General features: G+C 63.7%; 107 protein-coding genes (2 of these 107 cut by a window edge). 57 read left to right on the top strand and 50 right to left on the bottom strand.

What is annotated here, in order from left to right; translation table 11 throughout:
• From JCM7686_RS21105 to JCM7686_RS21075, 7 genes are all read left to right on the top strand, one after another.
• Window positions 1-1,156: the 3' portion of an ABC transporter substrate-binding protein gene (locus JCM7686_RS21105; protein ID WP_020953046.1), read on the top strand. It extends 443 nt beyond the left edge of the window; only the last 1,156 of its 1,599 coding nucleotides appear in the window; the start codon falls outside the window, past its left edge; its stop codon occupies window positions 1,154-1,156.
• Entirely contained in the window at window positions 1,153-2,166 is a 1,014-nt protein-coding gene (locus tag JCM7686_RS21100; protein ID WP_020953045.1) for an ABC transporter permease, read from the top strand. Before JCM7686_RS21105 ends, JCM7686_RS21100 begins: the two co-directional genes overlap by 4 nt.
• Before the next feature lie 11 nt (window positions 2,167-2,177).
• Window positions 2,178-3,077, top strand: coding sequence for a nickel transporter permease (gene nikC, locus JCM7686_RS21095; protein WP_020953044.1), 900 nt, complete (start codon window positions 2,178-2,180; stop codon window positions 3,075-3,077).
• Between the two features lie 9 nt (window positions 3,078-3,086).
• Entirely contained in the window at window positions 3,087-3,926 is an 840-nt protein-coding gene (locus JCM7686_RS21090; protein ID WP_020953043.1) for an ABC transporter ATP-binding protein, read from the top strand.
• Between the two features lie 8 nt (window positions 3,927-3,934).
• Window positions 3,935-4,678 carry an ABC transporter ATP-binding protein gene (locus JCM7686_RS21085; RefSeq protein ID WP_020953042.1) on the top strand — a complete coding sequence of 248 codons (744 nt, stop codon included), beginning with the start codon at window positions 3,935-3,937 and terminating at the stop codon, window positions 4,676-4,678.
• Window positions 4,679-4,691: 13 nt separating this feature from the next.
• Window positions 4,692-6,200 carry a serine hydrolase domain-containing protein gene (locus JCM7686_RS21080; RefSeq protein ID WP_020953041.1) on the top strand — a complete coding sequence of 503 codons (1,509 nt, stop codon included), beginning with the start codon at window positions 4,692-4,694 and terminating at the stop codon, window positions 6,198-6,200.
• A 71-nt stretch (window positions 6,201-6,271) separates the two neighbouring features.
• Window positions 6,272-6,634, top strand: coding sequence for a diacylglycerol kinase (locus JCM7686_RS21075; RefSeq protein WP_020953040.1), 363 nt, complete (start codon window positions 6,272-6,274; stop codon window positions 6,632-6,634).
• Here the strand turns inward: JCM7686_RS21075 and JCM7686_RS21070 are convergent.
• Window positions 6,631-7,266, bottom strand: a complete 636-nt coding sequence (locus JCM7686_RS21070) for a DsbA family protein (protein WP_148292710.1) — start codon at window positions 7,264-7,266, stop codon at window positions 6,631-6,633. The genes JCM7686_RS21075 and JCM7686_RS21070 overlap by 4 nt on opposite strands.
• 471 nt (window positions 7,267-7,737) lie before the next feature.
• Between JCM7686_RS21070 and JCM7686_RS21065 the strand changes: the two genes are divergently transcribed.
• Window positions 7,738-8,271, top strand: coding sequence for a GNAT family N-acetyltransferase (locus JCM7686_RS21065; protein WP_020953038.1), 534 nt, complete (start codon window positions 7,738-7,740; stop codon window positions 8,269-8,271).
• Window positions 8,272-8,285: 14 nt separating this feature from the next.
• On the opposite strand, the gene JCM7686_RS21060 is transcribed toward JCM7686_RS21065, so the two are convergent.
• Complete coding sequence (locus JCM7686_RS21060; RefSeq protein WP_020953037.1) at window positions 8,286-9,308, bottom strand: asparaginase; 1,023 nt, start codon at window positions 9,306-9,308, stop codon at window positions 8,286-8,288.
• A gap of 275 nt (window positions 9,309-9,583) precedes the next feature.
• Here JCM7686_RS21060 and aqpZ point away from each other — a divergent pair, with 275 nt between their 5' ends.
• From aqpZ to JCM7686_RS21040, 4 genes are all read left to right on the top strand, one after another.
• Window positions 9,584-10,270, top strand: a complete 687-nt coding sequence (aqpZ, locus tag JCM7686_RS21055) for an aquaporin Z (RefSeq protein WP_020953036.1) — start codon at window positions 9,584-9,586, stop codon at window positions 10,268-10,270.
• Window positions 10,271-10,493: 223 nt separating this feature from the next.
• Window positions 10,494-12,452 carry an oxidoreductase gene (locus tag JCM7686_RS21050; RefSeq protein ID WP_020953035.1) on the top strand — a complete coding sequence of 653 codons (1,959 nt, stop codon included), beginning with the start codon at window positions 10,494-10,496 and terminating at the stop codon, window positions 12,450-12,452.
• Window positions 12,421-13,071 carry a helix-turn-helix domain-containing protein gene (locus JCM7686_RS21045; RefSeq protein WP_020953034.1) on the top strand — a complete coding sequence of 217 codons (651 nt, stop codon included), beginning with the start codon at window positions 12,421-12,423 and terminating at the stop codon, window positions 13,069-13,071. The genes JCM7686_RS21050 and JCM7686_RS21045 overlap by 32 nt, the downstream gene beginning before the upstream one ends.
• Window positions 13,072-13,181: 110 nt before the next feature.
• Window positions 13,182-13,643 (top strand): hypothetical protein, encoded by a 462-nt coding sequence (locus tag JCM7686_RS21040; RefSeq protein ID WP_041528297.1) that lies wholly within the window; start codon window positions 13,182-13,184, stop codon window positions 13,641-13,643.
• 170 nt (window positions 13,644-13,813) lie between these two features.
• On the opposite strand, the gene JCM7686_RS21035 is transcribed toward JCM7686_RS21040, so the two are convergent.
• From JCM7686_RS21035 to JCM7686_RS20980, 12 genes are all read right to left on the bottom strand, one after another.
• On the bottom strand, window positions 13,814-14,842 hold the full coding sequence (locus JCM7686_RS21035) for a trans-3-hydroxy-L-proline dehydratase (RefSeq protein WP_020953032.1): 1,029 nt from the start codon (window positions 14,840-14,842) through the stop codon (window positions 13,814-13,816).
• A 1-nt stretch (window position 14,843) separates the two neighbouring features.
• Window positions 14,844-16,514: a cis-3-hydroxy-L-proline dehydratase gene (gene lhpI, locus JCM7686_RS21030; protein WP_020953031.1), complete on the bottom strand. Its 1,671-nt coding sequence runs from the start codon at window positions 16,512-16,514 to the stop codon at window positions 14,844-14,846.
• Window positions 16,514-17,518, bottom strand: a complete 1,005-nt coding sequence (locus JCM7686_RS21025; RefSeq protein ID WP_020953030.1) for a 4-hydroxyproline epimerase — start codon at window positions 17,516-17,518, stop codon at window positions 16,514-16,516. Before JCM7686_RS21025 ends, lhpI begins: the two co-directional genes overlap by 1 nt.
• 7 nt (window positions 17,519-17,525) lie before the next feature.
• Window positions 17,526-18,749 (bottom strand): NAD(P)/FAD-dependent oxidoreductase, encoded by a 1,224-nt coding sequence (locus JCM7686_RS21020; protein ID WP_020953029.1) that lies wholly within the window; start codon window positions 18,747-18,749, stop codon window positions 17,526-17,528.
• On the bottom strand, window positions 18,746-19,471 hold the full coding sequence (locus JCM7686_RS21015; RefSeq protein ID WP_020953028.1) for an amino acid ABC transporter ATP-binding protein: 726 nt from the start codon (window positions 19,469-19,471) through the stop codon (window positions 18,746-18,748). The genes JCM7686_RS21020 and JCM7686_RS21015 overlap by 4 nt, the downstream gene beginning before the upstream one ends.
• Window positions 19,464-20,117, bottom strand: a complete 654-nt coding sequence (locus JCM7686_RS21010) for an amino acid ABC transporter permease (protein WP_020953027.1) — start codon at window positions 20,115-20,117, stop codon at window positions 19,464-19,466. Before JCM7686_RS21010 ends, JCM7686_RS21015 begins: the two co-directional genes overlap by 8 nt.
• A gap of 12 nt (window positions 20,118-20,129) precedes the next feature.
• On the bottom strand, window positions 20,130-20,795 hold the full coding sequence (locus JCM7686_RS21005; protein ID WP_020953026.1) for an amino acid ABC transporter permease: 666 nt from the start codon (window positions 20,793-20,795) through the stop codon (window positions 20,130-20,132).
• Between the two features lie 67 nt (window positions 20,796-20,862).
• Window positions 20,863-21,672, bottom strand: coding sequence for an ABC transporter substrate-binding protein (locus tag JCM7686_RS21000; RefSeq protein WP_020953025.1), 810 nt, complete (start codon window positions 21,670-21,672; stop codon window positions 20,863-20,865).
• 393 nt (window positions 21,673-22,065) lie between these two features.
• Complete coding sequence (locus tag JCM7686_RS20995; RefSeq protein WP_020953024.1) at window positions 22,066-22,509, bottom strand: DMT family transporter; 444 nt, start codon at window positions 22,507-22,509, stop codon at window positions 22,066-22,068.
• Between the two features lie 99 nt (window positions 22,510-22,608).
• Window positions 22,609-23,736: a PLP-dependent cysteine synthase family protein gene (locus JCM7686_RS20990; RefSeq protein ID WP_020953023.1), complete on the bottom strand. Its 1,128-nt coding sequence runs from the start codon at window positions 23,734-23,736 to the stop codon at window positions 22,609-22,611.
• A gap of 10 nt (window positions 23,737-23,746) precedes the next feature.
• Window positions 23,747-24,130 (bottom strand): RidA family protein, encoded by a 384-nt coding sequence (locus JCM7686_RS20985; RefSeq protein ID WP_020953022.1) that lies wholly within the window; start codon window positions 24,128-24,130, stop codon window positions 23,747-23,749.
• Window positions 24,131-24,373: 243 nt separating this feature from the next.
• Window positions 24,374-24,940: an FMN-dependent NADH-azoreductase gene (locus JCM7686_RS20980; protein WP_020953021.1), complete on the bottom strand. Its 567-nt coding sequence runs from the start codon at window positions 24,938-24,940 to the stop codon at window positions 24,374-24,376.
• A 91-nt stretch (window positions 24,941-25,031) separates the two neighbouring features.
• Between JCM7686_RS20980 and JCM7686_RS20975 the strand changes: the two genes are divergently transcribed.
• Entirely contained in the window at window positions 25,032-25,937 is a 906-nt protein-coding gene (locus tag JCM7686_RS20975; protein WP_020953020.1) for a LysR family transcriptional regulator, read from the top strand.
• Window positions 25,938-25,946: 9 nt separating this feature from the next.
• On the opposite strand, the gene JCM7686_RS20970 is transcribed toward JCM7686_RS20975, so the two are convergent.
• From JCM7686_RS20970 to JCM7686_RS20950, 5 genes are read right to left on the bottom strand one after another with little or no spacing between them, the layout of a single operon-like run.
• Window positions 25,947-27,149, bottom strand: coding sequence for an MFS transporter (locus tag JCM7686_RS20970; RefSeq protein ID WP_020953019.1), 1,203 nt, complete (start codon window positions 27,147-27,149; stop codon window positions 25,947-25,949).
• A complete protein-coding gene (gene arsH, locus JCM7686_RS20965) occupies window positions 27,149-27,862 on the bottom strand; it encodes an arsenical resistance protein ArsH (protein WP_020953018.1) in 714 nt (237 codons plus the stop codon). The genes JCM7686_RS20970 and arsH overlap by 1 nt, the downstream gene beginning before the upstream one ends.
• On the bottom strand, window positions 27,859-28,935 hold the full coding sequence (gene arsB, locus JCM7686_RS20960; RefSeq protein ID WP_041528296.1) for an ACR3 family arsenite efflux transporter: 1,077 nt from the start codon (window positions 28,933-28,935) through the stop codon (window positions 27,859-27,861). The genes arsH and arsB overlap by 4 nt, the downstream gene beginning before the upstream one ends.
• A gap of 16 nt (window positions 28,936-28,951) precedes the next feature.
• Window positions 28,952-29,389, bottom strand: coding sequence for an arsenate reductase (glutaredoxin) (arsC, locus tag JCM7686_RS20955; protein ID WP_020953016.1), 438 nt, complete (start codon window positions 29,387-29,389; stop codon window positions 28,952-28,954).
• A gap of 2 nt (window positions 29,390-29,391) precedes the next feature.
• Window positions 29,392-29,751, bottom strand: a complete 360-nt coding sequence (locus JCM7686_RS20950) for an ArsR/SmtB family transcription factor (RefSeq protein ID WP_020953015.1) — start codon at window positions 29,749-29,751, stop codon at window positions 29,392-29,394.
• Window positions 29,752-30,502: 751 nt separating this feature from the next.
• On the opposite strand from JCM7686_RS20950, the gene JCM7686_RS20945 reads away from it, so the two are divergent.
• Window positions 30,503-31,972 carry a sulfotransferase family protein gene (locus JCM7686_RS20945; protein ID WP_158442391.1) on the top strand — a complete coding sequence of 490 codons (1,470 nt, stop codon included), beginning with the start codon at window positions 30,503-30,505 and terminating at the stop codon, window positions 31,970-31,972.
• 62 nt (window positions 31,973-32,034) lie between these two features.
• Here JCM7686_RS20945 and JCM7686_RS20940 read toward each other — a convergent pair whose 3' ends face one another.
• The 3 genes from JCM7686_RS20940 to JCM7686_RS20930 all read right to left on the bottom strand — a co-directional run bounded on the left by JCM7686_RS20940 (window position 32,035) and on the right by JCM7686_RS20930 (window position 38,250).
• The gene (locus tag JCM7686_RS20940; protein WP_020953013.1) at window positions 32,035-35,742 is read right to left on the bottom strand and encodes a glycosyltransferase family protein; all 3,708 of its coding nucleotides are present in this window, start codon (window positions 35,740-35,742) and stop codon (window positions 32,035-32,037) included.
• 213 nt (window positions 35,743-35,955) lie between these two features.
• Window positions 35,956-37,350 (bottom strand): DHA2 family efflux MFS transporter permease subunit, encoded by a 1,395-nt coding sequence (locus JCM7686_RS20935; RefSeq protein WP_020953012.1) that lies wholly within the window; start codon window positions 37,348-37,350, stop codon window positions 35,956-35,958.
• A 114-nt stretch (window positions 37,351-37,464) separates the two neighbouring features.
• Window positions 37,465-38,250, bottom strand: coding sequence for a hypothetical protein (locus JCM7686_RS20930; protein ID WP_020953011.1), 786 nt, complete (start codon window positions 38,248-38,250; stop codon window positions 37,465-37,467).
• A 181-nt stretch (window positions 38,251-38,431) separates the two neighbouring features.
• Here JCM7686_RS20930 and JCM7686_RS20925 point away from each other — a divergent pair, with 181 nt between their 5' ends.
• Window positions 38,432-39,463, top strand: coding sequence for an Ldh family oxidoreductase (locus tag JCM7686_RS20925; RefSeq protein ID WP_020953010.1), 1,032 nt, complete (start codon window positions 38,432-38,434; stop codon window positions 39,461-39,463).
• 12 nt (window positions 39,464-39,475) lie between these two features.
• Here JCM7686_RS20925 and JCM7686_RS20920 read toward each other — a convergent pair whose 3' ends face one another.
• The 5 genes from JCM7686_RS20920 to JCM7686_RS20900 form a co-directional block, all read right to left on the bottom strand.
• Window positions 39,476-40,603 carry an acyl-CoA dehydrogenase family protein gene (locus JCM7686_RS20920; protein ID WP_020953009.1) on the bottom strand — a complete coding sequence of 376 codons (1,128 nt, stop codon included), beginning with the start codon at window positions 40,601-40,603 and terminating at the stop codon, window positions 39,476-39,478.
• Entirely contained in the window at window positions 40,603-41,793 is a 1,191-nt protein-coding gene (locus JCM7686_RS20915) for an acetyl-CoA C-acyltransferase (RefSeq protein ID WP_020953008.1), read from the bottom strand. The genes JCM7686_RS20920 and JCM7686_RS20915 overlap by 1 nt, the downstream gene beginning before the upstream one ends.
• A 9-nt stretch (window positions 41,794-41,802) precedes the next feature.
• Entirely contained in the window at window positions 41,803-42,570 is a 768-nt protein-coding gene (locus tag JCM7686_RS20910; protein WP_020953007.1) for a 3-hydroxyacyl-CoA dehydrogenase, read from the bottom strand.
• Window positions 42,571-42,718: 148 nt separating this feature from the next.
• The gene (locus JCM7686_RS20905) at window positions 42,719-43,015 is read right to left on the bottom strand and encodes an AzlD family protein (protein WP_020953006.1); all 297 of its coding nucleotides are present in this window, start codon (window positions 43,013-43,015) and stop codon (window positions 42,719-42,721) included.
• Window positions 43,012-43,722, bottom strand: coding sequence for an AzlC family ABC transporter permease (locus JCM7686_RS20900; protein ID WP_020953005.1), 711 nt, complete (start codon window positions 43,720-43,722; stop codon window positions 43,012-43,014). The genes JCM7686_RS20905 and JCM7686_RS20900 overlap by 4 nt, the downstream gene beginning before the upstream one ends.
• 127 nt (window positions 43,723-43,849) lie before the next feature.
• Here JCM7686_RS20900 and JCM7686_RS20895 point away from each other — a divergent pair, with 127 nt between their 5' ends.
• Window positions 43,850-44,308, top strand: coding sequence for an Lrp/AsnC family transcriptional regulator (locus tag JCM7686_RS20895; protein ID WP_041528339.1), 459 nt, complete (start codon window positions 43,850-43,852; stop codon window positions 44,306-44,308).
• On the opposite strand, the gene JCM7686_RS20890 is transcribed toward JCM7686_RS20895, so the two are convergent.
• Window positions 44,305-45,543, bottom strand: a complete 1,239-nt coding sequence (locus JCM7686_RS20890) for an Hsp70 family protein (protein WP_020953003.1) — start codon at window positions 45,541-45,543, stop codon at window positions 44,305-44,307. The two genes, JCM7686_RS20895 and JCM7686_RS20890, sit on opposite strands and share 4 nt — an antisense overlap.
• A 119-nt stretch (window positions 45,544-45,662) precedes the next feature.
• Entirely contained in the window at window positions 45,663-46,616 is a 954-nt protein-coding gene (locus JCM7686_RS20885; protein ID WP_020953002.1) for a dihydrodipicolinate synthase family protein, read from the bottom strand.
• Window positions 46,617-46,855: 239 nt separating this feature from the next.
• Here JCM7686_RS20885 and JCM7686_RS20880 point away from each other — a divergent pair, with 239 nt between their 5' ends.
• The 5 genes from JCM7686_RS20880 (at window position 46,856) to phnE (JCM7686_RS20860) (ending at window position 51,723) form a co-directional block, all read left to right on the top strand.
• On the top strand, window positions 46,856-47,560 hold the full coding sequence (locus JCM7686_RS20880) for a GntR family transcriptional regulator (protein WP_020953001.1): 705 nt from the start codon (window positions 46,856-46,858) through the stop codon (window positions 47,558-47,560).
• A gap of 122 nt (window positions 47,561-47,682) precedes the next feature.
• Entirely contained in the window at window positions 47,683-48,522 is an 840-nt protein-coding gene (phnC, locus tag JCM7686_RS20875; RefSeq protein WP_041528295.1) for a phosphonate ABC transporter ATP-binding protein, read from the top strand.
• Between the two features lie 86 nt (window positions 48,523-48,608).
• Window positions 48,609-49,517: a phosphonate ABC transporter substrate-binding protein gene (gene phnD, locus JCM7686_RS20870; RefSeq protein WP_020952999.1), complete on the top strand. Its 909-nt coding sequence runs from the start codon at window positions 48,609-48,611 to the stop codon at window positions 49,515-49,517.
• 68 nt (window positions 49,518-49,585) lie between these two features.
• Entirely contained in the window at window positions 49,586-50,434 is an 849-nt protein-coding gene (gene phnE, locus JCM7686_RS20865) for a phosphonate ABC transporter, permease protein PhnE (RefSeq protein WP_020952998.1), read from the top strand.
• Window positions 50,431-51,723, top strand: a complete 1,293-nt coding sequence (gene phnE / locus JCM7686_RS20860; protein WP_020952997.1) for a phosphonate ABC transporter, permease protein PhnE — start codon at window positions 50,431-50,433, stop codon at window positions 51,721-51,723. Before phnE (JCM7686_RS20865) ends, phnE (JCM7686_RS20860) begins: the two co-directional genes overlap by 4 nt.
• 16 nt (window positions 51,724-51,739) lie before the next feature.
• Here phnE (JCM7686_RS20860) and JCM7686_RS20855 read toward each other — a convergent pair whose 3' ends face one another.
• Window positions 51,740-52,105: a hypothetical protein gene (locus JCM7686_RS20855; protein ID WP_041528294.1), complete on the bottom strand. Its 366-nt coding sequence runs from the start codon at window positions 52,103-52,105 to the stop codon at window positions 51,740-51,742.
• A 340-nt stretch (window positions 52,106-52,445) separates the two neighbouring features.
• Here JCM7686_RS20855 and JCM7686_RS20850 point away from each other — a divergent pair, with 340 nt between their 5' ends.
• Window positions 52,446-54,764, top strand: coding sequence for a Tex family protein (locus JCM7686_RS20850; protein WP_020952996.1), 2,319 nt, complete (start codon window positions 52,446-52,448; stop codon window positions 54,762-54,764).
• Between the two features lie 184 nt (window positions 54,765-54,948).
• Window positions 54,949-55,266, top strand: coding sequence for a DMT family transporter (locus tag JCM7686_RS20845; RefSeq protein WP_020952995.1), 318 nt, complete (start codon window positions 54,949-54,951; stop codon window positions 55,264-55,266).
• 51 nt (window positions 55,267-55,317) lie between these two features.
• Here the strand turns inward: JCM7686_RS20845 and JCM7686_RS20840 are convergent, their stop codons facing one another.
• From JCM7686_RS20840 to JCM7686_RS23710, 3 genes are all read right to left on the bottom strand, one after another.
• On the bottom strand, window positions 55,318-56,682 hold the full coding sequence (locus tag JCM7686_RS20840) for a PepSY-associated TM helix domain-containing protein (protein WP_020952994.1): 1,365 nt from the start codon (window positions 56,680-56,682) through the stop codon (window positions 55,318-55,320).
• A 92-nt stretch (window positions 56,683-56,774) separates the two neighbouring features.
• Complete coding sequence (locus JCM7686_RS20835) at window positions 56,775-57,137, bottom strand: hypothetical protein (RefSeq protein ID WP_020952993.1); 363 nt, start codon at window positions 57,135-57,137, stop codon at window positions 56,775-56,777.
• 212 nt (window positions 57,138-57,349) lie between these two features.
• Entirely contained in the window at window positions 57,350-58,519 is a 1,170-nt protein-coding gene (locus JCM7686_RS23710; protein WP_020952992.1) for a tetratricopeptide repeat protein, read from the bottom strand.
• Window positions 58,520-58,867: 348 nt separating this feature from the next.
• Here JCM7686_RS23710 and JCM7686_RS24835 point away from each other — a divergent pair, with 348 nt between their 5' ends.
• Complete coding sequence (locus tag JCM7686_RS24835) at window positions 58,868-59,044, top strand: hypothetical protein (protein WP_020952991.1); 177 nt, start codon at window positions 58,868-58,870, stop codon at window positions 59,042-59,044.
• Window positions 59,045-59,071: 27 nt separating this feature from the next.
• On the opposite strand, the gene JCM7686_RS20825 is transcribed toward JCM7686_RS24835, so the two are convergent.
• Together JCM7686_RS20825 and JCM7686_RS20820 are read right to left on the bottom strand one after the other, a co-directional pair.
• Window positions 59,072-59,848, bottom strand: coding sequence for a pyrroline-5-carboxylate reductase family protein (locus JCM7686_RS20825; RefSeq protein WP_020952990.1), 777 nt, complete (start codon window positions 59,846-59,848; stop codon window positions 59,072-59,074).
• Window positions 59,849-59,858: 10 nt separating this feature from the next.
• Window positions 59,859-60,503 (bottom strand): TetR/AcrR family transcriptional regulator, encoded by a 645-nt coding sequence (locus JCM7686_RS20820; RefSeq protein WP_020952989.1) that lies wholly within the window; start codon window positions 60,501-60,503, stop codon window positions 59,859-59,861.
• A gap of 145 nt (window positions 60,504-60,648) precedes the next feature.
• Between JCM7686_RS20820 and hpbA the strand changes: the two genes are divergently transcribed.
• The 11 genes from hpbA to JCM7686_RS20765 all read left to right on the top strand — a co-directional run bounded on the left by hpbA (window position 60,649) and on the right by JCM7686_RS20765 (window position 72,888).
• Window positions 60,649-62,685: an N-methyl-L-proline N-demethylase HpbA gene (gene hpbA / locus JCM7686_RS20815; protein ID WP_020952988.1), complete on the top strand. Its 2,037-nt coding sequence runs from the start codon at window positions 60,649-60,651 to the stop codon at window positions 62,683-62,685.
• A 246-nt stretch (window positions 62,686-62,931) separates the two neighbouring features.
• The gene (locus JCM7686_RS20810) at window positions 62,932-63,927 is read left to right on the top strand and encodes a TerC family protein (RefSeq protein WP_020952987.1); all 996 of its coding nucleotides are present in this window, start codon (window positions 62,932-62,934) and stop codon (window positions 63,925-63,927) included.
• Window positions 63,928-64,098: 171 nt separating this feature from the next.
• Window positions 64,099-65,118, top strand: a complete 1,020-nt coding sequence (locus JCM7686_RS20805; RefSeq protein ID WP_020952986.1) for an ABC transporter ATP-binding protein — start codon at window positions 64,099-64,101, stop codon at window positions 65,116-65,118.
• Window positions 65,115-65,867, top strand: coding sequence for an ABC transporter permease (locus JCM7686_RS20800; RefSeq protein WP_020952985.1), 753 nt, complete (start codon window positions 65,115-65,117; stop codon window positions 65,865-65,867). The genes JCM7686_RS20805 and JCM7686_RS20800 overlap by 4 nt, the downstream gene beginning before the upstream one ends.
• 21 nt (window positions 65,868-65,888) lie before the next feature.
• A complete protein-coding gene (locus tag JCM7686_RS20795) occupies window positions 65,889-66,902 on the top strand; it encodes an ABC transporter substrate-binding protein (protein WP_020952984.1) in 1,014 nt (337 codons plus the stop codon).
• Window positions 66,903-66,905: 3 nt separating this feature from the next.
• Window positions 66,906-67,709: an ABC transporter ATP-binding protein gene (locus JCM7686_RS20790; RefSeq protein ID WP_020952983.1), complete on the top strand. Its 804-nt coding sequence runs from the start codon at window positions 66,906-66,908 to the stop codon at window positions 67,707-67,709.
• 28 nt (window positions 67,710-67,737) lie between these two features.
• Entirely contained in the window at window positions 67,738-68,547 is an 810-nt protein-coding gene (locus tag JCM7686_RS20785; RefSeq protein ID WP_020952982.1) for an ABC transporter permease, read from the top strand.
• The gene (locus JCM7686_RS20780) at window positions 68,544-69,284 is read left to right on the top strand and encodes a hypothetical protein (protein WP_020952981.1); all 741 of its coding nucleotides are present in this window, start codon (window positions 68,544-68,546) and stop codon (window positions 69,282-69,284) included. The genes JCM7686_RS20785 and JCM7686_RS20780 overlap by 4 nt, the downstream gene beginning before the upstream one ends.
• Window positions 69,285-69,665: 381 nt before the next feature.
• The gene (locus tag JCM7686_RS20775; RefSeq protein ID WP_051201735.1) at window positions 69,666-70,130 is read left to right on the top strand and encodes a c-type cytochrome; all 465 of its coding nucleotides are present in this window, start codon (window positions 69,666-69,668) and stop codon (window positions 70,128-70,130) included.
• A gap of 57 nt (window positions 70,131-70,187) precedes the next feature.
• The gene (locus JCM7686_RS20770; RefSeq protein WP_020952979.1) at window positions 70,188-71,951 is read left to right on the top strand and encodes a pyrroloquinoline quinone-dependent dehydrogenase; all 1,764 of its coding nucleotides are present in this window, start codon (window positions 70,188-70,190) and stop codon (window positions 71,949-71,951) included.
• Between the two features lie 103 nt (window positions 71,952-72,054).
• Window positions 72,055-72,888, top strand: a complete 834-nt coding sequence (locus JCM7686_RS20765) for a substrate-binding periplasmic protein (protein WP_020952978.1) — start codon at window positions 72,055-72,057, stop codon at window positions 72,886-72,888.
• Between the two features lie 34 nt (window positions 72,889-72,922).
• Here JCM7686_RS20765 and JCM7686_RS20760 read toward each other — a convergent pair whose 3' ends face one another.
• From JCM7686_RS20760 to JCM7686_RS20730, 7 genes are all read right to left on the bottom strand, one after another.
• The gene (locus JCM7686_RS20760; protein ID WP_020952977.1) at window positions 72,923-73,525 is read right to left on the bottom strand and encodes a hypothetical protein; all 603 of its coding nucleotides are present in this window, start codon (window positions 73,523-73,525) and stop codon (window positions 72,923-72,925) included.
• A 104-nt stretch (window positions 73,526-73,629) separates the two neighbouring features.
• Window positions 73,630-74,478: a pantoate--beta-alanine ligase gene (gene panC, locus JCM7686_RS20755; protein ID WP_020952976.1), complete on the bottom strand. Its 849-nt coding sequence runs from the start codon at window positions 74,476-74,478 to the stop codon at window positions 73,630-73,632.
• A complete protein-coding gene (gene panB, locus JCM7686_RS20750; protein ID WP_020952975.1) occupies window positions 74,475-75,302 on the bottom strand; it encodes a 3-methyl-2-oxobutanoate hydroxymethyltransferase in 828 nt (275 codons plus the stop codon). The genes panC and panB overlap by 4 nt, the downstream gene beginning before the upstream one ends.
• A 13-nt stretch (window positions 75,303-75,315) precedes the next feature.
• Window positions 75,316-76,167 carry a carboxylating nicotinate-nucleotide diphosphorylase gene (gene nadC / locus JCM7686_RS20745; protein WP_020952974.1) on the bottom strand — a complete coding sequence of 284 codons (852 nt, stop codon included), beginning with the start codon at window positions 76,165-76,167 and terminating at the stop codon, window positions 75,316-75,318.
• Window positions 76,164-77,735 (bottom strand): L-aspartate oxidase, encoded by a 1,572-nt coding sequence (locus tag JCM7686_RS20740; RefSeq protein WP_020952973.1) that lies wholly within the window; start codon window positions 77,733-77,735, stop codon window positions 76,164-76,166. Before JCM7686_RS20740 ends, nadC begins: the two co-directional genes overlap by 4 nt.
• 3 nt (window positions 77,736-77,738) lie before the next feature.
• Window positions 77,739-78,791 carry a quinolinate synthase NadA gene (nadA, locus tag JCM7686_RS20735; protein WP_020952972.1) on the bottom strand — a complete coding sequence of 351 codons (1,053 nt, stop codon included), beginning with the start codon at window positions 78,789-78,791 and terminating at the stop codon, window positions 77,739-77,741.
• A 189-nt stretch (window positions 78,792-78,980) separates the two neighbouring features.
• Window positions 78,981-79,592 carry a TetR/AcrR family transcriptional regulator gene (locus tag JCM7686_RS20730; protein ID WP_020952971.1) on the bottom strand — a complete coding sequence of 204 codons (612 nt, stop codon included), beginning with the start codon at window positions 79,590-79,592 and terminating at the stop codon, window positions 78,981-78,983.
• Between the two features lie 93 nt (window positions 79,593-79,685).
• On the opposite strand from JCM7686_RS20730, the gene JCM7686_RS20725 reads away from it, so the two are divergent.
• Window positions 79,686-80,615: an alpha/beta hydrolase family protein gene (locus JCM7686_RS20725; RefSeq protein ID WP_020952970.1), complete on the top strand. Its 930-nt coding sequence runs from the start codon at window positions 79,686-79,688 to the stop codon at window positions 80,613-80,615.
• Here the strand turns inward: JCM7686_RS20725 and JCM7686_RS20720 are convergent.
• Together JCM7686_RS20720 and JCM7686_RS20715 are read right to left on the bottom strand one after the other, a co-directional pair.
• Window positions 80,588-81,487 (bottom strand): DMT family transporter, encoded by a 900-nt coding sequence (locus JCM7686_RS20720; RefSeq protein ID WP_020952969.1) that lies wholly within the window; start codon window positions 81,485-81,487, stop codon window positions 80,588-80,590. The two genes, JCM7686_RS20725 and JCM7686_RS20720, sit on opposite strands and share 28 nt — an antisense overlap.
• A 78-nt stretch (window positions 81,488-81,565) precedes the next feature.
• On the bottom strand, window positions 81,566-82,270 hold the full coding sequence (locus JCM7686_RS20715) for an SDR family oxidoreductase (RefSeq protein WP_041528334.1): 705 nt from the start codon (window positions 82,268-82,270) through the stop codon (window positions 81,566-81,568).
• 91 nt (window positions 82,271-82,361) lie between these two features.
• On the opposite strand from JCM7686_RS20715, the gene JCM7686_RS20710 reads away from it, so the two are divergent.
• The 8 genes from JCM7686_RS20710 to JCM7686_RS20675 all read left to right on the top strand — a co-directional run bounded on the left by JCM7686_RS20710 (window position 82,362) and on the right by JCM7686_RS20675 (window position 89,485).
• Window positions 82,362-83,234 (top strand): LysR substrate-binding domain-containing protein, encoded by an 873-nt coding sequence (locus tag JCM7686_RS20710; RefSeq protein WP_148292709.1) that lies wholly within the window; start codon window positions 82,362-82,364, stop codon window positions 83,232-83,234.
• Window positions 83,235-83,473: 239 nt separating this feature from the next.
• Complete coding sequence (locus JCM7686_RS20705; RefSeq protein WP_020952966.1) at window positions 83,474-84,520, top strand: ABC transporter substrate-binding protein; 1,047 nt, start codon at window positions 83,474-83,476, stop codon at window positions 84,518-84,520.
• A gap of 10 nt (window positions 84,521-84,530) precedes the next feature.
• Window positions 84,531-85,358, top strand: coding sequence for an ABC transporter permease (locus tag JCM7686_RS20700; protein ID WP_020952965.1), 828 nt, complete (start codon window positions 84,531-84,533; stop codon window positions 85,356-85,358).
• Window positions 85,351-86,097 (top strand): ABC transporter permease, encoded by a 747-nt coding sequence (locus JCM7686_RS20695; protein ID WP_020952964.1) that lies wholly within the window; start codon window positions 85,351-85,353, stop codon window positions 86,095-86,097. Before JCM7686_RS20700 ends, JCM7686_RS20695 begins: the two co-directional genes overlap by 8 nt.
• Window positions 86,098-86,100: 3 nt before the next feature.
• The gene (locus JCM7686_RS20690; protein WP_020952963.1) at window positions 86,101-86,904 is read left to right on the top strand and encodes an ABC transporter ATP-binding protein; all 804 of its coding nucleotides are present in this window, start codon (window positions 86,101-86,103) and stop codon (window positions 86,902-86,904) included.
• Window positions 86,901-87,323: a 4Fe-4S dicluster domain-containing protein gene (locus JCM7686_RS20685; RefSeq protein ID WP_020952962.1), complete on the top strand. Its 423-nt coding sequence runs from the start codon at window positions 86,901-86,903 to the stop codon at window positions 87,321-87,323. The genes JCM7686_RS20690 and JCM7686_RS20685 overlap by 4 nt, the downstream gene beginning before the upstream one ends.
• Complete coding sequence (locus JCM7686_RS20680) at window positions 87,320-88,921, top strand: FAD-dependent oxidoreductase (protein WP_020952961.1); 1,602 nt, start codon at window positions 87,320-87,322, stop codon at window positions 88,919-88,921. The genes JCM7686_RS20685 and JCM7686_RS20680 overlap by 4 nt, the downstream gene beginning before the upstream one ends.
• 159 nt (window positions 88,922-89,080) lie before the next feature.
• Window positions 89,081-89,485 (top strand): tautomerase family protein, encoded by a 405-nt coding sequence (locus JCM7686_RS20675; RefSeq protein ID WP_020952960.1) that lies wholly within the window; start codon window positions 89,081-89,083, stop codon window positions 89,483-89,485.
• 129 nt (window positions 89,486-89,614) lie between these two features.
• Here the strand turns inward: JCM7686_RS20675 and JCM7686_RS20670 are convergent, their stop codons facing one another.
• The 4 genes from JCM7686_RS20670 to JCM7686_RS20655 all read right to left on the bottom strand — a co-directional run bounded on the left by JCM7686_RS20670 (window position 89,615) and on the right by JCM7686_RS20655 (window position 93,692).
• On the bottom strand, window positions 89,615-90,352 hold the full coding sequence (locus JCM7686_RS20670; protein ID WP_020952959.1) for a L,D-transpeptidase: 738 nt from the start codon (window positions 90,350-90,352) through the stop codon (window positions 89,615-89,617).
• A complete protein-coding gene (locus JCM7686_RS20665; RefSeq protein WP_020952958.1) occupies window positions 90,349-91,155 on the bottom strand; it encodes a TlpA disulfide reductase family protein in 807 nt (268 codons plus the stop codon). Before JCM7686_RS20665 ends, JCM7686_RS20670 begins: the two co-directional genes overlap by 4 nt.
• Entirely contained in the window at window positions 91,155-92,966 is a 1,812-nt protein-coding gene (gene dsbD / locus JCM7686_RS20660; protein WP_236635914.1) for a protein-disulfide reductase DsbD, read from the bottom strand. Before dsbD ends, JCM7686_RS20665 begins: the two co-directional genes overlap by 1 nt.
• 93 nt (window positions 92,967-93,059) lie before the next feature.
• Window positions 93,060-93,692 carry a DsbA family protein gene (locus JCM7686_RS20655; protein WP_020952956.1) on the bottom strand — a complete coding sequence of 211 codons (633 nt, stop codon included), beginning with the start codon at window positions 93,690-93,692 and terminating at the stop codon, window positions 93,060-93,062.
• A 156-nt stretch (window positions 93,693-93,848) separates the two neighbouring features.
• Between JCM7686_RS20655 and JCM7686_RS20650 the strand changes: the two genes are divergently transcribed.
• Both JCM7686_RS20650 and JCM7686_RS20645 read left to right on the top strand, forming a co-directional pair.
• Entirely contained in the window at window positions 93,849-94,541 is a 693-nt protein-coding gene (locus tag JCM7686_RS20650; RefSeq protein ID WP_020952955.1) for a response regulator, read from the top strand.
• A complete protein-coding gene (locus JCM7686_RS20645; RefSeq protein ID WP_020952954.1) occupies window positions 94,538-95,899 on the top strand; it encodes an ATP-binding protein in 1,362 nt (453 codons plus the stop codon). The genes JCM7686_RS20650 and JCM7686_RS20645 overlap by 4 nt, the downstream gene beginning before the upstream one ends.
• Window positions 95,900-95,923: 24 nt before the next feature.
• On the opposite strand, the gene dgt is transcribed toward JCM7686_RS20645, so the two are convergent.
• Window positions 95,924-97,279: a dGTP triphosphohydrolase gene (gene dgt / locus JCM7686_RS20640; protein WP_020952953.1), complete on the bottom strand. Its 1,356-nt coding sequence runs from the start codon at window positions 97,277-97,279 to the stop codon at window positions 95,924-95,926.
• 480 nt (window positions 97,280-97,759) lie between these two features.
• Between dgt and JCM7686_RS20635 the strand changes: the two genes are divergently transcribed.
• Genes JCM7686_RS20635 through JCM7686_RS20620 form a run of 4 tightly spaced genes read left to right on the top strand, consistent with a single transcriptional unit; the run spans window position 97,760 to window position 101,651 of the window.
• Window positions 97,760-98,776 carry a glycosyltransferase gene (locus tag JCM7686_RS20635; RefSeq protein WP_158442390.1) on the top strand — a complete coding sequence of 339 codons (1,017 nt, stop codon included), beginning with the start codon at window positions 97,760-97,762 and terminating at the stop codon, window positions 98,774-98,776.
• Window positions 98,773-99,675, top strand: coding sequence for an NAD-dependent epimerase/dehydratase family protein (locus JCM7686_RS20630; protein ID WP_020952951.1), 903 nt, complete (start codon window positions 98,773-98,775; stop codon window positions 99,673-99,675). Before JCM7686_RS20635 ends, JCM7686_RS20630 begins: the two co-directional genes overlap by 4 nt.
• A gap of 9 nt (window positions 99,676-99,684) precedes the next feature.
• Window positions 99,685-101,271, top strand: a complete 1,587-nt coding sequence (locus JCM7686_RS20625; RefSeq protein WP_020952950.1) for a hypothetical protein — start codon at window positions 99,685-99,687, stop codon at window positions 101,269-101,271.
• Window positions 101,268-101,651 (top strand): GtrA family protein, encoded by a 384-nt coding sequence (locus JCM7686_RS20620; protein WP_020952949.1) that lies wholly within the window; start codon window positions 101,268-101,270, stop codon window positions 101,649-101,651. Before JCM7686_RS20625 ends, JCM7686_RS20620 begins: the two co-directional genes overlap by 4 nt.
• A gap of 77 nt (window positions 101,652-101,728) precedes the next feature.
• Here the strand turns inward: JCM7686_RS20620 and JCM7686_RS23705 are convergent, their stop codons facing one another.
• Window positions 101,729-102,874: an META domain-containing protein gene (locus JCM7686_RS23705; RefSeq protein WP_020952948.1), complete on the bottom strand. Its 1,146-nt coding sequence runs from the start codon at window positions 102,872-102,874 to the stop codon at window positions 101,729-101,731.
• 387 nt (window positions 102,875-103,261) lie between these two features.
• Between JCM7686_RS23705 and JCM7686_RS23700 the strand changes: the two genes are divergently transcribed.
• The 7 genes from JCM7686_RS23700 to JCM7686_RS20580 form a co-directional block, all read left to right on the top strand.
• Entirely contained in the window at window positions 103,262-105,022 is a 1,761-nt protein-coding gene (locus JCM7686_RS23700; RefSeq protein ID WP_020952947.1) for a Hint domain-containing protein, read from the top strand.
• A 220-nt stretch (window positions 105,023-105,242) separates the two neighbouring features.
• Window positions 105,243-106,142 carry a LysR family transcriptional regulator gene (locus tag JCM7686_RS20605; protein ID WP_020952946.1) on the top strand — a complete coding sequence of 300 codons (900 nt, stop codon included), beginning with the start codon at window positions 105,243-105,245 and terminating at the stop codon, window positions 106,140-106,142.
• Between the two features lie 159 nt (window positions 106,143-106,301).
• Window positions 106,302-107,855 carry an ABC transporter substrate-binding protein gene (locus JCM7686_RS20600; RefSeq protein WP_020952945.1) on the top strand — a complete coding sequence of 518 codons (1,554 nt, stop codon included), beginning with the start codon at window positions 106,302-106,304 and terminating at the stop codon, window positions 107,853-107,855.
• Complete coding sequence (locus tag JCM7686_RS20595) at window positions 107,855-108,814, top strand: ABC transporter permease (protein WP_020952944.1); 960 nt, start codon at window positions 107,855-107,857, stop codon at window positions 108,812-108,814. Before JCM7686_RS20600 ends, JCM7686_RS20595 begins: the two co-directional genes overlap by 1 nt.
• 1 nt (window position 108,815) lies before the next feature.
• Entirely contained in the window at window positions 108,816-109,643 is an 828-nt protein-coding gene (locus tag JCM7686_RS20590; RefSeq protein ID WP_020952943.1) for an ABC transporter permease, read from the top strand.
• Window positions 109,640-111,247 (top strand): ABC transporter ATP-binding protein, encoded by a 1,608-nt coding sequence (locus tag JCM7686_RS20585; protein WP_020952942.1) that lies wholly within the window; start codon window positions 109,640-109,642, stop codon window positions 111,245-111,247. Before JCM7686_RS20590 ends, JCM7686_RS20585 begins: the two co-directional genes overlap by 4 nt.
• 73 nt (window positions 111,248-111,320) lie before the next feature.
• Window positions 111,321-112,816: the 5' portion of a CocE/NonD family hydrolase gene (locus tag JCM7686_RS20580; RefSeq protein ID WP_020952941.1), read on the top strand. Its footprint extends 508 nt past the window's final position; only the first 1,496 of its 2,004 coding nucleotides appear in the window; its start codon is at window positions 111,321-111,323; the stop codon falls past the right edge of the window.

The raw sequence follows: 112,816 nt of genomic DNA, 5'->3' as shown, positions 1-112,816 counted from the left end.
CAAGGCTACTGATGCCGAGACGCTGGTTCTGACCACCGCCGCGCCGACCTCGATCGCCTTCCTGCTTTACTGCCTCTCGGCCAACGTCGGCTCGATCGTCGAGAAAGCCGTGGTCGAGGCGAAAGCGGTCGATGGCGACTGGGGCAATGCCTTCCTGCAAAAGAACTCGGCCGGTTCGGGCGAATTCATGCTGCAAGTCTGGCGTCCGAGCGACACCGTCTCGCTGCAAGTGAACCCGAACGGCACCTATAAGGGCGATCTTCAGCGCATCATCCTGCGCCATATCGTCGATCCTTCGGCCCAGCTTCTGATGCTGCAAAAGGGCGATGTCGATATTGCCCGCAACCTGACGAGCGAGCAGCTCAAGACGCTGAAGGACGATGCCTCGATCGTGCTGGTGCGCAAGGCGATTGCCTCGCTCAACCTGATCTCGCTGAACGTCTCGAATGAGAAGCTCAAGCATCCGAAGGTCTGGGAAGCGGTGAAATGGGCGCTCGATTACGAGGGCATCCAGAAGAACATCCTGCCGATGACCCATGAGGTCCACCAGTCGATCGTCCCGAACGGTCTGCCGGGCGCCGACAATGCGACCCCGTTCCAGAAGGACGCCGCCAAGGCGAAAGCCCTGCTGGCCGAGGCCGGTTTCCCGAATGGCTTCGAGATCAAGATGGACCATTATTCGGCCCAGCCTCATCCCGCAATCGCTCAGGCGGTTCAGGCCAACCTCGCCGAGATCGGCATCAAGGTTACGCTGCTGGCCGCCGAGAACCGTCAGGTTCTGACCAAGATGCGCGCGCGTGAGCATGAGATGGCGCTGTCGGCCTGGGGCACGGATTATTTCGATCCGAACTCGAACGCCGAAGTCTTCTGCATCAACACCGACAACTCGGATGATGCCGCGACCAAGCCTTTCGCCTGGCGCTCGCATTTCCAGGACGAGAAAGCGGCAGAGATGGCGGTTTCCGCACGCGACGAGGCCGATCCGGCCAAACGCGTCGAGAAATATCTCGAGCTTCAGCAGTATTTCATGAACAACAGCCCCTTCGCGATCATGATGCAAGGCTCGAACACGGCGGCCTGCCGTCCGAATGTCACCGGCGTTCTGCTTGGCACGCTGTCTGACAGCAACTCCTATGCAGGAACGACCAAGGCGTGAACAAACGGCTGAAAACGACTCTCAGCCTGCTCGGCAGTGTCATTGCGACACTGTTCGGGCTGGCTGTGATCACCTTTCTGATCGGCCGGGTCATGCCGGTCGATCCCGTGATCGCGGCGGTGGGCGACAATGCCCCCGAAGCGGTTATCCAGCGCGTGCGCGCCGAGATGGGGCTCGACCAGCCCCTGATTGTGCAGTTCGGCCATTATCTCTGGCAGATCCTGCATGGCGATTTCGGTAAATCGATCCTGACCCAGAACCCGGTCACGACCGATATCGCGCATTACTTCCCGGCCACGATGGAGCTTGCGACCTATGCGCTGCTGATCGCGGTGCTGATTGGCGTGCCGCTTGGCATTCTCTCGGCGGTGAAACAGGGCTCGGTGATCGACCAGATCATTCGGGTGCTTTGCCTTGCCGGACATTCGGTGCCGGTCTTCGTTCTGGCGCTGCTGGCGCTTTTGATCTTCTACGCAGGGCTTGGCATTGCGCCGGGACCGGGGCGTCAGGATATCATTTTCCAGGACATGCTGCCGACCGTGACCGGCTTTCTGACCATTGACGCGCTGCTCGCAGGCGATCTTGACGCCTTCCGCGATGCCTTGGCCCATCTGGTGCTGCCCGTCGCAGTTTTGAGCTATTTTTCAATGGCTTACATTACGCGGATGACGCGCGCCTTCATGCTCGATGCGCTCAAGGGCGAGTTCATCGTGGCCGCGCGTGCGAAGGGCCTGTCGATGAGCCGGGTGATTTTTGGCCATGCTTTCCCGACGGTTGCCGTCCAGCTGATCACCGTGATCGCGCTGACCTATGCCGGCCTTCTTGAAGGCGCGGTCGTCACCGAGACGGTCTTCGCCTGGCCCGGTCTTGGCCAGTATCTGACCATCTCGTTGATGAATGCCGATATGAACCCGGTCGTCGGCGCCACTTTGCTGATCGGCACGATCTATGTTGGCCTGAACCTTCTGGCTGATGTTCTCTACCGCGTGTTCGACCCGCGCGTGAAATAAGGGCCACGAACATGTTGAGCAATTTCCGCAGCTGGGCACTGGACGACATGCCCACCTCGCGCGCACAGGCGGGTTGGGGGCGGCGCTACCGCATCTGGCTGGCGCTGCGCCGCAATCCGCTGGCGATGATCGGTCTGACCATCATCGTTCTGGCCGTGGCGCTGGCGATTTTCGCGCCGCTGCTGTCGCCTTATGATCCGGCGATCCAGGATCTGAACAATCGCCTTGCAAAACCCTCGGCCGCGCATCTTTTCGGCACGGACGAGCTGGGCCGCGATATCTTGTCGCGCATCCTTTACGGCGGCCGTGTTACCCTTGGCATGGTGATCACCGTCGTCGTGCTGGTTGCGCCGCTGGGGCTCGCCGTCGGCTGTATCGCGGGCTATTTCGGCGGCAAGGTCGATGCGCTTTTGATGCGCATCACCGATGTCTTTCTGGCTTTCCCGCGCCTGATCCTTGCACTGGCCTTCGTCGCGGCACTGCGCCCCGGCGTCGAGAGCGCCATTCTGGCGATCGCGCTGACCGCCTGGCCGCCCTATGCCCGCATCGCCCGGGCCGAGACCATGACCATCCGCAACAGCGACTTCATCGCGGCTTGCCGCCTGACCGGCGCGTCGCGCTGGCGCATTGTCGCGCGTCATATCGCGCCGATGTGCGTGCCCTCGCTGGTGGTGCGGGTGACGCTGGATATGTCCTCGATCATCATCACCGCCGCGAGCCTTGGCTTTCTCGGCATGGGCGCACAGCCGCCGTCGCCCGAATGGGGCGCGATGATTGCGACCGCACGCCAGTTCATGCTTCAGCAATGGTGGGTCGCGGTCGCCCCTGCCGTGGCGATCCTGCTGACCTCGCTGGCCTTCAACTTCCTCGGCGACGGTCTGCGCGACGTCCTCGACCCCAAACAGAACTGAGGAGGCGAAATGCAGGTCGATATTCAAAATCTCCGCATCGCCTTTGAAAGCAACGGCAAACGCTTCGAGGCGGTGCGCGGCATTTCCATGTCGCTTGGCCGCGAGAAGCTGGGCATCGTGGGCGAATCCGGTTCGGGTAAATCGCTGACGGCGCGCGCGCTGATGAAGCTTCTGCCCAATACCGCGCATGTCACGGCGGACCGGATGCAGCTCGGCGATATCAACATCTTGACCGCGCGCGAAAAAGACATGCGCAAGGTCCGGGGCAAGCGCGTCGGCTTCATCCTGCAAGACCCGAAATATTCGCTCAATCCGGTGAAAACCATCGGGGCGCAGATCGGGGAAGGCTGGCGCGAGCATAAGGGCGGCTCCCGCAAGGAAGTGCGCGAGGCGGTTCTGGATCTGCTCGAACAGGTCAAGATCCGCGACCCGAAGAAGGTCTTTGACAGCTATCCGCACGAGATCTCGGGCGGCATGGGCCAGCGCGCGATGATCGCGATGATGCTTGCGCCCGATCCCGAGCTCTTGATCGCCGATGAGCCGACCTCGGCTCTGGATGCGACGGTGCAGGCCGAGATCCTCAAGCTGATCGACGATCTGGTCGAAAGCCGCGGCATGGGGCTCATCCTCATCAGCCATGACTTGCCGCTGGTTTCGCATTTCTGCGACCGGGTTTCGGTCATGTATATGGGGCAGGTCATGGAAGAGATGCGCGCCTCGGAGCTGCTCAAGGCCAAGCATCCCTATACGCGCGGGCTTTTGAACGGCATGCCCTCGCTTCTCCATCCCAAGCGCCGCCTGCCGATCCTCGAGCGCGACGACGACTGGCTGAAGGAGAAGGCGAAATGAGCGCACCGATGATCGATATTCAGGATCTGCGGATCGCCTTTTCGGGCCATGAAGTGGTCAAGGGTGTCAATCTTGCCGTCGCGCGCGGCGAGAGCTTTGGCATCGTCGGCGAAAGCGGCTCGGGCAAATCGACCGTGCTGCGCGCCTTGGCCGGGCTGAACGAGGACTGGTCGGGCAAGATGCTGCTGGCGGGTGAGGCCTTGCCGCTGCGCCGTCCGCCGGGCTTCTTCCGCAAGGTGCAGATGGTCTTTCAAGACCCCTTCGGCTCGCTCCATCCGCGCCAGACCATCGACCGCATCCTGTCGGAAATCCTGCTTGTCCACCGCATGGACGACATCGACGGGCGCATCAACCGCGCGCTTTCCGCCGTCGCTTTGCCTCAGACCGCGCGCTTCCGCTATCCGCATCAGCTTTCGGGCGGGCAGCGTCAGCGCGTGGCCATCGCGCGCGCTTTGATCGCCGAGCCGCAGGTGCTGCTCTTGGATGAGCCGACCTCCGCTTTGGATGTCTCGGTTCAGGCGGAGGTGTTGAACCTCTTGGCCGATCTGCGCGAAGAGCGCGGCCTGACCTATGTCATGGTCAGCCACAACCTCGCCGTCATCGCGCATCTGTGCGACCGGCTTGGGGTGATGCAAAGCGGTGAAATGGTCGAGCAATGCACAGCCGAGGATCTGCGCCTTGGCAACATCACCCACCCCCATACGCAAGAGCTGCGCCGTCTGAGCGTCGCTTTGGAAGAAGTCGAAGGCTGAGAAGGACGAAGACATGACCGCGCTCAACTGGGCCGCTGCCGAAGCGGCGCTGACCGCATCCGTTTCTTGGTGCGGGGATGAACCCGGGGGCGCGGTTTTGCTGTTCGACCGCGACGGCCTTCGGGCGGTCGCGGCGGGCGGCGTTGAAAGCCTTGCGACGCTCGCGCCCTTCAGCATCGACACGGTGGTGCGCTATGCCTCGGTGACGAAACATGTCTTCGCGAGTTTCGTGCTGGCCCATCCCGAGCTGATTTCGCTAAGCGATCCCTTGGGCAAGCACCTTCCGGGACTGGCACCCGCTACGGCAGAAGTCACGGTCGGGCAGGCGCTCGATATGTCAGGTGGCCTCCCGGACAGCCGCGAATGCCTGACCCTGATTGGCCTCTCGATCTTTACCGAAACCCGCGCGCCCGAGCTCTTGGCCTTCCACGAGGCGATGACGCGGCTGAACTATCCGGCTGGCACCGAGGTCCATTATTCGAATGGCGGCTATCGGCTGGTCGAAGAGGCGATGCGCGCCCATGGCCTCAAGTTCGACGATTTCCTGCGCAGGGAACTGCGCGAGGGGCGCGGCATTGCCATGCAGGCGGCCGAGATGTGGACCGATCCGGTCAAGGGGCTGGCGACCGGCTATTGGCATGACGGCGCAAGCTGGCAGATGGGCCTCCAGGGGATGCATCTTTCGGCGGCGGGCAGCCTGATCGGCAGCGGTCGCGCCTTGGCCGATTGGGGCCGGGCGCTGCTGCGCGCCGAGGGCAGCTTCGCCGGGCGCCTCGCGGCCCTATCGGCGCCGCGCCATCTCGCGGACGGTCGTACGACCGGCTATGGCCTCGGGCTGCGCCGCCAACAGGTCGGCACGCGCGAGCTGATCGGGCACGGCGGCTCGCAGCCGGGGTTCAAAAGCTATCTCCTGCTCGATCCTGAAACCGGCATCGGCTGCGCGGTCGTGTCGAACCGCGACGAGACGAACGGCTCGGCCATTGCGGCGCAAGTTCTGGCGGCGCTCTTTGGCGAACACCTGCCCGAGCCCGGCTCGGATCTGGTTCCCGGCCTTTACGTCGCGCCCGAAGGGGCCGATTGGATCGAGGTCCGCGCGGCCTCTGTCGTGCGGCTCGACGATGAGGTCGCGGTCTATCCGGTCGCGGGCGGTGGTGTTGACAGCTTGTCGCCGACCTCGCGGCTTGAGCTGCGGATGGACGGCGCGGCCGTCGTCGGTGAGACCGGTCACGCCCCGGCGCGCTTCCTGCCTGTCCGGCCCGAGCCGATCCCTGCGGATCTCGACGGGCTCTGGCATGTCGCGGATCTGGGCGGCGCGCTCGAGATCAGGGACGGCGCGGTCATCATGGGTGCGGGCCCGACGCGGCGGGTGATGCCTCTGCAATCCTTGGGCGGCGGGCGGTTTCTCTTTACCTTGCGCGACGGGCCATGGCTGCGCCGGATCTGCCTTGCGCGCGACGGAGACGATGCCTTCGATCTGGTGCTCTCGCGGGCGCGGATGATCCGCTACACCCGACAAAGCTGATCCGCAATTATCGCATTTGCCCTTGCTTTTGCCGGGCTTGCCGGGACATCTGAGACAAAAGAGGGCATGTGATGTTGGCGAAACTGAAGCAGGAAATCGCCCGGGTCGGACGCACGGCAAGCTGGTCCTGGACTGGCTTTCGCGCGACTTGGGTCAATGAGAAATCTTTGCGCCAATGGGGCGTGATCAATCTGATCTCGGCCTTTTTCGTCTTCTATCTTCCGCTGAGCGGTGGTGAGCGGGCTGTGCTGCTGGCGCTCGGGCTGCTCATCCTTGTCGTCGAGCTGATCAACACCGCGATCGAGGAAACCGTCGATTTCATCTCGCTCGAACGCGATCCGCGTGCGGGGCGCGCCAAGGATGCCGCCAGCGCTGCGGTCGCCGTGACGGCGATCGCGGGCGGCCTCGCCTGGCTGGTGATCCTGTTCTCTTAACGGCGCGCGGGCTTGGCCAAAGCCTTGCGGCCGCGCGCGATCATCTCCTTGAGCTCGGTCAGGCTCTGCTTGCCGAAAAGGCCTTCGTTTCCGGCGATGAAGGTCGGTGTTCCGACCAGACCCATGTGATCGGCAAGCTCGGTCGAGCGGTCCATATGCGCGTAGACCTGATCCGAATCCATATCCTTCTTAAGCCGCGTCAGATCGAGGCCCACCTTTTCGGCGGTGCGCATTGCGGAACGCTCATCGGCCTTGCCCTTGATCGCCATCATCGCCGAATGGAACTGCCAGTATTTGCCCTGTTTAAGCGAGGCGAGCGACACGCGCGTCGTGAAAATCGAGCCCTCGCCAAAGACCGGCCATTCGCGAAAGACCACGCGCAGATTCTTGTCATCCGTGATGAGCTGATGGACGTCCTTCACCATCACGCGGCAATAGGGACAATTGTAATCGAAAAATTCCGTCAGCGTGATGTCGCCGTTCGGATTGCCCAGAACCGGCGCATTGGGGTCACGCTCCAGCGCCTTGCGCAGCTCGGGGGGCATCGGGTTTTCTTCGGCGGCAAGCGCGGGCAAAGCAAAGGCTGCGCCTGTCGCAAGACCGGAAAGCAGGGCGTGGCGGCGGGTCAGCATGAGGCGTCCTTTCAAGATCCAGCCCGGATCGGCGAGCATTGGCGGGGTTGGCGCGCGCGGCTGACCTCGCCCAATCATCTGACGAAAACCCGCCAGCAGGACCATCGCCTAGCATCCGTGACCGGGCGAGAACAGACCGCGAGGGTGCTTTCGCGGATCACGGTCGCGTGGGCTGGGATCGGCTTCCGGCACGGCTGCGTCATTCTGACGCCGTAAGCGGGCGGGGCGCTGCATTGTGGCATTGTGACCACAGATATCGTTTAGTAACAATAAGATGCTACAGACATTCTTCGCATGAACATGCGCCAGATCACGCGCGCCAGACGCGACAGGATGGCCGTGCCGTCGGGTCACAAGCTCTGACGTGATTTGACTTCCGAGCTCGGCATCCCTATTTTCTGCACTGCAGCATGGGCTGCGGAAGTTTCTGTTTTGACGCGTGGTGGGAGGCAACGCGGACGGAGAGAGAAGATGACGGATTCACACCCGGGTCAAACCCCCTCTGTTCCGATGGCCAGCGCGGATTCGCGCTTTACGCTGCGCCGCCTGACGCGCTGGGACCGCAGTGCCCATCTGGCGCATCTGCTGCGCCTGTCGCTGAGCGACCGCCATGCCCGATTCCAAGGTGGGATGAGCGATGCCGCGCTAGAGCGCTATTCCAACCAGATCGACTGGACCAGCACCGTGATCTTCGGCCTTTTCGAAGGGACCGAACTGCGCGGGATGAGCGAACTTTTTCCCTTCGATATTGCCCAAGAGGGCGAGCTTTCGGTCTCGGTCGAAAGCGGTTGCCAGCATCTCGGCTTCGGACGCAGACTGGTCGGGGCGGTGCTAGATACAGCACGCTCTCAGGGGCTGCGAGCCGTGCATATGTTCTTTTTCCGCGACAATCAGGGCATGCATTCCTTGGCGCGCGCCTTCGGGGCGAAGTCGCGACTGTCGGGCGGCGTGCTCGAAGGCATCGTGACCTTCGCCGAGACCGAGCGACGCAAACGCGCGGCCTGAGGCTCACGTAAGGTTCAATGCGTCGCGAAAAGCTCTTGCAGCTTTGACAGCGGTTGTTGGCTGGCCAGCGCGCAGAGCATCAGAATCCGCGCCTTTTGCGGGGTCAGCCCCAGCGCCGAAATCAGCCCGGTTTCCGCTTCCTCCGGGCGGGCCGAGACCACGCCCGCCATGGTGCGGCTGGCGCGGATCACCGGGACTCCGACGGCACGAGCCCGCGCGATCCCGTGCAGCGCGCCGGGCGAGAGGCTGCCATTGCCATAGGCCGCGATGACCAGTGCCTGCGCGCCGCCATCAAGGGCCGCCGCATAGAACAATTCACGCGCCTCTTGATGATCGAACAGGATATCGACGGTCGGCAGGGCCGCGATCTCGGCAAGGTCGAAGGCGCTCGTCAGCGTGTGGCGCGGGACCGGGCGGTGGTGGAAAAAGACCGCGCTGCCGCTGAGCTCGCCAAGCGGGCCGCGCCGGGCCGCTCCCAGCGCATCAAGTGCCACCGGATGGGTCTTGAGGATGTCGCGGGCCGAATAGACCGCGCCATTCGACAGCACCAGAACCCCCAGACCGGCCGCCGCGGGCTCGGCCGCGACTCGCAGCCCATCGACGAGATTGGCGGGCCCGTCCGCACCCAGTGCCGAGGCCGGACGCATGGCGCCGACCATCACCACGGGCTTGCCGGTCTTGAGCACGAGGTGAAGGAAATAGGCGGTTTCCTCAAGCGAATCCGTGCCATGGGTCAGAACCAGCGCATCGACCTCGGGCCGCGCGAGGATCGCAGCCGCGCCGCGCGCGATCTCGAGCAAAAGCGCATTCCCGATCTCACTGCTGTCGACATTGACGATCTGCTCGGCTTGAACCGAGATCCCCGGAACATGGGCCGCAAGCCCCTCGATCAGCGACCCGACGGTGGTCGTGACCTGATAATCGACGCTGTTCGCCGGATCTGCCCCGGTCGAGGCAATGGTGCCGCCGGTTCCGGCGACGATAATGCGAAAGGGACGATCAGAGGTGGCAGGATTGGGGGTGGCGGGATCGGTCATGGCGGCTCCTTGGACGAGCGCGGATCTTAGACCTTGCTCGATCGGGATGCCACCAGTGACGGCGAAACACGCCGACAGCGCGGTTTGCTCTCGCCCGGACGGGTTTCGATTTCGAGGCGGTCCGAACGGAATTTCAGCTTTCGATTGCAACGGCGCGAGCTTGCAGATTCTTGAGGCAGGACGCTCTTAAAGGTGGTAGATTATCGTTGCAGATCAACGCCTGCACGCCCGATTTGCCGATTTGGCAGGGGGCGGAATTTTGATGGAGTTCTCCCATGCAAAAAAGTCTGGCAGCAGAAGCCCTCGGGACATTCTGGCTTGTCTTCGGGGGCTGCGGCAGTGCGATTCTGGCTGCGGCATTCCCGGCGCTCGGCATCGGCTTTACCGGTGTCGCTTTGGCTTTCGGTCTGACGGTGGTGACGATGGCCTATGCCGTCGGCGGCATCTCGGGCGGCCATTTCAACCCTGCGGTTTCGGTCGGCCTGACCGTTGCCGGACGCTTCCCGGCGTCGCGTCTGATCCCCTATATCATCGCCCAGCTGATCGGCGCGATCCTTGCGGCCGCCGCGCTCTATGTCATCGCCACCGGCAAGGCTGGCTTTGAGGTCGGCGGATTTGCTGCGAACGGCTATGGCGAGCACTCGCCCGGCGGCTATTCGATGCTCTCGGCGCTGGTGATCGAGATCATTCTGACCGCCTTCTTCCTCATCGTCATTCTGGGCACGACCCATGGCCGTGCGCCCGCAGGCTTCGCGCCGCTGGCCATTGGTCTGGCGCTGACGCTGATCCACCTGATCTCGATCCCGGTCACCAACACCTCGGTTAACCCGGCCCGTTCGACCAGCCAGGCTCTGTTTGCGGGCGGCTGGGCGATTGGTCAGCTCTGGCTCTTCTGGGTGGCGCCGATCGTCGGGGCCGTCATTGGCGCGGTGATCTGGAAAGTCGTGGGTGAGGACGATTGATCGCGTCTCCTCTTTGATTGCGCGAAGGCCCGGAGCGATCCGGGCCTTTTCCTTTTCGCCCAACCTCGGCCAAGAATTGTGTTCAGATTGAAATAATCATGTTGATTTTTTAGTCAGGCTGATTTCTTCTCAGGCGGACGTTCATGGTCCGACGGCCCGCGCGGGCTTTGGGTTTCGGGCCGGGACGGCGCGATCAGCAATCCCGAAGGCAGCCAGTCGACGCATGACCCATCCCGTTTTCCCCCATCTGTTCCAGCCGCTGACAATTCGTGGCGTCACGATCCCGAACCGGATTCTCTCGACCGGACATGACACCTGCCTGCCGCATCATGGGCTCGTGAACGATGAATATATCGCCTATCAAGAGGCGCGCGCGAAAGGCGGGGTCGGGCTGATCGTGACCCAGGTCGCGGGGGTGCATGAGACCGCGCGCTATACCTCGCATCTCATCATGGCCAACAGCGACGCCTGTATCCCAGGTTATCGCAAACTCGCCGAGGCCTGTCATGCCCATGGCGCGGTGGTGATTTCGCAGCTCTTCCATCCGGGGCGCGAGATCATGGAAAGCGCCAATGGACTGCTCGCCGTGACCTATTCGGCCTCGGCGGTCCCGAATGAGCGCTTCCGGATGATGCCGCGCGCCATGCCGAAAGCGCTGATTGACGAGATCGTGCAGGGCTACGGTGACGCCGCGCGGCGGATGCGGCAGGCCGGGCTCGACGGGGTCGAATTCGTCGGCTCGCATGGCTATCTCCCGGCGCAATTTCTCAATCCGCGCATCAACCGGCGTCAGGATGAATATGGCGGCGGGCTGGAAAACCGCCTGCGCTTTCTGCGGGAATGTCTCGCGGCGATGCGGGCGGCAACCGATGAGGATTTCGTCATCGGCCTGCGCCTGTCGGCCACCGAGAAGGATGAAGAGGGGCTGACCCATGCCGAGACACTTGAGGCGATGCGCGCGCTCGAGGATCAGCTCGATTACCTGAATATCACTGTCGGGACCTCGGCTTCGCTTGGCGGCGCGGTCCATATCGCGCCGCCGATGGCCTTTCCGGCGGGCTATGCCTCGGCGGAGGCCAAGGATTACAAGGAGGCGCTGAAGATCCCGGTTTTCGTGGTTGGCCGGATCAACCAGCCACAGGAGGCCGAGCAGATCCTCGCACGCGGCGAGGCCGATATGGCCGGGATGACGCGCGCGCTGATCTGTGATCCGGCGATGCCGGGCAAGGCCGATGCCGGGCGGCTCGACGATATCCGGGCCTGCATCGGCTGCAATCAGGCCTGTATTCACCATTTCCACCGCGGCATGGGCATTTCCTGCATCCAGAACCCGGAATCGGGGCGCGAGCTCGTCTTCGGCACCCATCCGGTGGCGGCCAAGGCGCGGCGGGTCATGGTGATCGGCGGTGGGCCAGCCGGGCTTAAGGCGGCAGCCATCGCGGCCGCGCGCGGCCATGCGGTCACGCTGTTCGAGGCGGGCGCGCAGCTCGGCGGGCAGGCGCTTATGGCGCAGTTGGTCCCGCAGCGCGCCGAATTTGGCGGGATTGCCACCAATCTCGCCCGCGAATGCGTGTTGGCCGGGGTCGAGATCCGTCGCAATGCCCGCGTCGATGCCGATCTCATCCGTGATTTTGCCCCGGATGCGATCATCCTCGCGACCGGCGCGCGGCCCTATATCCCGTCCTATGAAAGCGACGGCGCGATGCAGGTCGTGACCGCTTGGGAGGTGCTGACGCGGCAGGTCAAGGTCGGGGCCAAGGTCGTCGTGACCGACTGGCGCTCGGATTGGATTGGCCCGGGTGTCGCGCAGCTTCTGGCGCGCGAGGGCTCTTCGGTCGAGCTTGCAGTCTCGGGCGTGCATATGGGCGAGACCGTTCCGCTTTACGTTCGCGATGTCACGGCGGGCGAGCTGCACCGGTTGGGCGTGCGGGTGACGCCCTATGCCCGGCTTTACGGCACCGATGGCGATAGCGTGTTCATGCAGCATATCGCCTCGGGCGAGCCGATTGTCTTCGAGGGCATCGAGACGCTGGTCCTGTCGAATGGCCATCTGCCGGTCGATGATCTGTCGGGAGAGATCGCCGCCATGGGGATCGAATGCCATCAGATCGGCGATTGCATGACGCCCCGCACCGCTGAGGAAGCGGTCTATGAGGGGATGGTGGCTGGCCGTGCCGTCTGATCCGGGCCTCGAGGCAACCGCAGAGGAGCAGCGGCCGAAAGAGGTAAGGCCCGCAGCCGCGACCCATCCGATTGGTGAAAAGCTGCGGTTGCGGCGCAAGCTGCGCAAGCTTTCCCTGCGCGAGGTCTCGGAGCGGGCCGGGGTCTCGATCGGGCTGCTCTCGCAGGTCGAGCGCGGGCTGACCATGCCGTCGGTGCGCTCGATGCATGCGATCTGCGCGGCGCTCGACATGCCGGTCTTTTGGCTTTTCGAGACGCAGGACGATCCCGCAATCGAGGAAAGCGCGGTCATCGTGCGCCATGCGGCGCGGCGCAAGTTGCATTATTCCGACAATGGGTTGCGCAAAGAGATCCTGACCCCCGATACCGTGCCGCAGATCCAGATGCTGCGCTTCACGCTCGACCCCGGCGCCGACAGCGGCGAGCCCTATCGCAGCGAAACCGGCGGGAAATGCGGGCTGGTGACGCAAGGGACACTGGGGCTCGAGGTCGAGGGGCGGCGGTTTTTGGTCAGAACCGGCGACAGTTTCGCTTTTCCAGCCTCAAGCTGGGTGAGGTTCTGGGCTGAAGGCGAGCATCTGTGCGAGGTCATCTGGGTGGTCTCTCCGGCGACGATCTGACCTGCTTTCGCGACACAAAGCCGCGCCCTGTTCGCAGATGGTAGTGAAGGGGAAGCAAGCTGCCTATGTTGAGGCAACTTGCCCCCCAACCAGCCAAGGACGCGCGACGGATGCCCCCTGCCAGCGACGAAAAGCCTCTGCATCAGAACCTGCGGCCGCGCGGGGTGATTGCGGCGGCGGTGGCGATTGCCGGGATCGGGATCGGCTGGTGGGTGCTTGGCAAACATGAAGAGCGCGGGCTGAGCCCCGTCGAGATCGAGGCTCTGGGGACGCTGCCCTCGGGAGAGGGCGTCGAATTTGCCAGTGGCGAGGTGCTGACGATGATCGCCTCCTATCGCAGCCGCGACGGCAAGCTTTGCCGCAATTTCGAGACCCATCGCCAAGAGCATATCACCTTCGCCGTCGCCTGCCGCGCGCCGATGGGCTGGCACGCGCAATTCGAGGCGAAGGTCGTGGCGCAAGGCGAGATCTATCTGCCCGACAGCGGCTCGATCGAAGAGATGCACGCTTTCCTCGCGACGCTCGGTCCGATCCTGTCGCCAGCGGATGAGGCGCGGGCGTTGGCGCAATAGGCTCGGATCCGGACCTGCGGCAATTTGTTCTATGTCAGTGCGCGCGCGGTCGCGGCAAGTTTCACTCATGCCAGACCAGAGCTGGTCTTCGTGACTGACGGGTCCAGTCACGACTTCGCGTCCCGCACCGTCCTCCCGGTTGCGGGACGCTTTCCGTTTCGCCTCGGGGCCTAGCGCGCGCCCCAGGTGTCGGTCAGGCGATAGCCCTCGGGCCAGGGATCGGCGGGGTCGAGCATATGCTGATGTACCCCGGTGATCCAGGCGCGGCCCGAGATTTCGGGCAGGATCGCCGGAGTTTCGCCCACCTGCGTCTCGCCAAGGATGCGCCCGGTGAAGGTCGAGCCGATCAGCGAAACCGTGGTCAGGCGATCCGCCGGCGTCATCTCGCCCCGCGCATGCAGGACCGCCATCCGCGCCGAAAGCGCCGTGCCAGTCGGCGAGCGGTCGACCTTGCCGGGCTGGATCGCGACGGCCGCCCCTGCGCGCAGCTCGTGGCCCTGGCGCTCGACCGGGCCTGCGAACAGCGTGAAGGAATAGTGCCGCCAATCGGGGTTGGTCGGATGGTGAAAGCCGATTTGCTCGGTCGCGGCATTGGTGATGCGCACGCCCAGACGCGCGATGTCATGCGCCTCGTCCGGGGTTAGGGCAAAGCCAAGCGCACGGGCATCGACCATGGCGAAGCTGTCGCCGCCAAAGGCCGTATCGACGTTCAGCGTGCCGAAGCCCTCGACCTCCAAGGGCACATCAAGGCGATGGGCGAAAGAGGCGATATTCTGGACAAAGATCCGCTCGGCCTTGCCATTGCGGCATTCCGCGCGCACCCGCACCAGACCGCCCGGCGCTTCCAGCACCATTTCTGTCACCGGCTCTGTCATCTCGATAATGCCGCTGTCGAGAAGCACAGTCGAGACGCAGATCGAATTCGAGCCCGACATGGGCGGCGTGTCCTCGGGCTCCATGATGATCCAGGCGGCATCGGCCTCTGGGTGCTTCGGGGGCACGAGCAGGTTCACATGGCGAAAGACACCGCCGCGGGGCTCGTTCAGGACGAAGTTCCGCAGCCGATTGTCTTTCGCGATCCAGCGCGATTGCTCCCAGATCGTCTTGCCGGGGGGCGGGGCGACGCCGCCGACGATGACATCGCCGACCTCGCCTTCGGCATGACAGGAAATCACATGGATCGTCTTGATGCTGCGCATTTTATCCTCTCAACCAATGGGGCAGGCCGGGGGCGTGGCCGGTGACGGCGGCTTCGACGCAATCGGAGAGACTGCCAAAGCGCACGGCCCGGCCAGAGAGGCCGGGGCCGTAATGGGCATATTTGCCGGAATTGGTGATGAGGGTCCGGGTTTCGGGCGGAAAAACCGGCTCGGTGATTGAGCACCAGCAGATATCCGAGACGATCCGCCCGCCCAAGGCTTCCAACTCGGCGGCGGTGCCATCCGCGCGTAAATCGCGCAGCACTTGCGGGCCGACGGTCACGACCAGATGAACGCCCGGCGCGGGGCGGCGGCCCGCCATGACGCGCAACAGCGCGCGAGTTTCCTCGGCTGAGAAATGCGGGCTGCCGAAGGCGGCAAGCTGGATCTCGTCGGGGCCTTGGTTCAGCTCGGCCCAGATCCGCGCGAAATCGGTGCGGGTGACGTGGATTTCGTCCGCGCCGGGGCGAAGCGGCAGATCGGCCTCGGGCGTATGTCCCGCGACATGCAGCATCGGCGCGGCAGAGGTCGTCCCGAACGCGCCGCAGAGCGCCTTCAGGTCGTCGCGGCTCGCGCTGAGGCTTTCGAGGCCAAGGATCAGCGGGATGCGGTCGGGCGCGATCTGGCCCGCAAGATAGCCCATCATGGGCCAGAAGGCATCGTCAGCGCCCGCAGGCGGATCGACCCGGATCACGCGGGACGGGTGGCGGTTTTCGGTGAGGTAAACGCCCGAGCGCGGCGCGCGCCCGGTCATGGCGATCAGCAGGTCGAGGAAATCGGGGTGTTTCACCGTCCGCGCCCCAATCACCGTATTGGCGAAAATCACAGCATTTGACTCGGCCCAAGCGATGTCTTCGCCCTGAGCCGGGGCGCTGTCGAGCAGATAGGGCGCGCAAGTGAAGGTCGGGCGCGCACCCATGCGGGTATAGGCATCGGCAAGGCGGCTGGCTGGCGTGCCGAAACTCGGCGGCACGCCTTGGGCTTGCCAGTTTTGCCGATCGACCGAGATCGCATTCATCGTCGTCGGCACCCGGACCTTCGCGCCCATATCCGCCATTTTCTCGGCAAAGATGCGGTTTGCGTCCGAGGCATAGATGCAGCCGTCGATATGGACTTGGCTCACGTCGATCAGCTCGCGCGCGCCTTGGATCGCGGCCATGGCAAGGATGATCTCCATCGCGAGCTTCTCGGGGCCACTGCTGGCCAGCAGCGCGCGGTCCTGATCCGAGAGCGCCAATTCGGCGACGGGCAGGGGCGCGAGTGGGATCACCAGATCACCGGCGCTGAGCGTGGTTTCAGAGATCACCGCCTCTGGGCGCGCGGCGAGGGCTGCGAAATCGGGCTCGGACAGGCGCAGGACTGGCAGAGCGTTACCAAAGAGGCGATCCGCAATCATCGCGCCGAGGGTCAGAATATCCTCGGGGCCGGAAAAGACCAAAGCGGCGGGGGCGTGACCCGAAAGGATCAGCTCCAACAGCACGCCCGAGCCGGTGCAAGACCCGCGCGAGGTCGGCATCATCACCACCCGCCCGGCAAGGCTTTGCCCGTGCCAAGGATGATGGGCATCGATGACGCGACCCGAGGCGGGATCGACCCCGCCCCAGAAGCTCAGGCCCTCATCGGCGGCCAGAACCGCGCCCGAGGCACGGCCCGGCAGGATCGCAAGGCCCATCACTTCACCACGAAGCCATGCGCGAAGGGGTCGCGCTCGGCGTCGATATAGATCGTGTTGAGGCCGGTCTGGCGTGCCCAACCGGCGATCGAGGGGATGATCGCGGGGAGATTGGCGACGGTGGTCGCGGCCTCGACCCGGCCCTTGAAGATCGAGCCGATGATCGATTCATGCCAGAACTCATCGCCGACCTTCAGCTTGCCCTTGGCGGCAAGCTGCGCCATCCGCGCCGAAGTGCCGGTGCCGCAGGGCGAGCGGTCAATCGCCTTGTCGCCGTAAAAGACCGCATTGCGCGCATCGGCGCCTTCGACGGTCGGCGCGCCGGTCCATTGAATATGCGAAAGCCCGTTGATCGCGGGATGTTCGGGGTGGATGAATTCGTATTTCGCATTCAGCGCGGCGCGCAGTTTCGGGGAAAAGCCGATGAGCTCTCCGGCGGTGAAATCCGCCATGTCGCGGAAATTCTTCTGCGGCTCGACGATGGCGTAAAAGTTGCCGCCATAGGCCACGTCGACGACGATCTCGCCCAAGCCTTCAACCTCGGCGGTGAGGCCCTCGGAATGGAGAAAGCCCGGCACATTGGTCAGACGGACCTCTTCGACGTAGCGGCCCTCTTGGCGGTATTCGATGTCGACCTTGCCAGCAGGGGTCTCGATGGACAAACGTCCGGGCTCGCGCGGGGTGATCAGCCCGTTCTCGATGCCCATGGTGATCGTGCCGATGGTGCCATGACCGCACATCGGCAAGCAGCCCGAGGTCTCGATATAGAGCACGGCGACATCGCAATCAGGCCGCGTCGGCGGATAGAGGATTGAGCCCGACATCATGTCATGGCCGCGCGGCTCGAACATCAGACCGGTGCGGATCCAGTCGAAGTCACGCAGGAAATGGGCGCGCTTTTCCAGCATATTGGCGCCTTCAAGGCGCGGCGCGCCACCTGCGACCAGACGCACGGGATTGCCGCAGGTGTGACCGTCGATGCAGGGGAAGATATATTGGGTCATGGTTGCCTCAGAAACGCGCCGGAGAGAAGGGCGCAAGGTCGATCCCGGGATTGAGCCCGGTCAGAAGGTCGGCAATGATCTTGCCGGTGCCCGCGGATTGGGTCAGGCCGAGATGGCCGTGACCAAAGGCGCAGAGCGTGTTCGGATGGCCCGGCAAAGGGCCAATGGCGGGCAGGCTGTCGGGCAGTGAGGGGCGGAACCCCATCCATTGCTTGCCGCCCGAGGTCTTGAGGTCGGGCAGGAACATCTTGGCCTTTGTCAGCATTGCCTCGGCGCGTTTGAAATTCGGCGGAAGCTTCAGCCCGCCCAGCTCGACCGCGCCGCCGACGCGGATGCCGGAATTCATCGTGGTGACGACAAAACCGTGGCCGCCAAAAGTGATCTGGGTGCGCAGATCGAAGGCATCGGCGGGCAGGGTGGTGTTATAGCCACGCTCGGTTTCAAGCGGGATCTTCACGCCCTGCGTCCGCGCCAGCAGATGCGAGAAGGCGCCCGCCGCCAGCACGACCCGGCCCTTGAGGCGTCCGGCGGTGGTCTCGACACCGTCATCGGTCAGAGCGGTCGCCTCGGCAATGAGGATCTCGCCGCCCTTGGCCCGGAAGCGCTCGGCCAGAGCCAGCGTGTAATCCTTGGGATCGGAGATCGAATACCAGCCCGGCGTGAAGGTCGCATGGGTGAAGCGGCGATCAAGACCCGGCTGGATCTCGGCGATCTCGGCGGGCGATGTCAGATGATTGAACTCGATCCCCTGCTGGGCGCGCGCCTGCCACCCCGGCAGCGCGTCGCGAAACGCCGCTTCGCCCTCATAGACCTCAAGCTGGCCGTCGCGGCGCAACATGCCCAAAAGCTCGTCGCGCTCCAGTGCGGGCTCGAGCGCGGCTTTGGAATAGGACATCATCGCGGTCTGGGCGAAGGTCGAGGCGCGGACCTTGGCGGGCCAACTTGCGCGCCAGAAGCGCAGCATCCACGGCGCGATCTTCAGCGCATAGGCGGGCGGAACCGACAGCGGTCCCAGCGGGTCCAGAAGCCATTTCGGCGCCTTGCGGATGATCTTGGGTGAGGCGAGCGGGAAGATATCGGTGAAGGCAAAGGCCCCGGCATTGCCCGCCGAGGCCCCGGCCGCCGGGCCCTCGCGGTCGATGACGCGCACATGAAGCCCGCGCGCCTGTGCGGCCAAAGCGGCGCTGAGGCCCACGACCCCCCCGCCGATCACGATGACTTCGGTGGTCATTGCCGGGTGCTCGACAGGAATTGCTGAGTTTCCGGGTTCTGTGGCGCGCCGAAAAGCTGCTCGGGCGGCCCGATCTCGGCCATGACGCCTTTGTGGAAGAACGCGACCCGGTCCGAGACCTCACGCGCGAAAGCCATCTCATGGGTGACACAAATCATGGTCATTCCCTCTTCTGCCAGCATTTTCAGCGTGTCGAGGACCTCGCCGACCAGTTGGGGATCAAGCGCCGAGGTGACCTCGTCAAACAGCATATAGGTTGGCGACATCGCCAGCGCACGGGCAATCGCCATGCGCTGCTGCTGCCCGCCCGAAAGCCGCGAGGGATAGGTCTTGAGCTTGTCGCCAAGGCCGACATGGGTCAGCTGCCGCACGCCGATCTCTTCGGCCTCGGCCTTCGAAAGACCCAGCACCTTGCGCGGCGCAAGCGTGACGTTTTCCAGAACCGTCAGATGCGGAAAGGCGTTCCATTGTTGGAAGACGATGCCGATCTTCTGGCGTAACTTGTTGAGATCTGTGGACTTTGCGTGAACCTCGGTGCCTTCGACAAGGATGCGGCCGGAATCGATCGGCTCTAGCCCGTTGATGCAGGTCAGCAGCGTCGACTTGCCCGAGCCGGAACCTCCGATGATCGTCACCACTTCGCCCTTCTGGACGGTCAGGTTGATACCCTTGAGCACCTCGAGCTGGCCAAAGGATTTGCGGACATTCTCGATCTCAATCATTGGACCACTTTCTTTCGAGATAGCCCCCGAAGCGGGCAATCGGGAAACTGATAAGGAAATAGATCGCGCCGCAGATCATCAGCAGGAAAAGCGGCTCGTTCATGCGGGTGATCAGGATCTGCGTCGATTTCAGCAGCTCGATCACCCCGACGATATAGACGAGCGCGGTGTCCTTCATCACGCCAAGCGTCAGCCCGATCCACGAGGGCAGTGAAACCCGCGTCGCCAAAGGCGCCACGATATAGCGCATGTCTTGCCACCAGCTCAGCCCCAGCGAGCGCGCGGCGCGGCGCGTGGTTGCGGGCACCGCCTCGATGCCGCCGCGCACGATCTCGGCGCAATAGGCCGAGGTGTAAAGCGACAGCACCACGCAGGAGGTCTGAAAGGGCGACCAGCCGAGCTTGAGCACGGTCGATTGCAGCGCATTGAAGAGGATCAGCTGGATCAGCAGCGGCACCGAGCGGAACCAGTCGAGCACCAGCGTCAGCGGAGCTGACCAGAAGGCACCAGCCTGGTAACGCAGAACCCCGAAGATCACGCCAAGCAGGCTGCCCGCGATCACTGAAATCGCGGTGACAATCAGCGTCCAGCCCGCGCCTTTGAGCATGAACAGCAGATCGGCAGAGGTGAAATCCGTTCCAAACATTTTACACCCCCATCAATAGCGGAACATGCGCCGGCTGATCAGCCAGGCAAGGAACGTGACGAGCTTGGTCATCACATAGAAGATCACCGCCGCCAGCGCGAAGAATTCGAAGGTGCGGAACGAGATCGCATTGAGCTTTTGCGCAATCCCGGCCAGATCGGTCTGCATCCCGACCGTGATGCCAAGCGAGGTCATCAGGATCGACCAGACGAGCTGGTTGGTGATCGTCGGATAAGCGATGCGCAGCATCTGCGGCACGACGATCAGCCGGAAGGCCTGGTTCGAAGTCATTCCGAGCGAGCGCGCGGCCCGGGTCTGGGTCTCGGGAATGGCCTTGAGCGCGCCGCGGAAGTTCTCGGCCAGATAGCCCGCATTGTTGAAGGCGATCCCGACCAGAAGCGAGAGATAGGGGCTCAGATGGATGCCAAAGGCGCCAAGGCCGAAATGGACCATATAGATCTGGAAGAGCGCCGGGGTGTTCCGGGCAATCTCGACCCAAGTCGCGGCGATGCCGCTCAAGGCCTTGTTGCCGGACCGGCGAAAGGAGGTCAGGACGATGGCGCAAAGGATGCCGACGATCATCGCGATCAGCGCGATTTGCAGGGTCACAAGCGCGCCATGCAACATGTCGGGCAGCGCCTTAAGCGCTTGGTTCCAGTGGAATTTATAGTTCAGCATGGCCGTCTCACTGCGCAGGGGAAGCGAAGTGGCGGCGCCCGGTCAGGCGCCGCCCGCGACGGTCAGATCAGCGATAGACGCCGGGGATGGTCAGATTGGCAGGCTCACCCTCGCCGACCCATTTCTTGTAAAGCTCGGCATAGCGGCCGGTCCGGACCTGCTGGTTGACGAAGAGATTGAGGTAATTCAGCAGCCCGTATTCATCGCGGTTGGTGAAGAGCGCGACATAATCGGGCACCATCGGCGCCTTGTCGACGATCTTGATCCCCGCGAATTTGCCCGATTTCACGTTGGCATTGGCGACTTCGGTGGTCGAGACCGTCGCATCAAGTTGGCCCTGCGACAGCGCGAGGAAGACATCGGCCTGGGTCTGATAGGGACGGAATTCGCCGGTGCCCCATTCCTTGACCTTGCCCTCAAGCCAGATCGCCTCATAGGTGCCAGCGGTGGCGCCCACGGTCTTGCCCTTCATGCCTTCCCAATTGGTGATCCCCGACTTTTCATTGGCGGTGACCGAGTTTTCAAAGGCGTAATAGGGGATCGAGAGCCCGATGGTCTTGGCCCGCTCCAGCGTGTCCGAGGTCGAGGCAACGCCCACATCGACGCGGCCCGACATCAAGGCCGGGATTCGCTCGGGGAAGGGCGTCTCGACGATTTCGGCCTTCACGCCCAGAGCGGCGGCGAGATCGTTGCAATAATCGACATCGAAGCCGATCGGGTTGTTGTTCTCGTCGCGCGAGCCCATCGGCGGGAAGTCCAGCACGACCGCACAGCGCAGCGTGCCAGAGGAAATGATGTCGTCGAGCTTGTCGGCATAGGCGGCCGACGAGGCAAGTGTTGCGGCGGCAAGGCCCGCGGCAAGATAGCTCAGTTTCATGGTCATCCCTGTCATGTTGTTATGTTTGATTCGTCATGTGTCGACTATGAGTCGGCAACTGGGGGTCGATCAACCAAAATATTACTTGTATGCACGATCTGCTGGCAAACGAAATCGCACACCCAGTTCCAGCCGTCCCGGCTGGGCCCGGGTCACCTGTCGCGTCGCGGATAGAGCCGAGCTGGTGAAAACCCGGGGAATCCGCGCCACTCTCGGATCATGCACCCGTTTCCAGGGCCTGCCTACAACTTTCGGATTGCGCCCCCTCAACCCAAGATATCAGCCATTCCCCGGTCAAATCCGGGCAATGTCAGGGAAGGTTGAGGGGATTTCGCGCCGGGGGCTGGCGGTGTGGGGCCGCACCGTGGCCCGGCTTCTCACGCGCTCTGCGGCTTAGAAGCGCGACAGGACCAGCCCGCCCGCGACCATCAGCGCGGCACAGATGCGCGGGATCGAGACCTCGCGCACCGGCAGACCGAAGGCGCCGATCTTGTCGAGGATGATCGCGGCGAGCATCTGGCCAAGCGCCAAAGCGCAGATCGCGGTGACGACGCCCATGCGCGGCATCGTCCAGACGATGGTCCAGACATAGAAGGCGCCGAGCAACCCGCCGGTCCAGAGCTTCCAATCTTGCCGGAAGGCGGTGGCAAAGCCGCGCCCGTCTCCGGTCGTGACGGCGGCAAGGGTCAGCAGGGTGAAGCCCACGCCAAAAGAGATCGCGGCGGCAACCAAGGGCGATTGCACCGCACGCCCCATGGCCGCGTTGATTGGCGCCTGAACCGAGATACAGGCCCCGGCAAGGATGACAAAGATGACCGCGACGATGGTGGACTGCATGGCGTTCTCGGGCTGGGGATGTTCTGCCGGGCTGGCGCGGCGATTCTGCCCGAATTCGCGTGCGACCAAAAGCCGCAATCGACGGGCGCGCGCGGCGGCTCAGATCTCGACGGGCATCCTGAACTCGCCGCTGTCGAGAAAATGCTCGATGCGCGCGACCCAAGGGGCAATGTCGAACCCGTTGGCCACCAGCCAGTCGGGGTTGAAATAGCTGCCGGAATAGCGGTCGCCGCTGTCACAGATCAGCGTGACCAGCGAGCCCGCACGGCCCTCGCGCATCATATTGGCCGCAACCCAAAGCAGGCCGAAGAAATTCGTGCCGGTCGAGCCGCCGACGCGGCGAAAGAGCCTGCCCGAAAGCACATGTGCCGCCGCGATCGAGGCGACATCCGGCACGCGGATCATGTGATCGACGACGCCCGGAATGAAGGAGGGCTCGACCCGCGGCCGCCCGATGCCCTCAATCCGGCTGCCGGGTGCGGTGCGCTCCATATCGCCGGTTTTCCACGCCTCGTAAAAGGCCGAGCCCTCGACATCGACGACGCAGAGCCGGGTGGTGAGGTTCTTGTAACGAATATAGCGCCCGATCGTGGCCGAGGTGCCGCCGGTGCCGGGGCTCATCACCACCCATTCGGGGACCGGATGCTCTTCCTGCGCCATCTGCGCGAAAATGCTGTCCGCGATATTGTTGTTGCCGCGCCAATCGGTCGCGCGCTCGGCATTGGTGAACTGGTCGAGATAATGCCCGCCGGTCTCGGCCGCGATCTGCTGCGCGGTGGCATAGACCTCGTCCGGGCGCTCGACAAAGGCGCAGCGCCCGCCGAATTTCTCGATCGCCTCGATTTTCGAGCGGCTGGTCGAGCGCGTCATGACCGCGATGAAAGGCAATTTCAGCAGATGGGCGAAATAGGCCTCGGAAACGGCGGTCGAGCCTGACGAGGCCTCGACCAGCGTCGTGCCTTCGCGGATCTTGCCATTGCAGATGCCATAAAGGAACAGCGAGCGCGCCAACCGATGCTTGAGGCTACCGGTCGGATGGGTGCTTTCATCCTTCAGATAGATCTGGATGCCGGTCAGCCCGGTGAAAACCGGATTGACCAGATGGGTATCCGCCGAGCGCCGCCCGTCGCCTTCAAGGATCCGGATCGCGCCCCGTGCCCATTCGCGGCTTTGGCAAGCGGGCAGGGCTTCGAGATCGGGACAGCGGCAAGGAAGCTCGGCGGGCATGGCTTGGACCTCAGGCCTCGGGCAGCGCGATCACGGCCTCGATCTCGATCTGGGCGCCTTTGGGCAGGGCCGAGACTTCGAAGGTCGCGCGGGCTGGGAAGGGCGCTGCGAAGAATTCGGCGTAAGCGGCGTTGATCTCGGCAAAGCGGCCGAGGTCACGCACGAGGACGGTGGTCTTGACGGTGCGCGACAGATCGGTGCCTGCGGCCTCGGCAATGGCTGCGATGTTTTTCAGGCACTGACGGCACTGCTCGACCGCATCATCCGAGTTGAACTCGCCGGTTGCCGGATCGACCGGGATCTGGCCCGAGACGAACAGCAGCCCGTTCACGACCATGGCTTGCGAATAGGGACCGATGGCGGCGGGAGCGTTGGGGGTGGTGATGGGGGTCATGACGTCGTCCTTCCTTCAGGCACAGGGCAAGCGGCCCTGCGCAGTCACTTGCCTGCCCGAACAACGCCAGCCAGAGCCGAAGGTCAAGAGCCCGCCGCATCGCGCAGGGCCTCAGAGAGGCGCTTTTCGCGCCGGATCGCCCCGGCGCGGCGCACAATCATGGCACCGTTCAAGCCGCAGGGGGCGAACCGGGCCGCTCTCTCGCCGGGCCATCGCTGACCCGGCTCGAGCGGTGCGCTTTCTTCAGGCGGCAAGCTGCGCGATCGTCTCGCGGGCGCTGCTGATGGCGTTCGCCTTGGTGTCCTCGCCAAGCGCGATCCCTTCGGCGCGGACGATGATCACATCATTGATGCCGATGAAGCTGAAAATGGCGCGCAGATAGGTTTCCTGATGGTCAAGCGCGGCGCCAGCAGCTCCGGCACTGTAAAGTCCGCCACGGGTCGAGGCGATGATGACCTTCTTGCCAGTCGCCAGGCCCTCGGGTCCGGTCTCGGTATAGCGGAAGGTTTTGCCAGCCACCGCGATGCGGTCGATCCAGGCTTTGAGCTGGCTCGGGATGGTGAAGTTATACATCGGCGCGCCGATCACGACGATATCGGCGGCAAGGAATTCCTCGAGGACGGTCTCACCCAGATCGGGCTGCCCGCCGGTGTCGGTGCCGAGATGGCTGATCGGCAAGGCGGCGAGGTCGCGCAGAACCACGGTCGCGCCGGGGTTTTGCTGGCGTTCGGTCTCGACGATCTCGGCGGTGAGCAGGCGGCTGATCGAGGCCGGGCCGGTGATGCTGGTATCAATGTGCAGGATATTCATTTCGGGTCTCTCCAATTTGCCAGCTGGACATAGGCCCAGATCACTGGCTAAAAAACCCATATAGTTATGGGATGAGCTATCAGGATTTCTCATGGAGTTGGGGATTAGCCTCGATCAGCTGCGGATTTTGGCGATCGTCGTCGAGGAAGGCAGCTTCTCGGCCGCGGCGCGGCGGATGAACCGTTCGCAATCGGCGATCACCTATGCCGTCCAGAAGATGGAGGCGGCGGTGGGCGTGCCGCTGTTTGACCGCACCGGCTATCGCCCCGAACTGACCGAGGCGGGCAGTGCACTTCTGCCCCGGGCGCGGCGCGTGGTCGAGGCCAGCGCGGTCTTTGACCGGCAGGCTTTGGCCCTGCGCGACGGGATCGAGCCCGAGCTGGTTTTGGTCGTCGATGCGATGTTTCCGATGACCGCGCTTTTTGCCGTGCTCTCCGAATTCGACCGCCGCTTTCCGACCGTCCAGACCCGGCTTTATGTCGAAAGTCTGGGCGCGACGGTCAGGACCTTGCTCGACGGTCAGGCCGATCTCGGCATCATTCTGGAAATGGCGAATGTGAGCGACGGGCTCTCAGCCTGTGCGCTCGAGGCAATCGAGCTTGTGCCGGTCGCTTCGCCCGACCATCCGCTCGGGCGCGTCAAGGCGCCACTGGGCGATGACGATCTGCGCGATCATCTGCAACTCGTGCTGACGGATCGCTCGGATCTGACCAAGGGGCATGACAATGGCGTCTTGTCGGTCAGGACATGGCGGCTGGCCGATCTGGGCGCCAAACATGCGATGCTGCTTGCGGCGATGGGCTGGGGGACGATGCCCTTTCACATGGTCGAGGGCGATCTGCAAAGCGGTAGGCTGGTCGAGCTGGAGCTTGAGCGCTGGCCCAAGCAGCTGCGCCGCCCGACCATTGCGACGGCGATCGCCCACCGCCTTGACCGCCCGCCGGGCCCGGCGGGTGCGTGGTTTTTCCGGCAGATGGCGGGGCTCGACCCGCGCTGATCTGTCAGGCTAGCCCGCCGCGACGCTCTCGGTGCGCCATGCTTTCAGCCACAGGGCGAAGGCAAAGCAGAGCACACCCAAAGCCGCGATGACGGCCCAGGTCGAGGCCGGGCCAAAACGGCTGATGAGCGCGCCTCCCAGAACCGGGGCCGCTGCCTGAGCCAGAAGCGCGGGTCGCGCCAATCGGCCCATCAGCGCGGGATAGCGCGCGGGTCCGAACATCGCTAAGGGCAGCGCGCCCCGCGCGATTGAAAAGACCCCATTGCCCGCGCCATAAAGGATCATGGCCAAAGCGGGCATCGGCAGGTTCATCGCCAGCAAAACAAGGCCCAAGGCCACGGCACCGCAGGAGAAAAGCAGCGACCAGATCGGGTGATGGCGCCCGCGCCCGGCCATATCGACCAGCCGCCCCGCGACCTGCGCCGGACCGATCATGGCGCCAAGCGCGACGGCTTCAGCGAAGGACAGCCCTTGCGATTGCAGGAGGCTTAGCAGGTGGACCGAGATCATGGTCACGGCAAGGCCCATGCTCACCAAAATGGCCGCCATCAGGCAAAAGGCGCGCCGCTCGGGCGCGGTCAGGGGCAGGTTGTCCGCGCTTTGCGTGGGTCCGCGCGGGCTTTGTGGCTCTTTCGGAACCGCAAAGAGGGTCAGCGGCAGGCTGAGCAACAGATGCAATCCGGCATAGGCCAGCGCCGTGCCGCGCCAGCCCAGTCCGTCAAGCAGCGCGGTCGAGAGCGGCCAGCAGACCGTGCTGGCAAAGCCACCCCAGAGCGTCAGCGTCGTGATCGCCCGGCGGGCATCCGCGCGGTAAAGTCGACCGAGCGTCGCGAAAACCGGGTCGTAAAGTCCCGCGCCCATGCCAAGGCCGATGATGGCCCAGCCCAGATAGAATGCCCAAAGCGTGGAGGCCATGGCCGAAACCGCAAGGCCCGCCGCCAGCAGGACGCTGGCCGCCGCCAGAACCGGCCGCCCGCCGTGGCGCGCAATCAGGCGACCTGTCAGCGGCGAGACCAGAGCGGCAGCGACCAATGCCACCGAGAGCGCGCCGACGACGACAGGCAGAGGCCAGCCGGTTTCGGCGATGATCGGCTGGGCCAGAACCGCCATCAGATAATAGCTGCTGCCCCAATTCAGGATCTGGACCAGCCCGAGCGCCGATATGACGCGCCCTTGATGTCCGGCCTGCGCCGCCTGTCCCTCTGCCCCCATCAGACGGCCGCGGACAGGCTCACGCGCGCTTCGAGCTTTTCCGCGCTCTCCTTGCGCTCGCTATAGCGGTCGGTCAGTACGCCCGAGAGATCGCGCGTCAGCAGCGTGAACTTCACCAGCTCTTCCATGACATCGACGATGCGGTCGTAATAGGGCGAGGCGCGCATACGGCCGGTTTCGTCGAATTCTTGCCAGGCCTTGGCGACCGAGGATTGGTTCGGGATCGTCAGCATCCGCATCCAGCGGCCCAGCACGCGCATCTGGTTCACGGCATTGAAGCTTTGCGACCCGCCCGAGACCTGCATGACGGCGAGCGTGCGTCCCTGCGTCGGACGGATGGCGCCAAGCGCCAGTGGGATCCAGTCGATCTGGGATTTCATCACGCCGGTCATCGCGCCATGCCGCTCGGGGCTGGTCCAGACCTGACCCTCGGACCAGAGGCAGAGCTCGCGCAATTCCTGCACCTTCGGATGCGAGGCCTCGGCATCATCGGGCAAAGGCAGACCGTTGGCGTGGAAAATCCGGGTCTCGCAGCCGAAATGGCGCAGCAGACGTTCGGCCTCCAAAGTGACGAAGCGGCTGTAGGACTGGTCGCGGAGCGAGCCATAAAGCAGCAGGATGCGCGGCGGATGAGTGGCGCGGGACTGCTCGCGCGCGGCGAGATCGGGCAGGCGATCAGCCAGCGGCGAGAGGTTCGGAAGATCGGGGATCATGGGCGGGCCTCCTTCAAGGCGGCGTCTTCGGGAAACCAGCGGGTGCCCAGACGTAAGGCAAGCGTGACAAGCAGGATCAGCACCGGCACCTCGACCAGAGGGCCGATGACGGCGGCAAAGGCCACCGGCGAGGCGAGCCCAAAGGCCGCGATGGCGACGGCAATCGCCAGCTCGAAATTGTTGCCGGCGGCGGTGAAAGCAATGGCGGTGCTGCGCGGATAATCTTTGGCGACCAGCCGTCCGAGCGCGAAGCTCACGAGAAACTGGATCGCGAAGTAAAGCACCAAGGGCACCGCGATGCGGACCACATCGAAGGGCAGACGCAGGACCTCGCCGCCCTTGAGGCTGAACATCGCGACGATGGTAAAGAGCAGCGCGGCGAGCGTGATCGGGCTGATCTTGGGCAAAAACGCCTGCTGATACCAGAGCGCGCCCCGACGCCGGATCAGGATACGACGCGTCAGATAGCCCGCGAGGAACGGCAGCCCCAGATAGATGAGGACCGCCTGCGTCACCAGCCCGAAGCCGAGGTCGATGACGTGATCCTCAAGCCCGAACAGTGGCGGCAAGACGGTCAGAAAAAGCCAGACATAGGTCGAGAAGAACAGGATCTGGAAGATCGCATTGAAGGCGACCAGCCCCGCGACATATTGGTTGTCGCCGCGCGCTAGATCATTCCAGACCAGCACCATGGCGATGCAGCGCGCAAGGCCGATCAGGATCAGGCCGGTCATATATTCGGGCTGATCGCGCAGGAAAATCACCGCGAGGGCAAACATCAGCACCGGCCCGATCAGCCAGTTCTGGACCAGCGACAGCGCCAGAACCCGCTTGTCGGCAAAGACCCGGGGCAGCTCTTCATAGCGCACCTTCGCGAGCGGCGGATACATCATCAAGACGAGGCCAATCGCGATCGGAAGATTGGTCGAGCCGACGGAAAGGGCCTCGATCCGCGCGGGCAGGCTTGGGAAAAGCCCGCCGAGCAGCAGCCCAAGCGCCATTGCGGCGAAGATCCACAGCGTCAGATAGCGGTCGAGAAACGAAAGCGTGCGGGCAGGGCGTGTCACGGTCATTTTCCTTACGCCACGCTTAGGCCGAGGGGGCGGCTTGGGCGATGAATTGACCATGGGCATCCACGATCTGCGTACCGTCTTCCTTGCTGAAGGCAGCTTGCTGCGGCGGCAGCAGGTCCATAACCCGCTCGGACGGACGGCAAAGCCGCACGCCGCGCGCGCTGACCACGATCGGCCGGTTGATCAGGATCGGATGGGCCAGCATCGCCTCGATCAGCGCGGCGGGCGACAGCGACGGATCAGCGAGCCCAAGTTCGGCAAAGGGCGTGCCCTTTTCGCGCAGAAGATCGCGCGGTGTGATCTCCATCCGGGCAAGAAGTGCCTCTAGCATGGCGCGCGACGGCGGACATGTCCGGTAGTCGATCACATGCGGCTCGATGCCGGAATTCCGGATGAGCGCCAATGTGTTGCGCGAGGTTCCGCAATCGGGATTGTGGTAGATGACGACATCCATGCTCAGACCGTTTCCTTGGTTTCGGGGATGCAGCCGCAATCCATCGCCGCCACGGCGGGGGCGCAGATCTCGGGGTGGCCCTGACAGCAATCCTTCATCAAAAAGCCGATCAGCCCGGCCAAGGCGGGATAGACCGCGCTGTAGATGATGAAGCGGCCCTGACGGCGCGAGCGGACCAGCCCGGCATGTTCCAGATGGGACAGATGGAATGAGAGCCGCGAGGTCGCGGCGCCGTCAAGTGCGTCGCCAATCGCTCCGGCCGCCATGCCCTCGGGCCCGGCCTGCACCAGCAGGCGCACGATGCGCAGCCGGGTTTCCTGCGACATGGCGGTGAAAGCGGCAAGGGCCTGCGGCTCGTCCATCGAATCAACTCCTCAATTCATATTGAATAGTTGAGACATCGAGCCGATGAAATCAAGCCCCCCTTCAATTGGAGCGCCGCGCGGCTTGCTGAGGGCCGCTCAGATGGCCCGGGATGTGGAGAGGGCTTTTGCCAGAGATGCGCTCGGGACGGCGAGCCTCTTTGATGGACGGGGATTGAGCAAAGCGCTGATATTCATAAGTTAAATACGGGAAGGTTGCGGGGGTGTGGCTGCGAGACCGAGTGGACTACCCCAAGGGATGCTTTGGGCGAAATGCCGGCCACGGTCTCGGGCGCAGGCCCGCAGGATCGGAATGGCGCAAGAGCCGTCGAACAGGCAATCAGCCGGTCAAGCTTTGCGTCCAATTGCTGTGGATTTGGGCACCCCGGGCATAGCGCGCGCAATCACCATGCCGTTTTGGCGGGGGCGGGCCCGATCAGCCAAAGCGAACCTGTCCGTAGCGATGGCATCGACCAGAGCGATATGGCCACCCGTTGAAGGATCTCGAGGTCAGGGCGTTTGTCCCACGCGGCGCAGATACGGACGACCGGCGGCGCGATCTGGCCTTTGTCTCTGAGGCGGGGCTGCGTGATTGACGAAATGCACGTTATGGTTGTTGAAAATGCAAAGACCATTCTCCATAAGTGAATAACCCCTGACATGTTGTTTCGCGAAAGACCGGGAAGGATTATCGATGTTGCAGAACCTGTTGCAAGAAGTACCGAGACCTGAAGGCACGCAGGCGGAGATCTTGCAGTCAGATGAGACAGCACCCGGGGCGATCCCGGAACAAGCGCCGCGCGACTGCGTGCTGGTCTTGGGTATGCACCGCTCTGGCACCTCGGCGTTGAGCGGCTTGCTGCATCTCGCGGGTTGCGCACAGCCGGCCAATGTGATGCCGCCTTTGGTCGAGAATCCCAAAGGTTTTTTCGAAAGCACCCGGATCCGCGCCTGCAATGACGATATCCTGCAATCGGCAGGCTCGGCTTGGCATGACTGGACCGCATTCGATCCGGACTGGACCGACGGGCCAGAGCAGGCCGATTTCCATGACCGCGCGCTTGAGACCCTGACCGAAGAATTTGGCGCCGCGCCGCTCTTCGTCTTCAAGGACCCGCGCATCTGTCGGCTCGTGCCCTTCTGGCTGGGCGTGCTCAAATCTGCGAAATGTCAGGCGCATATCGTCCATATCCACCGCAACCCGCTGGAGGTCGCCGCGTCGTTGCAGCGGCGCAATGGTATGAGCGCCGATTATGGGCTGCTGCTGTGGCTGCGCCATGTTCTGGAGGCCGAAGCGAGCACGCGCGGGCAGTCGCGCCATTTCGTCAGCTACAACGATATCTTGAACGACCCGGTGCAGGTCATCGACGCGACGCAAGACGCTCTTGGCGTGACCGGGCTCCGGGGCTCTGCCCAAGGGGTCGAGGTGTTTGGCGATTTCATCGCCGCCGAGCTTCGCCATTTCTCTGAGCCGGTCGGGGAGGTCACGACCAATCCCGAGGTTTCAATCTGGGTGCGCCGCAGTTTCGAGATTCTGGAGAGCTGGGCCGCAAGTGGTGAGATCGCGGCGGACCATGCCGAGCTTGACCGCATTCGCGCGGAATTTAACCAAACTGGTCCGATGTTTGCGGGTCTCGTGCAAGAGGGGCGCGAACTTGGCGCGGCGAACAAGAAGCTCGCCAGTGAGATAGAGCAGGCTCAGGCGGCGGCTTTGACGCAGCAAAGCAAGATCGCCCAGCAGCTCGAGGCGATCCGCGCGCTTGAAACTGCCGCGGCCACCGATCAGGCCGAGCTTGCGACCACCCGCGCCGCTGTCATCCAAGGCCAGCATGATCTGACCGCAGCGCAGGGCACAATTGCCGCGCGGGAGGGCGAGCTGGCGCTGGCTCAGGATGATCTCAGCAAGGTCCGGGCTGATGTCGCTCAGGCAAAGGCGGCGCTTGAGGATGCGCAGCGCGAGATCAGCCAGCAACGCAGCCGGCTTGATGGGCAAGGCATCGCTTTGGCCGAACGGTTTGAAGAGATCTCTCGGCTGACCTTGCTTTTGGTGAAGAGCGAACGGCAGCGCGAAGCTCTGACAAAACGGCTGGCCGCCTCTGATCTGCACGCCGCCGATGTTGAGGCGCATCGCAATGCGCTTTTGTTGTCAACAAGCTGGCGCGTCACCGCTCCGTTGCGCCGCGTCGTCACGGCTTTGCGCGGTCTACGTCGCCGGGGATAAGCACGCGTTGCCCCAAGACTGGGGCAACGACTTTCGTTCCGGGCGCGACCTTGATGGCGCGTTCAGCCAGCGAGCTGACGCGCCCCTCCACACAAAGCCTCGCAGCAGGCAAAGAGCTTGCGCGCGCGCGCGTCGAACGAATGATGTTCCTTCACCCATTCCGCCAGTCGCGCGCGCTCGTCCACATCGACCTCGTCGGGGCGGTTGATGAGCGCGGCGAGCTCTTCGGCGTTGCGGAAGACATCATAGCCCGCCGGGACCAGATCGGCCATTCCGGCGACATCATCCACCACCAACCGGCCGCCAACAGCGAGCACGTCGAAGACCCGGTTCGAGACATAACCCTTGTCGCGCATATCCGCCCAATGGTCGCACAGCACGATCCGGCTTGAGGCATAAAGCTCGCCCAACACGCGGTTCGGCACGACATTGCCCTTGAGGCGGTCGTCGGTGATGAAGGGCTCCCAGCCGCCGCCATAGATGTCGATATCGAGCCCATGTTCGACCGACCAGCGGATCGATTCCCGGAAATGCCCGCGCGAGTTTCCGACGAAGAGGACCCGTTCGGGGCGCTGGTTGACGAGCTCTTCGTCGAAGCGGAAGCGCTCGGTGTCGGTGCATTGCGGCAGAAAGTCGATCGGCACCGCGCATTGCTCGGCCAAGGTTTGGGCATGGGGAGCCGATGCGACGAAAATCTGGTCGTATTGCTGCAATTCGGAAAGCGGCAGTTCATCGGGATGGCTGATCAGCCACATGATATTTTTCTGATGCGGCTGCAATTTATAGGCAAGCAAGCCGCGAAGCACGATCACGGCGTCATCCGTATCGGCAATCCCGCCATACCAGTTTTCCCGGCAATCGACGCGGACAATGGCCCCCGTGCGGCGCAACGCGGCAGCAAGGCTTTCGGCAAAGTGGAAATCGCCCCATTGGGCGTTCTGGCTGCGCGGCGCGGCGCATTTGATCGCGATCCGCATCGGCGCAGGCCGCGCGCGCAGCATCTGCGTCACCTGACGCGCCCGAGCGGCGTAGGAATGGTGGGCCGCAATCCGCTTTTGCAAGGTGGCAACGCGCGCCAGACGTTCGTCCTCATGCGCGAGCCAGTAATTCAGCGTCTGGGTCAGCGACTCGCGGTCGTGGAAGGTCGGGACGAGATCGCCGAAAAGCTCTTGCGCCCCAAGATCGCCATTGGTGATCAGCAGGCAACCTGCGGCCAGCGCATCGAACACCCGGCTGTTGCAGCTCCCCCAGGGCTTGGTCGCAATATTGGCGTCGTCGATCACGATTTTTGTCGAGGCATAGACGTCGGGCAGCTCGGAATAAGGCACCGGCCCGACACTGATCGGCTCGAACGGGGTGCCCTCCCAATTGTGGCCGAAGACGATCCCTTTGCCGTGGATCGCTGCGGGGTCGAGCTGGAACTGGATTTCACGGGCAAGGTTGAAATAGCTGCCGGTGAAGCACCAGTCGCTTTCATATTGCGCGCGCCGGGCGCCCGCTGAAAAGACCGCATAATTCGAGGCGATCGGGACCGTGTCGACATCTCGGCCAATCCGCTCGGCCAGATAATCAGCCGCGCGCTGCGAGGATGCCCAGACGTGATCATAGGCATGGATGCTGGGATCTTTCGCCCAACGGTCGAACCATTGCCGCGTCCAGTTGATCGTCAGCGCATAGGGGTTGATCGCCTTGACCTTGGTGATGTCAAACCGGGTCACCATGACGATCAGAATGTCGATGCCCGCAAGATCTTGCCATTCATTTTCAGAGAGATAGCGCAGATGAACCGGCTCGATCTCTTGCAAGGCGCGGCCCAGCTCGAGTGCGGTGTAATAATCGCCCGCCGTTTCCGTATCGGTCACCACAAAACCGACCACCGGGCGCGCGCCGGTCCAGAAGCCGGGCCGGGTCAGGACATCATTGCGGATGTTGCGTCGCAGCCAGCTTGCCCAGCTCTGGTTGAACAACGCATTGTTGCGCTGGCGCCGCGCCTCGGCACTGGTGTCCTTATTTCGGCTGAAACCGCGATGGTGGATGATCTCTAACCCATTGTCGCAAATGATCTTCTTGCCGAGCCTTTCCGTGACCTTGAAACAGAGATCCACATCCTCAAGGCCGTAGGAATAGCCCTCGTCGAAGCCGCCGACGGCCTCGAAATCGGCACGGCGCATCGCAAAGATCGCCCCGGTCACCGCCGGTTGCTCAATCAAGGCGCCCGGCACCAGAGGCATTTCCGGGGTCGCGCGCGATTCATAGGGCCGTAGCCAGCCATTCTCGATCGAGGGCTTCATGAAGACGCCGAGATGCTGGATCGGCAGGCGGTCCTGCCAAGCGGCCGCGTCGACGTGATCGAGCAGTTTTGCCCCGAGAAGACCGATCCGGTCATCCCGCATGGTCTCACGAATGCGTTCCGCCAAAGGCTCGCGGAAGATCAGATCATTATTGGCAAAGAGCAGGAGATCGCCCGTCGCCAGAGCCGCGCCGTAATTGTTGGATTCGCTGAAGCTGAAATTGCCCTTGCGATCGATGAAGCGCAGATCGCAACCGCGTTCGCGCGCCGCGTTGCAGACCGCCTCGGAATCGTCCGTCGATTGATGGTCGAGCACGATCCATTCATAGGCCGAAAGCTCGCCGACCCGCTCGGCCGAGTCCAGCATATCGCGCAAGATGCCAGCGCCGTTGCGGTTGAGAATGATCACCGAGATCTTCTCGGCGCGGGGCAGGTTTGCCTCGACCTCGATTTGGCGCAAGGGGGCCGCGTTGAGCGCAGGCAGATGCATGCCGGGAAGAGAGATGGTCTTGCCGCTTTGCCGAATGGCGGACTCGCCGCTCGCTGCTTCGACACCGACGGAAAGCGGGGCCGAGGTCAAAAGATTCGGCGCGATTTCAAACGCATAACCGACATAGCCGTCACCGCCATGCACTTTCTGGACATCGGGCCGCAGCTTGGTGCATCGGGTCTGGGAATAGACCTGCCCGTTCACCGTCAGGATAAGATCGGGCGCGTCAGGCTCGGACGGACCCGTGCAAAGCGCCCAGCCGGTGACGCTGCTGGGCGAAACCGTTTCGACATTGCCGATGACCTTGTCCTCTGCGGTGATGGCACGCTTCGTGACGATCGCTCCACTTGTATCGGCTGCCGGGTCGCGGGGCGCCGGCGCAATCGCGAGGGTCAGATGCGCGTCGGTACCCACGACCTGCAATATCACATCTGAGGCGGCGTCCTTCTCAAAAATTTCGAGGCCGAGCTCAAAAGACATCGCCCCCGCCGGGGTCGCATCCGAGACGTCTTGACTGGAAAGCTGCCGGGCAAGCAGCTCGACCGGGGGCTGGCTGCCGACCGTGCAATTCAGCCGCAGCGGCAGGCCGGGGCGGTCTTCGTCCAAAACCCAGCCGCGCAGGCGCAAGTGAAAATCGGCAAAATGCACCGTCGTCACCACCAGCGCGACGCGCCCCGCAGCGGCGCCCTTCGGGAGAAAGCGGCGCCCGGGTTCGTCGACATCGGATGATTGCCGCCCTTCGCGCAAATAATGCAGGAAGGGCGGAACGTCGGCATTCGCGCTTGTGGGATTTTGGAAAATATAGTCGCGCACGCTGAAGGTCGCGCCGGGATCGCGATTGAGCAACATGCCAAAGCGGACGAAATGCGTCAATGCGCTGAGGCCGGTCCGCGCCACATCAGGATATTGCTCCATATACCAACGGGCATCAAAGAGGCCGGATTCGATGATCTCTTTTTCCAGAGCGATGAAACGTTTTGGATTGGTCATTACGCGGGCCTGCCTCAAAAATCGTATCTCAATCAATCTCCTAAAGTGTAACTCCCTCAAAGGTTGAGTTAAAGCATCAAATACCCTCTTGGGGTGAGATGTTTGCGCGCAGCTTTGATCGCGACGAGATGGTTTTGGCACCGCACTTCGAAGCCTCGCTCTGCGGCGGCGGGCGGCGTAACAGCAGCGAAAGGTCCCGCCCGGTGTGGTCGCTTACCGGGCCTTGCTGCTTTCCTTGCCGCGTCCGGTGACTGCGCTCCCGGCATTCGCGGGCAGGCCGACGAAGAAGATCGCCGCCGAGGCCGAAATCGCGGCCACGACATAGAACGCCGTGTGGAAATCGGCGATGGTCAGGCCGCTGCCACGGATCTGGGTGCAGATCTCCAGCACGCCACCCGCGACCGCGACGCCAAGCGCGATGCTGATTTGCTGGAAAACAGCGGTGATCGGCGTTGCAGCGCTGGTGTCGGCGGCGGGCACATCGGCATAGGCCAAGGCATTGACGCCGGTGAAAAACATCGAGCGGATGACGCCACCGATGAAGAGAATGAGCAACATCACCGCGAAAGGTGTTGCCGGGGTCAGAAGGCCATAGACCGCAACCGTCGCCGCCGCGATCAGCGAGCCGAGCGTCAGCACGGTCTTGAACCCAGCCGTCTTAAAGATCCAATTGGTGATGAATTTCATCCCCATTGCCCCGAGCGCCGAAATCGCGGTGATCGAGCCCGACTGGAAGGGCGTCAGGCCAAAGCCGATTTGCAGCATCAGCGGCAACAGGAAGGGCACCGCGCCGATGCCAATGCGAAAGAGGCTGCCACCGAAGACAGCGGCGCGAAAGACGCGGTTTTCAAAGAGCGACAGGCGCAGGAGCGGATGGGCGGCGGTGCGGGCATGGCGCAGATAAAGCACGCCCGACACCAGCCCGATGATCATCGTAATCACGCCGACGCTGACTGGCACCGCTGGCAGGCTCGCGACCGAAAGGCCGAAAACCACACCCGAGGCGGCGATGCCGCTCAGGATGAAGCCCGGTCGGTCCAGCGGCGGGGTCTCGGTGGGGGGCGTCTCGGGCAGAAAGCGGGTGGCGAGCCAGATCCCGGCAATGCCGATCGGCACATTGATCAGAAAGATCCAGTGCCAGGTGAGATAGGTGGTGATGAAGCCGCCGACCGGCGGGCCGACCAGTGGGCCAACCAGCGCGGGCACCGTCAGCCAGGACATGGCCGAGACGAGATCGCTTTTCGGGGTCGAACGCACCAGCACCAGCCGCCCGACCGGCGTCATCATCGCGCCGCCCATGCCTTGCAGGAAACGCGCGATCACGAAAAAGCCAAGCGAATTCGCGCAGGCACAGAGGATCGAGCCCAGCATGAAGACCGCGATTGCGGCTCGGAAAATCCGTTTCGCGCCAAAGCGATCCGCCATCCAGCCGCTGATCGGAATGAAAATCGCCAGCGCGACCAGATAAGAAGTCAGCGCCAGCTTCAGCGCGATCGGCGTGGTGCCGATATCGGTGGCAATCGCGGGCAGCGAGGTCGCGATGATCGTCGAATCCATGTTTTCCATGAACAAGGCGACCGCAAGAATAAGAGGCGTGGTCCGGTTCACTCGGCGATCCGTGGTCAGCCGCCACCGGGACTGCGGTGGCGCGGGTCAGATACCGATAGCAATGGCGCGCATCTGGGCGGGCTTCAACCCCGAATGCAGCGCGCCACGCCGCGTTCAATCCCGCTTTTTGGCCGAGAGCAAGGATTTCGGCCGCCGCGCCTCGGCGCTTTTGAAGAGCGAGAAGGTCTGGTTCACCATCGAGACCACATCATGCAAGCCCTCCATATAGGTTTCGAGCTCGGGCGTGCGGTCGGCCTCGAAAAGATTGATCGGGCGGCTCGGATCATTCGCCTCAAACTGGACGTAGAACAATGGTTCGCCCCGGCGCAGGACGATATCCTTGCGCGGATCATGCCATTCGAAGGCCCACATCAGCGGGCGCGGCCAGACATTGATCGGGAAACGGCCGCCAAAGATCGTGCCGGGCAGGGGATCGGGGCGGTAATGCAGGAAGGGCGCGATCTGGCTGACATAGACGGTTTCGTCGGCAATGAAGCAATAGGGCAGCGTGACCTGGATCGTCGGTCGGTCGGGATAACGCCACTCTGCCTCATTCACCATGGTCAGGATCTGCGAAAGCTTGTTCGCGCGCACTGGCGAGGCCACGCCCTCTCGGTTCACAAGTGCGGCGCGGCCTTCGCTGTCGCGGGTGAAGCCGATATTGAGATCATAGGGGCAGCGCACCATGAAATAGCGGCTTTCCAGCTGGATCACCGCCGGGCAGCGCGAGGCCGATTTCGCATGTTTCTTGCTGGTGTCGCGGATGGCGACGCGCTCGGGCGGATCAAACAGCACTGCGCGCTTGTCGTTCATCAAAAACCAGCCGACATTGACCCGACCGCTGTCGGGCTCATCTTCGGGGCGGTCGAAATGAATGGCGAAATGGGTCGGCTCGGTCATGGCATGTTCTCGCAGATCTGCAGCGCCAGAATGGGCGGAAGCCGGGTAAAGTCAAGCGACTGACCAGCGCGCGGATCGGTGCGGACTACCGAAGGCCCGCGCGGAGTTGCTCATTTTGCATGCACGTTGTATACAAAGTAAAAGCCCGCAGGGGCGCGAACCGGCATGGGAGGGACAGAGCATGACTGACGCCACGGCGATTTCCATCAGCGATCTGACGGAGCTTGCAACCGAGATCCTGACCCGGGGGGGCTTCAGCCACCCGCAAGGTGCCGCGATTGCCCGCACCATCATTGCAGCCGAACGCGACAATTGCAAATCCCACGGCGTCTATCGCATCGAGGGCTGCCTGCGCACGCTGAAGCTTGGCAAGGTCGTGCCGGATGCCGAGCCGGTCTTGCTGCAAGATGACAGCGCCGTGGTGCGGGTCGATGCGAAAAGCGGTTTCGCCAATCTCGCCTTCGAGCTTGGCGCGCCGGTGCTGGCGGAAAAGACCCGCAAATTCGGCGTGGCGGCGCTGGTCATCAATGATTGCACCCATTTCGCCGCGCTCTGGCCCGAGGTCGAGGCTTTGGCCGATCAGGGTCTGGCCGCGATGGCGATGTGTCCGAGCTATGCGACGGTGGCGCCTTCCGGGGGCGATAAGCCACTTTTGGGCACCAACCCCTTTGCCTTCGGCTGGCCGCGTGCCGGCGACACGCCCTATGTCTTTGATTTCGCGACCTCCGTCGTCGCACGCGGCGAGGTCGAGCTTTATCGCCGCGCTGGGAAGCAGCTGCCCGAAGGTTGGGCCATTGACGCCGATGGCAATCCGACCACCGATCCCGAAGCGGCGCTTTCCGGGGCGATGTTGCCGTTTGGTGGCCATAAGGGCTCGGCGATCTCGACCATGATCGAGCTTCTGGCGGGCGCGATGATCGGCGATTTCACCAGCGACGAGGCGCTCGACTTTCTTGGCACCACCGCGATCGCGCCGCGCCACGGCGAACTGGTTCTGGCCTTCGATCCCGCGCGCATGTCGGGCGGGCGCGGCAATCCGATCGCCAAGGGCGAGGCGTTTCTTGATGCGATTGCCGGGCAGGGCGCGCGGTTGCCCTCGCAGCGCCGCTTTGCCGCGCGCAAGATCGCGATGGCCGAAGGGATCTCGCTGAGCGCCGCCGAGATGGCGCAGCTGCACGATCTTCACGCGCGCGGGCTTGCTGCGGTGGACTAAGCGGCCCTGCCGCTAGAGGCTGCGGGCGATGACCAGACGCTGGATCTCGCTTGTGCCCTCATAGATCTGGCAGACCCGGACATCGCGGTAAATCCGCTCGACCGGGTAATCGCGCAAATAGCCGTAGCCGCCATGGATCTGGATCGCATCCGAACAGACGCGCTCAGCCATTTCCGAGGCGACGAGTTTGGCCATCGAGGCCTCGGTCAGGCAGGGCAGACCGGCTTCGCGCAGGGCTGCGGCGTGAAGCACCATCTGCCGCGCCGTCGCGATTTGGGTTGCCATATCGGCCAGTTTGAAGGCCACGGCCTGATGCTCGATGATCGGGCGGCCGAAGGTAATGCGGTCGCGCGCATAATCCCGCGCCGCTTCGAAGGCCGCGCGCGCCATGCCGACCGCCTGAGCCGCAATGCCGATGCGCCCGCCCTCGAGGTTCGAAAGCGCGATCTTCAGCCCCTCGCCCTCGGCCCCGAGCAGGTTGGCCGCCGGAATCCGCATCTCGGTAAAGGCCAGCGCGCAGGTGTCCGAACTGTGCTGGCCGAGCTTGTGCTCGACTGACATGACCTCATAACCGGGCGTGTCCGTCGGCACGATGAAGGCCGAGATTCCCTTCTTGCCCGCACTGGGATCGGTCACTGCAAAGAGGATGATGACCTTGCCATTCTTGCCCGAGGTGATGAATTGCTTCGCGCCGTTGATGACATACTCATCGCCGTCCCGCACCGCTCGTGTCTTGATCGCGCCCGCATCCGAGCCGGTCGAAGGCTCGGTCAGGGCAAAGCCCCCGATCCAGTCGCCCGAGGCCATTCGCGGCAGATATTCGGCCTTCTGCGCCTCGGTTCCATATTTGAGGATCGGCATGCAACCTACGGAAGAATGGACAGAAACGATGGTCGAGCAGGCCCCGTCTCCGGCCGCGATCTCTTCAAGTGCGACTGCATAGGCCACCATGCCCAGATCCGAACCGCCCCAGTCTTCTGGGACCAGCATCCCCAGGAAACCAAGCGCGCCCATCTCGGCCAGTTCGGCGCGCGGGAAGGCGTGATCGGCATCGCGGGCGGCCGCGCCGGGGGCGAGACGCTCTTGCGCGAAGGCGCGGGCGGCGTCGCGGATTTGTTCCTGCGTTTCTGTGAGCAACATCAGGACATCCTTTCGATGGCAATCGCGGTCGCCTCGCCGCCGCCGATGCAGAGCGAAGCGATGCCGCGCTGTTGCCCCTGACTTTCGAGCGCATGAAGCAGCGTCACCAGAACCCGCGCGCCCGAGGCGCCAATCGGATGACCAAGCGCACAGGCGCCGCCGTGGATATTGACCTTGTCATGGGGCAGGCCAAGCTCTTGCATCGCGGCCATGGCGACGACGGCAAAGGCTTCATTGATCTCGAAAAGATCGAAGTTATCGCGGTTAAGTGTTGTTTTATCGTAGAGTTTTTGGATAGCTCCAATCGGTGCCGTTGCAAAAAGCGCGGGCTTGTCGGCATAGGTTGCATGGCCGAGAATGCGCGCACGGGGCGTCAGACCGCGCCGCTCTGCCTCGGAGGCGCGCATCAGAACCAGCGCCGCCGCCCCGTCGGAAATCGACGAGGAGTTGGCCGCCGTCACCGTGCCGCCGTCGCGGAACGCCGGTTTCAGGGTCGGGATCTTGTCGGGCCGCGCCTTGCCGGGTTGTTCATCAATCGAGACGAGGGTCTCGGTCTTGCCCGTCCCGACGGTTACCGGCGCGATTTCCGCCGTGAACAGCCCCTCGGCAATCGCCCTTTGCGCCCGCGTGAGCGAGGTGATCGCGTAGTCGTCCTGAGCCTCGCGGGTGAATTGAAACGCCTCGGCGCAGTCTTCGGCGAAGCTGCCCATCAGGCGGCCCTTGTCATAGGCATCCTCGAGTCCGTCGAGAAACATGCTGTCCATGACCTGACCATGGCCCATGCGAAATCCGCCGCGCGCCTTGGGCAGCAGATAGGGCGCGTTGGTCATGCTTTCCATCCCGCCCGCGACGATGACCTCTGCCGATCCGGCGCGCAGCAGATCATGCGCGAGCATCACCGCCTTCATGCCCGAGCCGCACATCTTGTTCACCGTGGTCGCCCCCGCGCCAAGTGGCAGCCCGGCCTTCAGCCCGGCCTGCCGCGCCGGAGCCTGTCCCTGTCCCGCGGGCAGGACGCAGCCCATGATGATCTCTTCGACGGCATCGGGCGCAAGACCGGCGCCGGAAAGCGCGCCCCGGATCGCGACGGCGCCAAGTTCGGGCGCGCTCAGACGCGCGAAATCGCCCTGAAAGCCACCCATCGGCGTGCGTGCCGCGCCGACAAGGACGATAGGATCAGAAGCTGACATGGGAACCTCCTATTTCGCCGCCATGCGCAGGGCACCGTCCAGACGGATGACCTCGCCGTTGAGCATCTGGTTTTCCAGAATATGGCGCACCAAAGCCGCATATTCCGCCGGATCGCCGAGACGTGAAGGAAAGGGCACGGAGGCCCCGAGCGCGGCCTGCACCTCGGCGGGCAGGCCCGCCATCATCGGGGTCTCGAAAATCCCCGGGGCAATGGTCACGACGCGGATGCCATGACGCGCGAGCTCGCGCGCCGCAGGCAGCGTCAGCGCCGCCACCCCGCCCTTCGAGGCCGCATAGGCCGCCTGTCCGATCTGGCCATCAAAGGCCGCAATCGAGGCGGTGTTGACGATGACGCCGCGCTCGCCGCTGGGGCCAACCGGGTTGGCGGTCATCGCGGTGGCGGCGAGACGCAGCATATTGAAGGTGCCGATCAGATTGACCGAAATCGCGCGGGCAAAGCTGTCGAGCCGATGCGGACCGTCGCGCCCGACGATCTTTTCGCCCGGCGCCACCCCCGCACAATTGACCAAAACGTCAATCTGGCCAAAGGCTTCGAGAGCGGCGGTGACGGCGGCTTCACCCTCGGCCTCCGAGGTGACGTCGGCGCTTTGGAAACGGGCGAGAGGCCCGAGGCTGCGCGCCGCCGCCTCGCCCGCCGCGCGGTTGAGATCGACCAGCAGCACGCGCCCGCCCGCCTCGACCGCCATGCGCGCGACGGCAAACCCGAGACCCGAGCCCGCGCCAGTGATCAGAAAAACCCGGTCCTTGATCTGCATGGCTCCCCCCTCGGCGTCCTGCGGCTCTCCGGTTCTTTGCTAAAGCGTCGCCCAGCTTGACCGCGCAGGCAATGAGAATTCATGCGCGCGCTTGCGGCGGGTCGTGCAATAGACATGGGCGGCGCATGGTCAGCGCGCCAGCCCGAGGTCACATCAGGTGACGAAAAAGCCCCGCCGCGACGATGGCGATAATTACCGTCGGCAGCATCGAGAGCCGCGTCGCGCACAGCAACGTCACCGCCAGCGCCGCGAGATCGGCGGGATTGCTCGTCGCAAAATGCGGCGCGATCACGCTGATCAGAATGCAGCCTGGCGCGGTTTCCATCACCGCCTGCAGGCGCGGGCTGATGGTGCGGTCGCGCAGGAACAGATAGCCGCCGATGCGCGTGGCATAGGTCACAGCCAGCATGGCGAGCACGGTGAGAAAGGTGGAAAGATGGATCATTCTGGCCTCGCCATCAGATAGGCCGTGAGCAATCCGGCCAGCGTGCCCGCCGGGACATACCAGGCTCCGGGCAGGAAGATGCAGGCCAGCACCGCAGCGATCAATGCGACCAGCCAAGGAAACGCCGCGCGCGCGCCCTTCCACATCCCGGCCAGCATGACCAGAAAGACCGCCGGGAAGGCCATGTCGAAGCCAAAACGGGTGATGTCGCCCAGAACCGGCCCGATCAATGCGCCAATCGCCGTGCAACTGACCCAAGTCAGATAAAGCGAGCCCGCCGCGCCCGCGTAATAGCGCAGATCGACCCGACCGGTGCGTCGCCCCTCGGCCAAGGCCAAGGCCCAGACCTCGTCGCAAAGAAAGAAGAGCGCGGGCAGAACCTTGCGCAAGGGCTGGCCCTTGAAGAAGGGCACCATCGCCGCGCCCATGAGCAGGTGGCGGCTGTTGATCAGCAAGGTCACCGCGACGATGAGCAAAAGATGCGGCGGCGAGCTCCAGAGTGCCACGGCTGCGAATTCCGAGCCTCCGGCGAAGTTGAAGCCGGTGAGCATCGGCACTTCGACCGGGCTCAACCCTTTCTGGGCCGCTTGAGCGCCCAGAACGAAGGCAAAGGGGACGAAGCCCAGCATCATCGGCAGGGCGTCTTTGATCCCGCGCAGCACGGGCGAGGGTGGGATTGTGTCAAGGGTTGGGTCGATTGAGGACATGGGCTCTGCTTTCACGAGCTTCCCTTTTATGTCAACCAATGCGCAATGAGATTGCGAAGATTGTTCTAATGGATGAGAATTTGGCATGAAACGCTGAAATTCTAAAATTTGGTGACATCCTATGCCAATCGAACTCGACCAACTCGACCGCTCTATTCTGCGCGTGCTGCAAAAGGATGGGCGCATCCAGAACACCGAGCTTGCCGCTCAGGTCGGGCTTTCGCCATCACCCTGCCTGCGCCGCGTGCGCAATCTCGAAGAGGCGGGGGCGATCGACCGCTATGTCGCGGTGCTGGACCCGGCCAAGATCGGGATGAGCATGACCTTTTTCACCCGCGTCTGGCTGACCTCGCAGGATGAGGATACGGTCTATCAATTCGTCTCGGCGATCAAGGATCACCCGCAGGTCGTCGAATGCTATCTTCTGGCCGGTGACAGCGATTTCCTGCTGCGGGTCGTCGCGCCCGACATTGACGGCTATCGCCGCTTTCAGGTCGAATATCTGGGCCGGGCCAAGGGCGTGCGCAACATCAAGACCGAGATCCCGATGCAGAAGTTCAAGCACACGACCGCATTGCCGCTTTAGGCGGCTGCGGCGAGGGCGAGCCCGTCGACGACGGCGGTGAAGGCTTCCGAGAGCGACACCTCGGCTTCGGGGCAGGCGGCGCGGGCGGCTTCGGCGACCAGCGCCATCAGGCTCGAGCCGCCGACGAGGATGATGCGCCCGATGTCGCCGGGCGCGACCTCGGCCAAGGCCAGCGTCTCGATGATCGCGCGGTGCAGGTCCTGACGATAGGCCGCCAGCGCCGCGTCGAGCGAATCTGTGCTGATCGGTGCGGCCAATCCGCGCTCGATAAAGCTCATGTCGATGTTTTGCGCGGCCCCATTGCTGTTCGCCGCGATCTTGCCTTTCTCGACCGAGAAGGCGAGCTCATGGCCAAGTTCAAGGTCGAGCACCGTCGCAAGCCGCGCCATTTTGACCGGCTCGACCGCATGTTTGACCATATCCTCGACCAGCCGGGTGGTGTCGCGGTTGTAAAGGAAGGGGATCTTGGCCCAGGTCGACAGCTCGGCATAGACGGCATTCGGGACGGGCAGCAGCCCCTCGCCAAAGGTCCGGCGCAGCTCTCCGCCATGACCAAGGAGCGGCATGGCATGGGCCATCGAGACGGCATGATCGAAATCGGTGCCGCCCAGACGCAGCCCGTGGCTGGCCAAAATGGTGACGCGGCCCGCATCCGTGCGGAAGATCGAAAAGTCCGAGGTGCCGCCGCCGATATCGACGATCAGCCCGGTTTCACCGGCTTTTCCCAGAGAATGCGCGGCGAGCGCCGCCGCTTCGGGTTCGAACATGAAATCTACGGTTTCAAACCCGGCGGCAAGATAGCAGGCGCGCAGATCCTCTTCGGCGCGGGCGTCGCGCTCGGGGTCGGAGGAGTGGAAATGGACCGGACGCCCGGACAGCGCCCGCGTGAAGCTGTGGCCGGTGGCCGCTTCCGCGCGGGTCTTGAGCGTCGCGAGAAAGGCGGTGACGATCTCGGCGAGTGTGCGGCGCTTGCCGCCGATCAGCCGGGATTCGTGAAAAAGCGAGGTGCCGAGAATGCTTTTGAGCGCGCGCATGAACCGGCCCTCATCGCCCGCAATCAGCGCCTCGACAGCATCCTGCCCGATCTGCATCTGACCGCCGCGCGCCGCGAAGAAAACGGCGGTGGGCAGGGTCTCTTCGCCGCGCGCGATTTCGATGCGGCGAATGGCGCCGTCCACCAGGATCGCCGCCGCCGAATTCGACGTGCCAAAGTCAATCGCGAGGGTGTTCGTCATGGCGGGCTCCGGGGCTGAGGCGGTCAGGAAGGGGCGGGCTATACCCCCCAATCCCGCGCCGCATCAAGCCCCGTCGGCACAAAAGACCCCGCGGATCGCAGGGCCTCGCTGCCAAAAGCTCAGGCGGCCAGAGCGCCGTCGGCTTTCGACCAGTTCGCATACCAGTGCTGGAACTGGGCGAGCTGCGCCTCGACATAGCCCTTCTGGGATGGCGAGAGACGGTCGCTTTCGTTGAAATGCAACTCGTATTCCGGATGTCCGGTCAGAACCATCATATGCTTGTAGAAGAGGACCAGATCCGGACCCTCATCGAAGGATGAAAGCACAAACAGCGCCTTTTCCAGCTCGAGCGCGCGGATGCGGGCCTGAGCGTCTCCGGCGGCGGCGGCCTTGCACAGGCGCACGAGATGCAAAACCTCGCGCGGCAGCACGTTGCCGATGCCGGTGATCGTGCCGATGGCGCCGCATTCGACAATGCCGATATAGTTCGCGGTATCGACCCCCACCATCAGCTTCACCTCGTCATCAGCCGAGGTGATGAATTCCGCCGCATAGCGCAGATCCTTCGGCCCGCCGAACTCCTTGAAGCCGACGAGATTCTTATGCTCGCGCCGCAGGTCGAAAAACAGCTCGGCGCGCGTCGCGAAGCCATAATAGGGCGAGTTATAGATGACAGCGGGCAGATCCGGCGCGGCCGAGAGGATCGCCTTGAAATGCTCTTTTTGCGCCGCAGCCGACGTGCCGCGCGACAAGACCCGGGGGATGACCATCAGCGATTGCGCCCCGGCTTTCTGGGCATGAGCGGCCAGAGCCACTGCCGCACGGGTGTTGATCGCGCCGGTGCCGACCATGACGGGAACCCCCGCCGCAACCAGCGCCTCGACGCCGGTCATCCGCTCGGCATCGCTCAAAAGCGGCCAATCGCCCATCGAGCCGCAATAGACGACGCCCGACATACCGGCAGCCACAAGCTCTTTGCCCTTGCGCGCCAGAGCAGCGAAATCCGGGGTGCGATCAGGTTTGAGGGGCGTCATCAATGCGGGGATCGTGCCGGTGAACATCTCGGAATTCATCTTGTCACTCCTGTTCGCAAAGGGAGGGGGCAGAGAGTGTCGCGCCAGCACGCGATTCCCTGAGTTATGCAAAACAACATATCTCTTGTATTTTATTTGTCGACACAAAATATCCGACCCCGGACTTTCCTCTGATCGGCGGGTCAGAATGGCGCGCGGCGCGCCCGGTCTTTCGGCAAAACCCCCTTGGAAGAGGACCGAAATTCCGGCATATCTGCTGTCGACTTTAAGGATGCGTGATGACCAAGGACTTGGCCCCCCAACCGGCCGACCGCAAGCGTGGCTCTGGCGTCAAGCTCGTCTATGACGTGCTGCGCGACGAGATCATCAGCCTCGTCTTGCCGCCGGGCAGCCCGATCGATGAAAACCAATTGGCCGAGCGGTTTGAAATGTCGCGCACGCCGATCAGAGAGGCTCTGGTCCGTCTTGCCGGGGACGGTCTGGTCACGACCCTGCCGAACCGCTCGACGGTGGTATCGAATATCGACTTCCTCAGCCTGCCTGCGTTTTTCGATGCGATCACGCTGATGTATCGCGTGACGACGCGGCTTGCCGCGCGTTATCGCACCGAGGCCGATCTGCGCATCATCCGCGCCCATCAGGCCGATTTCACTCGCGCCGTCCGCGATCAGGATGCGCTGGCGATGATCGCGACCAACCGCGAGCTTCATGCGTCTATCGCAGACGCGGGGAGGAATCCCTATTATTCCAGCCTGTTCTCGCGCCTTCTTGATGAGGGGCGCCGGCTTCTGCGGCTTTATTATTCGTCATACTCCGACCGCTTGCCGGAGGAGTTCGTGACCGAGCATGACGATATGATCCGCGCAATCGAGCAGCAGGATCTCGAGGCGGCTGACCGTTTGGCCTCGAACCATGCCAATCAGATCGTGCGTCAGATCCAGACTCTGATCGCCGAAGACCGCCGCGATCAGATTGAGCTCTGATCGCGCGAAGGCGCCACCTTCCGGTTGCGTTTTGAACTGAGCGGTTCGTAAAACATTCACAACCGCGACATGCACCTGTCACAGCTGCGGCCTACTTCGACGCCCAACAAGTCGAGGTGCCCATGCTGCTCTCTTTCCAGAATGTGACCCGGGTCTTCGGCCAGTCTACGGCCGTCGATCACGCAACATTCGACATCGACCGGCCAATGATGGTCGGGATCATCGGCGCTTCTGGTGCGGGCAAGTCCACGCTGTTGCGGATGATCAACCGCCTGACCGATGCCAGCGACGGGCGTATCCTGTTCGAAGGACAGGATATTTTGCCGCTGAAAGGCGCGGACAAGCGGCGCTGGCAAAGCCAATGCGCGATGATCTTTCAACAGTTCAACCTTGTGCCGCGCGTCGATGTGGTCTCGAACGTGCTGCATGGGTTGCTGAACCGCCGTGGCCTTGGTGCGACCATCTTCAACCTCTGGCCGCGCGAGGATATCAGCCGTGCCATTGCCATTCTTGACCGTCTGGGCATTGCCGAGCAGGCGGCGAAACGCGCCGAGGCGCTCTCGGGTGGCCAGCAGCAGCGCGTGGCGATTGCTCGCGCCTTGATGCAGGATCCGAAGATCATCCTCGCCGACGAGCCGATTGCCTCGCTCGATCCGATGAACGCGCAGATCGTCATGCGCACTCTGCGCCAGATCCATGAAGAGGACGGCCGCACGGTCATCGCGAACCTTCATACACTCGACACCGCGCGGCGCTATTGCGACCGGGTGATCGGGATGCGCAAGGGGCGGATCGTCTTTGATGGCGTCCCCGAGCTGCTGACGCCCGCCGCCGCGCGCGAGATCTATGGCGCGGGCCATGACTTTTCCGAGGCCGCGACCTCGACCGAGATCGACGCGCTCGACCGCCCCGAAGCGGCGATGCGCGACGATGCCTATGCCGCAAGGCTGCTGGCCGACTGATCCCTGACGTCGACCCCAGAGAACGACCCCCGAAGACGATCCCCGAAAAACGACCCCAACTGATCCCGCGAACCCGGAGTTTTCCTATGAAATCCCTCATCCTCGCCCTGACCGCCTCGACCGCGATGGTTCTTCCTGCCCTTGCGCAAGAGCCGATCAAGGAATTCAACATCGGCGTTCTCGGCGGCGAGAATGCACAGGACCGCATGACCGCGAACACCTGCCTGCAGAAATACACCGAGGAAGCCCTCGGCGTTCCGGTCAAGATCTTCACCCCCGCCGATTATGACGGCGTCATTCAGGGCCTGCTCGGCGGCTCGCTGGATGCCGCGCTTCTTGGCGCCTCGGGCTATGCCAAGATCTATCTGACCAATGCCGATGCCGTCGAGCCGGTGCTGGTCAAAGCCAATCTTGACGGCTCGACCACCTATTATTCGATCGGCTTTGCCAAAACCGACAGCGGCATCAAATCGCTCGCCGATATGAAGGGCAAGAGCTTCGGCTTCGGCGATCCGAACTCGACCTCGGGCTATCTGATCCCGCTGGTCGAAATCCCGGCCGAGGGCTATTCGATGAAACCGGGCGAATATTTCTCGGACATCAAATTCACCGGCGGCCATGAACAGACCATCATCGCGGTCAAGAACGGCGATGTTGATGCGGGCGTGACCTGGGCCGACGGTCAGGGCGACTGGGCGGACGGCTACAATTCGGGCGCGCTGCGCAAGGCCGCGGATTCGGGCATCATCGACATGAACCAGATCGTCGAGATCTGGAAATCGAAACCGATCCCGGAAGGCCCGTTCGTCGTGCGCAAGGCGCTGCCGGCGGATGTGAAGGAAAAATTCACCGCGCTGCTCGCCGGTCTGGGCGAGAAGGACAAGGACTGCCTCTACAACGTCGCCTCGGGCGAGACCGCAGGCTTCAAGCCGGTCACCCATGACGCCTATGCGACCGTGATCGACGTGCGCAAGGCCGAGCTGGCTGGCCAATAATCACCCCATCATCGGGCGGGCAGAACTCTCTGCCCGCCCTTTTTCCATCCAATATCAAGCAGGCGCTGATGTCCGATCTGGATCTCCTCCAAAGCCGATATCTTGATCTGGTGCGCCGGCGCCGGATGTATTCGGGACTTTTGCTGATCGTCTTCGTGGCCCTGCTGGTGGGCGGGTTTCAGGTCGCGAATGAGCGCAATGCGGGCGGCTTCCTGCGCGGTCTGCCCAATGTCTTCGCCTATCCCTCCGAGCTTGTTGCCGAAGCTTGGTCCAAGGCGGGCAGGCTTCCGGGGCTGATCTGGCATTATCTGCCCTCGCTGATCGAGACGCTGAACATCGCCGCCGTCTCGACGCTGGTCGGTGCGCTGTTCGGCGGTCTTCTGGCGCTTTTGGCGACGCCGGGCCTCTCGCCCTGGCCGCGTCTGGTGACGCCAATCCGCCGGTTGCTCGACATCACCCGCGCCATTCCCGATGTGGTCATCGCACTGATCCTGATCTTCATCCTCAGCGGAGGCCCGGTTCCGGCGATGATCGCCATCGCCTTCCACACCACTGGCGCTCTTGGCAAGTTGTTCTCGGAAGTCGTTGAAAATGCGGATGTGAAGCCGGTTGAGGGCCTCGAAAGTGTCGGTGCCTCTTGGCTTCAGCGCATGTGGCTGGCGATCATGCCGCAGGTTGCTCCAAACTGGTTGAGCTATGCGCTCTTGCGCTTTGAAATCAATATCCGTGCCAGCGCCATTCTGGGCTTCGTCGGCGCAGGCGGCATCGGCTACGAGCTGCGCAATGCGATCTCTTGGGGGCCGGGGCGCTATGATGCGGCGGCCTCGATCTTCCTGCTGCTTTTCGTGACGATCATCGTCATCGACCAGACCTCCAGCGCGGCGCGTGACCGGCTGATCCACGGAGCGCGCGCATGAGCGATACATTCGCAATCGAGGCCCGCGCGCAGGCGCTGATCCGTCGCCGCAGCCTGACCGCCTTGGCCATTCCGGCGGCCATCGGGCTTTATCTGATCTATATCTTCTTCGCCTTCGACATTCCGGGCCTCGCGCAGCGGGCGCGGATGGACAATGCTTCGCTGCTCATGCGCGACTTTTGGTCCTACAAGACCCATGTGACGCTCGACAACCGCTCGGGCCAGATCACCACCGCGATCGAGGGCAGTCGCAAAATGACCTATGCGGCGGGGCAAGAGCCCGGCTGGGTCGCGCCCGAAGGGCAGGGCAAGCGCGTGACCTTTCCGGGCGGCACGGTCCTGCTGAACGAAGGCTGGGTCGAGATCGACAAAGCGGACCACGCCCCGATTGTGATCACGCCCAAGGCGTCGGGGGTCGAGATCAGCGGCATCGATGGAAGCGAGCCGTGGGTGTCGGCAAGCTCTGCCCGCGTCGATGTCAACATCGGCTCGTCGCGGGTCTCGGTCACCAAGACGCGGTCAGAGGTCACGCGGCGTTTCGCGGGATGGGAGCTCTTCTTCTTCACCCTCGACAGCCCGTTCTACGGCAAAGGGCCGCTGCAACTGGCCGGAATGGCGATCAGCGACCCAGCCCAGATCGGCGCAATGGCGCATGACTTCTGGACCAACAAGGTCTGGCACCACGGTGATGTTTTCTGGGCCTTGGGCGAGACCGTGCTGATGGCCTTTCTCGGCACTTTTGGCGCGGCTTTCGTGGCGCTGCCGCTGGCCTTCGTTGCGGCGCGCAACTTCGGCCCCTCGCGGATCATCCGGCAGGCGGCGCGACGGCTTTTTGACTTCCTGCGCGGCGTCGACGGTCTGATCTGGACGATCATCCTGTCGCGCGCCTTCGGTCCCGGACCGCTGACCGGCAGTTTGGCGATCTTGCTGACCGATACCGGAAGTTTTGGCAAACTCTTCTCGGAATCGCTTGAGAATATTGACGGAAAGCAGGTCGAGGGTCTGCGCTCGACCGGGGCGGGGCCGATCCAGCGCGCGCGTTGGGGCGTTCTGCCGCAAGTCGCGCCGGTGGTGTTGTCGCAGCTCCTTTACTTCCTCGAATCCAACACGCGCGGCGCGACGGTTATCGGCGCGATCGTTGGCGGTGGCATCGGGCTTTTGCTGACGCAAGCGATCCAGACCCAGCAGGATTGGGAACATGTCGCCTATTACATCATCCTGATCGTTCTGGTGGTCATGCTGATGGATTGGCTGTCCGGCGTGCTACGCCGCCGCCTGATCAAGGGCTGAGAAGAGGCCGGGGCTCTTAAAAGCCCCGCGCCATCTGGAAGGCATCGCGCACCAGAAGATATTGGCCTGCCGCCGCGATCAGGATCAGCACGGTCAGCGCCGTCCAAAGCACATGGCGCGGCCCCATCTTGCCGGGGATCAAAATCTTGCCCAAACGCGCCGCAAGACCGATCACCACCAGAACCGCCGGGGCGAGAAACAGCGCCCAAGAGTCTATCCGGTCGAGCCCGTAAGCAAAGCTGCGTGTCCAATCGAGCGAGATCTCCGAGCCCAGGGGCGCGGCTGGCAGCGTCAACACCGCCGCGAAGGCCAGAATGGCTGCAGAAAGCCCCAGCATGCCAGAGGCCCATTTCCGAGCTTCAAGATTGCCTTTGTCCGACATCACATCCTCCAGTAGAGCGAAACTCGTCAAAAACCTAGAAAATGCGCGCTAGTCTCCATCTCACCCTATGCGCATATCTCCGATAGGTTGAGGATGCGCTCGTTTTGAGCGCGGGCATAACAAAAAATGCGGCGCGGTTAATTTACGTTAAGTAAAATTAATGAACACAGTTCAAAAAATGAAATTCACCGGCTTCGGCGGATCTCCCGCCGGAGTATGCGATGCGATTTGGCGGCGAATCGCCGCGCTTTCTTGCCGCCTGCGCCGTGGCGTAAAGCTTCTTCTGGATCGGGCAGGGCGGAGCGGTTAGAACGGTCTCTCTGATCTGACAGGAGAGACCATGGACGCCGCCCGTATTGCCCGCACCATCGCCACCGAAATCGGCGCCGGTCCCGCTCAGGTCACGGCGGCGGTCGAGCTTCTGGACGGGGGCGCGACGGTGCCCTTCGTCGCGCGCTACCGCAAAGAGGTGACGGGCGGGCTCGATGACACGCAGTTGCGCACGCTGGCCGAGCGCCTGACCTATCTGCGCGAGATGGAAGCGCGGCGCGCCACGATCCTCAATTCGATCAAGGAGCAGGGCAAGCTGACGGATGATCTTGCCCGGGCGATCGCGCAGGCGGAAACCAAAGCCACGCTCGAAGATATTTATTTGCCCTTCAAACCCAAGCGCCGCACCAAGGCGATGATCGCACGCGAGAATGGCTTAGAACCGCTTCTCCGCAAAATTCAAGAAAATCGCGGACTGGATCCGCAAGCCCTCGCGGGTGGCTTTCTGACCGAGAATGTCGCGGATGCCAAAGCCGCCTTGGATGGCGCGCGCGATATTTTGGCCGAGGAGCTCGCCGAGAATGCGACGCTGCTCGGGCGGTTGCGTGAGTTCATGCGCGCCGAGGCGCAAGTGACGGTCAAGGTCTCTCCGGGCAAGGAAGAAGCCGGGGCGAAGTTTTCCGATTACTTCGACCACCACGAAAAATGGGCCGACATGCCCTCGCACCGGGCTCTGGCGGTGTTGCGCGCGGCCAAGGAAGAGGTCGTGACCATCGACATCTCTCCCGAGGCTGAAACCGGCGCGCCCAAGGCCGAGCGCATGGTCGCGGCCAGCATCGGCGATCTGGGCGAGCGTCCGGGCGATCAATGGTTGCGCAATGTCGCGGGCTGGACCTGGCGGGTGAAGCTGTCGAATACGATGTATATCGACCTTCTGACCGAGCTGCGCCGCCGCGCTCATGAGGATGCGATCAAGGTCTTTGGCCGCAATCTCAAGGACTTGCTCTTCTCTGCCCCGGCGGGCGCGCGTCCGACCATCGGGCTGGATCCGGGCATCCGCACCGGCGTGAAGGTCGCGGTCGTTGATGCGACCGGCAAGCTGGTCGAGACGACGACGATTTATCCCTTCCAGCCGCGCATGGATGTGCAGGGCGCGGAGGCCGCGCTTTTGGCGCTGATCGCGCGCTACAAGATCGAACTCATCGCCATCGGCAATGGCACCGCCAGCCGCGAGACGGAACGTCTGGTCGCCGAAGTGCTCAAGCGCCTCCCGAAGACGGTCAAAGCGCCGACGAAGGTTGTGGTTTCTGAAGCCGGGGCCTCGGTCTATTCGGCCTCGGAGCTGGCGGCGAAGGAGTTCCCCGATCTCGATGTCAGCCTGCGCGGCGCGGCCTCGATCGCGCGGCGCTTGCAGGATCCGCTGGCGGAACTGGTCAAGATCCCGCCGGAATCGATTGGCGTCGGGCAATATCAACATGATGTGGATCAGCGCCAACTGACCCGCGCGCTTGAGGCGGTGGTCGAAGATGCGGTGAACGCGGTCGGGGTCGATCTGAACACGGCATCGGCCTCGCTTTTGTCCCATGTCGTGGGGCTGGGGCCGAGCCTTGCGCAGAATATTGTCACCTATCGCGATGCCAATGGCGCCTTCCCCTCGCGCAAGGCGCTGCTGAAAGTCACGGGCCTTGGTCCCCGCGCCTTCGAGCAGGCGGCCGGTTTTCTGCGCATCCGCGAAGGGGCCGAGCCGCTCGACGCTTCGGCGGTTCATCCCGAGGCTTACGGCGTCGCCCGGCGCATCGTCGCGGCCTGCGGGCGCGATATCCGCGCCTTGATGGGGCAATCGGGCGCGCTGGCCGGCATTCGCGCCGAACAATTCGTCGATGAGACATTCGGTCTGCCGACGGTGCGCGACATCTTTGCCGAGCTGGAAAAACCCGGCCGCGATCCCCGCCCCGATTTCGTCACTGCAAGCTTTGCCGATGGGGTCGAGAGCATCAAGGATCTCAAGGTCGGGATGCTGCTGGAAGGCACGGTCACCAATGTCGCGGCCTTCGGGGCCTTCGTCGATATTGGCGTGCATCAGGACGGGCTCGTCCATATCAGCCAGCTCGCCGACCGCTTCATCAAGGATGCGCATGAGGTCGTGAAGGCGGGCGATGTCGTCAAGGTGCGCGTGACCGAGATCGACATTCCCCGCAAGCGGATCGCTTTGTCGATGCGCAAAGACGGCGGTGCCGAGGCGGGCGCGCGTCCGACCACAGAAAAGCCCGCAACGCGCGGCGCGGCGCCCAAAGGGCAAAGCAAATTCCAATCCGCGCCCAAATCCGCCCAGAACGAAGCTCCGAGCGCGCTTGGCGCCGCCCTTCTGAACGCGCTGCGCAAGAACTGAGCCCTGTGCGGATGGTTGCCATCGGGCAACCATCCCGGCTTAGATCCCGCGCATTTTAAGCATTGCCTTGCCCGGAAGCGGCCAAAAGGCTAAATCATTCGGGAACGGGGACGACCCCACCGGCCTTTTTCCTATGGGCAGGTCATATCCACTCAGGACGACCTGACAACATTGGAGTTGGTCGATGGCTTGGGTGTATCTTTCCTTCGCAGGAATTCTCGAAATTATTTGGGCCTATGCGATGAAGCAATCGCATGGCTTCTCGCGGCTCGGTCCGACCGCGATCATGGTGATCGCGATGATCGGCAGCTTCTGGCTGCTCGCGGTCGCGATGCGGACCTTGCCTCTGGGCACGGCCTATACGATCTGGACCGGCATTGGCGCGGTCGGGGCGTTTCTGGTCGGGATCACCGTCCTGGGCGAGGCGGTAACGCCGATGCGGATTGCCGCCGCGGTGCTGATCGTCGCGGGGCTTGTGCTGATGAAGCTCTCGGCAAGCTGAGATCGCAATATCTGAAGGACAGGGCCGGATTGCTCCGGCCCTTTTCCATTTTCAGGCGCTCGCCAGTTTCCAGCGGGTCAGATCGATCAGAAGGAAGAGGATCAGGCTCACGCCAAGGACAGGCAGCGCCCAGGCGAGGCCCGCGCCGATCAGAAGCACAACAAGGCGGCCGACCAGACCCAGCCGGGCCCAACTTGCGGTCAGCGTTTGCGGAAGCGCGCCGGGCACGGGGCGACGCAGCCACCAGATACGATAGCCGTAAACGGTCGAAAACATCAGCGCGATGCCGACAGCGGCCATCAGGATCTGGTTGGGCAGACCGAAGAGCACGCCCATATGCGCGTCGATTCCCCAACGGATGAGTTTAGGAATCAGCGGGAAGTCTTTGAAATTGGCCTGACTTGTCACGGTGAACATGACCGGATCAACTGCCATGGCATCAACCTGCGTCGGCCAGCTGCGATCATATTCGGTGACCAGCCATGCCTTGCCGGGTTGCGGCGGGCGGATCTCGAGATAGGGGGAATCGAGCCCCTCATATTGCGCCGACGTCATGGCGACATCGTAATAATCGTCCAGCTCTGGCCCGGTTTTGTCGAGCATGTCGGCCGCCGCCGCCAGATGCTCGGCATGTTCGCCCGCGCTCATGCCACTGCCGTCGAGCGAGAGATCAACCGAAGGCGTGACCCAACCCAAAGCGCCGCGCAGCTGATCGATGCGCGCGCCCGCCGCCTGCGACCAAGTCAGGCCGGTGACCGAGAGAAACAGCAGGACGATCGCTGCCGAAACGCCGATGGTGGCGTGGACCCAACGCAGGCGCTGTGGCTTCGGCATCTCGGCCAGCTTGCGACGGCGCCGCGAACCGCCCGCCCACAGCAGCACGCCGCCAAGCGTCACCACCCAAAGCCAAGACGCCGCGAGTTCGCTGTAATAGCGCCCCCAATCGCCGAGCATCAGGCTCTGATGCAGATAATCCAGCGCGGTGCGGAAGGGCAGGATGCCCGAGGTGCCATAAGTCGTCATGTCGCCGCGCAGGTTGAGCGTGACCGGATCGACAAAGATCGTGCGCGTCTCGGAGGGGCCGAGCCTGCTGTCCACGAACATCACGCGGGTGGTCTCTCCCGCTGCGGGGGCGGGGCGAACCGCCTTGATCGGGCCGTCGCCGCCCAGCTTGCGTGCGGCTTTGATCTGTTCGCCCAGAGGTTGGGGCGTGCCGGTGGTCGCGGTGTGCAACGCATCGCTGTAGATCATGCGCTCGATTTGCGGGGTCAGGACATAGAGCGTGCCGGTCAGCGCGGCGACGAACAGGAAGGGGCCGACCAGAAGGCCGATGTAGAAATGCATTCGCATCAGGAAGGCGCGCCAAGCACCTGTCGAGGCGGCACTTCTCGGAGCGGAGAAGGTGGTGTCAGTCATGGTTGATTTCCGGATCTGAATGGGGAGCCGGCATGCGCCGTGGTGGCGCGACCGGAAGGTCGCGTCAGAAAAGCGGGCTCTCAAGGGCCCGTTCAGGCCGGAAGCGGTGGTCCGCGCTGAAGATTGGCCGGGTCGCGCGGGCGATGCGCGGCTTGCTCGGCCTCTGGCAGATAGGTGACGCGGTAGAAGCGGCGCTCATGGGCGATTAGGCTTTCGCCCTGCGGCGGCAGAACCGCCTGACCGACCAGCGTGCACACCGGGCAGCCTTGGATGGCCGGGGCCTGATCGTCGCCGTGGCCGCAGAGATCAACCGACAGCCCCTGCGCGCTATAGGCCTGAAGCTGAAGGCTTTCGAGCGAGGGCACGCGATGCGCCCCCCCAACCGCGCCAAGCGCGAGGGCTACCAGCGCAATCAGCGCCAAGCAAAGAGGGCGGAGCGGTCCGGTCCAGAGCATGGATCCTCTCTAGCGCAAGAAAACCTTGACCGGCAAGCGGGAAGAAAGGCGGAGCGGAGGTGAAGATAACAGTGAAGATATAAAAATATCAACTTATAACATATAATATAAAACAATTAATTACGCGAAATGTCGTATCTAATTTAGAGATAAAATATCGCCCCGCCAGAGGCGCTTAGCCTTGGCCGGGTCCGATTTTGCGAACATCGCGTTCAGTTTGCGCGGGGGTAAGTCGACCAATGTGGCATGGCCTTGACGCTGCCTCCGACATGAACCAGCCCGGGCAGATCATAGGCATCGGGAAAGGCGCGTGCCGAGGGATAGCCATAAACGCTGTCATGGATGAGCGCGGCATTGCGGATCAGCGGCCAGATCATATCCGCCAGAAAGGCCTGATCTCCGAAGCGGTTGTCGAAATAAGTTAAGACCTTTTCGCGTTTCGCGGCCGCAAGCCAGTCGCCGAGCGGCGGGAGGACTCCGGCCTGCCCGCCCCACATTCCGGCGAGAATCAGCTCCATGTGATAGATGTGATCGCGCATGATGTGGAAGGGCTTGCCAGAGCGCAGCCAGTCCTGCACCGCGATCAGCTCTTTCGCATTGAGGCGGGAATCGGCATCGCGGCAGAGAAAGACATTCACCTCGGGATCATCCGAGGCCAAAAAGCGCCACATCGGGCGGATATCGCGATGCGCGGGCTGCTCCATCAGGATCACCTCGGCGCCGTAAGCCTGCAAGATCTCGCGTGCATCGGCGGGCACGCTGGTGTCGCAGTAAAAGCGCGGGGTCCAGCCCATATAAAGATGGGGTGCGATCTGAGCGTTGACGATGGCGCCGGTGACATATTCGGGCCGGTCGCCCCAAAGCGAAAAGGCAATCACATTGCGGCGGCGGTTTTCGGGATCAAAGCCCTTGCGATCCGGGCTCAGGCGGTTGGCGCGAAAGGGCGAGGCCATGAAGGTTTGCAGTGCCAGATCGTCCTTGAGCGCAAGATTGACCAGCCCCTCGGCTTTCGCTTCGGCCATCCGGTTGGCGCGCCAGAGCGCAGTCACAAGCGTATTGCGCGCGGCCGGGTCGTTGCGCAGGTCGAGCGCTTTTTGCAGGGCCGTCGCCGCATCTGCATTTCGGTCGAGCGCTTTCAGCGAGATGCCAAGCGTGGTCCAGCCGTCGAAATCCTGCGGATGATGTGCCGTATAGGCCTTCAACGCGGTCAGCGCGGCCTCGGTGTCTCCGGCATCGCGCAGGCAAATGCCGACGAAAAGCCCTGCGCTGCTGCTGGGAAAGCGCCGAGCGGCGTCGCGATAGATCTTGGCTGCGGCCAGAAAATCTCCGGCAGCGCGGCGGGCCGAAGCGGCACTAGCAAGGTCCTGAAACGAGGGCGGCATCTCGGGTATCGGTTTCCGGTCGTGGCGCGTGGGATGCTAACGACAGAAAGTCCGGCTGAACAGATGGTGGGCGATCAGGCGAGATCGGCGGCTTGCGCCCGGTCAGGCGGTTTCGCGATTTCTGAAAGATTACATTAAAAATAATTATTATATATTATGTAGTTAAATACATATTATAATGTAAATTATAGAATACGCCTCGCGCACCCAAAGGGCTAAAGACGGACGCAAATTCGGCCTCTCTGACGACTGGATGAGATGCGGGCATCCTGTCCTAAAGTCGGAATTGCCAGGTGCCGCCTTCCTCGCACAGACTTTCCTCCAGAGAAAAGAAAAGGAACTGAGTCGATGCAAGGCAGTGTCATCTTGACCCCCCGCGGGACTGCGCCGATTTCCGGCCGGTTCGAAATCGTCGGCAATATGCTGCATGTGAGCTATGAGGGTCAGGCCCGCGCGGTTCGTATCGACGGCGCCGATGTCGACTTTCTGGCGCAGGCGCTTTTGCGCGATCTCTGGCTGGGCTGAGACTGTCCGCCGATGAACAGGGCGCCGTCAGCCCATCTCGCTGGCTTTTTTCGTCGCAGCCACCAGCGCGGTTTTGACAGCACCCGAAAAGCCCTCGGCAATGGCGCGGTCGATGCCCGCGCCGGTTGGTCCGCGATAGGCGCGATAAGCGTCAAGTAGCGCCCCGACCTCCCCGATGCGCCCGGCCAGAAGTTCGGCGCCACCGGAAATCGTGGCCGCGACCGCGCGGCAGGCGATATCTTCGCTCAGACCCTGTTCACGCGCAAAGCCCAGCATCGCCTCGGCCAGCAGCGCAGGGTAAGCGGCACCCGAGCCGGGAAGGGCCGTCATCACATCAACCTGCGCTTCAGAACTGAGCTCATCTGTCGTGCCGATGGCCGAGATGATCCGCCGGGTCCGTTCGCGATCTAGTGCGGTGGCCTCTGGCGCTGCGAAGAAGGGCGAATATGAGCGCCCAATCTCGGCCGCTGCGTTCGGCATGGCGCGGATGACGCGGCCCTGCGTGGCAGCAAGTGCCGCGATGCGCACGCCCGCCATGAAGGAAAGGACCAGCCGGTCCGGGGCGATCAGCCCCAGCCCCGGCCAATCTTCCGGCCTGACCGAAACCACGATCACCTCGCTTCGGCGCGCAAGATCCGTGATATCGCGTGCCCAGATCACGCCACGGCAACCGTGATAATCGGCGCGCGGACCCGAGCGGTTGAAAAGGATCAGGTCGTCTTCCTGGACGATCTTATTTGCAAGAAGCCTGCGGCCAAGTGCCGATCCAAGCCATCCGGTTGCGCCGATAATGCCGATTTTCATGGGGGCGGACCTAGCTTGGCTCAGTTTCGCTATAGCCGTGGCGGGCGTGAAAGCGCGCGATTTCGCGTGCCGCCGGTCGTTTCCCGCCGCTGTAGATCTCGACATAATGCGGGATGCGCGGCATCCGAACCGAGAGCGGCTCTTTCACCTGCATCGAGATATAGCCAATCTGGACGAGATAGATCGTGCGGGCGCGGACATCGGCGTCCATGGGCTCGTGGCCCCATTTCTCAAGCAATGCGCGCAGGGCGGCCAGCCGTTTCTGATCGGCGTCCTGCACGCGCGCCATGATCCCGGCATCTTGGAGCGCCCAGCTGCGCACCGCGAATTCGAGCCGCACGTCGAACCCTTGATCGGGCAGAAAACAGCTGACCACATTGAGCAGAGATTCCGCTTCGCTTTCCGCATATTCCTGCGTGGCGGCGATCAGAGGCGCGGTGGTGCATTCTTCCCAACGGTTCGAAAGAGCTTTAAGAAGCTCGTCTCTGTCTTTGAAAAACCAGTAGAAACTCGTGCGTGACAGTTTGAGACGATTGGCCAGCGGCATGATTTTGACGGCATCGACGCCGCTGTCGATCAGCACGTCATAGGCCGCTTCGAGCCAGCCCTCGGGGGATCCGCGCCAGCCTGATTCTGTCAAAGATTGCTCTTTCATTTCCTTTCGCTACCCGCAGCGCACCCGTCATGCAATCGAAATGTCCAGAGCTGTCTCAGCCGAAATCACCGATGAACTTTAAATTGACAGGTATGAACATTTCGGCAAGATCACGAGCAGTCACCTTTTTCCAAGGCAGCCCGAGATGTCGCACGACCCCCTTCTCCAGCCCTACAAGCTGAAGCATCTGACGCTTCGCAACCGCATCATGATCACCTCGCATGAGCCGGCCTATCCCGAGGACGGCATGCCCAAGGACCGCTACCGCGCCTATCACGTCGAGCGCGCCAAAGCGGGCGTGGCGCTGACGATGACGGCGGGCTCGGCCTCGGTTGCCAAGGACAGTCCTCCGGTCTTCAACAATATCCTCGCCTATAAGGACGAGGTGGTCGGCTGGATGAAGCGGCTGACCGACGAATGCCACGACCACGGCGCTGCGGTGATGATCCAGCTGACCCATTTGGGGCGCCGCACCCGCTGGGACAAAGCCGACTGGCTGCCGGTGGTTGCCCCCAGCCATGAGCGTGAGGCTGCCCATCGTGCGTTCCCCAAACGCATGGAAGACTGGGACATTTCGCGCATCATCAAGGATTTTGGCGATGCAGCCGAGCGGATGAAGGCGGCGGGCGTCGACGGGATTGAGCTGGAGGCTTACGGCCATTTGCTCGAACAATTCTGGTCGCCGCTGACCAATGATCTCGAGGCCCCCTATGGCGGCAGTCTGGAAAACCGCCTGCGCTTCACCTTCGACGTGCTGCGCGAAATCCGCCAGCGCTGCGGCGAGGAGTTCATCGTCGGCCTGCGTTACACCGGCGATCAAGTCCAGCCCGGCGGCATGACCAAAGCCGAGGGTATGCAGGTCTCGCAGATGCTGAAATCGAGCGGTCTGGTCGATTTCCTCAATATCATCCGCGGCCATATCGACACGGATGCGGGCCTGACCGATGTGATTCCGGTGCAGGGGATGAAGAACGCCCCGCATCTGGAGTTCGCGGGCGAGATTCGCGCCGCGACCGGCTTTCCGACCTTCCACGCCGCGAAAATCCCCGATGTCGCGACCGCACGCTATGCGATCGAAAGCGGCAAGCTCGATATGGTCGGCATGACGCGCGCGCATATGGCTGACCCCCATCTGGTGCGCAAAGTCATCGAGGGCCGCGAGGATGACATCCGTCCCTGCGTTGGCGCGAACTACTGTCTTGACCGGATCTATCAAGGCGGGCTCGCTTTCTGTCTGCACAACCCCGCGACGGGGCGCGAAGAGACCATGCCGCACCAGATCCCGGCGGCTGCTCAGAAAAAGCGTGTCACCATCGTCGGTTGCGGCCCGGCGGGCGTCGAGGCGGCGCGCGTTGCCGCCGAGCGCGGCCATGAGGTCACGGTCTTTGAGGCAGCGGACAAGCCCGGCGGCCAGATCCGCCTGACCTCGCTGCAAGAGCGCCGCCGCGAGATGATCTCGATCATCGCCTGGCGCATGGGCCAATGTGAAAAGAAGGGTGTGAATTTCCGCTTCAACACCTTCGCCGATGCCGAGACGATTTTGGCCACCAATCCCGACGAGGTCATCATCGCGACCGGCGGGCTGCCCCATACCGAGGTGCTCAGCGCGGGTAATGATCTGGTCTGCTCGGCCTGGGACATTCTCTCGGGCGATGTGAAGCCGGGCTCGAATGTGCTGGTCTATGACGATGCGGGCGACCACGCCGGTCTGCAAGCCGCTGATTTGATTGCGCAAACCGGCGCGAAGGTTGAGGTGGTGACGCCCGACCGCAGCTTTGCGCCCGAGGTCATGGCGATGAACCTCGTGCCCTATATGCGCAGCCTTCAGCGGCTGGACACCACCTTCACCGTGACCTGGCGCCTGCAATCGGTGGTGCGCGACGGCAATCAGCTGCGCGCCACCTTGGGCAGCGATTACGGCGATATGACGCGCGAGCGTCTGGTCGATCAGATCGTCGTCAACCACGGCACGCGGCCCTTGGACGAGGTCTATTTCGACCTGAAACCGCTCTCGTCGAACCTCGGCGAGGTCGATTACAACGCGCTGATCGCGGGTGAGGCACAGGCCGTCGCCGCCAATCCCGCGGGCAAGTTCCGCGTTTTCCGCATCGGCGATGCGGTTGCCGCGCGCAACACCCATGCCGCGATCTATGACGCATTGCGTCTGGTGAAGGACCTCTAAGCCCGCCGCGCGCCTGTCGCTGTCCCGCTGCATTCGGCCTGATGCAGCGGGCGCACAGTCTCGGCCATCCTTTGCCCGCACCACACGCCGAGCTTGCATTTTTGCGCAGTTGCGCTATGTGAGCAGAGCGGGACCGGGCCCCTCTGGCGGTTTTTTCAAACCGTGATGTCGGACCGCATCGAGTGCGCTCGAGGCTGGCCCGGAGGTATCTCCCCCCGACCTTGACGCTTTGTAGCAGAGGTCGGAATGGAACTTATCACAACGCTCTTCATGGGAACGCCGGTCTGGATGTGGCTGGTGTTCATTGGCATTGTTCTCGGGCTTCTGGTCCTGGATCTCGGGGTCTTCAACACCGAAGACCATGAAATCGGGATCGCCGAGAGCCTCAGAATGTCGGCCTTCTATATCACGCTGGGGGTCGCCTTTTCGGGCTTCGTCTGGTGGCAGATCGGACCGACGGAAACCGCGCAATATCTGACCGCTTTCGTGGTCGAAAAGACCCTCGCGCTGGACAATATCTTTGTCATCGCGCTGATTTTCAGCTTCTTCGCGATCCCGCGCAAATATCAGCACCGCGTGCTCTTCTGGGGCATTCTGGGTGTGATCTTGCTGCGCGGTCTGATGATCGGGCTTGGCGCGACCATCGTCGCGCAATACCACTGGGTGCTCTATCTCTTTGCGATCTTCCTTGTGATCACAGGGGTTCGGATGCTTTTCGCCAAGGATGACGAAGAGCCGGATCTGAGCCGCAATCCGGTGCTGCGTCTCGCGCGGAAATGGCTGCGCGTCTCGGATGAGCTGCATGGCAACCGCTTCTTCGTGCGGCTGCAGGATGCCAAGACCGGCAAGATGGTGCGCTTCGCTACGCCGCTTTTCCTCGCGCTGCTGACGATCGAATTCGCCGATCTGATCTTCGCGGTTGATTCGGTGCCCGCGGTTTTCACCATCACGACCGATCCGTTCATCGTCTATACCTCGAACATCTTCGCGATTCTTGGTCTGCGCGCGCTCTTCTTCGCGCTCTCGGCGATCCTGCACCGCTTTGCCTATCTGAAATATGCGCTCTCGATCCTGCTGATTTTCATCGGCTCGAAGCTCTTTATCGCCGATGCGATGGGCTGGGAGAAATTCCCGCCGGCTTGGTCGCTTGGCATCACCTTCGCCATTCTGGGCGCCGGGGTTGTCGTCTCGCTTGTCAAAACGCGCGGCGACACCGGTTCGGAGATCGGCAAGGACCACTAAGCAGAGATCTCGGGCCGGAGCGATGTCATCCGGCCCGAGATCGGATTTGCACCCGGGGATTTTCCCGACCCGTGGACTTTTCCTCGGATCAGCATAGGGTTAATGGCGGAGGGGTGAGGCCGAGGCTTTCACCCCCAGCCGTTGCGCCGAAGACCCTTGCCGGGATAGCCCATGACCGAGACGACCGCCGAAACTCCAGCCCATCGTTTTGCCCGAAAGCCGGGTCCTGCCGTGCGCGTCGAGCATCTGACGCTGAAATATGGCAGCCAGCTGGCGCTTGACGATGTCTCGCTGACCGTCGCGCGGGGCAGTTCTTTCGCCTTGCTGGGGCCGAACGGCGCGGGGAAAACCTCGCTCATGTCGGTGCTGGCGACGCTGCTTGAACCCGGCAGTGGCACGGTCGAGGTCGCGGGTCATGACGTGCGCCGCGCCTCGCGGCAGGTCCGGCTGTCGATTGGCATGGTCTTTCAGGACGCGAGCCTCGACGACCGGCTGTCCGCCGAAGAAAACCTCGACTTCCACGGCCTCGTTTACGGCATGCCTGCGCGCGCCCGGGCCGAGGCGATTGACCGTGTGCTCGAGCTCGTCGAGCTGACCGAATGGCGCGAGGCCATTGTGCGCAGCTTTTCAGGCGGCATGAAACGGCGGCTCGAGATCGCACGCGCTTTGATGCATGACCCCGAAATCCTGTTTCTGGACGAGCCGACTGTCGGGCTGGATGCCCAGACTCGCAGCCGGATCTGGGCCTATCTGAACCGCCAGCGCGCCGAGCGCGGGCTGACGCTTCTGACCACGACCCATTATATCGAAGAAGTCGAGGATGCCGACTTTATCTGCATCATAGATAAGGGAAAAATCATTTCGAAAGGTTCGCCCGCCGAGCTCAAGCAAAAGCTCGGACAGGCTTTTCTGCATGTGGTTCCCGCCAGTGCGGAGGACCGCGAGGCGCTGCTCGCGGCCTATCCAACCGCCCATGCCTTGGGGCCCGAGGCCATGGCGATCCCGGCGATTGGCGAGGATTTCGTCGCGAGCTTCCTTGCCCGTTTTGGCAACCGCCTGCGCGAGATGCGCTATGAGGCGCCGACGCTGGAAGGCGTCTTCCTTGGCCTGACCGGCCGCGTCCTGCGCGACCGCACCGATGGCGCGCGCGAGGCGCAGCGCGCGGCTGGGCGACGGGCGGGGCGGCGATGATCCTGCTCGCGCGGCTTGGGGTTCTTGCGGTGTTGTTGGTGCTGTGGTCGGTCACGGCGGCGCATATGCCGCAAGGGCTCTTCGCATCGCCTTCGGAAACGCTGGCTGCCGCGCGGGGCATATTGGCCGAGGGGCGGCTTTGGAAAGCCATCGCGGCGTCGCTTCAGGTCTATCTCAGCGGAACTGGGCTTGCCGCGGTCGTGGGCATCGGGCTGGGCCTTGCCATGGGGGCCGCGCCCTTCTTTGGCCGCACGATCGATGTCTTTCTCTATGCGCTGGCCGCGACCCCGCGCGTGGCCTTCGTGCCGCTGATCATCGTTCTGCTGGGCCTCGGCATTCAGGCCAAGGTCTTCATCGTCTTTCTGGGCGCTGTCATGCCGATCGTGCTGAACACCTATGCCGGGGTAAAGGCCGCCGACCGCGACCTGATCGAGATGGCGCGCGGGGCAGGCGCCGGGCAGGCTCGGATCTTCGCGCATGTGATCTTGCCCGGAGCCGTGCCCTTTCTGGTCACCGGGCTTCGGATCGGCGCGACCATCGGTCTGATCAACACGGTCGTGGCCGAGCTTTACACCGCCGTTTCTGGCCTCGGCGGGCTCCTTGCGACCTATGGCGCAAGCTTCCGGATGCCCGAATATTTCGTCGTCGTCCTGACGCTCAGCCTGATCGGGGTGCTGGTCACCGAGGCTCTGCGTCAACTTGAAAACCGCCTGACCCGTTGGAACTCTGCCAGCGGTCGCAGAGACTGAACCCTCAGCAGGAGAGTTTGAATGCAGATCAAGAATTTCCTTTTCGCAACTGTTTCCTTTGTTGTTTTTGCGGCAGGCGCTTCCGTCGCCGAGCCCTTCCGGCTGGTCATCACCGACCTTGAACCGCCGCTGGTTCCGAATTCGGTGGTCGATATCGCCCAAGCGGGCGGCTATTTCGAGCGCGCGGGCGTCGATGTCGAGATCCTGCGCGTCCAGCAAACGCCGATGGCGATTGCCGCGCTTCAATCGGGCGAAGGCGATATGGCCAATGTCGCGACCGAGAGCCTCGTTCAGCTGGTCGCGCAAGGGGCGAAGGACCTGCGCGCGGTGACCTCGCCGAACAAGGCTCTGCCCTATCTTATCGCGGGCAAGGAGGGCATGACGCTCGACGGTCTCAAGGGCCAGAGCTTCGGCATCGGTCGCGTCGGCAGCCTCGATCAGACGCTCTCGACCAAGGTGCTGGCCGATAAGGGCGTCGATGTCGCCGGGCTCGAGATGGTCGCGCTTGGCCAGCCCAATATCCGCGCGCAGGCCTTGGCGGCGGGGCAGGTCGGGGCAACGACCATGTCGATCGGTAGCTATCTCGCGCTGCCCGGCCATGAGAAGCTGCCGGTTCTGGTCGGGGTCGAGGATTACTACAAGGCCGCGCCGGTGGTCTCGAAGGTCAATGCGGTGAAGACCGCGACGCTGGAAAAGCGCGGCCCCGAGGTCGAGGCGGTGATCGAGGCGCTGACGCTCGCTGCGCGCGACATGGCCAAGGACAAGGACGCCTGGGCCAAGGCGATGGCGCCGCTGCGCCCGGATGTCGATGCGGCCACGCTCGACACGCTTGGCGCGGCCTTCCAGACGAGCTGGTCGGTCAATGGCGGCATCCAGAAAGACGAGCTCGCCTATACCCAGGACTGGCTTTACCAATCCGACGAGTTCAAGGGGCTGGCCAAGGTCGAGCTGACCGATTGGGTCGATTTCGGGCCTGCCGACAAGGTTCTGGCCAAGATCGGCGCCGTCGAGGGTGCGGACAAGGTCTCGCGCTGATCCATGCCCGAGCCGACCGCGCCGCAGATCCTCTTTGACCATGTCTCCCTGGCCTTCCAGCCCGGGGGCGCGCCTGCCATCGAGGATGTCAGCTTGACCATCCCGCAAGGGGAGGTGCTGGTCGTGCTGGGCCCCTCGGGCTGCGGCAAGACCACGCTCTTGCGCCTGATCGCGGGGCTGATCCGGCCAAGCGCGGGGCGGGTGCTGGTCAATGGTGCCGCGCCGCGTCCGGGGGCGTCGAGCGCGACGGTCTTTCAGAACTTCCGCCTTTTGCCCTGGAAGACCGTGGCCGAGAACATCGCCTTCGTGCTGCCCGATCTCCCCCGGCCCGAGCGCGAGGCCCGGATTGCCCGCTATCTCGGGCTGGTCGGCCTGTCGCGGGTGGCGAAGAGCTATCCGCGCGCGCTCTCGGGCGGGATGCAGCAGCGCGTGGCACTGGCGCGGGCCTTGGCCGCTGAACCTGAGATCTTGCTGATGGACGAGCCCTTCGCCAGCCTTGACGCCCAATCGCGCGAGCTGATGCAGGGCGAGGTCCTGAAGCTCACCCGCGCCGGTCCGCAGGGCAGTCGGCGCACGGTCGTCTTTGTCACCCATAGCGTTGATGAGGCGCTGGTGCTCGGCGACCGCGTGCTGCTGATGTCGCCGCGTCCGGGCCGGGTGGCAGAGCTGATCGCGCTGCCCTTTGCCCGCCAATCCGGCGATCCGCGGCGGCATCCGGATTTCATTTCGCTGCGCGACCGCCTATGGGAAGAGCTCAGGCATATGGTCCTGTCCGATCCCCAATCCGATTTCTACGGTCGCGGCTGACCTTGCCTGACCCTGGCAGAGAAGACCGATGAATTCAGTAATTCCCATCCTGCGCGGCATCTATGGCGTCTGGCTGCGCGAGATCATGCGCGCCACCCGTGACAAGGGCCAACTGCTCGGCGGCGTCAGTCGTCCGCTGATCTGGCTGCTCATTCTCGGCGTCGGCCTCAATCCCTATTTCCGCGGCGAGGTCTTTGGCGAGGTCCGTCTGGTCCTGCCCTACAGCTATCTGCAATTCCTCTTTCCGGCCGTGATCGTGCTCAACATCATGTATACGTCGATCCAATTCGCGGTATCGGTGATCTGGGATCGCGAATTCGGCTTTCTGCGCGAGGTTCTGGTCTCGCCGATGCCGCGATGGGCGGTGCTTCTGGGCAAGGTGCTGGGCGGCGCGACGGCGGCGACCGGGCATGGCACGCTCGTGCTGATCCTTGCGCGCTTTGCCGATGTCTCGCTCATGCCGGTGCAGGTGGTCGAGGCCATTTTCTACATGTTCGCGCTCTCCTTCGCGCTGACCTCCTTCGGGGTCGTGCTGGCGAGCAAGGTGCGCAGTTTCGAAGGGTTCGGCGTCTTCTCGAATACGGTGATCCTGCCGCTTTACTTCGCGTCGTCCTCGGTCTTTCCGCTGGATCCCTCGCTCACGCGCACGCAGCTGGTGACGACCTATCCCGAATGGCTGATCATGCTGATCCGGGCCAATCCGATCACCTATGCCGTCGATGTGCTGCGCGGAATCCTGATTGATTACAACCAGTTTCCGCCTGCCATCGGCCTTGGTCTGGTCGCGGCGGGCTCGGTCGGGTTCTTCCTCTGGGCGCTGCGGAGTTTCGGCAAGTGAAGCGGGGCTTCAAGCGATGGAAGAGGCCGCTTGGCGATCTGGCGGTGATTGCCGCTTTGCTCGCCGCGCTGAGCTATCTGCCGCCCGATACCTCGCTCTCGGACCGCCGCGCGCAGGGGGATCTCCGGCTCTGCGTGCCCGATCTCGACGCGCCGGTCATTGCCGCCAACGATCCCGATCATCCCGGGCCCGAGCTGCGTCTGGCGCAGGGCATCGCCCGCGATCTCGGGCTTTCGCTGCGGCTGGTCGAGGTGCCGAACATGGGGCGCTCGTTCAACCCGCGCGACTGGCATATCGGGCGCGGGCAATGCGACATGCTGGGCGGCGGGCTGGCCGACAGCCGCAGCAATCGCGGCTTCATGACCCTGCTGCCGACCGGCGCGCGCATCGGCCTGATTCGTGCAGGCGGGCCCGAGGCCGTGCCTGCGGGGGCCGAGGTTGGCGTCTATCTGGGCTCGGCCGGGCTTGATCGGGTGCGGCTGTCGGGCTGGATGCGCGGCATGGGCTGGCGTCCAAAACCCTTGGCGAGCCCTGCCGATCTTGCGAGCTGGCTTGGCGCAGGCGGCACGGCAATCGCCTCGACCCTTGCGCCCTTGCCCGAGGGCATTGCGCAGCACGAGCTTCCCCCCGAGGTCGCCGATCGCACCGATCTGGCCTTCGGTTTGTGGCGCGGAGATGTCACATTAACCCGGGCAATCCGCGCTTCATTACGGAATGAAACTTATAAAAAACAATAGATTGACGTATAAACATCACCTTAAATCTACGCGATGGTCAGGTGACAAATAATCTGACAAACCGCAAACGGACCCCTTGAAATTCAAGAAAATCCAGAGCATCCCCTAAGGAGGGGCGGAGCGGCTTTGCAACCAAAGTCGGACCGGACCGTTGCAATTGCGCGCGCATATCCGATGGAATCGCTGAACGCCCGACCCACAAGGGGCTCGGGATGGGACTGCGGCTGAGGTCAACCGCGCAGAAGCAGAGCGGTGAAAGCCGTGTGATCAGATCAAGCAGGGACGGGATGACCCGTTCTCGCTCCAACCAGCATGGAGGCTCAGGTGCCAGCCAAACTTTTCGGACGACCCACCGTCCTTGCCATCACTTCTGCTCTTGCTATGACCTTCGCGTCAACGGGGACCATTGTCGCGGCCGGCTTTACCGAAGAGCAGGCCAAAGCAGGTGAGACGGCCTATCAGTCGAACTGCTCGCAGTGCCACGGCATCCGGCTTGAAGGCCCGGAAGCTCCGGCGCTGTTCGGTCAGGACATCATGGGCAACTGGGATACCGCAGGCGGCCTTTATGATTTCATCTCGGTGGCGATGCCGCCGGCTGAACCGGGCAAGCTGGGCGAAGAGACCTATCTCAACATCATCGCCTATGTGATGCAGAAAAACGGCGCGAGCGCCGGTGACAAGGCGCTGACCACGGCCGATATGGCCTCGGTCGAGCTTGTGGCCGAGACCAAAGACGGTGCGGCCCAGCTGGCTCAGGCCAACCAGGAAACCACGATCGAGGCGGGCGACACCAACGTGCCCCAAGCCTTCACCTGGGGCAAAGAACTGCCGAAGTTCAAAAAATAATCCGTGTTCCGGTGGGCCCGACCCTCGGGGTCAGCCTGCCTTCAGGAGAGACAGAGAATGACACTCAACATTCGCAAAAAGCTGCTGGTCGCATCCACCGCGCTGATCGCCTTCGTGCCGGGCGCTTTCGCGCAAAGCGCACTCGACAAATACACCCCGGTCACCGCCGAGGTTCTGGCCAATCCGCCGGCTGGCGACTGGATCCAGTTCCGCCGCACCTTCGACAACCAGGGCTATTCGACGCTTGACCAGATCAACAAAGACACGGTCAAGAACCTCGAGCTCGCCTGGGCTTGGCCGATGGCCGACACCGGCATTCAGGAAACCGTGCCGCTGATCCATGACGGCGTGATGTTCCTGCAGACCTCGAACGCCATCGTCGAGGCGCTCGACGCCAAGACCGGCGATCTGCTCTGGACCTATCGCCACGTTCTGCCGGAAATGCCCGCCTCGTGGTCCTATCAGGCCAACCAGGCGCGCCGTCAGAAGAACTCGATCGCTCTGGCGGGCGACAAGGTCATCCTGACGACCCCGGATGCCAAACTGGTCGCGCTGGATGTCAAAACCGGCAAGATCGCTTGGGAACAGCAGGTCCTCGACTGGAAAAAAGGCTATTCCTACACCGTTGGTCCGCTGATCGTTGACGACAAGATCATTTCGGCGATCTCGGGCTGCTCGATCGCGGGCACCGCAGGCGGCTGCTATATCATGGCGCATGACCTGAACACCGGCAAAGAGCTGTGGCGCTTCAACACGATCGACGATCCGGAGAACCCGAAGCAGCAGGAAAGCTGGGGCGATGTTCCGGCGGAAAACCGTTGGGGCGGCACGCCGTGGACCACCGGCTCTTATGATCCGGAACTCGGCCTGACCTATTGGGGCGTCGGTATGCCCGGCCCCTATGCCCAGCTGATCCGCGGTTCGGGCGATGGCGCGGTGCTTTACACCAACTCGACGCTGGCGCTGGACGTGAAGACCGGCAAGCTGAAGTGGTATTACCAGCACCTTCCGGAAGACAACTGGGACCTCGACAGCCCGTTCGAGCGTATTCTGGTTGACCAGAAAGTCGACGGCAAAGACCACAAGCTGCTGATCTCGGTTCCGGGCAAGAACGGCATTGCCTTCGCGCTTGACCGTGAGACCGGCAAATACCTGTGGCACAAGGACACGATCTTCCAGAACGTGGTCTCGAAAATCGATGCCGATGGCACGGTCCACATCAACAAGGATCTGGTCCCGACGGCTGTCGGCCAGCCGGTCCATGTTTGCTCGTCGGTTTCGGGTGGGAAACTCTGGCAGGTCGGGACCTATAGCCCGAACACCCAGACCTATTACGTCCCGCTGACCGAGGCTTGCAACGACGTGACCCCGACGCAATCCGAGTTCACCGCCGGTAACGCCGTGGGTTCGGTGACCTTCGGTCCGCGCGTGCTGCCGGAAGGTCAGGACAAGGCCGGTCTCTTCGAGGCTTTGTCGATCAACCCGACCCAGGGCGATCACGCCTGGCAGGTCCGTCAGCGCGTCGCGCCGACCTCGTCGATGATCTCGACGGCGGGCGGTCTCGTGTTCGGCGGCGATGCGGCCCGCTACATCAAAGCCTTCGACGACAAATCCGGCGATGTGCTTTGGGAGCAGCGTCTGAACGCCCCGATCGGCGGTTCGCCCGTCACCTATGAGATCGACGGCGAGCAGTATCTGGCGGTTCCGACCGGCTATTCGAACTCGGCCTCCTCGATCGCTTCGGCCTTCCCGGAAAGCCCGCTGCCGAACGGCAACGGCAACTCGATCTTCGTCTTCAAGCTGAAGAAAGACGCGAAGTAAGGACGATTGTCCCTGCGATTGGGAAAGGGGGCTTCGGCCCCCTTTCTGTCCATTGTCTGCCCCGCACCCTTTGGACAGGCGGGGCGCGAGGAGAGGATCTGTCATGGTCAAATGGCTGATGGCCGCCGCGGTGAGCCTGGTTGCAGGCTCGGCTTTCGCGCAAAGCTATGGCGTGCCCCAAGAGCTGCTCAAGAACACCCGCAGGCTTGAGGGCGACAAGCTCGAAATCTGTTCGGATGTCTCGGGCAAGATCCATGATTTCGACCATGCGGTGGCGCAGGCGATCGCGGATTCGCTGTTTCTCAAGGCAGAGTTCCACGAAGGCTTCGGTGGTTTTCCGACCAGCGGCGATGGTTTCCTCGACGAGCTTTTGATCGCGATGACCAACAAATGCGATCTGATGATGGGCATGACGGTTCAGGAAAACTCTCCATTTCCGGATTGGTCGGTGTTGAGCCGGCCCTATGTCAGCCTGCCTTATGTGCTGGTGGTCAAAGATGACTACAAAGCACTGTCCGATATCCCGACCAGCCGCAAGCTGGGCACGGCGCTGTCCTCGATGGGCGAGCGCGTCTTCATTACCTGGAACGAGCAGCAGCCCAAGGCCAAGCGTTACACCCGGCTGCCCTATGCCGATATGGATCTGATGACGCATCGGGTCTCGGATGGCTCGCTCGCCGGGATGCTGATCTGGCAACCGGTCTTTGCGACGCTGGAAAAGACCAATCCCGAAGCGCGTGAGATGCATATCATTCCGGTCGCGCCGGTGCCGGAAACCGTGACCCGCGTCGGCATCTTGATGAAAACCCGCGACACCTATCTGCGCACCCAGATCGACGAAGCGATTGACGCGCTCGTCGCCGATGGGACGATTGCGAAGATCATGGCCGATTTCGGCTATGAGGGCACGCCGGGCGACGCCAAGGGCGTGCAGTAGGCGACCTTTCGCGCTGGGGCTCTCGCGCTGGGGTTCAGACGAGCCGCAGCGCCCTGACCAGCGGCATCACATCCGGGAACCAGCCGAGGATCAGCAGGATGGCCGCCAGTGCCATCCCGACCCCGGCAAGCTTGCGGTAGCGTTTGGCAAGGCGCGGGAAGATCACCGGCAGCGCCGTGCCGAGCAAGAGGCCGGGCAAAGGCAAAAGTCCAAGCGCCACCGAGCCGACCAGCGTGATCTGCAAGCTGTCGATCGTCGCCAGCACCATATAACCCGCCCCGCGCGACAAGTACTGGTGAAGCGGCGCGCGCGCCAGGTCGAGAAGTGGGACCAGAGCAAGCAGTAGCGCAAAGCTTGCCAGCACCGCGATCAATGGCCGAAACCGCGCCAGACCCTTGGCCGGGCTGAAGGGTAAAGGCGCGATCCAGCTCATGCGGAAGGCGATGTTGAGAAACACACCCGAGACCAGCACATGATTGAACGGGTTCAGGCTCAGCCGCCCGGACTCGGTGGCGCGGGCATCGCCGAGAAGATGCAAGAGCAGCGCAAGCAAAAAGCCCTGCAGCCCGGCATAGATCAGGGCCGCCGCGATCCTTTGCAGGATGTCGGGCATGGTGAGGTCGTAGAGAAATACCATTCTGCGCGCTTTGCTGCTTTTGGGCCGGGTATCGCGCGGACGGGGCGCGCTGTCCAGATGCCGGGCCCGAACTCAGGCCAGATCTGGACCCGGATCACGCGATCCTAGCCAAGACGAACCGCGACATTGTCGATCAGCCGCACACCATCAAGCCAGACCGCCGCGAGCAGCCGGGCCGGGGCGCCGGGGCGAGGAAGCCCGAGCGTCTCGGCGTCGCAGATCTCAAGATATTCGACCGGACCAAGTCCCCGCGTCTCCAGCGAGGCGCGCGCCTCGGCCAAGGTCTCGGCGGCATCCTTGCCCTGCGAAATCGCCTCGGCACTCGCGAAAAGCGCCGCAGGCAAAGCCGCCGCCTTGACCCGGGCCTCGGGCGAGAGCCGCTGATTGCGCGACGACAGCGCCAGCCGGTCCTCGGCGCGCACCGAGGGGCAGGGCATGATTTCGACCGGCAGGCGCAGATCCGCGACCAGCCGCTTCACCAACTGCAACTGCTGCCAGTCCTTTTCCCCGAAAAAGGCGCGATCGGCACGGGTCATGTTGAGAAGGATCGTGACCACGGTCGCGACACCGTCGAAATGGCCGGGACGATGCGCACCTTCCAGCGGCGCGCTGATGCCCGCAACCGAAACCGTCGTGCTATGGCCCTCGGGATAGACCTCGCCGCCTTCGGGCACGAAGAGCGCATCGACCTGATAGGGGCCAAGCAGGGCCGCGTCGGCAAGCTCGGTCCGGGGATATTTCGCGAAATCCTCGGGGCTGTTGAACTGGCGCGGGTTGACGAAAAGCGTGACGATGACGCGGTCGGTGCTGGCCTTGGCCGCGCGCACGAGGCTCATATGGCCGTCGTGGAGCGCGCCCATCGTCGGCACGACGCCAATGGTTTCGCCCGCGCGCTTCCAGCTTTGGGTCAGGGCGTTGAGTTCGGCCAGCGAGCGGATGATTGGCGCGCTCATGCCTTGGTTTCCGTGGCGAAAACATGTTCGGGCGCGGGGAAGCTTCGGCTACGAACATCGGCGGCATAGCTCGCGATCACCTCGGCGGCGGTCTGGCCCAGCTCGGCATAGCGTTTGACGAATTTCGGGCGGAATTCGGTGAAGAGGCCCAGAATATCGTCGATGACCAGCACCTGACCGTCGCAATCGACCCCGGCCCCGATGCCGATGGTCGGGACCGCGATCTCTTGGGTGATGCGCGCGCCAAGTGCTGCGGGCAGCTTTTCCAGCACGACCGAGAAGGCCCCGGCCTCGGCCACGGCGCGGGCATCAGCGGCGACGCGCTCAGCGTCCGCGCCGCGGCCCTGCACCTTGTAGCCGCCAAGCGTATTGACCGATTGCGGCGTCAGGCCGACATGGCCCATGACCGGGATGCCGCGCGCAACGAGGAAGCGCACCGTGTCCGCGATATGGGTGCCGCCCTCAAGCTTGACCGCCTGCGCCCCGGTTTCCGCCATGATCCGCGCGGCATTGCGAAAAGCCTGCGCGGGGCCTTCCTCATAAGATCCGAAGGGCATGTCGACGACCAGACAGGCGTGCTCGAGCCCGCGCGCGACGGCTTGCGCATGCAGGATCATCATCTCCATGGTCACGCCAAGCGTCGAAGGGAGCCCATGCAGCACCATGCCGACGCTGTCCCCGACCAGAGCGATGTCGCAGGAGCGGTCGACAAGTGCGGCCATCGGCGTCGTATAGGCGGTTAGGCACACGATGGGCTCGGCCCCCTTGCGGGCGCGGATGTCACCGGGCGTCAGGCGGGCCTTACGGTCGGGAGTTGCGCTCATCTTCTTCTCCGGCTCAGAAATCGAGACCCAGATCCAATGTCCGGGCCGAATGGGTCAGGGCGCCGACCGAGATGAAATCGACCCCGGTCGCCGCCACATCGCCGATCCGGTTAAGCCGCATATTGCCCGAGGCTTCAAGCACAAGACGGCCCGCATTCATGGCGACCGCCGCGCGCAGGGTCTCGGTGTCCATATTGTCGAGCAGCACGACATCGGCGGCGCCCTCGTCCAAGACTTCGGCCAGTTGGTCCAGCCGGTCAACCTCGATCTCGACGCGGATCATATGCGAGGCGCGCGCCTTGACCGCTTGCAGCACCGGCCGGATCCCGCCCGCCGCCGCGATATGATTGTCCTTGATCAGAATGGCATCCGAGAGGCTGAAGCGGTGATTGAAGCCGCCGCCATGCAGCACCGCCTGCTTTTCCACAAGCCGCAGGCCGGGCGTGGTCTTGCGCGTGCAGGTGATGCGCGCCTTGGTGCCTCGGGTCTCGGCAACATAAGCGGCGGTATCGGTGGCAATGCCCGAAAGGCGGCCCGCGAAATTCAGCGCGATCCGCTCGGCAGAGAGGATCGAGGCGGCCTCGCCCTCGATCTCGGCCAGAACCTCGCCTGCGGCAAAACCCGTCCCGTCCGGGACGCGCAGGCGGAAGCTCAGGGCGGGGTCGATCAGGCGAAAGGCGATGGCCGCAAGCTGCATTCCCGAGACGATTCCGGCCTCGCGGGCGCGGATCTGCGCGGTATAGCGGGTGCCTGCCGGGATCACGGTGCGCGTGGTCAGATCGCCATAGGTCCCCAGATCCTCGGCCAAGGCATGGCGCACGAGGGGTTCAAGGATCATGTCGGGCAGAGGGGGCAGGGCAGTCATAGGCTCTCCTGAAGGGCCGGGCGAAGCGCGCGGGCTTCGGTCAGGGTCATGCGGCTGCGCTGGCCCTCGGGGCCGAGGCTCTCGGGGAAGTCGCTGCGGAAATGCGCGCCCCGGCTTTCCTCGCGCTTGAGGGCCGCCGCCGCGATCAAGGTCGCGGTCGCGGTCATATTGAGCAAAGCCTCGCAATCGGGCTGCGCGGCTTCGATCGCGGCAATCGTGCCAAGGCATTGGCGCAAACCGGCTCCGGTGCGGACCATGCCCGCGCCTTCGGTCATGGCGCGGCGCAGCTTCTGGACAAGGCCCGGATCGGGCAGGGTCGTCGCGCCCGGCGCAAGGCTTGGCGCGGGCAGATCGACCGGGGGCACTTCGGCGACCGGGGGAAGGGTTGCATGGATCGATGAGGCCGCGCGGGCGGCAAAGACCACCGCCTCCAAAAGCCCGTTCGAGGCCAGACGGTTCGCGCCATGAAGCCCGGTCGAGGCGCTTTCGCCCGCGACCCAAAGCCCCGGCAGCGAGCTTTGCCCGACAGCATCCGTGGCGACGCCGCCCATATGATAATGCGCCGCCGCCGCGACCGGGATCGGAGCGGTCGCGGGATCGACGCCATTGCGCAGGCAAGCCGTGGCCACGATCGGAAATTCGCTCAGGATGCGCGCGCCAAGGCAAGCCCGCGTGTCGAGCATTGGCCGCAGCCCCGCCTGCGCCTGCGCATAAATCGCGCGCGCGACAATGTCGCGGGGGGCGAGCTCGGCATCGGGGTGAAGCGCCAGCATGAAGCGCTCGCCCAGCCGGTTGATGAGATGTGCGCCTTCGCCGCGCAGGGCCTCGGTCGCGAGCGGGGCGGGATCTTCGCCACAATCAAGCGCGGTCGGGTGAAACTGGACGAATTCGGCATCAGCGATCATCGCCCCCGCCCGCGCCGCTAGACCAAGCGCCTGCCCCCGGATGCGCGCGGGATTGGTGGTGAGCGCATAAAGCCCGCCCGCGCCCCCGGCGGCGAGCAGGACGGCTGGCGTTTTCAGCAAGAACGGCGCCGAGCCCTCGCTGCGCATCAGCCGCACACCGGCGACGCGTCCGGCCTCGAGATGGAGGCCAAGGGCCAGCCAACCTTCAGCGATCTGGACCGAGGGCGTGGCCCGGACGGCGGCGATCAGCGTGCGCGTGATCCCGGCCCCCGCCTGATCGCCCTTGACCCGGACGACCCGGGCAAAGCCATGGGCCGCCTCGCGCGACAAGACATAGCCGCCCTCGGCGGTGCGGTCGAAGGGCGCGCCGATCCGGGTCAGCTCGCGGATATGCTCAGGCGCCTCGGCGGTGACGAAATCGGCGACGTTCCGGTCCACGAGCCCGGCCCCGGCTGCGACCGTATCGGCGGCATGGTTCGCGGGATGGTCGGCCTGATCCATCGCGGCGGCCATACCGCCCTGCGCCCAAGCCGAGCTTGCGCCCGTACCAAGCGGATCGGGAGAGATCAGCAGCACTGGCCGGGGGGCCAGACGCAGCGCTGCCGTCAGTGCCGCAAGCCCCGCGCCCAGAATGACGACGCGGGCGGTCGATTGCGCGTCCACGCCTCAGCCCGCCAGACGCTTGGACAGATCAATCATCCGCTGGACGGCGAGGCGCGCAGGGGCGGCGATCTCGGGATCGACCTCGACTGCGCCGGTCATCGTATGCAGCGACCACAGCACCTTTTCGAGCGTGATCTTCTGCATATAGGGGCACATATTGCAGGGGCCGAGGAATTCGACATCGGGCAGGCTGTCCGAAATATTCGAGGCCATCGAACACTCCGTGACCAGCATCACCTGCTTCGGACGCTCGGTCTCGACCCAGCTTTGGATATTCGCGGTCGAGCCGGCGTAATCGGCCTCTGCCACGACGTCAGGCGGACATTCGGGATGGGCGATGATCTTCAGCCCCGGGTTCCAGTCGCGGAAATCGCGCAGATCCTGGGCCGTGAACTGCTCGTGGACGATGCAGGCCCCGTCCCACCAGACCACGCGCTTTTGCGGCACCTGATTGGCGACATTCTGCGCCAGCCATTTGTCCGGCGTCATAATGACGGTGTCACTTTCCATCGCAGCGACGATCTGGGCGGCATTGGCCGAGGTGCAGCAGATGTCCGAGGCGGCTTTCACCTCGGCGGTGGTGTTGACATAGCTGACCACCGGCGCGCCGGGATACATCGCGCGCATCTGGGCAATGCCCTCGGCGGTGATGCTTTCCGCGAGCGAACAGCCAGCCTCCATATCCGGCATCAGCACGGTTTTGGCCGGATTGAGGATCTTCGAGGTCTCGGCCATGAAATGCACGCCGCATTGCACGATGACCTCGGCCTCGACCTCGGTCGCCTTGATCGCGAGTTGCAGGCTGTCGCCCACGACATCGGCAATGCCGTGATAGATCTGCGGCGTCATGTAGTTATGCGCCAGAATGACGGCATTGCGCTCGCGCTTGAGCTTGTTGATCGCCGCGACATAGGGCGCATGAACGGCCCAATCGATCATCGGCATGACCCGGCCCATCCGCGCATGGATCTCTGACATCGACTGTGCCAGCTCCATCGACGGGGCGAGATCGTAATGGGCGCGCAGCTCATCGCGAATATTCGTCAGATCAAGCATATGGCCTCCTCCGGTCCGTCTGCCTGTCAGTTGCATGACAGTCACCGCAATCCCTTGCTGCAAGGCAGCGAACGATTCTGTCGTGCCTGACTACCGAAAGCGGGGGGGCGGGGCAATATTAATGCGTCTTCCCTACACCTATCGCACAAAAAGGAAAAATATGCGGATCAGCCGGGTTTTGACGCGAGGTTATCTGTTCTCGCGTGCGTCGCCCTGACGGTTATGGGCGGTGGAGCGGATGAGGGTCGCGGCGGCCTCTCCGGCGGTTTCGAAATAGGCGGGATCGCGATGAAGCAGCACGACCGCAAAGGCGCCATCGAGGAGCAGGATGATCTGTCGGGCAAGCTGCGGCGCCTCGACCCCCGCGACGGCGGCGAGCTCGGTTTCCAGCCAATGCTCGACCCGCTTCTTGTGAAGCCGCCCCGCGACCACCGCCGGATGGCCCGGCAGATTGACGAGCTCGACCGAGGCCCGCAGAAAGCCGCAGCCCTGCCAGCTGCGGCGGCGCGCGGATCGTGCGAGATGGTCGAAAATCGCGCGGATCTTTTCGGGCACCGCGCCCTCCGCCTTGGCGAACCAATGCTGAAAGGCCGCGAGATTGGGCTGGTCGCGCATTTCAAGCCAGGCCGCGATCAGATCGTCCTTGCTGCGGAAATGATAATACAGCGTGCGCTTGGTCACCCCCGCCGCTTCGGCAATCGCATCCATGCTGATCTCGCGGATGCCTTGGGCATAAAAGAGCGCGCCTGCGGATTGCAGCAGACGGTCGCGGGTCGAGCTGGGGGGCGGGGCCTTGTCCATGGCTCAATGTATACTGACCAGTGAATATACTCAACTGGCCGGGCTGCTATGCTACGCCCTATGAAAACAAGGGTTTTATGGGGTGCCCGTCTGATGCGTCCGGTGGTTTTGGAATGTGCGGATGGCGTGCGGTTGCATGGCCATTTGTGGGAAACGCGCCGCCCAAGCGCCGGGCGTTTGATCATCAATGCGGCGACCGGGGTCGCTGCGCGCTATTACCATCGCTATGCCGCCTTTCTGGCGAAGCATGGCTTCGAGGTGCTGACCTGGGATTATCGCGGCATCGGCCTTTCGCGTCCGGAGCGGTTGCGCGGCTCGGGCTATCTCTGGCGCGACTGGGGCGAAAAAGACTTCGCCGCCGCCCTGCGCTTCATGGTCGAGCGGCCGGGCGCGGGGCTTTTGTCGGTGGTTGGCCACAGCATTGGCGGCTTTCTGCCCGGTCTTGCCGCTGGCTCCGATCAGATCGACCGGATGCTGACGGTTGGCGCGCAATATGCTTGGCCGGGCGATTATGCGCCGCGCTGCCGGGCAACGCTCTGGCTCAAATGGCATCTGGTGATGCCCGCACTGACCGCGCTTTGCGGCTATTTTCCGGGCAAGCGTCTGGGCTGGCTCGAAGATCTTCCGGCCGGGGTCGCCTATGAATGGGCCTTCCGCCGTCCACGTTTTGAACTGAGCCATCCCGCCGCGACACGGCCGGATGTTCTCGCCCGGATGGCGGCGGTGCGGGCCGAAATTCTGGCGGTCATCATGTCGGATGACGAGTTTGGAACCTTGCCCGCCGTGCGTCGCGCGCTCGGCTATTACCGGGGTGCGGCGCGCCGGGCGGTCCGCCTTGATCCCGCCGATTTCGGGCGCCAAAGCATCGGGCATTTCCAGCTTTTCCACAGCAGCCATGAGGCGGGGTTCTGGCAGGAAACGCTGCTCTGGCTGCGCGAGGGCCGCAATCCCTGGCCGGACCGCGTGGTTTTTGCCGCCGCACCCGAGCCCCGGAGTTACGCGGATACGCGCCTCTTGGGGTGAGGCTGGCTCTGCCCGGTTTGCAAAAGCAGCACGCCGCCGAGGATGAGCCCAAGAGAGATGATCTCGACCGCGCCGATAGGCTCTCCGACCAGCGCACCGATGACCACGGCCACGACCGGCGCGATATAGGTCGCCCCCGCTGCCGTCACCGGGCCAAGCCGGTCGATGATGAAATAGTAAATCAGGAAGGCCAGCCCGGTCCCCAACACGCCCAAGCCAAGCACGACGCCAATTAAAGCATGAGGATCCGTGCCGAGCGCCCCGATTCCAGTCAGATCGGTCAGCGCGAACAGCGTCACACTGGCCAGGCCCGTCTGCCATGTCGCAAGCGCCAGCGGCGGCAACTGCAGTGGCGAGAGGAAGCGGCGGGAATAAACGAACGAGCCGCCGACGCTCAGCGTTCCGCCGAGCATCCAAGCCACGCCCTGCCACGAGACAGAGGCGTAACCCTGCCAGGGCCGCGCGCTGAGGATGATGCCGAGAAAGCCCAAAGCGATCCCCAAAGCCATGCGCCGCGTCGGGGGATCTTCGCGCAGAAACAACAGCGTCGCGAGAAAAGTGAAGATCGGGATCGCGCCGCTGAGCAGACCGGCAATGCTCGTCGGCAAGAGCGCCGTGCCCGCGACGAAGCCGTAGTAATAGAAGCTCGTGGCAAGCACCGACATGACTGCGAAATGGGGCAGGTGGCGCAGTTGGCTGCGGGTGATCGCTCCGGTGCGCCAAGCCACCAGCGCCAGCGGCAGGAAGCCGAAGAGCACGCGCAGGAACACGACCTGCATCGGCGAAATCAGCGCGGTCGCCCATTTCATATAGATAAAATTGCTGCCCCAAATGAGGCCAAGCGCGGCGAGCGCCACAGTCGCGGGTGACATATGCGGAAGCTTTCAGACATGCGGAGCCACCCCTTCCCCAAAAGGGAAGGGCGTTTTTCCTATGATTTCAGATGGTTCTTAGGCTGAGCGGATCAACCCGCCGTCGACGCGCAGGTTTTGGCCGGTGATATATCCGGCGGCATCCGACAGAAGGAACGCGATGGTGCCCGCGACTTCATCGGCGGTGCCGTAGCGCTGCATCGGCACGCTGTCGCGCCGCTCGCCGGTCGCGGGCAGGCTGTCGATCCAGCCGGGCAGGACATTGTTGATGCGGATGTTTTTCGCGGCATATTCGTCGGCATAGATCTTGGTGAAGGTGCCAAGGCTCGCCCGGAACGCCGCCGAAGTCGGGAAAAGCGCCGAGGGCTGCGTGACCCAGGCCGTCGAGATGTTGACGATGGCGCCTTTTCCCTGCGCCTCGAAGATCGGCGTTACCAAGCGGATCGGACGCACGGCGCTGAGGAAATAGACCTCCATGCCGCGATGCCAGTCCTCGTCGGTGATCTCGAGTAGCGGCGCGCGCGGGCCGTGTCCGGCGGAATTCACCAACGCGTCGATCCGACCCCATTTTTCCAGTGCCAGATCGACGAGCCGCTTGAGATCATCTTGCGACTGGTTCGAGCCGGTCACGCCGATGGCGCCAAGCTCATGGGCCAAAGCCTCGCCCTTGCCCGAAGAGGACAGGACCGCGACATGGTAACCGTCCTCCGCCAGTTTGCGCGCGGCTGCGGCGCCCATGCCGGACCCGCCTGCGGTGATAAGAGCAACTTTTGCCATGCTGATCTCCCTTCGTTGTCTGAGGATCGGTCTACACGATTCGCTTCGCTCTTTCGCGCCAGAAGGAATGGTGCCAGACTGTAGAGAATCTATGGTCTTGGTGATGTCGCGTCGCAACCTTCCTCCGCTCAACGCCCTGCGCGCCTTTGAAGTTTCGGGGCGGCGGCTGAACTTCCGTCTCGCGGCGGAAGAGCTTGGCGTCTCGCAAGGAGCCATCGCGCAGCAGGTCCGGCTTTTGGAGGACCACCTCGGCCAGAGCCTGTTCCTCCGCCAGCCGCGCGGTTTGGCTCTGACAGCCGCGGGGGCCAGCTATCTGGCCGAGATCAGCCGGGCCTTCGACGGGATGACCGAGGCGACTGCGCGGCTGCTGGCGCGGCCCGAGCAGGTGACGATCAGCGTGACGCCCACGGTCGCGGCGCGGCTGCTGATCCCGAAACTTGCCGAGTTCAGCGCCGAATTGCCGGGGATCGAGCTGCGCACCATCGCAACCGAAGCCTTGTCGGATTTCGACCGCGATCAGGTCGATCTTGCCGTGCGTCAGACGCGTGCGCCCTTACCGGCCAGCTTTGAAACCCGCCTGCTGTTCCGCCAAGAGCTGATCGCGGTCGCGAGCCCGCATCTGGTCAGCGGCCGAGATCTGCCGCTTTCCGTCGAGGATCTGCGGGCATTGCCCTTGCTCAAGGATGCGCATGACAATTGGCGCGCCTTTCTGGACAGCCCCGGCCCGGTTGGCGGCGCGACCTTTAACCAGACCGCTCTGGCGCTCGATGCGGCGATGGCCGGGCAGGGGGTCGCTTTGGCCTGCCGCGCCTTCGTGGTCGGAGATCTTGCCGCCGGGCGGCTGGTTCAGGTCATGGACCGCTGCCGCGTCATCGGGCCGGATTACATCCTTCTGCGCAAGCGCAGCGCGACCCCGCGCAAGGCGGCTCAGGCGGTTTGGGAGTGGTGCGCGCAGCATCTCGCGCTCTGAGACCGGCTCCGACTCAGCCTTAACGGGAACCGACGAGGCGCTCTGTTCCCGCCGGACCTGCGAGTTCTGGGCGAAGAGAAAGCTTCTCCCACGCGCGGTAGAACCAGAGAAATTCTCCTGCCTCTGCCGACGCGTTCAACGGGTTTCGGTCAAACTGGGACGCCTTCACAGTTAATCATTGATAAAATCAATCTATGATGTCGTCTATATAGCGAAAGACAATGTTTCCTGGAGTGAACATGCTTCGCAAATTTATCGTCATGGCCTCGGTCGCCGCCGCGTTTTCCCTGAGCGCCGCCGCCGCAGAGGAATATCCGAAGACGATCCGCCTTGGTGATGTCGGCTTTGGCTTCGGCACGCCGTTCGGGGTTGGTCTGCAAGCGGTCGCCGATGCCAAGGGCTTTATCGCCGACGAGTTCAAGGACACCGGCGTGACGCTGGAATGGACCTATTTCACCGGCACCGGCCCCGCGATCAACGAGGCTTTTGCCAATAAACAGATCGATTTCGCCTCTTACGGCGCCGTGCCGAACATCGTCGGCGAGGCGGGCGGGCTTGATACGCTGATCCTTGCCTCGACCCAGGGCACGACGGTCTTTGCCGTGGCCCGGCCGGGGTCGGGGATCGAGAAGCTCGCCGATCTCAAGGGCAAGAAAGTCGCGCTGCAAAAGGCCACGATCATCCATTGGTCGGCGCTTGAGGCGCTCAAACACGCCGGGGTCAATCCCGAGGATTTCACGCTGGTCGATCTCAAGAACGCCGATCAGCTGGCCGCGATCACTGCGGGCAGCGTTGACGCGGTCTTCGGGGCGGAATTCCTGCTGCCGCTTGAGGAAAAGGGTGTGGCGAAGGTGATCTTCAGCTCGGCGCGCGACGATACATCGGTGAACGGCTTTGGCGGCTTCCTCGTCTCGCGCGCGTTCCGTGACGCCTATCCCGATGCCACGCAAAAGGTGGTCGAGGGTTATGTTCGCGCCGCCGCCTGGGTCTCTGATCCGGCCAACCGCGATGAGGTCTTCCAGATCTGGAGCCGCGCCGGAACCCCGGTCGCGCTGCTCGCCAAGGCCAATGCCGATACGAATTTCGAGCTGGCCTATAATCCGCGTCTCGATGGGGCGTTCCGGCACCGCTATGAAAGCGCGCTGGCCTTTGCGACCGAGCAGAAGCTGGTCCGCAAGGCGCCCGATCTGACCGCCTGGACCGATGCGAGCTTCCTTGACAAAGCGCTTGCGACCACCGGGCTCGACAAGCTCTGGCCCGAGCGCGACGGCCCGAAGGCCAAGTGAGGCAACCGCAATGAGCCTCATCGCGCAAACTGGACAGGCATCGGGCGGTTGGACCGCCCGTATGCCGTCGCGGCTTCGGGGCACCTTCCGCGCGCTGCCCTTGGCCGCGCTGGCCCCGGTCGGACTTCTGGTCCTGTGGCAGGGCGCGGCGAGCTCTGGCCTTGTCGCGCCGCAGATCCTGCCCGCGCCCGCCCGGGTGATCCAGACCTTCATCGAGCTGGCCCGGGACGGCGAACTAACCGCCGCGATAAGGATCAGCGCCTGGCGGCTGGCGATCGGGCTGGTTGTCGGGGGTGCTTTGGGCTTTCTCTTTGGCATTCTGCTCGGGGCCTCGCGTCAGGCCGAAGAGTGGCTTGGCCCGAGTTTCCGCGCGATTGCGGCCGTGCCGGCGCTTGGCTGGATCCCGGTGCTGATCCTCTTGGTCGGCATCGACGAGATGCTCAAGATCATCATCCTGACCAAAGCCTGTTTCGTGCCGATGACCATTGCCACGCGCGACGCTTGGCGCGCGGTGCCGCGTGAATTTGCCGAGCTTGGCGATGTGCTGGGGCTTTCGGCCCGCGCGCGCTTTTTGCGCATCCGGCTGCCTGCGATGGTGCCCATGGTCTTTGGCGGGCTGCGGCTGGCCTCGGGGCAAGCCTTCGTCTCGCTGGTGACCTGCGAGATGCTCGCGGCGACCGAGGGCATTGGCTATCTGATGATCTGGGGCCGCAGCCTCTTTCAGATGGATATGGTGCTGGTCGGCATGATCGTGGTCGGCGTCAGCGGCGTCGCATTGGACCAGCTGCTCCGGCTGACCGAGCGGGCTTTGCGGGCAAGGATGGGCGAAGATGTCTGAGCTGACCCTCAAGGGCCTTGTTCTGCCTGCGGGCCTCGTCGCGCTGTGGGCCGCTGCATCGGCGGGCGGCGCGCTGAACGGGCCGATGGCGGTCTCGCCGCTCGATGTGCTGCGGGTGCCCTTCAGCGATCCCGACGGACGCCAGATCTGGGCGGGGCTGGGCGCGAGCCTCCTGCGCCTTGTCGCGGGCGGGCTGATCGGAGGCGCGGCCGGGCTGGCGCTTGGTCTTGGGCTCGGGCTGATCCGACCGCTTGGCGCGGCGCTTTCGCCGACGATCAACGCCTTCCGTCAGGTGGCGCTTTTCGCCTGGATCCCGCTGCTGACTTTGTGGTTTGGCAGTTCGGAAAGCGCCAAGATCGTCTTCATCGCGCTGGCGACCTTCTTTCCGATGGTCTTCGCGACCGAGCAGGGCGTGCGCAATGTGCCGCGAAACCTGTGCGAGGTCGTCGCGGTCCTCAACCTCTCGCGCCGCCGCCAGATCACCGCGCTTTATCTGCCCGCGGCATTGCCCTCGATCGCGACCGGCGTGCAGATCGCCGCGCTCTCGTCCTGGATCGGGACAGTCGGCGCGGAATATGCGATCGGCAACGGGCGCGGCCTTGGCAGCTATATCGCCAATGCCCGCGATCAGTTCCGCATGGATATCACCCTCGTCGGTGTCCTCGCGCTCGCCGGGGTGGGGGTCCTGCTGCATGCCGGATCGACCCAACTGATCGACCATTTCAACAAGGGAGCCTGAGCCATGAGCAGTGCCTCGCCGCTTTTGCGCCTGCGCGCGGTCAGCAAGAGCTTCACCTTAGACACCGGCCGCTTTCGGGCGCTGGACGAGATCGACCTCGATCTGGCCGAACATGAGATCGTCGCGCTGATCGGCCCGTCGGGCTGCGGGAAATCGACGCTTCTGCGCGCCATCGCGGGGCTCGAGCGGCCCGACAGCGGCACCATTCGCATCGCCGGGCACGAGATCACCCGGGCCGGGCAGGAAAGCGCCATGGTCTTTCAGGACCACCGGCTGCTGCCCTGGCTGACGGTGCGCGGCAATGTCGAGCTGGCGTTGGAACCGTTGGGCCTGCCCGCAGCCGAGCGCAGCCGTCGCGCCCGCGATTACATTGCGCTGGTCGGGCTGGCCGATTTCGCCGAGAGCTTCCCGCGTCAGCTTTCGGGCGGCATGGCGCAGCGTGCGGCGATTGCACGCGCGCTCGCCGTCGAAACCCGGATCGTGCTGATGGACGAGCCCTTCGGCGCGCTTGATAGCCTGTTGCGCGCCAGGTTGCAGGAAGAGCTTCTCAAGATCTGGCAGCGTCATCGCGTCTCGATCCTGATCGTCACCCATGACATCGAAGAGGCGATCTATCTCGCCGACCGCATCGTCGTCATGCAGCCCGACCCCGGCCATATCCATGAGGTGGTGACCGTCGATCTGCCCCGGCCAAGGCTGCGCGAATCCGCCGCCTTCTCGGCCTTGCGCGGGCGGCTTCTGCATGGGCTTTCGGTCGAGCCAGAGCCTGCTGAGCACCTGCCTACCACGCTGGAGCCTGTCGCATGATCGAGCTCGTCTCTGCCACCCGCTGCGTGACCTGTGATGTCTGCATCAAGGCCTGTCCGATGAATGTCTTTGACCGCGCCGAGGACGGCCTGCCGGTGATCGCGCGGCAAGAAGATTGCCAGACCTGCTTTCTCTGCGAGGCCCATTGCCCGACCGATGCGCTCTTTGTCGCGGCGGAGCGCGCGCCGCTACCGCCCGCACGTCTGCCCGATGAGGCGGCCCTGATCGCCTCGGGGATCATGGGCAGCTATCGCGCCCGGCTGGGCTGGGGCAAAGGCCGCAAACCGCCGCGCGATTTCGCAGCGGCGCTGACGCTCTCGCAGGCGCAAGCGGCAGCACCGGGCCGGGTGCCTCCGGGCCAGCCACGCGCGGCGCAATTTGGCCGGGTGGATGCAAACGGATCGGAGTTACAGCCATGAGCCTGCCGCGCTTTACGGGCGAACCGCTTGATCTTGAAACCGATGTGCTGGTCATCGGCGGCGGTCCCGCCGGGACCTGGGCCGCGCTGTCAGCACGTCGCGCAGGCGCGCGCGTTATCCTTGTGGACAAAGGTTATTGCGGCACCTCGGGCGTCGGCGCGGCAGCGACGATCGGCCATTGGTGGGTGCCCCCCGAAGGCCGCGAGGCCGCCATGGCCGCCAAGAACCTCGACGGCTGCGATCTTGGCGAGCGGGAGTGGATGGCGCGGGTGCTTGCCGAAACCTGGCAGACTTGGCCCGAATTCGCGGGCGCGCGCGGCTATGGCGGAGACGCCAGCTACCGCGGCGCGCAGGGCGGCCAGATCCTGCTGCAAGGGCCTGTTTATCTTCAGGAAATGCGGCGCATGATCCACCGCGCCGGGGTGACCATCCTCGACCATGCGCCCGCGCTCACGCTGCGCCGAACCCCCAGCGGGGCGATTGCCGGGGCCGAGGGCGTGCTTTTGCGCGATGACGCGCGCTGGCGCATCTCGGCCCGCGCCGTCGTTCTGGCGGCCGGGGGCTGCGCCTTTCGCAGCGGCTGTCTGGGCGGCCATGTCAATACCGGCGATTCCGTCCTGATGGCTGCCGAGGCGGGGGCGGCGCTGTCGGGCATGGAGTTCTCGAATTACTACGGCATCGTTCCGGTCGGCGGATCGGTCGACAAGAACGGCTATCTGCTGCAATCGAGCTTTTTCGATGCCTCGGGGCGCGAGGTCAATCTCGGCTGGTCCTCGCAATATGGCGTGATGGGCATTGCAGCGGCGGCCTGCTTTGCGGAGGGTCCGGTCTATTGCCAGTTCACGCAGGTTCCGCGCGAGCGCTGGCCAGTGCTGCGTGCAGGTCAGCCCAATCTCTTCACGCAATTCGACCGGCTGGGCATTGATCCCTTCACCCAGAAATTCGAGGTCGAGCCCATGCTTGAGGGCTCTGTCCGGGGCTCGGGCGGGGTGCTTGTCGCTGATGAGGCCTGCGGCACCGGCGTGCCCGGTCTCTGGGTCGCGGGCGATGCCGCCTCGCGTGAGATGCTGGTCGGCGCCTCCTCGGGCGCGGGCTCGGTCAATGCTTCCTGGGCACTGTCCTCGGGCCGATGGGCAGGCACGGCGGCCGCTAAACATGCGGGCGAGATCGGCGGAAACGACCCCGGTTCCGCACTGTGGCAGCCCGAAGATGGAGCGGGCCGTTTTGAGCAGGCAGCCTTTCTGGCGGCGCTGCAAAACGAGGTTCTGCCGCTGTCACGCAACGGGTTTCGCACGGCGCAGGGACTCGCGGCGACCGCGGCGCTGGCTTCAGGGTTTCGGGCGACGCTTGCAAGCGTCTCTCTTCCAGAAAACGCGCGAGATTTGCTGAAATTGCGCGAACTGCTTGGGATGAGCTTCATGGCGCAGCGCGGCGCGGAGGCCGCGCTTTTGCGGGACGAAACCCGGGGGATGCATATCCGTGTGGATCGCCCAGATCAAAACGCGCCTTCCTGGCGACAGCGATTGGTCTGGCGCGGGCTCGCTGCGACCCCCGACGCGGAGCCAATCAGGCCCTTTCCTCAACCGATCGCCGCCTGAGCTTCGCACGTCAGAGCGGGCGTTTGGGTAGTTTGATGACATAATCATGGTTACATCCTTTTTCGCCTTGGAGGGGGTGGGCTCTCTTTCCGCTCGCCCTCTCGCCATTTTGGCCGATCTCCCCTAGATCCTCGCACACCGGCCAAGAAGGAAATCGCCATGCCCATCGCGAAAATTCACGTTCATCACGGCGCCTATACGGTGGAACGTCTCGAGAAAGTCGGCCTTGCGGTTCAGGCGGCGCTGGAGGAGGCGCTGAATGTTCCGGCTGACGATTATTTCCGCTTGGTCCATGTCATGCCCGAAGGAAGCTTCGTTCACACGCCAAGCTTTCTCGGCATCAGCTATTCCAACGAGCTGATCTTGCTGGAGCTGACTTTCATTTCCCGACCGAAAGAGCTGCGTCTGGCTCTGCTCAAGGCATTGAATGCAAAGGTGGTCGACGCAGTGGGGATTTCGCCTGACGACCTTCTCATCATCATCCATGAGACTGCGGGCGAAAATATCTCGCTGGGGCGCGGCCTTGCCCAACGGGCCCATGTCGCAACCGAAAGCGGGAGCTGATCCCCAGCACCTGCGGTCCCTGTTTTGCGTCGGCTTTTAAGGACAAGCGCGATCAAAGGCACGAATCTCTTCAAAGCCGGCCTTGAGATGCGGCCCGAGCCATAAGCGCCCGGACCGCCTTGCTTACGGTTACAGCAGCGAGACGGCCTCCCCCGCGCTCTGCGCCACCGCCTCATGGGCCGGGTTGACGGTGCCCTTGCCGCTTTCCTCTTCCGTCAGCACCACGACCCGCGCGCCCGATCGGACGAGGCGTTCAAGCTCGATCACATCTTGATGAAACATGCGGATGCAGCCGGCAGAGGTCGCATTGCCGATCGAGGCCATGTCTGTCGTGCCATGGATGCGATAGAAGGTGTCGCGGTTGCCCTTGTGCAGATAAAGCGCCCGCGCGCCGAGCGGATTCATCAGGCCGCCCTCCATCCCCTTGCGCAAAGGGCCATAAACATCGGGGAATTCGCGGATCATATTCTCGGTCGGGATCCAGCTTGGCCAGTCGCGGCTATAGGGAATATGGGCGGTCCCGGCAAAGGCGCGGCCCTCATCGCCAACGGCCACGCCATAGCGGATCGCGCGGTTGCCCGGTTGGACGTAATAGAGAAACCGCTGCCACGGATCGACGATGACAGTTCCGGGCTTTTCATCGCTCCAATAATCGACCTCGCGCCGGATATTGCGGTCGGCGAGATATTTTGCGGGCACCGCAGGGATCTCGATCCCCGCATCGACCAGCCCGGCATAATGGGCCGCGACCTCGGGCGGCAATTGCGGCGCGGCAGGCGGTGGCTCGGGTTGCGGCGGGCTGGCGCAGGCCGCCAGCAAAAGCAGGGTCGCGACCAGCGCGCTTCGGCGAAACAGGCGTGGCGTCATGGCAGAACATCCTTCAAATCTTCAATGCCAGCAAGCAGTTGCGCCCGGGAGATCTCTCCCATATGGGCGGCCTGCATCTGGCCATTGGCGTCGATGAACAGTGTCGCGGGCAGGCCCATGGCCCCGAAATGGCGCATCATCTCGCCGCCCGGATCCATCACCGGCGCGATTACCGCGCCCGATTGAGCAAGATAGCGGCGCACGGCTTCCGCGCCCTCGCCTTGATTGACGAAATGCAGATCGACCTCGGTCTCTTGCGCGGCAATCTCGGCCATCATCGGCATTTCGCGCCGACAGGGCGGACACCACGAGGCCCAGAGATTGATGACCATCGGGCGGCCGCGCCATTCCGCAGGCCTGACCGGGTCGCCGTTGAGACTGGTCAGATGAAGCCCCTCCGGCAGGGCCAGATCGACGCCGCGCGACAGCTCATGAACGACGCTCCAGCAGGCAAAGGCGATCAGCGTGCTGGCCGCGACCGGCAGCGCCAGATCGGCATTGCGCCAGAGAGACCACGCCGTGACCAGCACAAAACCCGCCATGCCCCAGAGCGGGCTGAACCCACTCTGCCAGAAGGCCAGGATCGAGAGCGGATCTTGCAGATAAACCCCGGCATGGCCCAGCACGAAACCGAGCCGCGCCGTAATTGCCGCGACGACCACCGCGCTGCCCGCCCAAGCGCTGAGCGCAGGCGAGCTGCGCCGCGCGAGCACGGCCGTCACGATCATCAGCGCGATGAGCCCCGCGGCGACCGGAGCGCGCTCTGCCGACAGGGTCAACGGCCCAAGCGAGAGCCCGCCCATCAGTTCAGCCCTCTGACGTGATCCGCTGAGGCCCGGATGCCCGCAGCCGTCACCGTGCCAATCAGCCGCGTCTGTGGGGCCTCCCGGCCCTTGGCATCGAGAAAGACCAGCGTCGGTGGTCCCGCCGCGCCGATCATCTGCATCAGCGCCTGTCCCTCCGGCCCGGCGTCGCTGACATCGGCCTTGATGAGCCGCATGCCGCGCAGCGCCTCGGCCACAACCGGATCAGGCAGAACATTGCGCTCGATCCCCTTGCAGGTCACGCACCAGTCCGCGGTGAGATAGATCAGGCTCGGCTGGGGCGCGCCGCCAAGTGCCGCGCTCAGCGCATCCGGTGTCGTCACCGTGCCGAACGCGGGCCCGGCGATGCGCTCGACGCCGGGACCGGCCCCGGTCAGAGGCGCCAGCGGTCGCAGCGGGTCCGCCCCGCCAAGCGCCGCGCCAAAGCCCAAAAGTCCGGCCGCAAAGAGCGCGATGACGCCAAACATCTGGCGCAAGCGCTGGCCCATGCCAACCGGCGACGAGGCGCGGTCAAGCGCGCCCAGAAACACCGCCACTCCGGCGAGGAGCATCGCCCAAAGCGCGAGGATCAACGGCCCCGGCACCAGCCGCTCGACCAGCCAGATCGCAAGGCCCAGAAAGACCACGCCGAAAATGCGCCGCATCGCCTCCATCCAGGGACCGGCTTTCGGCAGGATCTTGGCCCCAAACGTGCCCGCCAGAAAGAGCGGCGCGCCCTGCCCCAGCCCGAGCATGAAGAGCGCAGCCGCCCCCAAAGCGATATCGCCGGTCTGGGCGATGTATAGGAAGGCTCCGGCAAGCGGGGCGGTGACGCAGGGCCCGACGATCAGCGCCGAGGTGAAGCCAAGCGCCAAAGCGCCCGCGACAGAGCCGCGCTGTCCGCTCCGCGCCGACAGCCGTGCAGCCAGACCCGCAGGCAGCTGAAGGTCAAAAAGGCCAAAGCTTGACAGCGCCAGCGCCACGAAAAGCGCGCTCACGCCGCCGACCGCCCAAGGCGATTGCAGCATCATCTGAAGGTTTTGCCCGGACCAGCCCGCGACCGCGCCGAAGAGCGCGAAGGCACTGGCCATGGCCAGAACATAGGCCCCCGACAGCACCGCGCCGCGCCTGGGCGTCAGCGCGTCGCCCTGACGCGCCAGCATCCCGGCAAGGATCGGCACCATCGGGAAGACGCAAGGGGTCAGCGCCAGCATCAAGCCAAAGCCGAAAAAGGCCAGCAGGACCAGCGTCGCGCCGCCCTTGCCTGCGAGGCTTGCGAGCAGGCCCTTGTCTTCGGCCAGTTGCAAGCCTGTGCCGGGTTGCTCGGACGGGGGCGCCGCTGCACTGGTGCCTGCGGGCAGATCCGGCAAGGACAGGGTCTGGCTGACCGGCGCATAGCAGATGCCATCCTCTTGACAGCCCTGCCAGCTCAGCCGGATCTCACCGCCCGCTTGCGGCAGGATCGCGGTCATATCCTCGAAATAGACTTCGACCGAGCCGAAATTCGGATCGTCCTTGCGCGTGCCGGGCGGGGTTTCGACGGTCAGCGCCGCGCCGGAGGCCGTCTCGGCGCGGATCTGGTCGCGGTAGAGATAATAGCCCTCGGCGATCTGCCAGCCGATTTCGACGCGACCGTCCCGGGCATCGAGAAGCTCCATCCGGAAGGCGTCTTCGGGTTTCAGGGGCTGGCCGCGCTGGCTGGAGAAGCTGAAATCCTGCGCGGCAAGCGCACCAGAGAAAGCCAGCACCAGCGCCACGATCGCGGCCAGAATGGGGAAAGAGCGGGAAGGGAAAAGCGCATGTGTCATCATGGCCCCGCTCTCTCGGCCCGGGCTTAACCGAGGCTTAAGCCGCGCCCCGGCAAGCCCCCCATTGCGAACACGAAAGCGCGAGACCCGGCGTGATCACAAAAGATCCGTCCGCGCCTTGGCGATCAGCCCGGTCATCGCCGAAAACTCCTGTTTGCCGAAAAGCCCCTCGTGCCCGGCGATGAAGCTTGGCGTTCCGGCAAGGCCCAGATGCTCGCCGAGCTGCATCGAATGGTCGATATGGCCCAGCACCTCGTCGCTTTCCATGTCGCGCTTGAGGCGCGTCTCATCCAGACCGACCGCGCGCACCACCTCCATGACCGATTGCTCATTGGCCTTGCCCTTGATCGCCATCAGCCGCTCATGGAAAGCCCAGTATTTCCCCTGTTTGAGCGTTGCCAGCGAGGCTTTCGTGGCGAAGATCGAGCCCTCACCGAAGATCGGCCATTCGCGAAAGACCACGCGCAGCTTCTTGTCGCCGTCGATCACACGCTTCATCACCGGGACCGAGGTCCGGCAGAACGGGCAGTTGTAGTCAAAGAATTCGGTCAGGGTGACATCGCCCTCGGGATTGCCCAGAACCGGGGCGAAGGGCGCGCGTTCCAGCGCCTGACGCAGCGCGTCCGGCATCGGGTTTTCATGGCCAAAGCCCGCGCGCGCGCCCAAAGTCAGCGCGCCCGTTGACGCCAGCCCCAGTTTCATCAGCGCCCGTCTGCTCATCACCGTCATTTTTCGCTCCTTCACTCTGTTCTGATCTCGGATCCCGTGGCACCGGACGGGTGTTCCGGCGCATGGTGTTGCGCGCGGCTGGTGACAGTGCGGCCTTAAGCCACCCTTAAGCTGGCTCTGGAACGGTTCGCGATGTGATGACGAAGAAGAGAGACCATGCGGATCCTGATTGTTGAAGATGATGACATGCTGCGCGACGGGCTGGCGGTCGGTCTTCGGCTGGCCGGGTTCTCGCCCGATGCGGTGGCGACGCTCGCAGATGCGCGGCTCGCCCTTGCCGCCGGGCCGTTTGAGGCGATGGTGCTGGATCTGATGCTGCCCGATGGCACGGGCTCGGATCTTCTGCGCGAGCTGCGCGGGGCGGGAAACCTCCTGCCCGTGCTCATCCTGACCGCGCGCGATCAGCTTGGGGACCGGGTGGCCGGGCTCGATGCGGGCGCCGATGATTATCTCGGCAAGCCCTTCGAGCTTGAGGAGCTCGCCGCGCGCCTGCGCGCCATTTTGCGCCGGGGACAGGGGCGCGCCGACAGCCATCTGCGCTGGAACGGGCTGACCCTCGATCCCGCGCGGATGCAGGGCGAGATCCATGGCAGCGCGGTCAGCTTCTCGCATCGCGAATTCACCTTGCTGCAGGCGCTTCTGGAACGGCCCGGCGCGGTCTTGTCGAAAGCCTGGCTCGAGGACCGCCTTTACGGCTGGCAGGAGGAGGTCGAGAGCAACACGGTCGAGGTCCATATCCACAAGCTGCGTGCGAAACTCGGCCCAGCCTTCATCGAGACCATTCGCGGCGCAGGCTACCGCGTCGCCGCCGAGCGCGAGGCCGCTTTGCCTGCGGCGCTGCAGCCATGAGCTCGATCCGCGCGCGGCTTTTCGTGATCCTTTTGGCGGCGACCGGGCTGGTCTGGCTGTCGGCGGTGATCTGGATCCAATATTCGACCCGCACCGAGGTTGGGCGCGTCCTCGACAGCCGGTTGCAGGAATCGGCGCAGATGGTGGCCTCGCTCATCAGCCGCAACGGCGGCATCGTTGCACCGGATGCGGCGAGCGTGGTCGATCAGGTTCCAGCCCTGCCCGACAGCGGCGGTTACAGCTATGCGCGCCAGCTGATCTGTCAGGTCTGGGGCTTTGACGGCAAACTGAAAAGCGGCTCAGAGGGAGCGCCGGATCAAGAGCTTGCAAGCGGCGGATCGGGCTTTAGCGAGCGCCGGGTCGAGGGCGAGACTTGGCGCGTCTATAGCCATGTCGATCCCGATCTCGGCATCCGCGTCGTCGTCGGCGATGCGCTTTCGGTGCGCGAAAAGCTGGTGAACGGGGTTGCCTTCGGGCTTCTTGCCCCGGCGCTGCTGATCCTGCCGCTGCTGGCGCTGTTGATCTGGATGTCGGTCCGGCGCGGGCTGAAGCCTCTGGATCAGCTGGCGGGCGCGCTGGGGCTGCGCTCGGCGGCCGATCTCAGCCCGATCGGCGGCACCGCCGCGCCTTCCGAGCTGAAACCGATGATCGCCGCGCTGAACGGGCTTTTCGACCGGGTCGAGGCCACGCGCGCGCGCGAGCGCAATTTCACCGCCTTTGCCGCACATGAGCTGAAAACCCCGCTGGCCGGGCTGAAGACACAGGCGCAGATCGCGCTCCTCGCCCCGGATGACGAGACGCGCAGCCGCGCGCTTGGCCAGTTGGTCGGCGGCGTCGATCGCACCGACCGGATGGTGCGCCAATTGCTCGACATGACGGCTGCCGAAACCGCAAGTGACGAGGCCAGCGGGATCGCGCAGGAGGGTGCGCGCATCCTCGCCGATGTGCGCGACGGTCTGGCCGGGCTGGCGAGCGCGCGCGGGGTCCGCATTGCGCTGCCCGAGGCCCCTGCCCCTTGGCAGACGACGCGCGCCGCGCAGCTTGGACCCGCTTTGCGTAACCTCTTGGAAAACGCCATTCTCGCGTCGCCGCCGGGCGCCGAGGTTGACACCTGCCTGCGCCAAGAAGGTGATCGCATCGTCTTTCGCGTGCTTGATCGCGGCCCCGGCATTCCCGATTGCGACCGCCCGCATGTGACCGAGCGTTTCTGGCGCGGGGCCAGCCGGGTCTCGGCGCAGGGCAGCGGGCTCGGGCTCGCGATCGTCACGGCGGTGATGGAGCAGATGGGCGGCGAGCTGCGGCTCTCGCCGCGCGAAGGCGGCGGCGAAGAGGCCGCGCTGATCCTGCCGCGCGGCTGAGCCTCGTGACGCGCCCCCGCGCGCTCAGGTTCCCGACAGCATTCGCGAAATCCGCAGCGCATAGCGGTCGGTCATGCCCGAGGTGAAATCGGCCAAGGCATGCAGCGCGCTTTCGGCATCACGGACCTCGCGCAAATCCAAAGACAGCGCTCGGACGAGCTGTTTGGAATGATCCGAGAGCCGCGCCTCGTCCCAATCGACCCGCGCCAGATCCTCATAGACCGGCAGAATGCCCGACATGACATTGGCGATAATGCGGCGTCCCGAGATCTCGAGCTCGGTCTTGCGCGGCGCCGTGAAGATCCGCTCGCCTGCAAGCTGGCGGATCCGCGCGAACACCGGACCAAGCAGGCTTGCCGAGATCAGATCGCGGGAAAAGCTGCCATCAAGAATGGCGTCATGGTGTTCGGTAAAGGCCGTCGTGCAGGCCACGACCGCGCGGCCGATGCTGCGGGCGCGCAGATAGGCGATCTCTTCGGACTCGGTCCGCCCGGCGCTGGACGCGGCCCCTTTGGGCAGCCCGGCCACCTCGCTCAGAATGTCGCGCACCGTATCAAAGGACAGTTCGCCCGTGGTGAAAGCGTCTTCGAGATCGACGATATTATAGGTGATGTCGTCCGCCGCCTCCATCAGGAAGACCAGCGGATGACGCGCCCAATAGGTCACGCCGTCCCGCATCCGCACCGGCAGACCAAGCCCGCGCGCCACATCGCGAAACTGCGGCAGATCCGAGCGGAAAATCCCGAATTTCTTCAACCCGATATAGGGCGCAGGCGTGGCCTTATCCGGCACGACGACAAGCCGGTCCGGGGCGGTCACCGGATATTTCGTGAAAGCGCCAAGCGTCGCCTTGGCCAGCCGCATGCCGGTCTGGCCGCGATACATCTCGAGCCGGGTCAGGATGCGAAAGCCCTGGGCATTGCCCTCGAAATCGGTGAATTCGGCATGCAAGGCGGGATCGAGTGCCGTGGCCAGCGCGCCCGTCCCTGCGAATTGCTCGGCAAACCAGGCGCCCATCGCCGCCTCGCCCGAATGGCCGAAAGGCGGATTGCCGATGTCATGGGCGACGCAGGCCGCTTGAACCACATCAGCCAGATCCGGGACCTGCCGCTCGAGGATCTTCTGCTCATCGGCCAGCCAATGGCCGACCCGCATGGCCAGCGAGCGCCCGACACTGCTCACCTCGACCGAATGGATCAGCCGGTGGTGGACATGGTCGTTTTCATAAAGCGGCTGGACCTGCGTCTTGTTCGCCAGCCGCCGGAACGGCGCCGAGAAGATGATCCGGTCGTAATCCTGCGCGAAACTCGACCGGCTTCTCTGCGCGGTGCGCGCCTCGTCTCCCAGCCGCTCGGCCAGAAGCAGCGTTTCCCAATCCATCAGGACAGTCCCTCTCTGGCTGAACCGCGGCGATACTGGACCGCGCCCGCGGAAAGAGCCAGAGCGCAAGCGCGCCGCGCCAGAATTTTCCCAGCGATATCAGGGATGATTTCACAGGCAGCCCCCCGATTGCTGGCGGCGCCGTCTCTGCCGCCCTCAAGAACCAGTCACTGACGCCAGATGCACGCTTAAGGCGAGTTATAGCAGCTCGCATCTGGTTAACCATAAAGTCACTTCGCGTCAGGACCGGTGGTCCTCGATCCCGCCGCGCCCAGAGGCCTAGGCAGGCCGAATTTTTGAAGCCGATCCCAGCTATTGCACGCAAGCCGGGCAGCGTCCCCCGCGAGCTCGCGCATCATGGCCCGACACAGAGAACTTTCCCGCGCGCCCGCCTTTCGAAAGGGGAGTTGACAGCGAAACTTCGCCGATCATAGTCAACCTATAGTAATTGTGCTTTTCCTCACAACGGCGTGTTTGACTGTGCTCCATTCGATAGCTGTCTCTGTCATCGTGCCGGTCTATTCGGGTGCCGAATATCTTGAGCGGCTTCTCGATGCGCTGTCAGAGCTTCGCCTGAGCTGGAGGCGGCAGCAGGCGCCCTTTCATCTCGCCGAAGTCATCTTCGCCGATGATGCCGCGATTGATGGTTCGGGCGCGATCATTGACGAGATGGCGCGCCGTCACGACTGGGTCATCGCGCTGCATCTGTCGCGCAATTTCGGTCAGCATCCGGCAACGATTGCCGGGATTTTGCACAGTTCCGGCGATTGGGTCGTCACCATGGACGAGGATCTGCAACATCGTCCCGAGGTGATCTCGGATCTGTTGCGCAAAGCCACGGTGGATCAATCGGATATCGTCTATGCCAATCCGAAGTCTCAGGTCCATGAGGCGGCGCTGCGGGATCGGGGTTCGCGCGCGTTCAAACGGCTGATGCGCTGGCTGACCGACAATGATCATATCAGCAGTTTCAACAGTTTCCGCCTGATCCGCGGCCCGATGGCACGCGCCGCCGCCAGCGTCTGCTCGCATGACACCTATCTCGATATTGCGCTAAGCTGGTTCACCAAACGCGTCGGCGTGCTGCCGGTCGAGATGAAGGATGAGCGCTATATCAAGACCGGAAAAAGCGGCTATAGCGTCAAGTCCCTGCTGTCACATGCCCGGCGCATGGTGTTTTCCAGCCAGATCAAACTGCTGCGGATCGGCGCGCTTCTGGGGTTGATCGCCATGGCGTTTTCCCTGCTGGCGATGCTCTATTTTCTCTTCTTGAAGATCTTTTTCCCCGGCGCCATCGAGGTCGAAGGCTGGACCTCGCTTTTCCTCGCGATCACCTTTTTCGGCGGGCTTTCGGCTTTCATGCTGGGGATCATCCTGCAATATCTCTCGTCGATCGTCCTGCGCGCGCATGGCAAGCCTACCTTCTTCACCATCGACCGGTCGGACGATCAGATCGTGACCGACTGGTTCGAGAGGGCGCAGAAGGCCGCAGCATGAAGGTCTTTCGCCTCGCCACGCCCGAGTGGACGACGATCCTGCTGTTCGGCCTAGGCTTGATTGGCGAGGCGGTGTCGCGCGCGCTCCAGCGGCGCTTTCAGCCCGAGACCGAAGTCCTTGCCTACGACTGGCTCGACGCGACACGGCGCCGGGCCGATTGGCTTTCCGTCGCACAATCCGCCGGGCACAGCAGGCATCTCGTCTTTCTGTGGTGCGGCGGGATCGAGGGCTTTGCCTCGGATCCTCTCGCCATGGCCCGCGAAACCGCGATCCTTGCCGAGCTGATCGCTCACGCCGAAACCTTCGCCCGCGACCGCCGGGTCGATTTTCACATGATGAGCTCGGCGGGAGGGTTGTTCGAGGGGCAGACCCAATGCGTGCTGTCCTCTGACCCCGCGCCGCTCTGCCCCTATGGCATCGCCAAGCTTGCACAAGAGCGACACTTTGCCGAGGCCACGTCGCTTGGGCGACGGCTTGTTTATCGTCCCACCTCGGTTTACGGCACCTCGCCCTCGCGGCGTGCGGGGCTGATTTCGGCACTGGTCGCCAATGCCATGTCGGGGCAGACAACACGGATTTCGGGCAGCCCGCATACGTTGCGCGATTATGTGCTGGCCGACGACATCGGCGAATTCGTCAGCCGGCAGATCCTTGGCACCGAGGCTTCCGACGTGTCGGCGCTTCTGCTGTCGAGCGGACGGCCCTCGTCGATCTATGAAATCATCGAGCGGGTTCGCGAGCTGGTGCCGCGCCCGCTGTTTCTCCAATTCGATCCGAGCCCCTCGAATGGCCGCAATATGAGCTTTCTGCGCTCGGCCTTTCCGACGGGCTGGCGCCCGACCGAGCTGTCGAACGGGATTTCTCGGGTCGTGACTGCCTTGCGAACCACCCATGCCTGAGGACGAAAGATGACGGCCCCCTCTCTCGCTTCTGTCCGCCTCACGCCCCGCGCGGCGACCATGGCCCGTCTGCTGCAGATCCTCTGGATCGCCTCGGCGCCGCTGCTGTGTCTGCTGTATCTCAAACAGGCCTCTTCGCTCGATCAGTTGCAATTCGACTATATGGGCTGGATGGCGACCAAGGGGCAGCCCTTCTACGCGGGCAGTTTCGACATGAACTGGCCCGGCGCGATGTATCTTCACGAGCTCGCCATAACGGTCTTCGGCCCTCGGCTCTGGGCCTGGCGCGTGACGGATTTCGTGTTGATGCAGATCTTCGCGCTGGCCTGCTGCCAATTCCTGAGGCTCTGCGGCTTTCGCCTCGCGCCCTTCGTTGCGCTGGCCCTGATCGCGCCGCTTTATGTGACCGCAGGTGGCTGGATGGCGGGTGAGCGCGATATCATCGCGGTGGGCTTCATCCTGTCGGCCTTTACCGCGTTAATGTCGGGGCCGCGTCGCGAACTCTGGGCGCTCACGCTGGCGGGTGCGCTGGTGGCTTGCGCCGTGCTGATCCGGCCGACCTATCTTTCGGCCCTTGTGGGCATTCTGGCGCTTGAGCTGCTGCCCCGGCGGCTGATCGGAAAGCCTCGGGATAGGGCGCTTTGGCTGCGTCTTCTGAGCATCTGCCTTGGCTTTGGCGCGGTCATCGCCGCCGTGGTCGCCCTCGCGCTGCGAGGCGGTTACCTTGATGACTGGTATCTCTTTTCCGTCGTCTTCACCTCACAAGTCTATGCCGGAGAACCCGCGCAGGCCGTCATTGCCAATCTGGTGATGACCCTTGCCCGGGCGTGGCATTGGATGATCCTTTGCGCCGGGCTCGGCGCGATGCTCTGGGCGCGACGTGGCCGGGTGGCGCGCTATCCGCTCGCCTTGCTCGGTGGGCTGGCTGCTGCGATTTTCCTGTCTTATTTCGTGCAAAACAAAGGCTTTACCTATCATATCGCGGGCCTGATCTACGTCCTGGCGCTGCTCATCGCAGTGGGGATCGACCTGCTTGCGACGGAGATCCGCCCGCCGGGAACAGGTGCGCGCCTTGCCCAGATCGGCCTGTTTGGCGTCTTGGCGCTGACGCTTCTGGGCACAGGGATGAAGATCGCCAACAACTGGCATTTCCTGCGCGATATCCCCGCTCATGGGTTGCGCCCGGTTGCCAGCCTCTATCCCGGCGCCGAGGATGATATTGCGGCCACGGTTGCGCTGATTGCGGCCAATAGCACGCCCGAGGATCGGATCGTGCAATATGGCACCCATTACGAGATCCCCTTTCTCGCGGAACGGCTTCCGGCCTCGCGCTTCATCACCCCAGCGATCGAACTGATGACGCCGCAATTTCCGCTCTACGACGCGTGGCTGGCCGAGATGAGCGCCGATTTCGCGCGATACCGCCCGAAATACATCCTGATCTCTCAGGAAGAGCTGCAAAGCGTAGATGGTGGCTTTGCGAGCACCGATCCGGGCAAGCCGATGCTGAAGACGCTTCTGGCGTTCATGGCGCAGGATTATGAGATCGTGCAGACCAATCCGATCGGCACGCTGTTTGTCAGGCACGCGCCGTGACCGCGTCTCGTTCAGCCGAGGTCGTGACTTTCCTTCTGGTCGGGCTTTCGTCGACGGCGGTCTATTTTTCGCTGCTCTGGGCCTTGCAGGGGCTGACGCCGCGCGTCGCCGTTCTGGCGGCAATCTGCTATCTCGCCAGCATGATCTGGAACTTCGTGCTGCAACGGTCCCTGACCTTTCGGCATCGCAGCCCCAGCCGCGGCGCCCCCTACCGCTTCGGCCTGATGCATGGGGTGGCACTCGGACTGAATTCGCTGACGATGTGGGCCTTGGTCGAGCGCGCGGGCCTGCCACTTTATGCCGCCCAGATCGGCGTTACCACGCTGATCGCGGCCCTGATCTATCTGGCCTCAAGCCGCTGGGTTTTTGCCACGCCGTGACGCGCCACCTGTGCGCGACCCGTGGACCGGGCCCCTGAGATCCGGGCCAGCGTGATCCGGGCCCGGGATGCGACCAATCAGCCGGGCCGCACCATCAGGATCGTATGACCATCCTCCGTGCGCAATTCAAGCCCGTCATCGGTCGCCGCCCAGCTGTGAAGATGCTCGAGCACGCCCATCAGCTCGGCTTCGGCCGCTTGATGCGGGCAGGCCATGCGGGTCATGGCGATCCCCGAAATGGAGATCGAGTTGCGGCTGGTCTCGGCCTTGCCGGTCCAGCGGTTGCAGAAGGATTGCCCGCTGGCCTTGCCGTTTTCATCGAACTCGACCGAGGGGCCGTTGCGCTCGTCATCAACCATCTCCCAGACCTGCTTGCCATTGATCGCGACCACGGCCCAGTAGCCCTGCAGATCGACCTCGCTTTCCGCGCCATCGGCAAAGACCTCTGAGGCCTCAGCGCCGTAATAATGCGGCCCTTTGACATCGCGGAAGACCCCGAGCACATGCCAGTCAGCGACCGAAATCGCGATCTGGCCGCTTTCGACATCGCAAAGCTCGGGCCGACAGCCGCCGCCGATGATCCATTCGCCGTTGCGACGTAGCTCATCTTGCGGCGAGGTCAGCGCGACGGCCTGACGCAGCTCGCCGATCTGGGCCTCGGACATGATCTTGCCGAACTCGGCCTGCATCGCGGGATCACTCAGCACGTCATAGGCGCTGGCCCCTTCCCAGTCGCTCGGCTTGGCAGCCTTGCCCGTGCTTTCAACCTTGACCGGGGTCTCGACAACCTGCGTGCCGTCGAAATCATAGCGGAAGGTGCCCAGCACCGCGCCGATCCCGGGCATGACCGCGGCCGGGAAGCCGTCGGTGTCGTGCAGCTCGACGCCCTCGGCGCAGGTCCCGAAGGCCGGGGTGGCGCGCAGACCCTTCGCATCCAGCGTCATCCAGACATATTGCGTCGGGCAAGCCGTGCCGCCGGAATAGACCTGCAAGAGCACGCTGTCGCCATGTTTGGTGATGACTTCCGGCGGATAGGCGCTGGCGAGGCCGATTTCCTTGCCATTCGCCACGGCGATCAGCTCAGGGTCCAACGCGGGATTGGGCCGAATCGCAACCTGTCCGGCGGGCAGATCCAGAACCTGATCCGGCTCTGCCAAGGCTGGCAAAGGCCCCAGAAACGGCAGGGCCAGAGTTGCAAGGGTGAGCGGTGACAAGAGGCGCACGAGAAGCTCCGAATGACGTTTTGGCCGGTCTGGCTGAGCAAAGCCTGTCTTAAAGTATAGGGGAGCTCAAGAGCGAGGCTTATTTTCCGCCGCGCATCGCCCCGAGATCGGCCAAAACGGCGATCGCTCTCATCGGGTCTGACGACAGCGCGGGATGTCCAGATCGCTCATTTTCCCGTGTTTTTCAGCATTTCACGCAAGCGACGGCCCAGCCGACGCCTCGCGGGGCGGGCGCCGAGGCAGACAAAAACCGCGAACCATTTTGTTTAAATTTACAATATGTTCTCGGTATTTACCCCTATTGATTGCGTTAATAAGCTTGCATATAGCTTATTTAACATACCTCGAATGATTCCAATCATCTGTCGGTAAAAGGGACAGTAACCTATGCCTGATCCAATTTATGGAAACGGACGCATTGACGGCACTCCAGACGCAGACCTGATCTACGGCGGCGCCGGCAATGACAGCATTTACGGAAATGGCGGCCAGGACAGCCTCTACGGCGGCGGCGGCGATGACGTCATCAACACCGGCCAGGATGGCAGCCTCGTCTATGGCGGCGACGGCAATGACAACATCCACGGCGCGGATGGCAATGACACCATCTATGGCGGCAACGGCAATGACAACATTGACGGCGGCGGCGGCAGCAACCTGATCTATGGTGGCGACGGCGACGACACGATCCGGGGCGGCGGCAACAGCATCAACAACACGCTGTTCGGCGGTGCGGGCAACGATGTCATCATCACCGACAACAGCGACGACCTGCTTTATGGCGGTGAGGGCAACGACACCATCGACGGCAACGACGGCAACGACACCATCTATGGTGACGAAGGCGACGATTCGCTGAGCGGCGGCAATGGCGATGACCTGATCTACGGCGGCACCGGCGCTGATACCGTCTTTGGCGGCTCGGGCGACGACACGATTTTCGGCGACGAGGGCAACGATTCGCTTCTGGGCGAAGACGGCAATGACCTGATCTATGGTGGCGACGGCGACGACACGCTGTCGGGCGGTTCGGGCATTGATACGCTTTACGGCGGCGTGGGCAACGACCTCCTCTATGGCGGTGACGGCAACGACTTCCTCTATGGCGGGGATGGCGATGACACGCTCTATGGCGGTGAGGGTAATGACTTCATCGACGGCGGTCCCGGCCATTCGACGATGACCGGCGGCGATGGTTTCGACACGTTCGTCGCCCATGACGGCGGCCTGATCACCGACTTCAACCTGGCCAATGGCGGCAACTTCAACGACGGCAATCAGAGCAACAACGATTTCGTCGATCTCGCTGGCTTCTACAACGCGGACAATCTCAAGACCTATAACGATTGGGCTCGCGCCAATGGCGCGCCGACCTATCCCAATGCGATTGAATGGATGCGTGGCGACCAGGAGGATGACGGCGTCCTGAACGACCATTCGACAGCTCACGGCTTTGGCAGCGATTTCAGCTTCACCATTCAGAACAACGGCCAGCCGGTGCGCGGGCAGGATCTGACCTGGGACAACACCAATGTCGTTTGCTTCTCGGCAGATGCCTTGATCGAAACGGCGCATGGCGAGGTTCGCGCGGGTCATCTCGAGACCGGCGATCTGGTCTTCACCAGCGATCATGGGCTGCAGGCGATCCAATGGGTCGGTCAGCGTCTCATCTCGGAGGCAGAGTTCATCGCCAATCCGAAGATCCGCCCGATCCGCATCAGCAAGGGCGCGCTTGGCGACAATATCCCGTCCTCGGATCTGGTCGTCTCGCCGCAGCACCGCGTGCTGATCCGCTCGAAGATCGCGCAGCGCATGTTCGGCACGAACGAAGTTCTCGTCGCTGCGAAACAGCTGCTCTCGCTCGACGGCGTCGAAATCGCGACCGATCTGACCGAAGTGACCTATGTCCACTTCATGTTCGACGGCCACGAGGTCGTGCGCGCCAATGGGGCGGAGTGCGAGTCGATGTATACCGGGGAAGAAGCGCTGCATTCTGTCGGCGCTGAAGCGCGGGAAGAGATCTATACCCTCTTCCCCGAACTCCGCGATGGGGCAAGCCAGCCGCCGGCCCGGCTGCTGCTTTCGGGTCGGATGGGCCGCAAGCTCGCGATCCGGCACCGCCAGAACCGCCGCGTTCTGGTCAGCTGATCTCGCTTGGCCGCGGCGATCCCTCGGCTAAAGCACAGCAAATTCGTCCCGATCCGGGACCGGAAGGAGACGGGGTTCCCGTCTCCTTTTCACATTTCCGGGCCGCGCGCCCGCAACCGCATTACGACCGCACCCTCTTTACGCCCCGCCCCAGCTGCATGATCCTAAGAGCGCAGAGCCTCGGCTCTGGCCCTGTCCTGCTGCGAAAGGCCCGCGCCCCATGTCCCAGCCCCCCGCACCGCCGCGCATCCCGCCGCTCAATCAGCTGGTGGCCTTCCAGACCGTGGCGCGGTGCGGCTCGATTTCTGGGGCTGCCGAGCTGCTTGGTCTGACGCAAAGCGGGGTCAGCCGTCAGATCGCGCGGCTTGAGGATCACGTCGGCGCAGTGCTCTTTGACCGCGTCGCCTCGGGCATGGCGCTGAATGCGGCGGGCGAGGATTACGCGTTGCAGGTCGGGCGGGCGATGGATGCGCTTTCGGTGTTGGGAGAGGGCGTTCAGGGCGCGCGCGATCAATCCGAGGTCGTGCTGGCCTGCTCGCAGGGTGTGGCCGATCTTTGGGTGCTGCCGCGTCTCGCCGGAATTCGTCGCGATTTGCCTTGGCTCGAGCTGAAGCTCAGGGTCGATGACAACATCGCCCAGCTGCGCCCCGATGAATATGATCTCGCGATCTATCACCGCCCCGTGCGCATCGCCGATTTCATCATGGACCGGCTCGGCCCCGAGCTCATGGTCCCGGTCATGGCACCCGGCCAGCCTCCGCTGATCGAGCAAGAAAGCCCGCTGATCCTCAGCATGGAAGAAACCTTCAAGGAATGGACCGACTGGGGAAACTGGCTGTATTCGGCGGGCGTTTCCCTTCCGAGAGGGGCGATGCGCTGGAAAATGGGGTGCTACCGCCTGGCCATTGAGGCCGCGATGGAGGGGGTTGGCATCGCCATGGGCTGGACCTGGGTCGTGCAGGATCTGATCGACGCGGGCCGTCTGGTCGAGGCCCATCCGCATCGTCTGCGCGGACAGGGAAATTACTATCTGATGCGCTCGGCCCATCGCCATCAGCGCATGGCGACCCGCCGTCTCGCCGAATGGCTGATTGCGGAAAACCGGCATGATCAGGCTTGACCTTGCGGCAGGCAAATGCGCCTTTGTCACAGGGGTATGACAAAAAGTCATTTGAGAAACAGGCGGTATTTCCCGCAGTTTTCTCAGGCTCTGAGCGGCCCAACGAGGCCGGACATTCGCCCGCAGCATGGGCCTTGGACAGCACAGGAGAGGAAGACCATGACCGCCAATTCCCGTTTTCATCTGGATCGCCGCGCCCTTTTGGCCGGAGCCGCAGGGCTTGGCGCCCTGACCTTCCTGCCCGGCCTTCTCGCCGCGCAAGAGGTTCCGAAAAAGGGTGGCACGCTGAAAATGGGCATCGGCGGCGGCTCGACCACCGATGATTTCGACCTGCGCAAGATGAACGATTGGGTGCCGGTCAACCAAGCCTATATGGTGATGAACGGCCTCGTCGAGATCGACAAGGACAACAAGGCCCAGCCCGAGCTCTTTGAAAGCTGGGAGGCCCAGCCCGGCGCCATCGAATGGAGCTTCAAGGTCCGCCAAGGCGTGAGCTTTCACAACGGCAAGGCGCTGACCGCCGATGACATTATCTATTCGCTGAACCTCCATCGCGGGCCGGATACGCCTTCGGGCGCGCGCTCGATTGCGGCGGTGATCAAGGATCTCGCGAAGGTCTCGGACAGCGAGGTCAAGATTACGCTCGAAAGCGGCAATGCCGACCTGCCCTATATGCTGTCGGATTATCACTTCCTCGTCGTGCCCGATGGTTTCACCGATTGGGCGAAACCCATCGGCACCGGCCCCTTCATCCCCGAAAGTATCGAGCCGGGCGTGCGCGGCCGCTTCACCCGCAACCCGAACTATTGGAAACCCGGCTGCGCCAATGTCGATGTGGTCGAGGTGATCGTCATCAACGATCTGTCGGCGCGCACCAATGCGCTGATGTCGGGTCAGGTGCAGGCGATCAACGCGGTTGACTTCAAGACGGTCGATCTTTTGAAGCGCAATCCGCGCGTGCAGGTGATCCAATCTGCGGGCGGCCAGCATTTCACCTTCCCGATGAACTGCACTCAGGCGCCCTTCAGCGACAACAATATCCGGCTCGCGATCAAATATTCGGTCGACCGCGAGCAGCTTTTGAACACCGCTCTGCGCGGCTACGGCCAGCTTGGCAATGATCACCCGATCCCGAAAACCGACCGTTTCTTCAACACCGAGCTGCCTCAGCGCGTCTATGACCCGGAAAAGGCGAAGTTCCATCTGAAACAGGCGGGGCTGGATAAGCTCGATGTGACTTTGCAAGCCTCTGATGCGGCTTTCGCGGGCGCTGTCGATGCGGCGGCGATCTATCGCACGGCAGCGGCAGCGGCAGGCATCAATGTCACGATCCAGCGCGAGCCTGCGGATGGCTATTGGGAAAACGTCTGGATGAAGGCGCCCTTCTGCATGTCCTATTGGGGCGGGCGTCCGACCGCTGACCAGATGCTGACCATCGCCTATCAATCGACCTCGGCCCAGAACGACAGCTATTGGAAGAACGAGAAATTCGACCAGCTTCTGACCGAAGCCCGCGCGCTTTTGGACGATGAGAAGCGCAAGGCGATCTATTGGGAGCTGCAACAGATGATCTCGGACGAGGGCGGCGTGATGATCCCGATGTTCGGCGATTATCTCGACGGCGTCTCGGTTCAGGTCAAGGGCGTGACCCCGCATCCGATGTTCAACCTGATGGGCGCGCGCTTCGCCGAGAAGGTCTGGCTGGAGGCGTAATGGGCACGCTGATCCTTCAGCGCCTTGGCCTCGGCCTTGTGACGCTTGTCCTCGTCTCGGTTCTGGTCTTCGCCGGAACCGAGCTTTTGCCGGGCGATGTCGCTTCGTCGATCCTTGGCCAGAATGCGACGCCGGAATCCTTGGCCGCGCTGCGGACCGAGCTTGGCCTGAACGCCGGGCCGGTCGCGCGCTATCTCTCTTGGGCGGGCGGTATCCTGCACGGCGATCTCGGCCAATCGCTTGCGAACCGTCAGCCGGTCGCGGGGCTGTTGTGGCCGCGCTTTTGGAACACGATGTCGCTCGCCGCTTATGCCGCCGTGATCGCGATCCCGCTGGCGCTGGTGCTTGGGATCGCTTGCGCGGCCTTTCGCGGCTCGTTCTTCGACCGCGCCGCCAATGTCATCGCGCTGATCACCGCATCTCTGCCCGAATATTTCCTCGGGCTGCTGCTGATCCTCTTCTTCTCGGTCCAGACCGGGCTTTTGCCAAGCCTTGCCGACACTTGGGATGGGATGGGTTTTGGTGAATGGCTCAAGGCCACGACACTCCCAATGATCGTGCTGGTGCTGGTCACCGTGGCCCAGATCATGCGGATGACGCGCACCACGGTGCTGGGCGTCATGGACCAGCCCTATATCGAGACGGCTTTTCTCAAAGGCATGAAAAACGGCCGCGTCGTGCTGCGCCACGCCACCCCGAATGCGATTGGCCCGATCGTGAACGTCGTCGCGTTCAACCTCACCTATCTGATCGCCGGCGTCGTGCTGGTCGAGGCGATCTTCAACTACAACGGCCTTGGCCGCTTCATGGTCGATGCCGTGTCCAAGCGCGATCTGCCGATGGTGCAGGCCGCCGCCATGGTCTTTGCCTCGATCTATGTCGGGCTGAACATGCTGGCCGATATTCTGGCCATCGCGCTCAATCCGCGCCTGCGCCATCCCCGCGCGAAGGAGGCGTAAGATGAGACTTTTCGGAAAACGCCTGCCCATCGCCGGACTTCTTGGGCTTGCCATCGTGCTGGTCGCGGCCTTCCTGTTCCTTTTCGGGCCGATGCTCGCGCCTTATGGACAGGAAGAGGTCGTCGGCGCCCCCTTCGATCCGCCAAGCGCCGCGCATCTTTTCGGCCTCGACCAGAACGGGCGCGACATGCTGTCCCGCATCCTGTACGGCGCGCGCATGTCGATCGGCATCTCGCTTTTGGCCGAGGTGATTTCCTTCTCGATCGGCGTGCCGCTTGGCTTTCTCGCGGCCCTGCGCGGCGGCTGGCCGGACGTTCTGGGCTCGCGGCTCGTGGATGTGATGATGTCGATTCCGGTGCTGATCTCGGCTTTGGTCGTGCTGCAAGCCTTGGGCTCGAGCCTGCCGGTCCTGATCCTGACCATCGCGCTTTTGGACAGCACACGCGTCTTTCGTTTGTCGAGGATCGTCGCGCAAGGCGTTGTTGTCATGGAATATGCCGAAGTCGCGCGCCTGCGAGGCGAGGGCAATTGGTGGATGATCCGCAAGGAGATCCTCCCAAATGCCTTGCCGCCCCTGCTGGCCGAATTCGGGATGCGTTTCTGCTTCACCTTCCTCTTTGTCGCGGGGCTTTCCTACCTCGGCCTCGGCGTGCAGCCCCCCTTCGCGGATTGGGGCGGCATGGTGCGCGACAATCAGCAGGGCATCCTCTACGGGCTCTATTCGCCCCTCTTCCCGGCGGCGGCGATTGCTCTGGTGACCATCGGCGTCAACCTCGTCGTCGATTGGGCCTTGGCGGGCCGCACCTCCTATCAGGGAGAAAACAGATGAGCGCGGCGCATCTTCTTGAAATCCGCGGTCTCAAGGTCGAGGCCCCGAATGGCGCGGTGCTGCTTCATGGGATCGACCTTGATCTTGCGCCGGGCGAGGTTCTGGGCCTGATCGGCGAAAGCGGCGCGGGCAAATCGACCATTGGCCTCGCCGCCATGGGCTACGGGCGCGGCGGTTGCCGCATCACCGGGGGCGAGATCCGTCTGGTCGGGACCGAACTGCGCAGCGCGGGCCGCGCCAAACGCGAAGAGATGCGCGGCACGCGCATCGCCTATGTCGCGCAAAGTGCGGCCGCCGCCTTCAACCCGGCGATGCGGCTTGAAGCCCAGATCCTCGAAGTGCCGCTGGTGCATGGGCTGATGAGCCCGGCCGAGGCGCGCGCTTGGATGATCGAGCTTTTCACCGCGCTTCGCCTGCCCGATCCCGAAACCTTCGGCAAACGCTATCCGCATCAGGTCTCTGGCGGGCAATTGCAGCGCGCGATGATCGCCATGGCGATGGCGGGCAAGCCCGATATTCTGGTCCTCGACGAGCCGACCACCGCGCTGGACGTGACCACCCAGATCGAGGTTCTGGCGCTTTTGCGCGAGGTCATTCGCCGCTATGGCACGGCGGCGCTTTACATCACCCACGACCTTGCCGTGATCGCGCAGGTCGCCGACCGGCTGATGGTTCTGCGCCATGGCCGCGAGGTTGAACTCGGCACCACCGAGCAGGTGCTCGAGGCCCCGCGCGCCGATTATACCCGCCAGCTTGTCGCCGAACGCCAAGGCAATCTGCAACGCAGCGCGGCGGGCCGGGCGACCAGCGGCGATGAGATCCTGCGCGTGTCGCGCGTTGACGCGGCCTATGGTCAGGTCAAGGTGCTGCATGATGTCTCGCTGACGCTTGAACGCGGCGAGACTTTGGCGGTGGTCGGCGAAAGCGGCTCGGGCAAATCGACGCTGGCGCGGCTGATCGCGGGACTTTTGCCGCCCTCGTCGGGCGAGGTGCTCTTCAACGGCGCGCCCCTGCCCTCGGGCTTTCGCGCCCGTGACCGCGAGGGGCTGCGCCGCATCCAGCTCGTCTATCAGCTGCCCGATGTGGCGCTTAATCCGCGCCAGACCGTGGGCGAGGCGATTGGTCGGCCGCTCGCGCTTCTGCGCGGGCTGAAAGGCCGGGCGGCGCGCGACGAGGTGGCGCGGCTCCTTGAGATGATCGGCCTGCCCGCCGATTTCGCGGATCGCCTGCCTTCGGCGCTCTCGGGCGGGCAAAAGCAGCGCGTCTGCATCGCGCGTGCTCTGGCCGCCGAGCCCGAGCTTCTGATCTGCGACGAGGTGACCTCCGCGCTCGACCCGCTGGTGGCCGAGGAAATCCTGAAGCTTCTGCGCCAGTTGCAGCAAGATCATGGGCTGACTTACCTTTTCATCACCCATGATCTCTCGGTCGTGCAGCGCCTCGCCGACCGGGTCATGGTGATGGAGCGTGGCCGCGTCGTCGAGACCGCGCCGACCGCGCAGCTCTTTGCGGCCCCGGCCGAGGATTACACCCGCCGCCTTCTGGCCGCCGTGCCAGAACTCCGGCGTGATTGGCTAAGCGAGGTCATGGCCGCCCGCAGCGCCTGAGCCCGCCCCGATTTTCACCGACTTCCCAAGGGGCGCGCCTCTTGGGCCTGACGCTTTGCCTTTGGAGGGCAGGATGAGCATTGAAAAGATTGAACATATCTGGATCCCCTTGCGCGACGGCACCCGCCTTGCCGCGCGGATCTTTCTGCCCGAGGGCGCGCGCGCGCAGCCGGTCCCGGCGGTTCTCGAATATATCCCCTACCGCAAACGCGACGGAACCCGCGGGCGGGACGAGCCGATGCATGGCTATTTCGCCCAGAACGGCTATGCGGCGGTGCGCGTCGATATGCGCGGATCGGGCGAAAGCGACGGCCAGCTCGCGGATGAATATCTGCTGCAAGAACAAGACGATGCGCTCGAGGTGATCGACTGGATCACGGCACAGGACTGGTGTTCGGGCAATGTCGGGATGATGGGCAAAAGCTGGTCTGGCTTCAACTGCCTGCAGGTCGCGGCGCGCCGTCCCAAGGCGCTGAAGGCGGTGCTGTCGGCCTATTCGACCGATGACCGCTTCCGCGACGACATCCACTTCATGGGCGGCTGCCTTTTGAACGATAACCTCTGGTGGGGCGCGATCATGCTGGCCTATCAGGCCCGCCCGCTTGACCCCGAAGTCGCAGGCGCGGATTGGCGCGAGCGCTGGATCGAGCGGCTTGAAAACCTGCCCTTCTTCCCCGCCCTCTGGGCCGAACATCAGACCTATGACGATTATTGGAAACATGGCTCGGTGCAGGAAGACTGGTCGGCGATCGAATGCCCGGTCATGGTCGTCGGCGGCTGGGTCGACAGCTATACGAATTCGGTGCCGCGCCTGATCTCCGGGCTGAAGGTGCCGAGCCTCGGCATCATCGGTCCTTGGGGCCATGTCTATCCCCATGACGGCATCCCCGGCCCGGCCATCGGCTTTCTGCAAGAGGCGGTGCGCTGGTGGGACCGCTGGCTCAATGGCATCGACAATGGCATCATGGACGAGCCGCAGATGCGCGCCTTCATCAATGATCCGGTCGCGCCCACCGGCACGCGCCGCGATCAGCCCGGCCGCTGGGTCGGCGAGACGCAATGGCCGAGCCCCGCGATCAAGCCGCGCCTGTTGCATCTGACCGATGCGGGCCGGCTCGCCGAAACCGCGCGGCCCGGCGAGGCTTTGGCGATCCGCTCGCCCCAGAACCACGGTCAGGCTGCGGGCGAATGGATGGGCACGGGCTGCGAGGGCGAGATGCCGACCGACCAGCGCCTTGACGATGGCGGCTCGCTCAATTTCGACATCGCCGTGACCGAGGCCTTCGAGATCCTCGGCGCGCCCGAGCTGGAGCTGGATCTTGCCTCGGACAAGCCCTTGGCCCAGATCGCGGTCCGGTTGTCGGATGTCCTGCCCTCGGGCGAGATCCTGCGCGTCAGCTATCAGGTCCTGAACCTGACCCATCGCGAGAGCCACGAGCATCCGACCCCGCTCGAACCCGGCCAGACCACCCGCGTCAAGGTCACGCTGTCGGCTTGCGGCCATCGCTTCCTTCCGGGTCACAAGCTGCGCCTCTCGATCGGTTCGGCCTATTGGCCCGCGATCTGGCC

Origin of the sequence: Paracoccus aminophilus JCM 7686 (genome assembly GCF_000444995.1) — a bacterium.
Lineage (GTDB): Bacteria > Pseudomonadota > Alphaproteobacteria > Rhodobacterales > Rhodobacteraceae > Paracoccus > Paracoccus aminophilus.
The sequence above is the reverse complement of the archived record's forward strand: the minus strand, read 5'-3'. Positions and strand labels throughout refer to the sequence as shown.

Coding starts and splice junctions, on each gene's coding strand:
- nikC (WP_020953044.1), top strand. CDS start 2,178: ATGTTGAGCAATTTCCGCAGCTGGGCACTGGACGACATGCCCACCTCG.
- JCM7686_RS21090 (WP_020953043.1), top strand. CDS start 3,087: ATGCAGGTCGATATTCAAAATCTCCGCATCGCCTTTGAAAGCAACGGC.
- JCM7686_RS21085 (WP_020953042.1), top strand. CDS start 3,935: ATGATCGATATTCAGGATCTGCGGATCGCCTTTTCGGGCCATGAAGTG.
- JCM7686_RS21080 (WP_020953041.1), top strand. CDS start 4,692: ATGACCGCGCTCAACTGGGCCGCTGCCGAAGCGGCGCTGACCGCATCC.
- JCM7686_RS21075 (WP_020953040.1), top strand. CDS start 6,272: ATGTTGGCGAAACTGAAGCAGGAAATCGCCCGGGTCGGACGCACGGCA.
- JCM7686_RS21070 (WP_148292710.1), bottom strand. CDS start 7,266: ATGCTGACCCGCCGCCACGCCCTGCTTTCCGGTCTTGCGACAGGCGCA.
- JCM7686_RS21065 (WP_020953038.1), top strand. CDS start 7,738: ATGACGGATTCACACCCGGGTCAAACCCCCTCTGTTCCGATGGCCAGC.
- JCM7686_RS21060 (WP_020953037.1), bottom strand. CDS start 9,308: ATGACCGATCCCGCCACCCCCAATCCTGCCACCTCTGATCGTCCCTTT.
- aqpZ (WP_020953036.1), top strand. CDS start 9,584: ATGCAAAAAAGTCTGGCAGCAGAAGCCCTCGGGACATTCTGGCTTGTC.
- JCM7686_RS21050 (WP_020953035.1), top strand. CDS start 10,494: ATGACCCATCCCGTTTTCCCCCATCTGTTCCAGCCGCTGACAATTCGT.
- JCM7686_RS21045 (WP_020953034.1), top strand. CDS start 12,421: ATGAGGGGATGGTGGCTGGCCGTGCCGTCTGATCCGGGCCTCGAGGCA.
- JCM7686_RS21040 (WP_041528297.1), top strand. CDS start 13,182: ATGCCCCCTGCCAGCGACGAAAAGCCTCTGCATCAGAACCTGCGGCCG.
- JCM7686_RS21035 (WP_020953032.1), bottom strand. CDS start 14,842: ATGCGCAGCATCAAGACGATCCATGTGATTTCCTGTCATGCCGAAGGC.
- lhpI (WP_020953031.1), bottom strand. CDS start 16,514: ATGGGCCTTGCGATCCTGCCGGGCCGTGCCTCGGGCGCGGTTCTGGCC.
- JCM7686_RS21025 (WP_020953030.1), bottom strand. CDS start 17,518: ATGACCCAATATATCTTCCCCTGCATCGACGGTCACACCTGCGGCAAT.
- JCM7686_RS21020 (WP_020953029.1), bottom strand. CDS start 18,749: ATGACCACCGAAGTCATCGTGATCGGCGGGGGGGTCGTGGGCCTCAGC.
- JCM7686_RS21015 (WP_020953028.1), bottom strand. CDS start 19,471: ATGATTGAGATCGAGAATGTCCGCAAATCCTTTGGCCAGCTCGAGGTG.
- JCM7686_RS21010 (WP_020953027.1), bottom strand. CDS start 20,117: ATGTTTGGAACGGATTTCACCTCTGCCGATCTGCTGTTCATGCTCAAA.
- JCM7686_RS21005 (WP_020953026.1), bottom strand. CDS start 20,795: ATGCTGAACTATAAATTCCACTGGAACCAAGCGCTTAAGGCGCTGCCC.
- JCM7686_RS21000 (WP_020953025.1), bottom strand. CDS start 21,672: ATGAAACTGAGCTATCTTGCCGCGGGCCTTGCCGCCGCAACACTTGCC.
- JCM7686_RS20995 (WP_020953024.1), bottom strand. CDS start 22,509: ATGCAGTCCACCATCGTCGCGGTCATCTTTGTCATCCTTGCCGGGGCC.
- JCM7686_RS20990 (WP_020953023.1), bottom strand. CDS start 23,736: ATGCCCGCCGAGCTTCCTTGCCGCTGTCCCGATCTCGAAGCCCTGCCC.
- JCM7686_RS20985 (WP_020953022.1), bottom strand. CDS start 24,130: ATGACCCCCATCACCACCCCCAACGCTCCCGCCGCCATCGGTCCCTAT.
- JCM7686_RS20980 (WP_020953021.1), bottom strand. CDS start 24,940: ATGAATATCCTGCACATTGATACCAGCATCACCGGCCCGGCCTCGATC.
- JCM7686_RS20975 (WP_020953020.1), top strand. CDS start 25,032: ATGGAGTTGGGGATTAGCCTCGATCAGCTGCGGATTTTGGCGATCGTC.
- JCM7686_RS20970 (WP_020953019.1), bottom strand. CDS start 27,149: ATGGGGGCAGAGGGACAGGCGGCGCAGGCCGGACATCAAGGGCGCGTC.
- arsH (WP_020953018.1), bottom strand. CDS start 27,862: ATGATCCCCGATCTTCCGAACCTCTCGCCGCTGGCTGATCGCCTGCCC.
- arsB (WP_041528296.1), bottom strand. CDS start 28,935: ATGACCGTGACACGCCCTGCCCGCACGCTTTCGTTTCTCGACCGCTAT.
- arsC (WP_020953016.1), bottom strand. CDS start 29,389: ATGGATGTCGTCATCTACCACAATCCCGATTGCGGAACCTCGCGCAAC.
- JCM7686_RS20950 (WP_020953015.1), bottom strand. CDS start 29,751: ATGGACGAGCCGCAGGCCCTTGCCGCTTTCACCGCCATGTCGCAGGAA.
- JCM7686_RS20940 (WP_020953013.1), bottom strand. CDS start 35,742: ATGACCAATCCAAAACGTTTCATCGCTCTGGAAAAAGAGATCATCGAA.
- JCM7686_RS20930 (WP_020953011.1), bottom strand. CDS start 38,250: ATGACCGAGCCGACCCATTTCGCCATTCATTTCGACCGCCCCGAAGAT.
- JCM7686_RS20925 (WP_020953010.1), top strand. CDS start 38,432: ATGACTGACGCCACGGCGATTTCCATCAGCGATCTGACGGAGCTTGCA.
- JCM7686_RS20920 (WP_020953009.1), bottom strand. CDS start 40,603: ATGTTGCTCACAGAAACGCAGGAACAAATCCGCGACGCCGCCCGCGCC.
- JCM7686_RS20915 (WP_020953008.1), bottom strand. CDS start 41,793: ATGTCAGCTTCTGATCCTATCGTCCTTGTCGGCGCGGCACGCACGCCG.
- JCM7686_RS20910 (WP_020953007.1), bottom strand. CDS start 42,570: ATGCAGATCAAGGACCGGGTTTTTCTGATCACTGGCGCGGGCTCGGGT.
- JCM7686_RS20905 (WP_020953006.1), bottom strand. CDS start 43,015: ATGATCCATCTTTCCACCTTTCTCACCGTGCTCGCCATGCTGGCTGTG.
- JCM7686_RS20900 (WP_020953005.1), bottom strand. CDS start 43,722: ATGTCCTCAATCGACCCAACCCTTGACACAATCCCACCCTCGCCCGTG.
- JCM7686_RS20890 (WP_020953003.1), bottom strand. CDS start 45,543: ATGACGAACACCCTCGCGATTGACTTTGGCACGTCGAATTCGGCGGCG.
- JCM7686_RS20885 (WP_020953002.1), bottom strand. CDS start 46,616: ATGAATTCCGAGATGTTCACCGGCACGATCCCCGCATTGATGACGCCC.
- JCM7686_RS20880 (WP_020953001.1), top strand. CDS start 46,856: ATGACCAAGGACTTGGCCCCCCAACCGGCCGACCGCAAGCGTGGCTCT.
- phnC (WP_041528295.1), top strand. CDS start 47,683: ATGCTGCTCTCTTTCCAGAATGTGACCCGGGTCTTCGGCCAGTCTACG.
- phnD (WP_020952999.1), top strand. CDS start 48,609: ATGAAATCCCTCATCCTCGCCCTGACCGCCTCGACCGCGATGGTTCTT.
- phnE (WP_020952998.1), top strand. CDS start 49,586: ATGTCCGATCTGGATCTCCTCCAAAGCCGATATCTTGATCTGGTGCGC.
- phnE (WP_020952997.1), top strand. CDS start 50,431: ATGAGCGATACATTCGCAATCGAGGCCCGCGCGCAGGCGCTGATCCGT.
- JCM7686_RS20855 (WP_041528294.1), bottom strand. CDS start 52,105: ATGTCGGACAAAGGCAATCTTGAAGCTCGGAAATGGGCCTCTGGCATG.
- JCM7686_RS20850 (WP_020952996.1), top strand. CDS start 52,446: ATGGACGCCGCCCGTATTGCCCGCACCATCGCCACCGAAATCGGCGCC.
- JCM7686_RS20845 (WP_020952995.1), top strand. CDS start 54,949: ATGGCTTGGGTGTATCTTTCCTTCGCAGGAATTCTCGAAATTATTTGG.
- JCM7686_RS20840 (WP_020952994.1), bottom strand. CDS start 56,682: ATGACTGACACCACCTTCTCCGCTCCGAGAAGTGCCGCCTCGACAGGT.
- JCM7686_RS20835 (WP_020952993.1), bottom strand. CDS start 57,137: ATGCTCTGGACCGGACCGCTCCGCCCTCTTTGCTTGGCGCTGATTGCG.
- JCM7686_RS23710 (WP_020952992.1), bottom strand. CDS start 58,519: ATGCCGCCCTCGTTTCAGGACCTTGCTAGTGCCGCTTCGGCCCGCCGC.
- JCM7686_RS24835 (WP_020952991.1), top strand. CDS start 58,868: ATGCAAGGCAGTGTCATCTTGACCCCCCGCGGGACTGCGCCGATTTCC.
- JCM7686_RS20825 (WP_020952990.1), bottom strand. CDS start 59,848: ATGAAAATCGGCATTATCGGCGCAACCGGATGGCTTGGATCGGCACTT.
- JCM7686_RS20820 (WP_020952989.1), bottom strand. CDS start 60,503: ATGAAAGAGCAATCTTTGACAGAATCAGGCTGGCGCGGATCCCCCGAG.
- hpbA (WP_020952988.1), top strand. CDS start 60,649: ATGTCGCACGACCCCCTTCTCCAGCCCTACAAGCTGAAGCATCTGACG.
- JCM7686_RS20810 (WP_020952987.1), top strand. CDS start 62,932: ATGGAACTTATCACAACGCTCTTCATGGGAACGCCGGTCTGGATGTGG.
- JCM7686_RS20805 (WP_020952986.1), top strand. CDS start 64,099: ATGACCGAGACGACCGCCGAAACTCCAGCCCATCGTTTTGCCCGAAAG.
- JCM7686_RS20800 (WP_020952985.1), top strand. CDS start 65,115: ATGATCCTGCTCGCGCGGCTTGGGGTTCTTGCGGTGTTGTTGGTGCTG.
- JCM7686_RS20795 (WP_020952984.1), top strand. CDS start 65,889: ATGCAGATCAAGAATTTCCTTTTCGCAACTGTTTCCTTTGTTGTTTTT.
- JCM7686_RS20790 (WP_020952983.1), top strand. CDS start 66,906: ATGCCCGAGCCGACCGCGCCGCAGATCCTCTTTGACCATGTCTCCCTG.
- JCM7686_RS20785 (WP_020952982.1), top strand. CDS start 67,738: ATGAATTCAGTAATTCCCATCCTGCGCGGCATCTATGGCGTCTGGCTG.
- JCM7686_RS20775 (WP_051201735.1), top strand. CDS start 69,666: ATGACCTTCGCGTCAACGGGGACCATTGTCGCGGCCGGCTTTACCGAA.
- JCM7686_RS20770 (WP_020952979.1), top strand. CDS start 70,188: ATGACACTCAACATTCGCAAAAAGCTGCTGGTCGCATCCACCGCGCTG.
- JCM7686_RS20765 (WP_020952978.1), top strand. CDS start 72,055: ATGGTCAAATGGCTGATGGCCGCCGCGGTGAGCCTGGTTGCAGGCTCG.
- JCM7686_RS20760 (WP_020952977.1), bottom strand. CDS start 73,525: ATGGTATTTCTCTACGACCTCACCATGCCCGACATCCTGCAAAGGATC.
- panC (WP_020952976.1), bottom strand. CDS start 74,478: ATGAGCGCGCCAATCATCCGCTCGCTGGCCGAACTCAACGCCCTGACC.
- panB (WP_020952975.1), bottom strand. CDS start 75,302: ATGAGCGCAACTCCCGACCGTAAGGCCCGCCTGACGCCCGGTGACATC.
- nadC (WP_020952974.1), bottom strand. CDS start 76,167: ATGACTGCCCTGCCCCCTCTGCCCGACATGATCCTTGAACCCCTCGTG.
- nadA (WP_020952972.1), bottom strand. CDS start 78,791: ATGCTTGATCTGACGAATATTCGCGATGAGCTGCGCGCCCATTACGAT.
- JCM7686_RS20730 (WP_020952971.1), bottom strand. CDS start 79,592: ATGGACAAGGCCCCGCCCCCCAGCTCGACCCGCGACCGTCTGCTGCAA.
- JCM7686_RS20725 (WP_020952970.1), top strand. CDS start 79,686: ATGCGTCCGGTGGTTTTGGAATGTGCGGATGGCGTGCGGTTGCATGGC.
- JCM7686_RS20720 (WP_020952969.1), bottom strand. CDS start 81,487: ATGTCACCCGCGACTGTGGCGCTCGCCGCGCTTGGCCTCATTTGGGGC.
- JCM7686_RS20705 (WP_020952966.1), top strand. CDS start 83,474: ATGCTTCGCAAATTTATCGTCATGGCCTCGGTCGCCGCCGCGTTTTCC.
- JCM7686_RS20700 (WP_020952965.1), top strand. CDS start 84,531: ATGAGCCTCATCGCGCAAACTGGACAGGCATCGGGCGGTTGGACCGCC.
- JCM7686_RS20695 (WP_020952964.1), top strand. CDS start 85,351: ATGTCTGAGCTGACCCTCAAGGGCCTTGTTCTGCCTGCGGGCCTCGTC.
- JCM7686_RS20690 (WP_020952963.1), top strand. CDS start 86,101: ATGAGCAGTGCCTCGCCGCTTTTGCGCCTGCGCGCGGTCAGCAAGAGC.
- JCM7686_RS20685 (WP_020952962.1), top strand. CDS start 86,901: ATGATCGAGCTCGTCTCTGCCACCCGCTGCGTGACCTGTGATGTCTGC.
- JCM7686_RS20680 (WP_020952961.1), top strand. CDS start 87,320: ATGAGCCTGCCGCGCTTTACGGGCGAACCGCTTGATCTTGAAACCGAT.
- JCM7686_RS20675 (WP_020952960.1), top strand. CDS start 89,081: ATGCCCATCGCGAAAATTCACGTTCATCACGGCGCCTATACGGTGGAA.
- JCM7686_RS20670 (WP_020952959.1), bottom strand. CDS start 90,352: ATGACGCCACGCCTGTTTCGCCGAAGCGCGCTGGTCGCGACCCTGCTT.
- JCM7686_RS20665 (WP_020952958.1), bottom strand. CDS start 91,155: ATGGGCGGGCTCTCGCTTGGGCCGTTGACCCTGTCGGCAGAGCGCGCT.
- dsbD (WP_236635914.1), bottom strand. CDS start 92,966: ATGATGACACATGCGCTTTTCCCTTCCCGCTCTTTCCCCATTCTGGCC.
- JCM7686_RS20655 (WP_020952956.1), bottom strand. CDS start 93,692: ATGACGGTGATGAGCAGACGGGCGCTGATGAAACTGGGGCTGGCGTCA.
- JCM7686_RS20650 (WP_020952955.1), top strand. CDS start 93,849: ATGCGGATCCTGATTGTTGAAGATGATGACATGCTGCGCGACGGGCTG.
- JCM7686_RS20645 (WP_020952954.1), top strand. CDS start 94,538: ATGAGCTCGATCCGCGCGCGGCTTTTCGTGATCCTTTTGGCGGCGACC.
- dgt (WP_020952953.1), bottom strand. CDS start 97,279: ATGGATTGGGAAACGCTGCTTCTGGCCGAGCGGCTGGGAGACGAGGCG.
- JCM7686_RS20630 (WP_020952951.1), top strand. CDS start 98,773: ATGAAGGTCTTTCGCCTCGCCACGCCCGAGTGGACGACGATCCTGCTG.
- JCM7686_RS20625 (WP_020952950.1), top strand. CDS start 99,685: ATGACGGCCCCCTCTCTCGCTTCTGTCCGCCTCACGCCCCGCGCGGCG.
- JCM7686_RS23700 (WP_020952947.1), top strand. CDS start 103,262: ATGCCTGATCCAATTTATGGAAACGGACGCATTGACGGCACTCCAGAC.
- JCM7686_RS20605 (WP_020952946.1), top strand. CDS start 105,243: ATGTCCCAGCCCCCCGCACCGCCGCGCATCCCGCCGCTCAATCAGCTG.
- JCM7686_RS20600 (WP_020952945.1), top strand. CDS start 106,302: ATGACCGCCAATTCCCGTTTTCATCTGGATCGCCGCGCCCTTTTGGCC.
- JCM7686_RS20595 (WP_020952944.1), top strand. CDS start 107,855: ATGGGCACGCTGATCCTTCAGCGCCTTGGCCTCGGCCTTGTGACGCTT.
- JCM7686_RS20590 (WP_020952943.1), top strand. CDS start 108,816: ATGAGACTTTTCGGAAAACGCCTGCCCATCGCCGGACTTCTTGGGCTT.
- JCM7686_RS20585 (WP_020952942.1), top strand. CDS start 109,640: ATGAGCGCGGCGCATCTTCTTGAAATCCGCGGTCTCAAGGTCGAGGCC.